Genomic DNA, 102,500 nt, shown 5'->3' on the forward strand with positions numbered 1-102,500 from the left:
AGCGGACGCGGCGGGTCGTCGGGATGGATGCACATGCGGATGCCCACCTCTTCCGCGGTCGGGATCACCTCGCGCAGGAAGCGGGCCAGCGTCTCGCGCAGCGCGCCGTGGCTCATGTCCTTGTAGCGGTCGAGCATCTTGCGCAGGCCCGGGATGTCGTAGCGGTCGAAGGCGCCCGGCAGGCCGGCCATGATGTTGGCGAGAAGCCTCTTCTTGTCGTCCTCCGACGCCTTGTCGAACCAGGCGCGGGCGCGGGCCAGAACCTCGGGCGAATGATCGTCCTCGGCACCCGGACGCTCCAGCATGAAGACGTCGAAGGCGGCGTGCTCGAAGGCGTTGAAGCGCAGCGAGGTGCCGCCGCCCGGCACCGGCGCGGCGAGGTCGGTGCGGGTCCAGTCGAGGATCGGCATGAAGTTGTAGCAGACCGTCGTCACCCCGCAGGCCGCGAGGTTGCGCAGCGACTGGCGGTAGTTGTCGAACAGCGGGGCCAGATCGCCCTCGCCGATCTTGATGGACTCATGGACCGGCAGGCTTTCCACCACGCTCCAGCGCAGGCCGAGCGAGGGGTCGGCGGCGATCATCGCCTTGCGCTCCTCGATCTCCTTGACCGACCAGACCACGCCGTAGGGGATCTGGTGCAGGGCGGTGACGATGCCGGTGGCGCCGGTCTGACGGATGTGGTTGAGCCGGATCACATCGTCCGGGCCGAACCAACGCCAAGTTTGTTCCATGGTCTGCTCCTTGAAGAAGAGTGCTGTGCCGAGTCCGGCGTGTCTCGATAGGATTTGTGGGATGGGGCGCCTCAGCCCGCCGGCGCGACCGATTGCACGACGGCGCGGGCGCCCTCGGCGTAGAGCCGGCGCAGCGCGTCGGTCACCGGGCCGGTGAAACGCGGGTCGCGCGGCAAGTCGTCGCCGAAGACGGCGGTCAGCCCGAACAGGGCGGTCGCCAAACGGTCGGCGTCCGGTCCGGCCTCCGCCGCCAGCTCGGCGAGCTTGGCGGCCATGGGGTCGCGCACGTCGATGGGGCGGCCGGCCTCGTCGGTGCCGGAGACGTAGCGCATCCAACCCGCCACCCCCAGCGCCAGCCGGTCGATCGGCGCCCCGGCGGCCAGCCGGTCGCGGATGGTGCCGAGCAGGCGCTGCGGCAGCTTCTGCGTGCCGTCCATGGCGATCTGCCAGGTGCGGTGGCGCAGGGCCGGGTTGCGGAAGCGCTCGATCAGCGCGTCCTTGTAATGGCCGAGGTCGGCGCCCGGCGGCATGTGCAGCGTCGGACCGGCCTCCTCGTCCATCAGGCCGCGGATCAGCCGGGCGAAGGCCGGATCGGCCATGGTATCCGACACCGTCTCGTAGCCGGCGAGGTAGCCGAGATAGGCGAGCGTGGAGTGGCTGCCGTTCAGCAGGCGCAGCTTCATCGTCTCATAGGGGTGGACGTCGGGGACCAGCTCCGCGCCCTCCAGATCCCAGGCCGGGCGCCCGGTGGGGAAGCGGTCCTCGATCACCCACTGGCTGAACGGCTCGGTCACCACCGGCCAAGCGTCGCGCAGGCCCAGCCCGTCCGACACGCGGTCGCGGTCGGCGTCGGTGGTGGCCGGCACGATGCGGTCGACCATGCTGTTCGGGCAGGCGACGTTCCCGGCGAACCACGTCCCCAGCGCGGGGTCGCGCAGCTCGGCGTAGCGGCGCAACAGGCCCGCGGCGGTGTCGCCGTTGCTCGGCAGGTTGTCGCAGCTCAGCACCGTGAAGGGCTCCACCCCGGCGGCGCGGCGGCGGATCAGAGCCTCCACCAGGAAGCCGGGCACGCTGCGCGGACTCTCCGGGTTGGCAAGGTCGTGGACGATGTCCGGATGGACCTCGTTCAGCGCGCCGGTCGCCGGGTCGTGGCAATAGCCCTTCTCGGTGACGGTCAGGGTGACGATGCGGACGGAGGGGCGGGTCAGGAGGTCCAGCACCGCGGCGGGGTCCTCCGGAGCGACCAGCAGTTCGGTGACCGAGCCGATCACCCGCAGCCGCTCGCCGGCGGCGTCGCGCACCGCGACGGTATAAAGGCCGCCCTGCGGCTCCAGCGCGTCGCGCGTGTCGGGGCTGCGCAGGCTGACCCCGGCGATGCCCCAGGGACCGAAGGACCGGGCCAGGGCGGCGTCGGTGTAGACGGCCTGATGGGCGCGGTGGAAGGCGCCGATGCCCAGATGGACGATTCCGGTGGTCAGCGCGGCACGGTCATAGCCGGGACGCTGCACGCCGGGGCGCAGCGAGGGCAACGTGTCGGGGCTCAGGCGCATGGAACACTCCGCATAAGGGCTTTACGTCTCGAAGAAGTGGCTGTTGGTTCGGGCGATCTCGTCCACCGCCGCGAAGACGGTGCGCAGATGGGCGCGCATGGCCTCCTCCGCCCCGTCGGGGTCGCGGGCGGCGACGCGGTCCACGATGCTCTGGTGCTCGCCGACGATCTTGGCTGCCCAGCCTTCGCTGTGCAGCGACAGGAAGCGCACGCGGTCGAGCTGCGCCTTGACGGCAACCAGCAGGTCCCACACCGCCGGACGCCCGGCGATGCGCGCCAGCTCGGCGTGGGTGGCCTCGTCCAGGGCGAAGAACTCGGAATGGCGGTCAGGGGACATCACCGCGCGGTGCGAGTCGAGAAGCCGGGTGAGCGAGGCGACGTCCGCCGCCTCCGCCCGCTCGGCGGCCAGACGCACGGTCCGGCATTCCAGAGTCTCGCGGATGAACTGGCTGTCGGACACCGCGGAGAGCTGGATCGGCGCCACGAAGGTGCCGACCTGCGGCACGATGCGCAGGAACCCCTCGTCGGCCAGCCGGCGGAAGGCTTCGCGCACCGGGGTGCGGCTGACGCCGTAGCGGGCGGCCACGCGGGTTTCCGAAATCCCCTCGCCGGGGCGGATCTCCCCCGACAGCACGGCGGCGCGCAGAGCGTCGTAGACCCCGTGCAGGCGGGGGCCGCGGATGTCGGTGGGGGCGGATGAGGTCGGCGAATCGGTCATGGCGTCCATCGCAGCAACTTGCATACTAGTATGCCATTACGGACGGAGGCTGGCAAGGGGGTGGTAGAGGCGCGAGAGGGTGGAACTGAAAACGTTGGGGAGGTGGAGCGGTTCAGCGACAGAACACGCCGCTACCTGTGGACGTACAGGCATTAAGTGCTTAATCAGATAGATTATTTTCCGCGCAAAGCAGCAAAGCACAAGACTAACCATAGCAGCGTTAATTGAAGTGGCGGAAGTTAAAAATACAGCTCGCGCATAAGAACTGAACAAAAGCCGAAATCCGCCACTTCTTAGATCAAGCCTTAAGAAATAAAACAATTACCTCCGCCAAGCTGTCCCACATTGACATAAGATGCTCCGGTGACGGTGCAAAATTCGATGAATGGACATACTTGTTCAACGTGTCCGCCGAGACGATTTTGTCACCCTGCTTAAATTTGCGAATCACCTCCATATGCTTGCTATCGATCTTGCCCGCTGCCTGAAGGTGAAGGCCCGCCTTTTCCAAGCGGGTAGCGAGTTTATCATTATCGTAGACGGTGACGCCGGCCTCTTTGATATAATTCTCTATAGCGAGTTCAATCAAGACACGCAGTAGCACCGACACCGCGTTAGCATGCTTTCTCGGTTCAAGATGAAACTGAAGCTCTTCCCAAATTTGATGATGGCGCTGAAGTCGGCCGGGCCAGAGCAACCCAAAATCCTTTTGTGGGATGAGCGTGGAGCGCGTCGTCGGAGTGGCTTTGGCAATCGGCTTTGCCTTCCCAGACTTTGACCTCGTCGTTACGCCGTCTACCTTGACGGCCTCGTGACTCGGACTGGGCAATATGCCTTCGCCATCAAGCCTATTTAGATATTGCTCTTTACCGTCTACATCCCAAATATCTCCTAAAACCACTTGGCGGCTTGCAAGGTCGTTTGCGATCCTGGCAAGGGCGCCAAGCGATGTCGCCTCGTCATGGGTGAACTGAAATCTTCCGCCTTTCATGCTGATACCAACCCGATTTCTCAGTGGCTCTGCTGACAGTAACCGATTGAGTGTCGACCGTGGTATCTTTCGGCGTAATGGCAGCAGGTGAGCGTCCGCTAAGCGCTTTTCGATCTCATCGGCAACACTGGGTCCACTACCCTTGCCGGTACGAGCTACGAACGTCGCCTTCATCCGGTCGTCCCACGTGCTCTGCCCAACACCGTTTTGTGTGCCGGTGTGCCGTCGGTACAGGATCTCGTCGATCCGGTCTCGGTCCAGTTCAACTTGACACTGAATATCTTTGGGAAACGCGCCTTTCCAACGCGACCGCTGTTCTTGGAAGAATACCTGAAGCTCAATGGTCGGCCCTCTGCGAGGATCATCAAGTAGCTTCAGGCACGTAACCCGCCGATTCCCGTCAAATACGACAAATTTATCTTTCTCAGGCGAGACAAGTGGAAATTCATAGATTTCACCGCGATCAACGATATCCTTCGCAAGGTTGCGCATGTGCTGTTCGCGCTCCTTGAACAGCCAAGCGATAGCGGCCGTTTCATTCTCAAGCTCGCCGTGCCGATCGTTCGCGCGATTCACCAGAAGCGTACATATTGAAATGTTTTTGATCGCCATTTTCGTACCTCCAGTGAACAATACCACCAAAGAAGGTTATTCTAGCAAGGGACGCGACTGGGCTGAGCACGCCTGATAGCTTGTTGCCAAGCCTTCATCTGGTTGTGCGATCATGGCTGAAGGGCTGCCCTTGGCGCGAAGCAAACATGTAAAGCGCTGATGCCTTCACCCGTCACATCGATGAATCTCTCCGCCTGCTCAAGGATCACTATTCATTCTGAACTCGTAGAGTCCCCAGAAACCATCCCCCCCTCCCCCAAAAAATGTTCGCCCCTTCCTCAAAATCAGGCTTGCGCGTCACGCTGATATATTAATATGCTCTTCCTCAAGGAACAGCACGGACCGGTCCCGGACGGGGCACGGGCCGGCCCATGGGGAGGACTGCAATGGCTTCGACTTCCAGGCGCGCCCTGGACGCTCAACCGCCCGGAACCGCTCCGGAGACCGTGCCCGGCAAGGTGCTTGGAACCGCCAAGGAACCGCGCCTGTCCGCCCGCGCTACGGCCACCGCGGAGATTTACCGGTCGTTGCGCGGGGACATCGTGGCCATGCGGCGCAAGCCGGGGGAGCCCATTGTGGAGAAGCACGTCGCGGAGTCCTTCGGCGTCAGCCGCACCCCGGTGCGTGAGGCTCTGCTGCGGCTGGCCGACGACGGGCTGGTCGAAATCTTCCCGCAGTCCGGCACCTTCGTCGCCCGCATCCCGGTCAACGCCCTTCCCGAAGCGGTGGTGATCCGCACCTCGCTGGAATGCACCGCGGTCCGCTACGCCGCCGTCCGTGCCGCGCGCAGTCAGATCGCAGCGCTGCGGGCCAACGTCCTGCTCCAGCAGGAGACGGCGGCGGCGGGCGACCTCGACGGCTTCCACGAGGCCGATGAGGAATTCCACCGCCTGATTTCCGACATCGCCGGCTTCCCCGGCCTGTGGACCATGGCCCAGCAGGTGAAGATGCAGGTGGACCGCTACCGCCGCCTGACCCTGCCGGAGCCGGGCCGCATCCCGCATGTGCTGGCCGAGCACAGCGGCATCGTGGACGCCATCGCGGCGCGCGACCCGGCCGAGGCGGAGCGGCTGATGGTCATCCATCTCGGCGCGCTTATGGAGTCCGTCCCGAACACCCAGGGGGCCAACCCCTTCTTCTTCTCCGGCGCGCAGCCGGACGACGCATCGAAGACCCCGCCGAAGACGAAGACAGAAAGCACCCCGTCATGACCAACCCCTTCGACCTCTCCGGGAAGACCGCCCTGGTCACCGGCGGCAACGGCGGCATCGGGCAGGCCATCGCGGTCGCCCTGGCACGGGCCGGCGCCGACATCGCCGTGGCCGGGCGCACCCCGCCGGACGAGACGCGCGCTCTGGTCGAGGGGCTGGGCCGGCGCTTCGCCGCGATCCCCGCCGACCTGTCGAGCATCGCCCCGATTCCCGCGCTGATGGAGGAGACGGTCGGCACGCTCGGCGGGCTGGACATCCTGGTCAACAACGCCGGGCTGATCCGCCGCGACGACCCGCTGGACTTCACCGAGGCCGACTGGGACGCCGTCCTGGACGTGAACCTGAAGTCGGTCTTCTTCCTCTGCCAGGCCTTCGGGCGCTACGCGCTGGGGAACGGGCGGAAGGGCAAGATCATCAACATCGCCTCCATGCTGTCCTTCCAGGGCGGCATCCGCGTGCCCTCCTACGCGGCGTCGAAGAGCGGCATCGCGGGGATCACCCGGCTGCTCGCCAACGAATGGGCGGGCAAGGGCATCAACGTGAACGCCATCGCGCCGGGCTACGTCGCGACCAGCGTCACCACCGCGCTGCGCGCCGACGAGCGCCGCAACGCCGAAATTCTGGCCCGCATCCCCGCCGGACGCTGGAGCGAGCCCGCCGATATGGGCGGCCCGGCGGTGTTCCTGGCCTCCGATGCGTCCGATTATGTCCACGGCACGATCCTGCCGGTGGACGGCGGCTGGCTCGCCCGCTGACGAGTGGCCCGCACTAGTAAAGGGAAGACGAGGATGAGCACGGACGTTTTCGTGATCGACGAGGCGGTGGACTGGCAGGATCTGGGCGCCGGAGTGCGCCGCAAGATCCTCGGCCACAACGACGCCATGATGATGGTGCGCGTGGAGTTCGAGACCGGCGCCATCGGGCCGCAACACCGCCACCCGCATGTCCAGTGCGCCGTGGTCGAGAAGGGCGCCTTCGACGTCACCATCGAAGGCGTCACCCGGCGGCTGGGCACCGGCGACGGCTACATGGTGCCGTCCAACGCCCTGCACGGCGTCGTGGCGCTGGAACCGGGCGTCCTGCTCGACATCTTCACGCCCCCGCGCGAGGACTTCCTCGCCTGACGACATCACCCGCCGACCTTCACCCGTTGCCCGGCGCGCGGGAACACGCGCCGGGCGGCTCCCGGACCCAACCGTCCAAACCAAAAAACCAGCCTGAAGCTGCCGAACAATCGCCAGGAGGACACGCTATGCATCTTTCGACCCGCGGTATCCGCGCCGCCCTTCTCGCCGCCTGCGCGGCCTGCACCCTGCTCGCCACCCCGGTCGTGGCCCGCGACTTCCGCTCCGCGGACATCCACCCGGCCGACTACCCGACCGTCGAGGCGGTGAAGTACGTCGACAAGCTCCTGAAGGAGCGGACCGGCGGCAAGCTCGGCGTGAAGGTCTACCCGAACGGCGCGCTCGGCACCGAGAAGGACACCATCGAGCAGCTGAAGATCGGCGGGCTCGACATGATGCGCATCAACGTCGCGCCGCTGAACAACGTCGTCCCGGAGACGATGGTCACGGCCCTGCCCTTCATCTTCCGCTCCACCGAGCACATGCGCGCCGTGCTGGACGGCCCGATCGGCGACGAGATCCTGGCCGCCATGGAAAGCCAGGGCATGATCGGCCTGGCCTTCTACGACAGCGGCTCGCGCAGCATGTATTCGGCCGCCAAGCCCTACAAGACGCTGGCCGACATGAAGGGCGCCAAGATCCGCGTCCAGCAGTCCGACCTGTTCGTCGCCATGATCCAGGCGCTGGGCGCCAACGCCACGCCGATGCCCTTCGGCGAGGTCTACACCGCGCTGAAGACCGGCATCGTCGACGCGGCGGAGAACAACTACCCGTCCTACGAGTCCTCGCGCCACTTCGAGGCCGCCAAGTACTTCACCCTGACCGAGCACGCGATGGCGCCGGAAGTGCTGGTCTTCTCGAAGGTCTCGTGGGACCGCCTGTCCAAGGACGACCAGGCCGCCATCCGCAAGGCCGCCAAGGACTCCGTCCCCTACATGCGCAAGCTGTGGGACGAGCGCGAGCAGAAGTCCAAGGACGTGGTCGTAAAGGCCGGCGCCCAGATCGTCGAGGTCACGAACAAGCAGGAGTTCATCGACGCGATGGCTCCCGTCTACAAGCAGTTCGCGAGCACGCCGAAGCTGGACGGCCTCGTGAAGCGCATCCAGGACACGAAGTAAGCACAGTCGAACGCGGCGCTTCCCTTCGGCAGACCGAAGGGCGGCGCCGCGTCCTTTGAGGGGAGCCGGCGGCATGGAAATCGAGCTGCAAGCAATGGACCACAGCCCCCCGCAGAGCGCGGGCCTGCTGACGCGGGTGAACGCGCGTCTGGCGCGGTCGGGGATGTGCGTGGCGATGGTCGGCCTGATGGCCATCGTCTGTGTGGTGTTCTATCAGGTCTTCGGCCGCTACGTGCTGAACGACTCGCCGACCTGGGCGGAGAGCCTGGCCATCGTGCTGGTCCTCTACGTCACCCTCATCGGCGCCGCCGTCGGGGTCCGCGACGCCGGACACATCGGCCTGGAATCCTTCCTCGTCATGCTGCCCGACGCCATCCGCCGCAAGGTCGAGATCGTCATCTACGCCCTCGTCGGCGTCTTCGGCGCCTGCATGGCCTACAACGGCTGGGTCCTCGGCAATTCCGTCGCCGCCTACTACATCCCCAACCTGCACGTCTCCGAAGCCGTCCGCTACATCCCGCTCGTGCTCTCCGGCGTCCTGATCGTGCTTTTCGCCATCGAACACGTCGTCGCCATCATCCGCGGCGAGGAGGTCGCACCGTCATGGAACTGACCATTCTCGCCGTCACCTTCTTCGGCTTCCTCGTCCTGGGCATTCCGGTCGCCTTCGCCATCGGCCTGTCGGCGCTCTGCACCATCCTCTACGAGGGCCTCCCCGTCGCCGTCATCTTCCAGCAGATGATGTCCGGCATGAACGTCTTCTCCTTCCTCGCCATCCCCTTCTTCGTCTTCTCCGGCGAGCTGATGCTCCACGGCGGTGTGGCCGACAAGATCGTCGCCACCGCCAAGAACATGGTCGGCCACATCCGCGGCGGCCTGGGCATGTCCAACGTCGTCGCCTGCACGCTCTTCGGCGGCGTCGCCGGCTCCCCCGTCGCCGACGTCTCGGCCATGGGCGCGGTGATGATCCCGATGATGAAGCGCGAGGGCTACCACGCCGACTACGCCGTCAACGTCACCACCCACGCAGCCCTGGTCGGCGCGCTGATGCCGACCAGCCACAACATGATCATCTACGCGCTGGCCGCCGGCGGCAAAGCCTCCATCGGCGCGCTGATCGCCGCGGGCATCGTCCCCGCCCTGCTGCTGATGGTCTGCAACCTGGGTGCGGCCTACTACGTCGCGGTCAAGCGCGGCTATCCCCCGGGCACCTTCCCCGGCTGGTCGATCCTGGGCCGCTCCTTCGCCGCCGCCGCGCCGGGCCTGCTCATCGTCGTCATCATCCTGGCCGGCATCACGTCCGGCGTCTTCACCGCCACCGAGTCCGCCTCCATCGCGGTGATCTACGCGCTGCTGCTCACCACCTTCGTCTACCGCACGCTGACCTGGGACCACTTCCTGGCGGCCGCCGCCAAGACGGTCAAGACGACCGGCGTGGTCCTGCTGCTGATCGGCGTCTCGACGATGTTCCAGTACATCATGGGGCTGTACCAGGTGGCCGAGATCACCGGCGAGCTGATGGCCGGCATCTCGACCAACCCGCTGGTCATCTTCCTGCTGATCAACATCATCCTGTTCCTGCTCGGCACCTTCATGGACATGGCGAGCACGATCCTGATCTGCACGCCGATCTTCCTGCCCATCGCCATGCAGTACGGCATGGACCCGGTGCAGTTCGGCATCGTCATGCTGATCAACTGCGCGCTCGGCCTCAACACCCCGCCGGTCGGCACCACCCAGTTCATCGGCTGCGCCATCGGCGAGATCTCCGTCGGCCAAGTCATGCGCTCCATCCTCCCCTTCTATGGCGCCCTCTTCGTCACCCTCCTCCTCGTCACTTACGTTCCAGCCTTCTCACTCTGGCTCCCCCACCTCCTCATGCGCTGAGGCACACAGGGTTATGAAAAAGGGCCGCGCCGGCATCCCCGGCGCGGCCCTTTTCATGTCGGATTTCGGCGGATCAGCCGGCTTCGGCGTTCGACGAGTTCTGCCAGAGGTTCAGCCCGCCATCGACGGCATGGCGGTCGATCTCGGCCAGCTCCTCCGGCGTGAAAGCGGTGTTCTTCAGCACATCCAGCGAGTTGTCGAGCTGCTCGACGTTGCGCGCACCGACCAGGGCGGAGGTCACCCGCGGGTCGCGCAACACCCAGGCGATGGCCATCTGGGCCAGCGTCTGGCCGCGCCGCGTGGCGATGGCGTCCAGGGCGCGCACGCGCTCCAGATTCTCCGGCGACAGGAAGTGCGCCTTCAGCGTGCCGCCCTTGGCGGCGCGGGCGTCGGTGGGCTGGCCGTTCAGATACTTGGTGGTCAGCATGCCCTGGGCCAGCGGCGAGAAGGCGATGCAGCCAATCCCGGTCTCCTCCAGCGCGTCGAGCAGACCGCCCTCGATCCAGCGGTTCAGCATCGAATAGGACGGCTGGTGGATCAGGCAGGGGGTGCCGAGGTCCTTGAGGATCGCCGCCGCCCGCCGGGTCATTTCCGGCGAGTAGGAGGAGATGCCGACATAGAGCGCCTTGCCCTGCCGCACGGCGTGGTCGAGCGCCCCCATCGTCTCCTCCAGCGGAGTGCGCGGATCGACGCGGTGCGAGTAGAAGATGTCCACATAGTCGAGCCCCATGCGCTTGAGGCTCTGATCCAGGCTGGCCGTCAGGTACTTGCGCGAGCCCCAGCTTCCATAGGGGCCGGGCCACATGTCGTAGCCGGCCTTGGTGGAGACGATCAACTCGTCGCGGTGGGCCTTGAAGTCGGTCGCCAGGACGCGCCCGAAATTCTCCTCCGCCGAGCCCGGCGGCGGGCCGTAGTTGTTGGCGAGGTCGAAATGGGTGACGCCGCGGTCGAAGGCGCGGCGCAGCACGGCGCGCCCGGTCTCGAACACATCGGTGCCGCCGAAATTCTGCCACAGCCCCAGCGAAATGGCCGGCAGGTCGAGCCCGCTCCGTCCGCTGCGGCGGTAGGTCATGCCGGTGTAGCGGGCCGGATCGGCGCGGTAGAGCGATTGCATCGCGGTCTCCTGGCTGTCATGCGCGGTGTTGGGAGGAACGTGACTGATATATTAGAAATCAGCCTCCGTCCAAAGCCAAGAGCGCAAAACGACCTCAGACCGGCTCGGCCTCGTCCTCCGAAGGGGCGGTGAAGTAGAGCGGGTTGGCCTTCTGCGCGTCGGCGATGGTGACCTGGAGATAGTCCAGATGCAGGTCGATGGCCTTCGCCGCCGCCTCCGGGTCGTTGTTGGCGATGGCCTCGATGATGACCGAATGCTCGGCGATCACGTCCGGCACCCGGCCGAGCACCGGCAGGGTCAGCAGGCGGTAGCGGTCCACCTGCACCTTCACCTGCTGCGTCAGGTTCCAGAATCCCGGATAGCCGGCGGTCTCCGCCAACAGCGCATGGAAGGTCTCGTCGGCTTGGTGGAAGCCTTCGAAATTCTGGGCGGCCTCCATCTCGCGCTGGAGTTCCAGGTTGGCGCGCAGCTTGGCGATCTGGCTGCGGGTGGCCCGCTTGGCGGCGTAGCGGACGGTCGCCTCCTCCAGAGCCTTGCGGATGGCAATGGCTTCCGGCAGAGCGCCTAGCGGGATACGGGAGACGAAGGTGCCCGATTGCGGGAAGATCTCGATCAGCCCCTCGTCCGCCAGACGCAGCACGGCCTCGCGCACCGGGGTCCGGCTGACACCATAATCCTGGGCGATCACCTTCTCGGCGACCGGCTCGCCCGGCTTGCGGCGGAGCGAGACGATCTCGTTGCGCAGGTCGCGGTAGATCGTCGCGGCCACGGTGGTGCCGCGCTGGGCCGGGCGGGCGACCGCCGCCGCCGTGCGGCGCCGGGTCCGCGTCTTGACGCCCTCGGCCTGTCCGGAATCCGCCGTCGATGAATCCGCCATCGATGTCTGCGCCGCCTTTTTCAACACCCGCTCCTGCCAGGAAGATTCAAGGGCGCCGGTGCTCCGGGATGCCGGCGCCGAACCCGCTGGTTCACGCCGCAGACGGTCCGCCCTTCATCGCAATATACTAATACCCGGCGGGGTGGGTCAAACGCCTTGACCCCGCACGACGCCCCGGTTCCGCGCCAGTTTGTCCCACCGGGAAGCGCGTTGCGCCACTCATCAGTATACTAGTATATTGATGGAAGCTCCACCGCGGAGCGCACAGCCGCAAGGACCGTCACCGTGGACCGCAAACGCATCGCCCTCGTCGCCCACGACGCCCGCAAGCCCGACCTGATCGGCTGGCTCGGCGCCAACATCCACGCGCTGGAGGGGAACGTCTTCTGGTCCACCGGCACCACCGGCCGATTGGTCCGGGAGGCCCATCCCCAGCTGGACATCACCTCACTGAAGAGCGGTCCGCTGGGCGGCGACCAGCAGATCGGCGCGATGATCGCCGAGGGCCGGATCGACCTGCTCGTCTTCTTCGTCGACCCGATGACCGCCCAGCCCCACGACGTGGACGTGAAGGCGCTGACCCGCCTCGCCACGCTCTACAACATCCCGATGGCCTGCAACGAGGCGACCGCCGACATGGTGATCTCCTCCCCCCTCTTCACCAGCGGCTACCGCCCGCGGGCCGTCGATTTCGCCGCTCACGATTCGCGCCGCCTCTGACGGGCCCTCTTGACCAGTCGCCCTCTTGAATTGCGCGTCTCGCCGACAGAATTGTGGGCGGGACGCACAAAGTCCTTGCATTCGGAACTGATATATTAATATATTCCGACATGCGGGGAACCACCGGCGCAGCACCACGCGCCGCACCCGAACCACCCATTCAAATGGGCACCGGACCCCCGTCCGGCATCCCTTTTTCCGGAGATGAACGATGCTCCACCCCGACCGCCTCTTCCCCAGCGATCCCACGCAGCGCGACATCGCGCGCCGGCTGTACGCGGAGGTGGGCCACCTGCCGATCATCAGCCCGCACGGCCACACGGACCCGTCCTGGTTCGCCAAGAACGAGGCGTTCCCGAACCCGGCGTCGCTGTTCGTGGTGCCCGACCATTACGCCTTCCGCATGCTCTACAGCCAGGGCGTGACGATGGAGAGCCTGGGCGTGCCGCGCAAGGACGGCGGGGCGGTGGAGAGCGACCCGCGCAAGATCTGGCGCCAGTTGGCGCAGAACTGGCACCTGTTCCGCGGCACCCCGACGCGCATGTGGCTCGACCACGCCTTCGAGACGGTGTTCGGCGTGACGGAGCGGCTGAGCGGGGCCAGCGCCGACCGCATCTTCGACCAGATCGACGCCTGCCTGCAGAAGCCGGAATTCCTGCCGCGCGCCCTGTTCGAGCGCTTCAACATCGAGCTGCTGGCGACCACCGAGTCGCCGCTCGACACGCTGGAGCATCACCGCGCCATCCGCGAGAGCGGCTGGAAGGGCCGCGTCATCACCGCCTTCCGCCCCGACCCGGTCGTCGATCCGGAGTTCGAGGGCTTCCAGGCCAATGTGGAGCGGCTTGGCGCGCTGTCCGGTGAGAACACCGGGACCTGGGCCGGCTACCTCGCCGCCCTGCGCAACCGCCGCCAGTATTTCAAGGAGGTCGGCGGCGCCACCTCGACCGACCACGGCCACGCCACCGCGACCACCGCCGACCTGTCGGACGCCGACGCCGAGCGGCTGTTCGAGAAGGCGCTGCGCGGCACCATCACGGTGGCCGAGGCGGAGATCTTCCGCGGCCAGATGCTGACCGAGATGGCGAAGATGAGCTTGGACGACGGGCTGGTCATGCAGATCCACCCAGGCAGCTTCCGCAACCACAACCCGGGTGTCTTCGAGCGCTTCGGCCGCGACAAGGGCGCCGACATCCCGACCGGCACCGAGTATGTGCGGGCGCTGAAGCCGCTGCTCGACCGCGTCGGCAACGAGCGCGACCTGACCATCATCCTGTTCACCCTGGACGAGACCAGCTACGCCCGCGAGCTGGCGCCGCTGGCCGGCCACTACCCGGCGCTGCGCGTCGGCCCGGCCTGGTGGTTCCACGACAGCCCCGAGGGCATGCGCCGCTACCGCGAGATGATCACGGAGACGGCCGGCTTCTACAACACGGTCGGCTTCAACGACGACACGCGCGCCTTCTGCTCCATCCCGGCCCGCCACGACGTGGCCCGCCGCGTGGACTCCGCCTTCCTGGCCCGGCTCGTCGCCGAGCACCGGCTGGAGGAGGACGAGGCCGCGGAGCTGGCGGTTGATCTCGCCTACACGCTGGCGAAGAAAGCCTACAAGCTTTGACGTGAAAACCCTCTCCCCTCCCTTTCGCGCCCGCTCGCGGGCGCTGTCGGCGACAGGCGGCCTTTGGCCGCCGAGAGCGGGGAGAGGGTGGCGCCGACGGCGCCGGATGAGGGGGTTGCGCTTTTGCCGGACGTACCGCCACGCGCATCCCCCTCGGGGGTTGCGCTTTTGCCGGACGTACCGCCACGCGCATCCCCCTCACCCTAACCCTCTCCCCAAAGGGGAGAGGGAATCTCCATGAGAGGACCATCACCATGGCATCGCTGACCATCCGCCTGCACCCCGCGGACAACGTCGTCGTTGCCGGCGCCGACCTGCCGGAGGGCACCCCCCTGCCCGACACGGACGTCGTCGCCCGGACCACGATCCCCTCCGGCCACAAGGTCACGGTGCAGGCGATCGCGGTCGGCGAGCCGGTGCGCAAGTACAACCAGGTCATCGGTTTCGCGACCGCCCCCATCGCGCCGGGCGACCATGTCCATGTCCACAACATCGGCGTGGGCGACAGCTTCGAGCGCGACTACGCCTTCGGCGCCGACGTCCACCCCACCGACCTCGTGCCGGAGACGGAGCGCGCCACCTTCCAGGGCATCGTCCGCCCGGACGGACGCGTGGCGACCCGCAACTACATCGGCATCCTGACCACGGTGAACTGCTCGGCCACCGCCGCGCGGATGATCGCCGACCAGTTCCGCGGCGACGCGCTGGCTGCCTACCCGAACATCGACGGGGTGGTCGCGCTGACCCACGCCTACGGCTGCGGCATGGGTTCCCAGGGCGACGCCATCGACGCGCTGCGCCGGACCATCGCCGGCTACGCCCGCCACCCGAACTTCGCCGCCGTGCTCGTGCTCGGCCTCGGCTGCGAGGTGAACCAGATCGACAAGCTGGTCGAGGTCGAGGGGCTGACCGTCGGCGACACGCTGCAGACGCTGGCGATCCAGGAGAGCGGCGGCACCGCCGCCACCGTGCGGGCGAGCGTGGAGCGCATCCGCGCCCTGTTGCCCCGCGTCAACGACGTGACGCGCGAGACCGTGCCGGCCAGCCACCTGATCCTGGCGCTGCAATGCGGCGGGTCGGACGGCTATTCGGGAATCACCGCCAACCCGGCGCTGGGCCACGCCGTCGATCTGCTGATCCGCAACGGCGGCACCGCGGTGCTGAGCGAGACGCCGGAGGTCTATGGCGCCGAGCATCTGCTGACCCGCCGCGCCGTCAACCCGGCGGTCGGCGAGACGCTGGTCGAGCGCATCCGCTGGTGGGAGGACTACACCAGCCGCACCGGCGGCGAGATGAACAACAACCCGTCGCCCGGCAACAAGAAGGGCGGCCTGACCACCATCCTGGAAAAGTCGCTGGGCGCGGTCGCCAAGGCCGGCACGACCAACCTCGTCGAGGTGGTGCGCTACGCCGAGCCGATCACCGGGCCGGGCCTCGTCTTCATGGACACGCCGGGCTACGACCCGGTGTCGGCCACGGGACAAGTGGCGGGCGGCGCCAACGTGCTGTGCTTCACCACCGGGCGCGGCTCCGTCTTCGGCTGCAAGCCGACGCCCTCGCTGAAGCTCGCCACCAACACGCCGCTGTTCCGCAAGATGCCCGACGACATGGACATCGACTGCGGTCCCATCGCAACCGGCGACGCCACCATCGAAGAAGTCGGGCGGGCGATCTTCCAGCTCATCCTCGACACCGCGTCGGGCAAGAAGACCAAGAGCGAGGAGCTGGGCTTCGGCTCCGACGAGTTCACGCCCTGGCAGATGGGCGCCGTCATGTGAGCGAAAGGGCTTGCGCGCTCAGTGATATACTAGTATAAGTGTTTTCGTTCGGTTATCCTTTGAAACCCAGTCGGCAGGCCGCGCCATGCGCGTGGTTCCGCCGAGTGACGTTTCTCCAAAGTGCGACTTCAGGCCGCCGGGGCACGCTCCGGCGGTCTTTTCTTTCCGGGGTCCGGCGATCCGGCCGCGGCGCGCAGCCAGTCCCGGAAGGCGGTGAAGCCCGGCTCCCGGTGCCGCGCTGGGCGCGAGACCAGATACCAGGCCCGCCCCATCGGCACGGCCAGCGTGAAGGGCGTGACCAGCCGGCCCGCCGCCAGATCGTCGGCGATGTAGAGCCGCGCCCCCAGCGCTACCCCCACCCCGTCCGCCGCCGCCTGCAGGGTCATGGCGTAGCTGCCGAAGGACAGCCCCTTCACGGCCGGCGGCGCCAGCCCCGCCGAGGCGAACCAGTGCGGCCAGTCGTCCGCCCAGTGCGACACCGAGAGCAGCGTCGCCGACAATAGATCCTCCGGACGGCGTAGCGTCCGCGCCAGGGCGGGCGCGCAGACCGGCAGCATGTCGGCGGTGAACAGCTCCTCCACCTCGTAGCCCGGCCAATGCCCGTCGCCCAGCAGCAGCGCGCAGGTCCAGTCCTCGCGGATCGGCGCGCCGGCGCCGCCGGTGGCGATGCGCACCTCCACGTCGGGGTGGCTCTCGTGAAAGGCCGACAGGCGCGGGATCAGCCAGCGCACCGCGAAGGTGGCGCCCACCCCCAGGGTCAGCACCGGGCCGTCGCGCATGGCGACGACCCGCTCGACGCTGTCCGCGATCGCGTCGAAGGCGCCGGTCAGACCGGGCTGCAGCGCCCGCCCACGCTCGGTCAGCTCCAGCGCGTTGGCTCGCCGCTCGAACAGCGGGAAGCCCATGCGCTCCTCCAACAGGCGCACCATGCGGCTGACCGCGGCCTGCGAGACGTTCAGCTCGCTCGCTGCCCCGGTGAAGCTGCCGTGGCGGGCTGCGGCCTCGAACGCCCGCAAGGCGTTCAGCGAAGGCAAGCGCCGCATCTAATCCCCTCCTCCATGCACCCCAACATTTCCTGGGGGTCAGCATCAGACAATCCCGTTTGCAGGGCAAGCGTGCCAGGGGCATCATGCGATCCACAGCCAAAGAAAACTTTCGGATGAGCGGGATGCTGACGGTTCCCCTGACACTCGGACTCGGCCTTGCGGCGCTGGTGACCTCGTTCCTGTCGGGCCTGTTCGGCATGGCCGGTGGCATGGTGCTGATGGGGTTGCTGCTGGTGTTGCTACCGGTGTCCTCGGCGATGCTGCTGCACGGGATCACGCAGATGACCGCCAACGGATGGCGGGCGTGGCTGTGGCGGCGGCACGTGCAATGGGAGATCGTGGCCCGGTTCCTGTTGGGCGGGGCGGTGGCGGTCGGCATCTTCACCCTGATCCGCTACGTGCCCGGCAAGGCGGAGTCGCTGATCCTGCTGGGCCTGTCGCCCTTCATGGCGATGGCGGTTCCGTCGCACTGGTCGCTGAACGTGTCGCGGCGCGGCCACAGCACGCTGGCCGGCCTGCTGTGCATGGGCGTGCAGTTGATCGCCGGCATCTCGGGGCCGCTGCTCGACGTCTTCTTCGTGAAGTCCAGCCTGTCGCGGCAGAGCGTCGTCGCGACCAAGGCGACGATGCAGGTCTTCGGCCACCTGTTCAAGACGGTCTATTTCGGCTCCCTCGTCGCGGCGTCGGAGGCGGAGGCGCTGGACATCACGGTGACGGCCCTGTGCATCGGCATGGCCGTCCTGGGGACGAACCTGTCGCGCCGCGTGCTCGACGCCATGAGCGACGCCCAGTTCCGCAGCTGGAGCCAGCGTCTGGTCGCCCTGACCGGCACCGTCTATCTCGGCCAGGGGCTGTTCCTGCTGGTGGTGCGGTAGGTTCCGGGGGCATTGCCCCCACCCCGGCCCTCCCCCGCTTCGCGGGGGAGGGAGCTTTAAATCCCCTCCCCTGCAAAGCGGGGGAGGGTTAGGGAGGGGGCCACGTCCCCCCCCGGCGGGGGAAAAACCGCCGAAGACCGGTCTCCGCCTCTTCCGGGTGGAGCGCCGAAATTTTGCGTGCCTGGGTGGTGTTTGACAGGTTCATGACAGGTTCGCCTGCTAAACAGTTGGAGCAACCAACCACCGTTCCCGGAACCTCCACCATGGCGACCGAATCCGCAGCCCGAAAGCCGGCGGAACCCACGGCGAAGACCGCATCGGCGGACCAGCGAACCCCGCTTTTTTATGGCGCCGCCTGCGGCGCGGGGGCCGGCGGCTCCGTCCTCCTCTACGAGGCGCGCCCGCAGCGCCCCACCACCAAGGCACCGTAAGGCGCAGCAAGCGCCGTCCAAAAAGCAAAAAAGCCCAATCGGAGGAAACACCATGAGCCTCGGCAACCCCGCCAAGGGGATGCTGGCGGCGGCCGTGCTGGCCGCTTCCGCCCTGTTCGCCGCCCCCGCGTCCGCGGAGATCAAAAATCTGGAAATCATCGCCCCCGCCAACGCCGGCGGCGGCTATGACCAGCACGCGCGCGCCATGCAGCAGGTCCTCCAGGACCACAAGCTGGCCTCCAGCGTCCAGGTGGTCAACATTCCGGGAGCCGGCGGCACCATCGGCCTCAGCCAGTTCGTCACCGCCAAGAAGCGCAACCCCGGCCTGATGATCTCCGGCCTCGGCATGATCGGGGCGATCCTGATCAACAAGTCGCCGGTGTCCCTCGATCAGGTAACCCCGCTGGCCCGCCTGACCGGCGAGTACCAGCCCATCGTCGTGGCCGCGGACTCGCCGCTGAAGACGCTCGATGACCTCGTGAAGAAGTTCAAGGCCGATCCGGGCTCGGTCTCCTGGGGCGGCTTCGCCGTCGGCAGCCCCGATCACATCCTCTACGGCCTGCTGGTCAAGGCGATCGGCGGCGACGTCTCCAAGATGAACTACATCGCCGCCGGTGCTGGCGGCGAGATGATGGCCTCGGTGCTTGGCGGCCACATCACCGTGGCGACCGGCGGCTACAACGAGATGGCCTCGCAGCTCCAGGCCGGAAAGCTGCGCGCGCTGGCGATCTCCTCCCCGCAGCGCCTTCCCGGCATCGACGTCCCGACCTTCAAGGAGCAGGGCGTGGATGTCGAGCTGGTGAACTGGCGCGCCGTGATGGCGCCAGGCAACCTGAAGGCGTCGGAGAAGCAGGTTCTCGACGACGCGGTCGGCGCCATGGTCCGCACCGACGAGTGGAAGCGCATCGCCGAAGAGCGCGGCTGGATCGACCTCTACCTGCCGCCCGACCAATTCGCCGCCTTCGTGAAGGACGAGCGGACCCGGATCGAAGGCGTCCTGACGGAACTCGGCCTCGTCAAGTGACCGACAGCCGGCGGTGATCCGCCGGGTCTCAGAACAAAACACACCCATGGAGCGAAGCGTCATGACCATCCGCATGCCGGGCGCCGTGAAGGGCGTCCTGACCGCCGCCGTCCTCGCCACGGCCGCCCTCGCCGCCACCCCGTCGCTGGCCGAGATCAAGGGGCTGGAGATCATCGCCCCGGCCAGCCCCGGCGGCGGCTGGGACCAGCACGCCCGCACCCTCCAGCAGGTTCTACAGGATCAGAAGCTGGCCTCCGGCATCCAGGTCGTGAACATCCCCGGCGCCGGCGGCACGGTCGGCCTCGCCCAGTTCGTCACCGCCAAAAAGCGCACGCCGACGATCCTGGTCGGCGGCCAGATCATGCTGGGCGCCATCGTCACCAACAAGTCGGCGGTGACGCTCGATCAGGTGACCCCGCTGGCCCGGCTGACCGGCGAGTACACCGCCATCGTCGTCCCGCCGGATTCGCCCATCAAGACCTTCGACGACCTGATCAAGAAGTTCAAGGCGGACCCCGGCTCGGTCTCCTGGGGCGGCGGTTCGGCGGGCGGCAGCGACCAGATCCTGGCCGGCCTGATCGCCAAGTCGGTCGGCGTCGATCCGAACAAGGTCAACTACGTCGCCACCGCGGGCGGCGGCGAGCTGCTGGCCTCGGCGCTCGGCGGCCATGTGACGCTCGGCATGGGCGGCTACAGCGAGTTCGCCCCGCAGTTCCAGGCGGGCAAGCTGCGCGCCATCGCCGTCTCCGCCCCGCAGCGCCTGCCGGGCTCCGACACGCCGACCATGAAGGAGCAGGGCGTCGATCTGGAGTTCGTGAACTGGCGCGGCGTCTTCGCCCAGTCCTCCGCCAAGCCGGCCGAGCTGAAGGAACTCCAGGAGGCCGTCGCCAAGGCGGTCGCCAGCGACGAGTGGAAGCAGGCCGTGAAGCAGCGCGGCTGGATCGACCTCTACCAGCCCTCCGCCGAGTTCGCCTCCTTCCTCAAGCAGGAGCGCGCGCAGATCGAAGGCACGCTGAAGGACATCGGCCTTGTGAAGTAAGGACCGAACCAAGGTGGGCGCGGTCGCCGCGCCCACCGGTCCGCAAAAAACAGTCTGGGAGGATGAAGCGATGACCACCGGTCGGAGCATGCGCGCCGGAGAGGCGGTGCTGGGCGGCGGGCTGATCGCCCTGGGGGGCTTGATCGCGGTCGAAACCATGCTGACCCCGAGCGTCGGCCGGGCGGTGGTCGGCCCCGCCCTGTTCCCCTACCTGATCTCGGGCGGCCTCGTCCTGGTCGGGCTGTCCCTGCTGCGCGAGGCCTTCGCCGGGGCTGTCGCCCACGCCGAGGGGCTTGAGCTGGACCTCTGGGCCGTGGCGCTGGTCGCGGCGGGGCTGGCCGTCCAGTTCCTGCTGCTCGACACGCTGGGCTGGATTCCCTCCACCACCATCCTGTTCGCCGCGGTCTCCCGCGCCTTCGGCGGCCGGCGGCTGGTGGTCAACCTCGCCATCGGGCTGGCGCTCGCCGCCTTCACCTTCGTGGCCTTCAATTACGGGCTCGGCCTGAACCTGCCCGAGGGCAGCATCGTCGAACGGCTCACGTCAGCCGACGCCGAATAAGCCCCGCCTCGGGAAGGAAACTGCACAATGGACACCCTTGCCGCCCTGGGCCACGGCTTCCTCGTGGCGTTGACCCCCTACAACCTTCTGTGGTCGGCGATCGGCGTGACGGTGGGCACCGCGGTCGGCGTTCTGCCCGGCATCGGCCCGGCGCTGACCGTGGCCCTGCTGCTGCCGGTCACCTACGGGCTTGAGCCGACCTCCGCCTTCATCATGTTCGCCGGCATCTATTACGGCGCGATGTACGGCGGCTCGACGACCTCGATCCTGCTGAACGCGCCGGGCGAGTCCGGCAGCATCGTCACCGCCATCGACGGCCATGCCATGGCCCGCCAAGGCCGCGGCGCCCAGGCGCTGGCGACCGCCGCCATCGGCTCCTTCATCGCCGGCACCATCGCCACCGCGGCGCTGACCTTCGTCGCCCCGCTGATGGTCAAGATGGCCCTCCTGTTCGGCCCGGCCGAGTATTTCGCGCTGATGGTGCTGGCGCTGACCACCGTCACCGCCGTGCTGGGCAGCTCGCTGGCCCGCGGGCTGGCCAGCCTGTTCCTCGGTCTGGCGCTGGGTCTGGTCGGCATCGACATGCAGACCGGTCAGGCGCGGCTGGCCTTCGGCGTGCCGGAGCTGCTCGACGGCATCGACACGGTGGTCGTCGCGGTCGGCCTGTTCGCGGTCGGCGAGACGCTCTACGTCGCCTCCCGCCACCGCTTCGAGACGGAGGAGATCTACGCGCTCAAGGGCTCCAAATGGATGAGCCGCGAGGACTGGGCGCGCTCGTGGAAGCCGTGGCTGCGCGGCACGCTGCTGGGATTCCCCATCGGCACCCTGCCGGCGGGCGGCAGCGAGATCCCGACCTTCCTGTCCTATCTGGTCGAGAAGCGTCTGGCGAAGAAGCCGGAGGAGTTCGGCAAAGGCGCCATCGAGGCCGTCGCCGGTCCGGAAGCCGCCAACAACGCGTCGGCCGCCGGCGTGCTCGCCCCGCTGCTGTCGCTCGGCCTGCCGACCTCGGCGACCGCCGCCATCATGCTGGCCGCCTTCCAGCAATACGGCCTGCAGCCCGGCCCGACGCTGTTCGACAACAACCCCGAACTGGTCTGGGGCATGATCGCCAGCCTCTACATCGGCAACGTGCTGCTGCTGGTGCTGAACCTGCCGCTGGTCGGCTTCTGGGTGAAGCTGCTGCTGATCCCGCGGCCCTGGCTGTACGCCGGCATCCTGGTCTTCTCGTCGCTCGGCGCCTATACGCTGAACAACAACGTCATCGATCTGGTCATCCTGTGGGTGATCGGGCTGCTCGGCTTCGGCATGCGCGTCCTGAACGTGCCGGTGGCGCCCTGCGTGGTCGGGCTGATCCTGGGGCCGCTGGCCGAACAGCAGTTCCGCCGCGCGCTGGCGATCAGCCAGGGCGACCCCTCGGTCTTCCTGACCCACCCGATCTCGGCGGCCCTTCTGATCATCGCCGCCCTGCTGGTGATCGGCCCGATGGTCCTGCGCTTCCGAAGCAACGGCGCGGGTAAGGGCACGGGCAAGGGCGACAGCGCCTCGCAGCCCGGCAGCCATCCCGCGACGTAAGACCGCCATCCCGCGAAGGACTTTTCCATGGAAAGCGTCGATCTCTGGTCGCAGCTCGCCGCCCTCGGGCAGGTGGTCGCCATCGACCTCGTGCTGGCCGGCGACAACGCCATCGTCGTCGGCATGGCCGCCGCCGCGGTGCCGCTGGCGCAGCGCCGCAAGGTGATCTTCTGGGGCATCGGGGCGGCCATCGTCCTGCGCATCTTCTTCGCGCTGATCACCACCCAGCTCCTCGCCATCATCGGGTTGACCCTGGCCGGCGGCGTTCTGCTGCTGTGGGTCTGCTGGAAGATGTTCCGCGAGCTGCGCTCCCACGGGACGGACGAGGTGGCCCCCGACGAGGCGATGGACGCCCCTGACACGCCGGCGGGGGTGTCCGGAAACGCCGCCGCCGGGGCCGCGGTCGGCGGCGTCACGGTGGGAGCGGCCATCTGGCAGATCGTGGTGGCGGACGTGTCGATGTCGCTCGACAACGTCTTGGCGGTGGCCGGCGCCGCCAAGGACCACCCGACCATCCTGGTCATCGGTCTGCTGCTCTCCGTCGTGCTGATGGGGGCGGCGGCCAACATGATCGCGCATGTCCTGCACAAGCACCGTTGGATCGGCTGGGTCGGTCTCGCCATCATCACCTATGTGGCGCTCGACATGATCTGGCGCGGCAGCAACGAAGTCCTCATGCACACCTCCTGGCTATCGTGACGGAGCGCTTCCGATGATCAAGAAGGTTCTCGTTCCCCTGACCGGGCGGCCGCTGGACCGCCGCGCCATCGCCACGGCCTTTCTGCTCGCTGGCCGCTCCCGCGCCCATGTGGAGGGGTTGAGCGTCATGCCGCAGGTCGAAATCCGCACCTCCGTGGAAAGCGCCGCCATCCCCAAGGCGCTGGTCGAGCAGCTCATCCGCATCGGGCAGGAGGATCAGGCGCGGGTGGTCGACTCCGCCCACGAGCTGTTCGAGGAGTTCCGCGGCCGCTTCGGGGCCGCGGAGGCGGACAGCCTGACCGGCGGCACCGTGGGCGCGGAGGGTCCGACCGCCTCCTGGCAGCAGGCGACCGGCCCGCTGGCCGAGACGCTGGCGGAGGAGGCGCGGCTCGCCGATCTGGTGGTGATCGCCCAGACCTCCGACGGCACCAACGCCATGGGCCCGGCCATCGAGGCCACCCTCTTCGGCTCGGGCCGCCCCCTGCTGCTGGCGCCGGCGGCCGAACCGGCCTCGGTCGGCTCCGCGGTCGCCGTGGCTTGGGACGGCGGGGCCGCAGCCTCACGGGCGGTCGCGGCGGCATTGCCCCTGCTGCAGCGCGCCGGCAAGGCGGTCATCCTGTCGGCCGACGTCGCCGACCCCGGACGCGCGTCCGACCCCGACCGCCTGTCGGCCTATCTGGCGCTGCATGGCGTCGCGGCGTCGATCCGCCGGGTCGCGGCGTCGGGCCGGGCGGTCGGTCGGGCCTTGCAGGAGACGGCGGCGGAGGCTGGCTGCGACCTGCTGGTGATGGGCGCCTACGGCCACAGCCGTGTGCGCGAACGGGTGTGGGGCGGCGTGACGCTCGATGTCCTGCGCGAACCGCCCGCCATTCCCATCTTCATGGCGCACTGATACATGGGCTCATGTCCCCTCTCTCCTCTGGGAGGGGGCTATGAAGGCCGGAGACGGACCATGCGCATACTCGTCGTCGAGGACACCGAGGATCTGGCCGACGCCATCGTCCACCGGCTGCGCAAGCTGGGCTACGCCGTCGACTGGGCGCCGACCGGCGACGAGGCGGAGGAGCTGCTGCGCCAGGAGGCGTACCAGCTCGTCCTGCTCGACATCATGCTGCCGGGGGTGGACGGGCAGACGCTGCTGAACCGCCTGCGCCAGCGCCGCGACGCCACGCCGGTCCTGGTGATGACCGCCCGCTCTCAGGTCAATGTCCGGGTCGACCTGCTCGACCTCGGCGCCGACGACTTCATCGTGAAGCCCTTCGACCTGCGGGAGCTGGAGGCCCGCTGCCGCGCCCTGCTGCGCCGCTCGCACGGGCTCGCCTCCTCGCGCACGCAGTTCGGCAATCTGGTGTTCGACGCCGCGGCCAAGAAGGTGCTGGTCGACGGCCGGACCGTCGATCTCGGCGGCCGCGAGTTCCGCCTTCTGGAGCTGTTCCTCAGCAACCTGAACACCGTCCTGTCCAAGGAGGACCTGATGGACCGGCTGTTCAGCCTCGACCAGCCCACCGCGCTGAACGCCATCGAGTTGTATGTCTCCCGCCTCCGGCGCAAGCTGGAGGGCGCGTCGGTGGAGATCCGGACGGTTCGGGGGCTGGGGTATGTGGCGGAAGTGTGTGCCGAAGGCTGAGGGGTTCTCGCTGCGGCGGCGGCTGTTCATCCGCCTGCTCGGCGTGCTGGCCGTTCTGACCGCCGGACTGTTCCTGTTCATCAGCGCCTATGCCCAGCGCGCCGCCGACGCCGCCTTCGACCGGCTGCTGATGGCGTCGGCGCTGTCGATCTCCGACACGGTGCGGGTGGAGGACGGGCGCTTCTCCGTCGATCTGCCCTACTCCTCGCTGGGCATCCTGGCCCAGGCGCGGCGCGACCGCGTGTTCTATCTGATCACCGCGCCGGACGGCGAGCTGGTCACCGGCTACCACGACCTGCCGGTGGCGCCCGCCAAGACCGGGGTCGCCGGCGCGGCCGGCGGAGACCCCGCCACCCGGTTCGAGAACGCCAGCTTCCGCGGCATGCCGGTGCGGATCGCCGTCCTGAAGCGCTTCGCGGCGCAGCCGGAGCTTGGCGGCTGGATCACCATCGCCGTCGCCCAGACGCGGGAGGAGCGCGGGGCGCTGGCCCGCGACATCCTGGCGAACGCCTTTCTGCCCATCGCCTTCACCGTGGTCGCGGCGGGCGGGCTGATCTGGTTCGGGGTGCGGCAGGCGCTGGCCCCGCTGGGCTCGCTGGAGCGGATGATCCGCGAGCGGCAGCCCCACGACTTCTCCCCCATCGCCATGCCGCCGCCGCAGGAGGTCTCGCAGCTCGTCCAGGCGATCAACCAGCTCATGGCGCGGCTCAAATCCAACCTCGACACCATGCAGACCTTCCTGGCCGACGCCGCCCACCAGATCCGCACGCCGCTGGCCAGCCTTCGCCTGCAGGCGGAACTCGCCATCGACGAGGACGACCCCGACGCCCTGCACCGCATCGCCCAGCGCGTGCACCGCAACGCGGTGGAGGCCAGCCAGCTGACCAGCCAGCTCCTCAACCACGCCATGGTGATCCACCGCAGCGAAGCCTTGAAGCCGGAGGACGTCGATCTCGGCGCCCTGCTGGAGCAGGTGTTCCAGCGCGCCCGCGCGGTGGCCGGCGACACGGCGATCCGCCTGGACATCGACCGCGCGGCGGAGCCAGCCACCGTCCCCGGCGACGCCATCAGCCTGCGCGAAGCGCTGACCAACCTGCTCGACAACGCGGTGAAGTACGCCGGCCCGGCCGGCCCCATCGACCTGACGCTGACCCCCCGGCCAAACGGGCGGGGCCTGCGCGTGGAGATCGCCGACCGCGGCCCCGGCGTGCCGGACGCCGAGAAGCGCCGCGTGCTGGAGCGGTTCGGGCGCGGCAGCTCCGCCGCCGGGGTGGCGGGCAGCGGTCTGGGCCTCGCCATCGTCACCTCGGTGGTGGAGGCGCATGGAGCGGATTTGTCCCTGCTCGACCGCCCCGGCGGCGGGCTGATCGCGCGCATCGACTTCCCGGAGGCGGGTGGCGGCACCACCACGGCGGGGGGAGGGGCCGCGCGGGCCCTGCTGCCCCTTCTGGTCCTCGTCGCCCTGCTCGGGGCGCCTTGGATGCAGGCCGTGCAGGCGGCGCAGCTTATCACCTACCCCGCCCCCGGCGGCGCGCGGGAGCGGCTGCGCATTCATTCCGCCACCGACCGGCAAGCCATCGAGCCGCTGGTGCTCGACTTCCAGCAACTCCACCCCGACGTCACTGTCGAATACAAGGACATGGACACCGCCGACCTCTACGCCGAGGCGGTGGCCGTGCCGGCCAAGGGGGCGCCGGCCAATGGTTTGACGGCGGAGACGCCCGACCTGCTCATCAGCTCCGCCTCCGACCTGCAGGTGAAGCTGGTCAACGACGGTTACACCCAGCCCCACCGCTCCGCTTTGACCGACGCGCTGCCGGACTGGGCGAACTGGCGGGACGAGGCGTTCGGCTTCACCTTCGAGCCGGCGGTGATTGCCTACAACCGCGACCTGCTGCCGGACGCTGAGGTGCCGCGCACGCGCCCGGCGCTGATCCGGCTGCTGCGCGACGACCCGGCCCGCTTCAGCCGGCGCGTCGCCACCTACGACACGGCCACCAGCGGCATCGGCTATCTTCTGGCCTCCCACGACGCCCTGCTGTTCGGCCAGTATTGGCAGCTCGTCGCGATGATGGGCAACGCCCAGGCGCGTCTGGCCTGCTGCTCCGGCGACATCCTGGACATGGTGGAGCGGGGGGAGGTGCTGATCGCCTACAACGTCCTCGGCTCCTACGCGCGGGCGCGGGCGGCGGCGGGGGCACCCATCGGCATCGTGGTGCCGGAGGACTACACGCTGGTCATCTCCCGCGTCGCGGTGATCCCCCGGACGGCAGCCCGGCCGCAACTCGCCGGGGCGTTCATCGACTATCTGCTGTCGCCGCGCGGGCAGGAGGTGGTGGCCGACCGCTCCGCCCTCTATGCCATCTCCTCCGGCATCAAGCGGGAGGCGTCGGCGTCAGGCCTGCGCTCCAGCACGGCTGCGCCGCTGCATCCCATCACCCTCAGCCCGGCGCTGCTGGTGTTCCTCGACCGGCTGAAGCGGGAACGGTTCCTGCAACAATGGCAATCGGCGATCCTGCTGCCCTGAGCCGGAGAGCGCCCTTACCCATTCCAGCCCCCTGGCGCCGACGACGCCCGCAGCGCCAAGCCCATGCCGTGCAGCCGCGCCCGGCGCTTATCCACCGGTAAGGACGCCAGCCCGAGCAGCACCGTCGTCGCGGCGTCCAGGCCGCCCGGCGGGGCCAGCGCACCGGCGCCAAGCGCACTGGGGCCAAGCGCACTGGTACCAATCGCTTCGGCAATGACATCCGACCGTCCCGCGTCCGGGCTTTCAGCGGCGGACAGCAGCCGCTCCGCGGCGGCGGCGCGGTCCGGCATCGTCCCTCGCCCACCCGCCCTCTTCAAAAGTGCCTTCACCCGCTGCCGCTCGGCGCGATCCTGGAAATGGCCGTGCCGCTGCATCAGCCGCACCGCCTCCACCATGTATTCGGCGAAGCTCCGCACGTCCCGCGCCACCCGATGAGCGGGCTGATCGTACGCCGCCGCCGCCGCCTTGCGCAGCCAGCCGCTGGCCCGCGCGGTGGGGACGATCGCATCGACGCGGGGCGGTGCCGCGGCGGCGAAAAGGTCCGCGAGGATCAGCGCGTCCTCGGCGCCATCGAGAACCGGACGCTGCAAAGCCTCTGCGAGCAGTCCATTGAGCCATGACGAAGAAAAAGGACGTGCCCGCCGGTCCTGCATCCGAACCCCCGTGACGCCAAGATGAATTGCAACCTCCCGCAGAAGATACCAACTCTTCCGCGGATATCAATGCAAACGATTCAATCAAGTGAGATATCTCACACGACCAGACCATGACTTTCTCGAATTGGACTGCATACGTATGCGATCCCAAGGACGCTATGGTTCAGATTCAATACAAATTTACGATATGCACTTGAGCACTTGCACAACCGACACTATGATGCACTCGGGTATGCAGGAGGGGCGCATGACGAGCCTGTTGCGGGAGCTAACGGGGCGTGTTGCGCGCACGAACGTAGCCTTGGCGGTTTACCTCCGGCGGCAGCCGGACCATGCCGACCGGTGCCATGCACAGGCGCCGGACGGTTGGGCACGACCGGCCAGGACCCCTCTTCCTTGAACCGGCCCACACATGCCGGCGGTCGTTGTTCCGCCGCCGCGCACGGGTCGGCGTCATCAGGCGGAGGTCCTTGAGGACCGAAGTGAACCTCATCCCTTTTTGAAAGGATCATCGAGAATGAACGACAACAGCGAACGCGTCCTGTCCGTGCAGCCGGCGAACCTCGACCTCTCCTTCATCAACAAGCGGCTCGAAATGGCCGGCTACACGCCGGAGCAGGCCACGGAATCGGTCGAGGCCTACCGCCAGTTCCTCGTCGTGGTCGCGGCGAAGCCGAACCTGATCCTGGTGCCGACGAAGGCGGCGGACGCGGCATGGCACGAACACATCCTGTTCATGGACCGCTACGAGGCGGACATGAAGCGGCTGGTCGGCGCCCGGGTCCATCACCACCCGGACGCTCCCGACGCCGCCACCTGGCAGAAGGCTGTCGCCAACACCCAGGACGCCTTCCGGGCGACGCTCGGCGTGGAGCTGCCGACGGAGGAACTCGCCGGCTGCTTCCTCACGGTCGAGGCGGCCTGAGCGTCATACCATCGTATTGATCGTTGCATGACACGGTGCGTTTGCTGCTAAATTCGCTCGATTGGCAGCGCGTTTCGTGGACACCCCCCCTGAGCGGCGGTCCAGGCCCCGTTCAGGGGGGTGTCCGTCATCCCCGGCAGCGAGGAAAGAGGAGGGATTGATGTCTGATCTGGTCCACGATCTTTCCGGCCGCGCCAGGGACATGAACGCCGGGCTTGCCGTCTTCGACAGAAGCGACACTCTGCTGGCGACCAACGACAAGCAGAAGACGATCTATCCCTTCATCGACTATTCGCGGGCGGTCACCTTCCGCGACATCGTGTGGGAATGCGTGAGGCATAAGAAATTCGGGTCGGACACCATTTATTCCGACCCGGACCGGTGGATCGGCTACGCCGAAGACCTCCGCCGCTTCAACCGGTTCTGGCAGTCCTTCACACTCCACTCCGACGGGCGGGTCATCCAGATCACCTACGAGCGGTTGGACGACACGGACGGCTGGTGGTACCAGATCCGGCGCGATGTCACCAGCAACGTCCTGGAGAATTTCCGGAGCGGCTTCGACAGCCTGATTTCCCTCAACGGCGGCGGGGTCCTGCCGCAGGCGGCCCAGCCCTCCTTCGTCGTCCGGCTTCTCGACGCCCTGCCCTACCCGGCGGCATTGCTGACGCCGCGCTGTCAGGTCATCGACGGCAACCAGTCCTTCGCGTCCATCCTGTCGCGCGGGGACGGGCTGTCCATGGTCGGTGGACGGCTGTGCATTCCCGGCGCCCCGAACGAGCAGATGGAACTGGCCAAGCGGGCCGCCGGTTTCTTCCGCCGCCGCACCCGCACGCCGATCACCCTGCGCGTGTCGCGCCAGGACCAGCCGTCACCCTATTTCGCCACCCTGTCGGAACCGCCGGCCCAGAGCGTCGGAAACGGCACGCCGATGACCGGCATCCTCCTGCTGACCCTCGTCGATCCGGACGTGCTGCCCAACGTGTCGGTGCGCGCCGTCGCCGAGCTTCTCCAGATCACCGGTTCGGAGGCCGAGATTGCGCTGGCCCTGTGCTCCGGGCGGAGCGTCGACGAGATCGCCGAGGACCGCGGGGTGGAGCGGCGGACCGTCTACAATCAGGTCTCGTCCATCCTGGGCAAGACGGGTCTTCGCAACCAAGCGGGAATCGTGCGGCAGGTGACGACGATCTGCTGGCATTTCGGGTCGCGCGTCTGATCGAATCCGGGTATGGTGCCTGACGCATCGCCGGCGGCGCGAATACCTGGATATGAACGCACTCTTGTGCATACATATGGCGGACGTCCGGCGCGGTTCCGGCTCCGCTCTGGCCGGAGGCTGTGAAGGAGGCAGGGGCGTCTGGTTTTCTACCCCCCGGCCACCGCTCTGCAGCGTCCCTCATCATGCCTTTGCTTGCTGCCCTTCGTCTCCTTCTGACCGTTCTCGCCATCGCGGCCGGCGGCGCCTTGCCGGCAACCGCAGGAACCTTGCGGGCCAGCCTGTCTGACGATCTGACGACGATCGATCCGTTCGTCTTTCCCGGACTGGTCTCCTCCGGCGTCCTGCGGCAGGTGTATGAGGGCTTCACCGCGATCGACGCCGCCGGCAACGCCGTTCCGGCGCTGGCCACCCGCTGGGAAACTCCGGACGGCGGGCGGACGTGGCGCTTCGCCCTGCGCCCGGACGTGCGGTTCCATTCGGGACGCCCGTTCACCGCCGCCGACATCCTGTGGACCTGGGAACATCATCTGACGCGCAAGCCCCAGCCCGGCTACAGCGCCTTCTACCTGCGCGACATCGAGGGGGCCGCGGCGCTGCAGCAGGGGACCGCAACCGCGCTGTCCGGCGTCGCCATCCCCGACCCCCACACACTCGTCGTGCGGTTGACCGAACCCGACGCGCTGTTCCCGCTCTACCCGTTCCTGTTCGTCGACCGCGGGATGGAGGCCGAGTTCGGACCGGCGTGGCCCGAGCGGGCGTCCGGCGGCACCGGGCCGTTCCGCCTCGCATCCTGGCGGCACGGCGAGTCCGTGCGTCTGGAAGCCCATGCCGGTTACTGGAATGGCGCCCCTGCCGTGGACGCGGTGTCGCTGGCGGTCCTGCCCGACACCAACACGCTTCTGGCGCGCTACGACGCCGGACAGCTCGACGTGGCCATGCTTCCTGAAAACGCCGTGCGCACCGTGGTCCGCCAGCCGCGCTACGACGGGCAGATCGCCGCCTTCGCCCGCGCCCAGGTGCGCTATCTCGCCCTGAACCAGGATCAGTACCCGCCCTTCCGCGACCGGCGCGTGCGCGAGGCGGTCGGCCTCGCGCTGGACCGGGCCGCCACGGTCAACGGCCTGCACGCCGGGCGGGCGGTGCTGACGAACGGCTTCGTCACGCCCGGTCTGGGTGGCTACCGGCCCGACGCGCCGCCGCCGCCCCCATTTGATGCGGGCCGGGCCAAGGCGCTGCTGGCCGAGGCCGGCCACGCCGGCGGAGGCGGCCTGCCGCCGCTCCAGATCGCCGGCGGCCCCAACGTGCGCGAGGAGGCGACCTATTTCGCCGCCCAGCTCACCGCGGTTTTGGGTATTCCGGTCGGCGTGCGCATCCAGGAGCGGGCGGCCTTCGTGACCGCGATCAACGAAGGGCACGAGGCGTTGTTCGTCAACGGCTGGACGGCGGATTTCCCTGATCCCATGGACCAGCTCGCCACCCAATGGCACAGCGCCAGCCCGACCAACCGCAGCCGCTGGCATGACCTGAACTTCGACCGGCTGATGGAGCGGGCGCGCGGCCTCGCCGACCCTGACGCCCGCGACGCGCTTTACCGGGAGGCCGAAGCCCTGCTCCGGGAGCAGGCCGTGGCGATACCGCTTGCGGTGCCGCAGTTCGTGGCTCTGGTGCGGCCGGGCGTGACCGGGGTGGTCATCCGGCCCGACGGCACGACGGACTTCCACGCCGCCCGGTTGCCATGACGGAACGCCGGCCCGGCCGCCGCGGCCCGCTCTGGCGATTGGCTTGGCGATTGGTCTGGCGCCTGCCGGGACTGCTGATTCTGGCCGGAGCCGCCGTGCTGGCGAGCTTTCTCGCCTCCCACGCGCTTCCCGGCGATCCGGTCATGCTCATGGTCGAGGGGCGGGCCGCGGACCCGGACATGATCCGCCGCATGCGGGAAGACGCCGGGCTGGACCAGCCGCTGGCCGTTCAATTCCTGTCCTACACGCTGGACCTGCTGCGGGGCGATCTCGGCCAATCGCTGCGCTACGGTGGCGTGCCGGTGACGACGCTGCTGGGCGACGCCCTGCCGGTGACCCTGGGGCTGATGGTGGGTGCTGCGGCGCTCGCCCTGCCCCTCGGCCTCGCGCTGGGACTCGCCACGGCCGATCTCCGGCGGGCATGGCCGGGCACCGCCCTCACCATCGGGTCGGTGCTGGCCCTGTCGATGCCGCCGTTGGCGCTGGCGACGTGGCTGATGCTGGCGGGGTCCGGCACCGCGCCATGGGCCGTGGCGGCGCTGGCCCTGCCGGCGGCGGCGATGATCGCCCGCCTGACGCGCACCCAGGTGATGGAGGTGCTGGGACGCGACTTCATCCGCACCGCGCAGGCCAAGGGGCTGGGCCGGGTCGCCGTTCTGCTGCGCCACGCCCTGCCGAACGCCCTGGTGCCGCTGGCGGCCGCGGTCGGATCGGTGGCCGGGACGGTCCTCACCACCACGGCGGCGGTGGAGACGGTCTTTGCCCTGCCAGGGATCGGGCGGCTGACCGTCCAGGCGGTGCTGGCCCGCGACCACACGGTGGCCGGAGCCGCCGTTCTGGTCTTCGTCCTGCTGCAGGTGGCCATCAGCCTGACCGCCGAACTGCTGATCGGACTCGCCGACCCGCGGCTGCGCGCCGATGGGGTGCATAGGGCTGGGGCGCATGGGGATGGGGAGCCGCCATGACCGTCACGCGCTCGCTCGCCGGACGCGCCGGCCTGCTGCTCGCCGCGGCGCTGGCCGTGCCGCTGGCCCTGGCCGTTCTTCTTCTGCCACTCGACCCGTCCACCATGGATCTCGGGCAGGCCTGGGCTGGGCCGTCCGCCGCCCACCCGCTGGGCTGCGACGGGCTGGGCCGCGATGTCGCCGCCCGGCTGATCGCCGGGACCGGAACCTCCTTCGCCATCGCCGGTTTGGCGCTCGCCCTGGCGGTGGGGCTGGGTGTCGCGTCGGGTGGGGTGGCGGGCTGGATCGGCGGGCGCACGGACGCCGTGGTCCTGCGGTTGGCCGACCTGCTGCACGGCTTTCCCGAGCTGTCGCTCGCCATCGTCGCCGCCGCGCTGCTGGGTCCGGGGACGGAGGCCATGGTTCTGACGCTCGCCCTGGCGGCGTGGCCCTCGCAGGTCCGCTGGTGCCGGGCGCTCGCCCTGTCGAACCGGACCGCCGAGCATGTACGCGCCTCCGCCGCCCTGGGCGCGGGACCGCTGCACACGGTCCGCCGCCATCTCCTGCCGACGGTCGCCGGGCCGGTCGCCATCCGCGCCGCCCTCTCCATCGGTCCGGTCATGGTGGCGGAGGCGACGCTGAGCGGTCTCGGTCTGGGCATCCAGGAGCCGTCGGTGTCGCTGGGCACCCTGATCCGCGACGGGCTGGCCGACCTGCGCGACGCCCCCCACCTGATCGCCGCGACGACGGTCACCGTCGCCGCCATCGCGTTGGCCGTCAACCTGCTGGCCGAAGGCCTGCGCGAGGGCCTCGACCCGCGGTGGGCACCGTTCCGCCGGTCGTGAAGCCGTGTCTGTCAGCGCCGCTGCAGCGCCATGGTGTAGCGGAAACCGGCGCCCGGATGGGTGTTGACCGCAATCTCCACCAGACGCCCGTCCTCGGTGAAATAGCGCCGGGTGATGACGAGGATCGGCGACTGCGGCGGGACATGCAGGCGCGAGGCGACGTTCAGGCTGGCGGGGGCGGCCTCGATGTCCTGCATCACCTCGGCGATGCGGACGCCGTAGCGCTGCTCCAGAACCGTGTAGATGGCGTACTGCACCACCTCCAGGTTGCGCACCACGTCGGAGAAGGCGGCGTCGATGTAGACCTCGACGTAGGAGAAGGGCTCCGACGTCTCGCGGGTGCGGCGCAGCGCGCTGACGCGGAACCACTGCGTCTCGGGGCGGCAGCCCAGCCGGCCCGCCAGTTCCTCCTCCACGATGATGCGGTCCACCGAGAGGATTTCCAGGCGGGTCGAGGTGGCGTACTGCACCAGCTCGTCCAGGGAACTGATCGAATTGACGAAGCGCCCGTCGGCGCGGCGCGCCGCCAGGACCGAACCCGATCCCTGGCGGCGTAGGATGTAGCCCATCTCCTGAAGCCGGCGCAGCGCCTCGCGCACCGTGTGGCGGCTGACGGCGAAGCGGCTGCACAGCTCCTGCTCGGTCGGCAGGCGGTCGCCGACGGCGTAGGCGCCGGCGTCGATCTCCTCCAGCAGCGTGCGGACGATCTCCTGGTAGAGCGGGGTCTCCCCCCGCTCCGCCGCGCCGTCCGTGCCGCTGGTTTCCTTCAGGCTATCCGCTTCGTCCGACATCGCATCCCTCATGATGCCGGAAGATGGACGAGCCGGGGCGCCGATGCAACCGGCGTACGAGGATGATCCGTGCGGGGCGGCTTACTTCAGCAGGACCAGCGACAGGGCCGGGAAGGCGTTGATGACGAGCAGGGCCACCACCCGCATCCCGTAGAAGGGCAGCACCCCCTTCACGATGGCATGGAGCGGCATCTTGGTGATGCGGCTCATCACGAACAGGTTCAGCCCGACCGGCGGGGTCAGGGTCGCCACCTCGACCAGCGCGGTCATGATGACGGCGAAATGGATCAGGTCCACCCCCACGGCGTGCGCCATCGGGAACAGGATCGGCGCCAGCAGCACGATCATCGACACGCCGTCCAGGAACATGCCGACGACGAGCAGCAGCAGATTGACCGCCAGCAGGAACTCGAAGGGCGAGACCTGCGCCTCCTTGAGCATCGCGGTCAGTTCGGCGGACAGGCCGAGACGGGTCAGCACCGCGGTCAGCAGGCCGGAGCCGAGCAGCACACCGTAGATCATCACGGTCTGGAGGACCGACTCCCGCGCCGTCTCCCACACCGCGGCGAGGTTGGCGGTGCGGTAGACCATCGTCACCAGGACCACCGCGTAGACCGCGGCCAGCGCCGACACCTCGGTCGGGGTGAACCAGCCCATGTAGATCGTGCCGATGATGATCACCGGCATCATCAGCGCCCCGGCGGCACCCGGCAGGCGCTGGCCGAAGCCCTTCCAGTCCGGACGCTCGCCGACATGGCCGTAGCCTTTGAGCCGGCTGACGATCAGCGTGGTGAGACCGAGCAGGAACGCCTCGAACAGGCCGGGCACGATGCCGGCGATGAACAGGTCGGTGATCGGCAGGCCGACGATGGAGCCGATCAGGATGAAGGTCAGCGACGGCGGGATCATCAGCCCCAGCGTGCCGCAGACCGCCACCAGAGAGGCGGCGAAGCGGGGCGGATAGCCCTCTGCCGGCAGCAGCTTCACCGCCGCCGGGCCGAGCGCCACGGCGCAGGCCACCGACGAGCCGTTGACCGCCGCGAAGAACACGCTGGACATGGCCAGCGCCAAGGCGACGCCGCCGCGGAACCAGCGGATCACCGTGCCGACCAGATCGAGGATGACCAGCGCAAGGTTGCCGCGCGACATCAAGTTGCCGGCGAAGATGAAGAAGGGAATGCAGACCAGCGCGTATTTGTCGACGGAGTCCCAGGCCATCTGCGCGACCAGGACGACCGGGATGTTGAAGTTGAAGGTCAGCAGACCGACCGCGATGACGCCCAGGGCCAGCGCGATGTGCACGCCTCCCGCCACGAGAAGCAGCAGGCTGACGACGGCGATGATGGATGTCATGGTGTTTCCTTCCCCCCTTGCTGGGTTGCCCTTTTCTTATCGCCGCCTAGAGATTCTCGCCCTCGGTGGGCGGATCGGGGTCCTGGCCGCGCAGCAGCAGGATGATGTTGCCGATGAAGGCGAAGCCGTAGAGCACCCCGCCCAGCGGCAGCACCAGCCGGACCATCCACAGCGGCAGGTCGAGGTTGGATTCGGTGAACATGCCGATGGCCTGGAGGTGGGCGACCTCCTGAATCCCGGCGACCACCAGAAGCACGCTGAAGCCCAGCCCGATCAGGCTGTTCAGCCAGGAGAAGGCCAGCCGCAGCCACTGCGGCATCATGTTGAGCAGCAGGTCCATGCGGATGTAGTGGCCGTGCCGCGTGCCGACGCCCAGCGACAGGAGCACGCTCCACACCACCAGGAAGCGGACCAGCTCCTCCGCCCACCAGTGGCTTTCCGACAGGAGGGAGCGGCTGGACGCCTCGTAGAACATGATGCCGATGGCCGCCATCATCAGGATCGTGGCGACGTTCAGGAGGAGGCGGTCCTCGATGAAGCTCCACCAGCCCGGCAGGCCGCGGCCCGGCTGCGGAGCGGCGTCCACCGCAGGCGACGTCGCCTGGGTGTGCGGGGCCGCAGACGTCAATGTATCGGTTCCCGGCATGGGTGTAACTCCCTTCACGAGAAGATCTGTGTCTGGGGGACGCGGCTCAGCCAGCCGGTGGCGCGCTCGTAGGCGTCGGCGATGCGCAGCAGCGTGGCTTCCGCCTGCGGGCGGCCGATGAGCTGCATGGCGATCGGCATCCCGTCCGGATCGAAGCCGGCGGGCGTGACGAGTGCCGGCAGGCCGAGGTAGGAGACCGGACGGGTCAGCGCCGCCACCCCGGCGACCACCGTGGCCATCGCCGGCCCGGCCCCCACGTCGGTCTGCGCGGCGGTCGGCACGCGGCTGCGCAGCGCGGGAACGAACAGCGCGTCGCACCGGGCGAAGGGACCCTCGATCATTGCCCGGAGATGAAGCGCGCGGAGCTGCTTCGCCTGGAGGTAGGAGGCCGCCGGCACCATCAGCCCCTGCAGAAGCCGCGCGCGGACCTGCGGGCCGTAGTCCTGCGGACGCTCGCGCAGCCAGGGCGCATGGACGGCCGCCGCCTCCGGCGTGAAGACGAGGTTGGCAAGGTCGCCGTAGGGCTCGTGGTCGGGGATGTCCACCTCCACGATGCGGGCGCCGGCGCGCTCCAGCACCGCCCGCGCCCGCTCCAGCGCGGCGGCGACGGCGGGGTCGAGCCCGTCGTAGTAGAATTGGCGCGGGATGCCCAGCCGCAGCCCCTCGACCCCCTGGCCGATGCCGTCCGCGACGTCCGTTCGCCCGGTGATGACCGAGAACAGCGTCGCCGCGTCCTCGGCGCTGCGGGCCAGCGGACCGACGCAGTCCAGGCTTTCCGACAGCGGCATCACGCCGTCCATCGGCGTCGCCCCCTGCGTCGGCTTCAGCCCGACCACGCCGCACAGCGCCGCCGGAAGCCGCACCGACCCGCCGGTGTCCGACCCCAGCGAGCCGAAGGCCAGCCGCCCCGCCACCGCCGCCCCGGAGCCGGAGGAGGAGCCGCCGGTGATGCGCTCCGGCTCCCAGGGGTTGCGGCAACGCCCGAGATGGGCGTTGTGCCCGGTCGGCCCCATGGCGAATTCCGCCATGTGCAGCGTGCCGAGCGTCACCGCCCCGGCCGCATCCAGCCGCTCCAGCACCGTCGCCGTCCGCTCCGGGCGGAAGTCGCCGCGGATCGTCGGGGAACCGCAGGTGCAGCGTTTGCCGGCGCGATAGAACATGTCCTTGTGGGCCAGCGGCACGCCGTGCAGCGGCCCGCGCAGCCGTCCGGCCCGCGCCTCCGCGTCGGCGGCGCGGGCGGCGGCCAACGCCTCCTCCGGCTCGACCGACAGGAAGGCGTTGAGCGTCGGATTCAGCCGGGAGATGCGGTCCAGGCAGGCATCGACCAGGGCCTCCGCCCGCAGCGCGCCGTCGCGGACCGCCCTTGCGGCGTCCGTCAGGGTCAGCGATGTGGGATCGGTCATGCCCGCTCCCCGGCAATGAGCGCGGCATGGGCGCCCAGCGGCACGTCGAACAGCGAGCCGCCGGGATGCGCCGCCGCCAGCACGCCCGGCACGGCGGCCAGCAGGCGCCCGCACAGGGCGGCGTCGGCATCGTCCAGGGTCACGCCCTGGATCCTGGCCAGGGTCCGCGCGCAAGCCGCGGCGTCCCCGATGAGGTTTTCCGTCATTCCTTCCCTCCCTTCCGGTGCTGTCCCGCGCGGCTCTTCCGGCCGTTCGCCGCGGGCAGGGCCTTGATGGCCCCTTACCCGGATCGTTGCAGCGTCATTTCGTAGCGGTATCGTCCGGCCGCGTGGCTGCTGACCGCCACCTCCAGCGCGTTTCCTTCGGCGTCCAGATAATGGCGGATCACCACCAGGATCGGGGTGCCGACCTCCACCGACAGGCGGGACGCGAGATTGGCGTCCGCCGAGGTGGCCTCGATGGACTGCACGACCTCCTCGATGCGCAGGCCGTAGCGGCTTTCCAGCACCGCGTAGACGGCGACCGGAAAGGTGCCGATGGCCTGGGCCACGTCGTCGAAGGCGGCGGGGAGGAACACCTCGGTGTAGCAGAGCGGCGTCCGCTCCCCCGGCTGGCGGCGCAGCGCTACCACCCGGACCCAGGGCGTGTCCGGCTGGGAGCGCAGAAGCTCCGCCGTCCGTCCCTCCACCAGGATCTTCTCCACCGCCAGCACCTCCAGCCGGGTGGAGGAGGCGTACTGCCCGATCTCCGCGAGGCTGGACAGCGTGTTGTGGAAGCGCCCGTCGGGGCGGGCGGCGGTCACCACCGAGCCCGAGCCCTGGCGGCGCGCGATCAGGCCGAGATCCTGGAGCCGGCGCAGCGCCTCCCGCACCGTGTAGCGGCTGGCGGAGAAGCGCAGGCACAGCTCCTGCTCGGTCGGCAGCCGTTCGCCAACCCCGACCCGCCCGTCCGAGATGTCGGCGCGCAACGCGTCCAGGATCTCCTGGAAGCGCGGCCCCTCCGCGGCGGACGGGCGGACGGAGGCCGGGCGAACGGCGGCCTTCACAGCGCCCCCTGCTCACGCAGCGCGGCGATCCGCTCCGGCCCGATGCCGATGCGGCCCAGAACGTCCTCGGTGTCGGCGCCCAGCGCCGGGGCGGGGCGGGTGGGAAGCGTCTCGCCGCCAATGCGCACCGGCCCGGTCAGCATCCGCACGCCGTGGGACCCGTCCGGATAGGAAAAGTCGGCGACCCGGTCGCTGTCGCGGACGAAAGGGTTCTCCAGCGATTGCGCGATGTCGAGGACCGGGGCGGCGGGAACCGCGCCGCCGAGGATCTCCACCCACTCCGCCGTGTCGCGCTGGCCGAGCACCTCGTCCAGCAGGACGGTGAGCAGTTCGCGGTTGGCGAGCCGGTCCTTGAAGCTGCGGAAGCGCGGGTCGTCCCCCCATTCCGGCTTGCCGATCTTGTCGCAGAAGACCGGCCAGAACTTCTCCTTGTTGCACATGACGAACAGCCAGCCGTCGCGCGTGCGGTAGAGCTGCGACGGGGTCAGCGAGGGATGCGCGGAACGCGGCTCCCGCCCCTGGTTGTGGCCGCCGTTGAGGTACCAGGTGGCGAGGTAGGTCATGTTGTGCAGCGCCGTGTCGAACAGGCTGACGTCCACGTCCGAGCCCTTGCCGCTGGCCCGCGCCCCGACCACGCCGGAGACGAGGCCGAAGGCGGTCATCAGACCGGTCATCATGTCGACCACCGACATGCCGAAGCGGGCGGGCGGACCGTCGGGCTCGCCGGTGACCGACAGGTAGCCGGCCTCCGCCTGCATCAGATAGTCGTAGCCCGGCCAGGCCCGGCGCGGCCCCGTGCGCCCGTAGGCGGACAGGTGGGCGCAGACGATCTTCGGGTTGACCGCCTTCAGATGCTCGTAGGTCAGGCCGAGCTTGTCCGGCAGGTCGCCGCGCAGGTTGTCCAGCACGGCGTCGGCGTGGCGCACCAGCTCGTGCAGCACCGCCATGCCCTCGGGGTGCTTCAGGTTGAGGGTGATGCTGCGCTTGTTGCGGTTGAAGGACTGGTAGAAGTGGCTGTTGCCGGGGCCGAAGAAATGGGGGCCGACATGCCGGCCGACCTCGCCGCCCTCGGCGGGATTCTCGACCTTGATGACTTCGGCCCCGAGGTCGGCCAGCAGCATGGTGCCGAACGGGCCGGCGCCGTATTGCTCCACGGCGATGACGGTGACGCCTTCGAGGGGTAGCACGCGGTGTCTCCCTGATGGGGGTGTGCGGGGTGTGTGGGGAGTGGTTGCAGCGGGCCCCCACCCAACCCTCCCCCGCTTTCGCAGGGGAGGGCTTTTGTCCTCACACCGGATTCTGCTCGATCAGCCGCTTGGCGATGATGATGCGCTGGATCTCGTTGGTGCCCTCGCCGATGCACAGCAGGGGGGCGTCGCGGTAGAGCCGCTCCACCACGAACTCCTTGGAATAGCCGTAGCCGCCGTGGATGCGCATGGCGTCCAGGGAATTCTCCACCGCCGCTTCGGAGGCGAAGAGCTTGGCCATGCCGGCCTCGTAGTCGCAGCGCTCGCCGCGGTCGAGCGCCTTGGCCGCCTGCTGCACGAGCAGCCGCGCCGCGGAGACGCGGGTCGCCATGTCGGCCAGCTTCATCGCCACAGCCTGATGCTCGTGGATCGGCTTGCCGAAGGTCTTGCGCTGCTGGCTGTACTTGACGGACTCGTCCAGCGCCGCCTGGGCGACGCCGACGCCGCGGGACGCCACGTTGACGCGGCCCAGTTCCAGGCCGGAGATGGCGCAGGCCATGCCGCGGCCCTCGACCCCGCCGATCAGCCGGTCGGCCGGGACGCGGTAGTCCTCGAAGACCAGCTCGGCGGAATCGATGCCCTTGTAGCCCAGCTTCTCCAGCTTGCGGCTGACCTTGAAGCCCGGCCCTTTCTCGGCCAGGAACATCGTCATGCCCTTGTGGCGGGGCTGCGCCGTCGGGTCGGTCTTGACCAGAAGGGCGAAGCAGCTTCCCTGGATGCCGTTGGTGATCCAGGTCTTCGAGCCGTTGATGACGTAATCGTCGCCGTCGCGCTTGGCCACCGTGCGGATGGCCTGCAGGTCGGTGCCGCAGTCCGGCTCCGTCAGAGCGAGGCCGCCGCGCAGCTCGCCGGTGGCGAAGCGCGGCAGGAAGGCGGCCTTCTGCTCCTCCGTCCCCGTCTTGGTGACGATGAAGGCCATGATGAGGTGCGAGTTGATGATGCCGGACAGCGACATCCACACCGACGAGATGCGCTCGATCATCTTGGCGTAGGTCGAGGGGCGCAGGCCCAGCCCGCCATACTCCTCGGGGATCGTCGCCCCGAAGAGGCCCAGCTCCTTCATCCGCTCGACGATCTCGTCGGGGTAGGTGTCGTCATGCTCCAGCTTCAGGGCGACCGGCCGGACGTGGCGGTCGAGGAAGCGGTCCACGCTGTCGAGGATCAGACGGTCCTGCTCGTCGCGTTCCGCGTCGGTCATGCTGGTGGTGGTCTCGCTCATGGCGTGTTTCCCGGATTGGATGGTCAGCGGACGGACGGCGACAGCACGGACAGCGAGTCCGCCGCGCGCGGGCTGGCGTCGAGGCCGAGGACGGCGTCGGCGATGCGCGCCGCGGCGGTCTCGTTCACGGCCATGGCGGCGTTGCCGCGGTACTTGTCCACGATCTCGGCGTTGGAGAGCGGGCGGTCGGCGGCGCCGCGGTTGATGTGCTCGCGGTGGCGCAGCTCCCGCCCGTCGTCGAGCGTGATGACCAGCTCGCCCGAATAGGCCTTCGGGAAGGGCGAGTCGGGGTCGTGGCGGTAGGACACCTTCGACGCGATGTCGAGGATCGCCGCGTCGCCCAGCGCGTCGTTCTCCAGCTCCGCCAGGGTCAGGCGCCCGCGCACCAGGGCGGCGGCGGCCAGGAAGGGCACGCTGAACTGCGCGTCGTAGGAGTTGGAGGGCCGCTTCTTGTTGGCCTCCGGCTCGCAGACGGTCTTGACCACCTGCTCTGGCACCAGCGCCTCGATGCGGCGGATGCGCGCGAGGTCGAGGCCGTCGCGGCGCAACTCGAGGGCGGCGTCGACGCAGGCGTGGGTGAAGTGGCAGGCCGGATAGGGCTTGATCGCCGTCGCCATCAGCTCCCACGTCTCGCCGAGGCCGGCGGTGGCGATGCCCAGCTCGGCGCGCCCGGCCTCCTTGCCGAGATAGGCGTTGAACAGGCCGAAGCGGCCCTCGTAGGGACGGGTGACGCCGGTGAAGCCCTCGCGGGCCAGCGCCGCCGCGGTGATGCCCGCCGCCGCCGCCCAGCCGGGATGCAGGCGCTTGTTCCAGGCGCCGTCCTCCAGGAACTCCAGGCTGCCGCTCGCCATCGACAGGGCGATGCCCTGGGCGGCGGCCAGCTGCGCGCGGGTCAGGCCGAGCAGCCGGCCGGCGGCCAGCGCGCAGCCGAACACGCCGATCATGCCCGTCGGGTGGAAGCCCACCTGATGGAAGCCGCCCCGCGCCACCGCGCCGAGCCGGGCCGCCACCTCGACGCCCAGCACATAGGCGCTGACCACGGAACGGCCGTCCGCCCCGGTCATCGCCGCCGCCGACAAAACGGCGGGCATCACGCTGGCGGTCGGGTGGATGACGCCGCCGATGTGGGTGTCGTCGTAGTCGAGACCGTGGCAGAGCAGCCCGTTGACCGTCGCGGCGTCGCGGGCGGGCAGCGAGGCGGGCATGCCGATCACCGGCACCGGCCCCTCCCCCGCCAGCCCGCGCAGGGCGGTCAGCGTCTTGTGGGCGAAGTCGTAGCGCGTCGAGGCCAGCGCGATGCCCACGGCGTCCAGCATATGGTGCGGCGCGCGGGTGCGGACCTCCGCCGGGATGGCGTCGTCGGGGGTGTCGGCGACGAAGGCCGCCAGCGTGGCGGCGATCGAGTTGGTGGTCGGATCGGTGGCGGGCATGGTTCCTCCCTCTTGTTCTTCTCGGGCCATCGGGTCGCTCCGGGTTGTCCGGATCAGTCGCCCCGGATCAATCGCCCCGGATCAGTCGCCGATGCCGTGGCCCCGCTTGGGGACGAGGCTGGCCCGCTCGAAGGTCAGGAAGACCGTGCCGTCGGCCTTGTAGCCCTCGGTGTAGGTGGTCACGATGCCCTGGGTCGGGCGCTTTTTGGATTCGCGCACGTCCAGCACCTTGGAGCGCGCGTAGATCGTGTCGCCGGGGAAGACCGGGGCGACCAGCTTGATCTCCTTCCAGCCGAGGTTGGCGACCGACTTGTAGGAGACGTCGTCCACCGTCATGCCCAGCACCATGGCCAGCGTCAGGCCGCTGTTGACCAACGGCTTGCCGAACTCCGACTTCTCGGCGAAGGCGTGGTCGCAGTGCATGGGGTGGCGGTTCATCGTCAGCAGGCTGAACTGGATGTTGTCCGCTTCGGTGATGGTCCGGCCGGGGCGGTGCTCGTAGACATCGCCGACGGTGAAATCCTCAAGGTAGCGGCCAAGGTCGGCGACGATGGTCCGCGGTTCCTGAACATCGGGCATGGGCGGGCGTCTCTTGTCTGCGGATCGGAGGGATGATTGCGGGGCGCCGATCATTTCAAGGTGACATGTTCAGCGCGTGTGATAGCATGTTGTACGTACAAATAACACGCCCCCTCACCCTTGGAAAGCGTTTTCATGCCCAACAATCCGCAGAACGCAGCAACGGCGCCGGGTTCGCCGGTCCGCCGCTCCTACCTGTTCGTTCCCGGCGCCCGTCCCGACCGTTTCGCCAAGGCTCTGGGGGCCGGCGCCGACGCCGTCATCATCGATCTGGAGGACGCGGTGGCCCCCGGCGACAAGGACAGCGCCCGCGCCGCCGTCTGCGCCTTCCTGCTGGAGCACACCGGCGCGGGCGGGCCGGCGGTTTTCGTTCGAACCAATTCGGTGCGCAGCCGCACCGGCCTGCTCGACATCCTCGCTTTGACCGACCTTCCGGACGGCGCCGCGCCGCGCTGGGCGGGCATCCTGCTGCCGAAGGTGGACGGGGCCGAGGACGTCCGGCTGGCCGCCGGGCTTCTCGACGAGCGCAATCTGCCCGGTGCGCTCGGCGCGCTGATCGAGAGCGCCGACGGGCTGGAGAACGTCATGGCGATCGCCGCGGCCTCCCCCCGCCTGTCCTTCCTGATGTTCGGCGGGGGCGACCTGTCGGCGGAGCTGCGCGTGCCGCTGTCCTGGGAGCCGCTGGTCCAGGCCCGCACCCGGATCGTGCACGCCGCCGCCCGCTTCGGGCTGGACGCGCTGGACATGCCGTGGATCGCGCTGGACGACGAGGAGGGCTACCGCCAGGAGCTGGCGCGCAGCGTCCTGCACGGCTTCACCGCGCGCTCGGCCATCCATCCCAAGCAGATCACCGCCATCCACGACGCCTACACCCCGTCGCCGGAGGCGGTCCTCCGCGCCGGGCGGGTCCTGGCCGCCTTCGAGGCGGCGGGCGGCGGGGTCTGCGTGCTGGACGGCAGGCTGGTCGAGCGGCCCCTGGTGCTGGGGTCCCATCGAATCCTGGCATTGGCCCGCCGCGCCGGAATGCTGTAGCCAGGGATTGCCCGTTCATGCGCCCCGCGCCACCGTCACTTGTCCGGACTCCCATGACCACGCAAGAAACCCCGCCCGCCCCCTTTCCCCTGCTGCTGGCGGAGGTGACCAGCGTCCAGACCGTCGCCACCCTGTCGGTCCTGACCCTGGCGACGGTCGCCCCGCTGGCCGCCGCCTCGCTGGGCGTGGGGTCGGAGGCGGTCGGCTACCAGATCAGCGTCATCTACAGCGCCGCCGCCCTGGTGTCGGCCTTCGCCGGTCTGGTGGTCCGCCGCTGGGGCGCCGGGACGGTCGGCGTCCTGGCGCTGGCGCTTGGGTTGGTGGGCTGCCTCGGCATCGCCACCGGCTCCCTGTGGGTCGCGGCGCTGGCGTCGGTGCTCCTCGGCATCGGCTACGGGCTGGTCAACCCGTCCTCCTCCCACCTGCTGAACCGCTTCACCCCGCCGGCCCGGCGCAATCTGGTCTTCTCGCTGAAGCAGACCGGCGTGCCGCTGGCCGGCGTGCTGGCCGGGCTGACCCTGCCGGGAATCGGCGAGATCGCCGGCTGGCGCGGGGCGGCGCTGGCGGTGGCCGGCATGTTCGCGCTGCTGCTGGTCCTCTTCGCGCCGGGCCGCCGGGTGTGGGACGACGACCGCAGCCCCGGCCTGCCGATCCGCGGCAACCTGATGGAGGGGCCGCGGCTGGTCTGGCGGGTGCCGGCGCTGCGCGGCTTCGCCCTGATGGGCTTCTTTTTCTCGGCGATCCAGCTGTCGCTGATGGCCTTCACGGTGAACATGCTGGTGCACGACCTACACTGGTCCATCGTGTCCGCCGGGCTGGCCGTGTCGGTGATGCAGGCGGCGGGGGCGGCCGCGCGAATCGGCTGGGGGCTGCTGGCCGACCGGCTGCGCTCCGGCGTGGCGGTGCTGGGCGGGATCGGCGTGCTGTCCGCCAGCGCCGCATTGGCCACCGCCGGCCTGGGGCCGAGCTGGCCGGTGCCCGCGGTGATCGGCGTGCTGACGGTGTTCGGCATCGCCGCCATCGGCTGGAACGGCGTGTTCCTGGCGGAGGTGGCGCGGGTCGCCCCGAAGGGCACGGCCAGCACGGCGACGGGCGGCGCGCTGATGTTCACCTTCTCCGGCGTGGTCGTCGGGCCGGCGCTGTTCGCCACCCTGTTCAACACGGTCGGCAGCTACGGCGAGACCTTCGCCCTGATGATGGCCTTCCCGCTGGCCGGGGCGGCGGCCGTCCTGTTCTGGTCGCGCCGCAAAACTTGATGGCGGTGGTCATAGGCCCATCGCGCAGAGTTGTCCGTACAATAATGTTGGCACTCCCCACTGTTTTCCCCTATGATCGTTCGGACAAGCGGGCCAAAAGCGTCCGAATGCAGCAATGGGAGGGAAGCCAATGTTCAATCCGTCACTCTTCAGGCCATTCTGGGCGAAGACGCTGCTGGTCGGAATGACCGTGGCCGGGCTGGCCGCCGGGACGCCGGGGCAGGCCCGCGCGCAGGCGGCGCCGGTCGAGATGGTGATGACGGACGAGATCGCGACGTCCCATTGGACCGCCAAGATGATGGACGAGTATGCGGCCCTGATCGAGGAGCGCTCGCAGGGCCGCATCAAGCCGAAGGTTTTCCACTCCGGCACGCTCTACAAGGACAAGGACGCCGTCGCCGCCCTCGGGTCGGGCGCCGTGCACATGGTCTGGCCGGTCAGCGTGCAGTTGGAGAGCATCGCTCCGCAGTACGGCGTGGTGAATCTGCCCTTCGCCGTCACCGACGCGGCGATGTCCAAGCCGGAAACCGCGCAGGAGGTCTCCAAGCTGCTGTCCGGGCTGGTCTCCGACAAGGGCATCCGCGTCATGGGGCTGATGCGCACCGCCGACCTGATCTTCCTCTTCAAGGACAAGGAGGTCGACTCCGTCGGCGACCTGAAGGGCAGCAAGATCCGCCTGACCGGCGGGCGCGTCCTGCAGCTTCTGATGCGCGACTTCGGGGCCAGCCCGGTGTCGATGCCCGCCTCCGAAATGGCGGCGGCGCTGATGCAGGGGGCCATCGACGGCATCTACACCTCCGCCGGCGGCTGGGAGATGGTCGGCACCAACGCCGCCAAGGTCGCCTCGCTGGTGCCGGGCATGAGCCTGCTCACCTACTCGGTCCTGGTCGACGACAAGTGGATGAAGGGCCTGCCCGACGACCTGCGTCAGGTGGTGGAGACGACCACCAACGAGATCATCGCCAAGCAGTGGCAGCGCGCCATCGACGCCGACAAGAAGACCATGGACCAGATGATCGCCCAGGGCGGGCGTCTGGCCGTGGCGCCCGAGGCGGAGCAGGCGAAGTTCCGCGAGATCGCCAACAAGGTCAACCAGGACTATGTCCGGCGCTACCCTGAGGTCTGGAAGCAGTATCAGGCCATCGTCGGCAACAAGAGCTGAGGCGATCCCCCTCGCTTCACCTCGCGGTGCGGGCGGCGTTCCGAAAGGGGCGCCACCCGCACCGATTTTTTTATAAGGACCTTCAGACCGACCGCATGAGGCCGCCGTCCACCCGGATACTCTGCCCGGTGATGTAGCCGGCCCCGTCGGAGGCGAGGAAGGCGACGGTCGCCGCAATCTCCTCGCTCTTGCCGTAGCGGGCCATCGGCACGCCCTGGCGCCGCTCCTCGGTCGCCGGCAGGCTGTCGATCCAGCCGGGCAGCACGTTGTTCATCCGCACATTGTCGGCGGCGTACTGGTCGGCGAACAGCTTGGTGAAGGAGGCCAGCCCGGCCCGCGCGACGGCGGAGGTCGGGAACATCGGGCTCGGCTCGAAGGCCCAAGCGGTCGAGATGTTGATGATCGTCCCGCCCTTCTGCGCGACCATGACCGGGGTCACCAGCCGGACCGCCCGGACGACGTTCAGGAAATAGACCTCGATCCCCTTGTGCCAGTCCTCGTCGGTCAGCTCCAGCAGGCCTTTTCGCGGGCCGTGGCCGGCGCTGTTCACCAGCGCGTCGATGCGCCCCCAGCGCTCCATCGTCCGGCTCACCAGACGCTCCAGATCCTCGGCGGACTGGTTCGAGCCGGTCACGCCGATCCCGCCCAGCTCCTCGGCCAGAGCCTCGCCCTTGCCGGAGGAGGACAGCACCGCGATCTTGAATCCGTCCGCTGCGAGGCGCCGCGCCGCCGCGGCGCCCATGCCGCTGCCGCCCGCGGTGATGATGGCAACCTTATCGCCCATGATTCGTCAACCCTCTCCTGCCGGAACGGTTCGTCCGTTCCTTCTCTCCTCCTGTATCGCACCGGATGCAGGACGGGGCCAAGGGAAGCGTGCGCGCCTTCGGGCGTCGAAAGGACGGCGCCGGAATAAGGCCGGTCAGAGGGTGAGGAGGAAAGCCAGCGACGCGACCGGAGCCGCCGTGACGAAGCCGACGGCGACGAAACGCTCGACCGGGCTCCAGGACGCCCAATCCCGCTGAAGCGAGGACAAGAACGACTTCATGATCCCTCACGGACCGGCTGATGTTGCAATGCATATAAGATACGGTTTCCGAGGGCGTTCGTGCCAGGGGCGTGGCTTCCGTATCGCGAAATATCGGGGGGTGATGCAGCGCTGCCACAGGCCGGAAAGCGGCACTCCGAAAGGGCTTTGCCGGGGCGGCGCCGTCAAAGGTTGCCCATCGGCCACAGGGACCGATGGGCGGGCGGCTCAGGGCAACGCACCACCACTCTCGCCGAACAGGGCGAGGATGCGCGCCGCCGCCAGCTCCGGCGGGATCGAGGCGATGCAATGCGCCTCCACCGCCGTGCAGCTTGCCGCCGGACAGGGCGCAAGCGCCGCCGCGGGCCGCAGCACCAGCGCCCGCGCGCACCAGGGGCGGAAGCGCTCCGGCGCGTGGAAGTGGTTGGGGTCCCCGCCCTCCGGATGGCAGGAGAAGACGGCGACCGGCACGCCGACGGCAGCCCCGAGATGGGCCGGACCGGAATCCATGGCGATCAGCCCCGCCGTCCGCTCGATCACCGCCGCCGCCAGCCGCAGGCCGGTCGCCCGGTGAGGTCGGTCACCCGCCCCGGCAGGGCCGCGGCGATCCGCTCCGCCGCCGCCCGCTCCAGCTCCGTGCCGAGAACCGCCACCCGCGCGCCGAGCGCGACCGCCGCCACGGCGACCACCGCCGCCAGCCGCTCCGGCGGGTATTCGCGGCGCGAAGCGGCGGCCCCCGGCGCCACGGTGACGATCCGCTCCCCCGCCGCATCGGCCAGCAGGCGGGCGGCCTCCGCACGGTCCTCCGCGGTCAGATGCACCTCCACCCCAGCATCGTCCGGCGCACCGCCGGCGAAGCGCAGCAAAGCGAGGTTCTGCTCCGCCTCGTGGCAGCCCGGCGGGGGCGTCAGCCGGTGGGTGTAGGCGCGGTCGAAGCCGGCGTTGCCCGACGCCTTCCAGGGCGTGACCGTCTCCGAAAAGCCCACAACGGCACGGGCGCGGCTGTTCGCGGCGAGCGCCGTGGCGCCGTGGCGGTCGAAATCGTAGCGGGGGACCAGCGTCAGGTCGAAGCCGGCGCGGAACGCCTCCGCGAAGGCCGCGGCACCGCCCGGCGTGACGCCGCGCAGATCGATGCCGCCCCCCGGCTTCGGATGCGGCGCCACCACCGCGTCGACATGCGGGCAGGTCACGGCAAGGTCGGCCACGGCGGGGCGCACCGCCAGCACGATGCGCGCCCGCGGCGCCGAGGCCCGCAGACCGCGCAGGAAGGGTGTGGCGAGCACGAAGTCGCCCGCCTCGTCCAGCTTCACCACCAGGATGCGCCGGGCGGACGAAAGGTCGAAGGCAGGGTCTGTCATGCCACGCTCATGTCGATGCGGGCGGGCGGCAGGCCGGCGCACCAGCGCCGCCACGCCAGACGGTAGCCGGCCTCGACCGCCCGGACGTACCCCGCCTCGTCCATCAGGGGGGAGCGCGCCATGCGCTCGCGCAGGCCCGCGCGCTGCGCCTCCAGGAAGGCGCGGTCCGTGGCCAGCCGGACGGCGAGCGCCACGTAGTCGTCCTCGCGCTCCACCACCAGCCCGCCCAGCCCGACGCTGCCGAGCATCGTGGCGCCCCAGCGGGAGATCATCGCCTCCCCCGCAATGGACAGCACGGGAACCCCCATCCACAGCGCATCGCAGGTCGTCGTGCCGCCGTTGGCGAAGACAGGGTCCAGCGCGCAATCGAGCAGCCGATAATCCTCGTAGGGGTCCGGGGCGGTGCCGCGCAGCAGCAGCCGCGATTCCGCCACCCCATGGGCGGCGAAGGCGTCCAGCACCCGCCGCGCCACCCCACCGCCGGACAGCCCGCGCCATTTCAGCATCAGCCGCGCCTCCGGCACCGCCGCCAGCACCCGCCCCCACAGCGCCAGCGTCGAAGCGTTCAGCTTCGTCAGGTTGTTGAAGGAACCGAAGGTGAACACCCCCGCCGTCTCCACCGGCGGGCGGACGGACGGCGCGACGGCGGACTCCGCGGGGCGGTAGCACAGCACGCTTCCCGGCAGGCGGATCAGCTTCTCGGTGTGCAGGGCGTCCGCGCTCGCCGCGGCGAAGCGGTGGTCGGAGAACTGGTAGTCCATCGCCGTCAGCCCCGTCGTGTTCGGGTAGAGCGGCAGGCTGACCTGGACCGGCGCCGGGCGGCGGATGAACAGCGGCATGCGGTTGCGCGACATGTGCCCGCCGCAGTCCACCAGCACGTCAATGCCGTCCGCCCGGATCAGCCGCTCCAGCTCGCCGTCCGGCAGGGCCGCGACGGGGCACCAGCGGTCGGCCAGCGCCGCGAAGCGGACGGTCGCGGCGTCCTTCGGCAGGTCGGCGTAATAGCAGGTCACCTCCACCGCCGCCCGGTCGTGGCGCTCGATCAGCGGCAGCAGGAAGTGATAGCCCGGCCCCGGGTAGCGCTGGAAATCCGGCGACAGGTAACCGACGCGCAGACGGCGCTCCGGATCGCGGTTCACCGCGTCGAAGCGCGGAGCGGCGGGCGGCACCGGCGTCACGGCGCGTTCGAACCGCCGGTGCTCCTCGAACACCGCACCGAGGTCCGCCTCCTCGGCGAAGCACAGGCAGAACAGCAGGTTGGAGCGGACCTCCGCATCCAGCGGCGCGCGGTCCAGCGCGGCGCGCAGGGCGGCCACCGCCTCGCCATGGCGCCCCAGCGCCATCAGCGCGACGCCCAGGTTGGAACTGGCCAGCGCCTCCCGCTCCGCCGCGCGCAGGGCCAGCGCCCGCCGCAGCAGGGTCAGCGCCTCGTCGAAGGCGCCCGCGTCGATGGCGTGGGTGCCGAGGTTGGTCCAGCCGGCGGCGCCGTCGGGCTGCAGGACCAGCGCGCGCCGGAACCACGCCCGCGCCTCCTCGGGGCGCTTGGCCCGGTGCTGGACGGCCCCGGCGTTGAGGGCGTGGCCCGCCTCCTCCGGGTCGGCGCGGACGGCGCGGCGGGCGGCGGTCGCGGCTCCGTCCACCTGACCCAAGGCCGACAGCGCCATGCCAAGCCCAGTCAGCGCGGTCGCGGAGTCCGGGACCAGCGCCAGGGCGCGCCGATAGCAACGCGGCGACGCCGCGGGATGCCCCCGCTCCTGCCACAGATTGCCGAGCACCAGCAGGGCGTCGGGCGCCGGGGCCAGCACCGCCGCCCGCTCCAGCCATGCCGCCCCCTCGCGCCAGGGCTCCGCCGCGGCCAGAGCCGCGCCCAGGATCTTCGCACCTTCGCCGTGGCCCGGCTCCAGCGCCATCAGCCGCCGCCCCGCCTCCGCCACGCCCGCCCTATCGCCCAGCGCGTGGCACAGGCCGGTCACCTGCTCCTGCGCCTGGACCAGCAGCGGCGCCAGGACGGCGGCGCGGCGGAAGGCGGCGAGCGCGTCGCGCGGGCGCCCGGCGTCGCGCAGCGCGGCACCCTGGTTGTAGGCGGGCAGCACGTCTCCGGGTGCGAGCGCCGACGCCCGCCCGTACCAGTCCGCCGCCGGGCCGGGCCGCCCCAGATCGTACAGCGCGTCGGCCAGCGCGTTCACGGCCTCCCCATCCTCCGGCGCCACCGCCAGCAGACGACGGAAGGCCCGCGCCGCGCCCTCCCCCCGGCCCAGCTTGGCGTGGGCGGCGGCCTCCAGCCGGTGATGGTCGGGAATCAGCGGAGCGAGGCGGGCGGCGTGGCCATAAGCATCCGCGGCATCCGCCCAGCGCCCCACCGCCTCCAGCACGCGGCCCAGGTTGAGGCGGAAGACCGGCTGGGCGCCATCCTGCGCCACCGCCTTGCGGATCAGCGCAATCCCCGACTCCGGATCGCCGGTCTGCGCCGTCAGCAGGCCCAGCAGATGCAGCGCGTCGCTCTGGTCCGGCATCTGGCGCAGCACCCGCTCGTAGAGGGGCCGCGCCTCCGCCAGCCGTCCGTTCTGGTGATGGACGACGGCCTGCGCCAGCGTCTCCTGGAGCGTGGCGGGGGATGAATCGCGGCTGGCGCTCATGACGGTCCGTGTGTTTGGCCCACTGACGGGATTTAGGGGGACGGGATTGGGGGACGGTGCTTCGGGACGCGCAGTGTAGCGCGCCCACGCGGTCGCGGGTACGAATGCCTTGACGCCTCCGGGATCGACCGGCCGCAAATTTTCGCTCCGGACCGCGCAGGAGGTCCCAAGCGCCCGCGTATCACCACCAGCAGGGTTCCTGGAGCCGGCCGGACGGCCCCGGATTCAGGCCAGGGCCCGGGAAGGAGCAGAGGATGGCCGCGTGGCGGTGATCGACGAGGATGACGACGAATCGCTGATGGCCGAAACGGCCGCGGGGAACCGGGCGGCCTTCGACCGGCTGACCCGCCGTCACCTGCGCCGGAGCCTCGCGCTCGCCCACCGGGTGGTCGGCAACGCGAGCGACGCGGAGGAGGTCGTGCAGGACGCCTTCCTGCAGATCTGGACGCACGCCGACCGCTGGCGCGGCGACGGGACCCGCTTCTCCACGTGGCTTTACCGCATCGTCGTCAACCGCTCGATCGACTACCGCCGCCGCAGGAGTTTCCAGCCGCTCGACGACGCGGTGGAGGTGGCCGACCCGGCCACCGGCGCCGACGGGCTGCTGGCGGAACGCCAGCTCGGTGCCGCGGTCGACGCGGCGATCGCCGCCTTGCCGGATCGGCAGCGGGCGGCGCTCAGCCTGTGCTACTACCAGGAGATGAGCTGCGCGGAAGCATCGGAGGTTCTGCACGTTTCGGTCTCGGCCATGGAAAGCCTACTGGTCCGGGCGCGGCGTATGGTCCGCACCCGTCTCAACTCCCTGATCCGTCAGAAGGACGGCGACGAGAAATGACACTCAAAGAGTTCAAGCGCTTCGCCGACCTCTACGGCGGCGACATCGACCGCTGGCCCGCGACGGACGGCGTCGATGCCCTGACCCTTCTCGAAAATTCCGCCGAGGCGCGGGCCATCCTGGCCGACGCCACGGCGCTGGACGCCCTGCTCGACCGCGCCGCCCCAGCGGTGGACGAGGACAGCGTGCACCGGGTGATGGACGGCATCGCCGCGCGGCTGGACGCGCCGCCGGTGGAGCGTGTCCCCGCCCCCTGGACCCTGTCGGCGCCGCCCATGCGCTTCTGGCCGACCGCCGGATTCCTCGCGGTGATGGGGATGGCGGGTTTCCTTGCCGCCGCCCAGGGGGTCTTGCCGGTGCAGAGTGCCCAGGCGAACGGTTACGCGGAGGTGGTGGTGAACAGCAGCTATCTGGGGGCGATCCGATGAGCCGTCCCGTCAGCGGTCCCGCCGCCCCGCGCCGTTGGCCCTGGTACCTTCTGGTCGGCTCGCTCGCCGTGAACATGCTCCTGGGCGGCATCCTGGCCGCGCAGGCGCTGCACCTCATGCCCCCACCGCCGCCGCCCGATCCCGGCCAGGGAATCGCGCGCTTCGTCGAACGGGCCGAGCGCTCGCTGTCCCCCGCCGACGCGGCGATCCTGCGGCGCGGGTACGAGGCGGAACGCACATCGATCGAACGCATGCATCAGAACATGGAGGCCTTGCGCCACCAGATTCGCGAGAGCATGAAAGCCCCCACCTTCGATCCGGAAGGGCTGCGGCGCGCCTTCGAACAGGCCCACGCGACGGAGGCCGAACTGCGTGGCCGAATGGACAGCCGCGTGATCGAGGTGCTCGGCCAATTGTCGCCCGAGGGGCGCCGCAAGCTGATGGAAATGGGCCCGCCCCGTTAAACGGTCTGTCCGCCCGGCGCCAGCCGGGCGGCGGCGTTGGCGGCGCCCATGGCGAGGGCCGCCTCGCGGGCGGTCAGGCCGCGGGCGTCCCGCGCGTTCGGGTCGGCGCCGCGGGCCAGCAGGAACTCCACCATCGCGACGCGGTCGAACATGGCGGCGGTCATCAGTGCCGTCCGCCCGTCCGGCCCGCAGCCGTCCACGGCGGCGCCCTCCTCCAGCAAAACCCGCAGCACCGCCTCGTCCCCCTTGAAGGCGGCGGCGGCCAGCGGCGTCTGCCCACGGTCGTTCGCCAACTCCGGATCGGCGCCGTGGCGCATCAGGTTGCGGGCCAACTCGGCGTGACCGTGGTAGCTGGCCAGCATCAGCAGGCTGTCGCCCTTGTCGTTGCGCAGGTTGGGCGGCAGGCCCATCTCCAGCAACTCGGTCAGCTCGGCGGTGCCGCCCGACCGCGCCCAGTGGAACAGCTTCCCGGCGAAGGCGATGGTATCCTCGTCGAGTTCCCTGCGCGGCTCCCGTTGCGGCTCCCCCTGCGCTCCCATGGCGGCGCTCCCCCGGTCAGGATTTCGGCTCAAACCGGGGAAACAACCGCCGCAGCGCTTTGTTGCGCCGTCTCGCCGCGCGCCTCCTCCTGCAGCCAGCCGCGGAAGGCGGCGACGGCCGGGCGGTCCTGCATCCCTTCCGGGCAGACGAACCAGTAGCTGCCGGACGACGCCTCGATCTCCGGGAAGGGCAGGACGAGCCGCCCCGCCGCCACATCCTCGGCGCACAGCATGCGGTCGGCGACGGTGGCGCCCATCCCGGCGGCGGCGGCCTGCATCGCCGGGTCCATGGCGTCGAACACCGCGCCCTGCCGCAGCGCCTCGAAGAAGGGCAGCCCCGCCGCGGCCAGCCAGGCCCGCCAGTCCTGCCCCTCCGAACAGCCGTGCAGCAGCGGGATGGCGCCGAGGTCCATCGGCACCCGCAACCGCTCCGCCAAGGCCGGCGGGCAGACGACGGTCAGGCGTTCCGGCAGCACCTCCACGGCGGAGAAGCCCGACGGCACCTCCCGGCAATAGGGGATGGCGGCGTCGAATTCCTGCGGGTCGAACTCCAGCCCGCTGCTCCAGGCCACGGTCACCCGCACCTGCACGTCGGGGTGGAGCGCCTGGAAGCGGACCAGCCGCGGCATCAGCCAGCGGATGCCGAAGGAGAAGGCCACCTTGATCCGCAAATCCCGCCCCCGCGCCGCCAGCCGCGCCGCTGTGCCGGCAATGCGGTCGAAGGACTCCGACAGCACCGGCAGCAGGGCGCGACCGTCGTCGGTCAGTTCGACCCGGCGGGTCAGCCGCCGGAACAGCGGCACGCCCAGCCACTCCTCCAGCCCCATGATCTGCCGGCTGACCGCGCCCTGCGTCACGCACAGCTCGTCCGCCGCCTTGGAGAAGCTCTCGTGGCGGGCCGCCGCCTCGAAGGCGCGCAGGGCGTGAAGGGGCGGCAGGGCACGCCGCATCGGATGCTCCATGGATGACTTTCGCTCATCCATCTTATGAGAAAGCATGGTTTGTCGTCCACGCACCGACGCGCGATTTTCCGGCTTCGAGGAATGACCGACCGGCGGGAGGGCCGCATGACGAGCATGAGCGGAACGCACGACAAGCGGCACAGCGGAACGACCTCTAGCCCCGCCGCCGGCTCCTGGCTCGCCCGCCTGACCGGCTGGCGGGAGCGGCGGGCGCTGCGCCGCGCCCTGGCCCGCATGGACGCGCATCTCTGGGCCGACCTCGGCTTCGACGAGGCGGCGGCGCGCGAGGAGATGGACAAGCCCTTCTGGAAAGGATGAGCGGACCGACGGATCAGGGCGGCCGGTAGCCGCTGCCGTCCTCGGCGCGGGCGGGCACGTCGACGTAGGTCCCGTGGTCCGGCACGGCGATCCGGTCGAAATCGCGGGCAAGCTCATGGAGCGCCGCCCGCATGCTGCTGCCACGCATGGCGGGACCGTGGCCGGTGACCACAAGCTCGGGCTCCAACCCCGCCAACAGAACCACCGACTCCCGCGCCTTTTGCCAATCCATCGTATAATACATGGGTGGTCCGTGCATCTCCGGGTACTGGACGGCCACGGCGTAGGCGGATTCCTGGCGCGTCGTGATGAAGGCGTCGCCCGCGATGAGGCTGCGGTCCGCCGCGCGCCAGAAGGAGACGTGCCCGGGGCTGTGCCCCGGTGTCGCCAGCCAGCGCCACCCCGGCATGCCCGGCACGCTGCCGTCCTCCGGAAGGCGGCGCAGCCGGCCGCCCACATTCACCGGCCCGCGGGGATAGAGCGGCGCCATCAGGGACATCAGGCCGCCGCCGACCGATGGATCGGGCGGCGGATAGGACGCGCTGCCGTCGAGATAGGGATGCTCCAAGGCGTGCGCGTAGACCGGCGCGTCCCAGCGCTCGGCCAACTCCTCAAGGGCGCCGACATGGTCGAAATGCCCGTGGGTCATCACGATGGCCGCAGGTCGCGAGTCTGGCCCGAACCGCTCCTCCGCCGCCCTGGCGATGAGGCCCGCCATGCCCATGATACCGGCGTCGATCAGCACCCACTGCCTGTCACTGGGCCGGTCGCCGCCCCCCGGCGCGCCGACGAAGACGACGTTGACGATGGCGAGCCGCCGGTAGGCCAGATCGGGGGCGATCTCGTGCATGCCGTCGTCGCGCGCCCGGTCCCGCTCCGGATCGTCGGCACGCCCCGCGGAATCGAGAGGGATCTGCCGCGCCATGCGCCGTCCTCCGTGCTGCGATGGGTGAGGGTCGGCACCACTCACCATTCGTAGGCAAACTGAAGGTGCCGACGATGGTTCCCCACGCAGGGTGGTGGCGGCTACTCCATTGGCTGATCGAGCGGGCGGCCCATCGCGCCACCGGCCGCGGCGCCCAGGGCACAGCCCAGCGCCACGGCCGGTCCGGTCACCGGCAGGGCGGCCCCGCCGGTCGCCGCACCCGCCGCGACGGCGCCCGTCGCCCCCACCGCCCCGCCGGCCAGACAGCCGAGCGTCAGCCCCGCCACCGTATGCCGGTTCTGGTACAGCAGGGCGCCGCCGAGGATGATCGCGCGCTCCGCCCCGTCGCGCAGCCCGCCCGCGCTGTCGGACAGCCAGCCACGCCATTCCGCCCGCCCCTCCGATGTTGGCGACGCGGCCTGGGCCACCGGTGCGGCCATAAGCACGAGCGTGGCGAAACCCGCCGCGGCGAGGGGTCGGCCCGTCCTGTGTCGCATGGGAAGCTCCTTTTTCCAGGACCCGAGAATACGCCATCGCGGCCGGAACGCCGTCCCGAAAGCAGGGATGAGCGACCGCCGACCGGGCTACCCCCTTCGCGTCGGGCCTGTAGTAGATACTTACTGCCACACCAACAATCAGTGTCACTAACATTCACGCTGGAGCCACCAACCGGAACGGAGCCAGCCCCCATGGCCAAGGCCATCCACATGATGATCCGGGTTCTCGACGAGGAGCGGTCGCGGGACTTCTACGCGCGCGCGTTCGGCCTGGAATGCGCCGACCGCTACGCCTTCGACGGCTTCACCCTGGTCTATCTGCGCAACGCCGAAAACGACTTCGAGATCGAGCTGACCATCAACCACGGCCGCACCGAACCTTACGCCCACGGCGACGGCTACGGCCATTTGGCCGTCTGCGTCGAGGATCTGGACGGGGAGCACCGGCGCTTCACCGCGCTCGGCTACAGCCCCAACCCGATCAAGGAGTTCGCGCGGGACGGCGCGCTGATGGCCCGCTTCTTTTTCGTCCAGGACCCCGACGGCTACAAGATCGAGGTCCTCCAGCGCCACGGCCGCTACCGCTGACAAAAGCGCGGCCCCCTCGAAGCAAAAATCATAATCGGTCTTGGGAGGAAGCCATGCGTTCTCCGACGAGCACAACAGCAAAAACCACCCCGAACTTCAGCATGCACCGGCGCGCCTTCCTGGCGGCCTCGGCCACCGCCGCGGCAGCGACGGCCATCCTGGTGTCGGGCGGAGCGATCCTCTGCCCGCGCGAGGCCTGGGGGTATGAGACCAAGGCGCTGGCGCCCGACACCATGCGCTCGCTGATCCGGGTGTCGCGGGACATCTACCCGCACGACCGGCTGGCCGACCGTTTCTACGCCGTCGCCATGAAGGCGCAGGACGAGAAGGCGGCCGCCGACGCCGCCCTCAAGGAGCTGTACGAGTCCGGCATGGCGAAGCTCGACCGGCTGGCCAAGGCCAAGCACGACGCGCCGTACGCGGAGGTCGGCTGGGAGGCCGACCGGGTCCGGCTGCTGCACGAGATCGAGGCCGATCCCTTCTTCCAGACGGTGCGCGGTGGGCTGGTCACCGGGATCTACAACAACCAGGAGGTCTGGCCGCTCTTCGGCTACGAGGGCGAGAGCGCGGCCAAGGGCGGCTACATCGACCGCGGATTCAACGACATCGAGTGGCTCTGACCACCGTCTCAGGAAGGATGTTTCAGCCATGGAAGCGAAATTCGACCTGAACGACGACAGCGTTGTGGTGATCGTGGGCTCCGGGGCCGGCGGCGGCACGCTGGGCACCCAACTGGCGCTGAAGGGCATCAGGACGGTGATCCTGGAAGCCGGCGGCCGCCACAACATGGAGGATTTCCAGAACGACGAATGGGCCAGCTTCGCCCAGATCTCCTGGCTCGACCCGCGCACCACCTCGGGAAGCTGGCGGGTGTCGCGCGACTTCCCCGGCCTGCCCGCCTGGATCGTCAAGGCGGTCGGCGGCTCCACCGTGCACTGGGCGGGCGCTGCGCTGCGCTTCCAGCCGCACGAGTTCAAGACGCGCACCGCCTACGGCGAAGTCGCCGGCGCCAACCTGCTGGACTGGCCGATCACCCTGGAGGAGTTGGAGCCCTGGTACGCCAAGGCGGAGGACCGCATGGGCGTCACCCGCACCAACGGCATCCCCGGCCTGCCCGGCAACAACAACTTCAAGGTCCTGAAGGCCGGCGCCGACAAGATGGGCTACAAGGAGTGCCACACCGGCAACATGGCCATCAACTCGGAGCCCCGCGACGGGCGCGGGTCCTGCCAGCAGATCGGCTTCTGCTTCCAGGGCTGCAAGTCCGGGGCGAAATGGTCCACCCTGATCGCCGAAATCCCCAAGGGCGAGGAGACCGGCAAGCTGGAGGTCCGCGCCAACGCCCAGGTGCTGAAGATCGAGCATGACGCGAAGGGCAAGGTGACCGGCGTCGTCTACGCCGACAAGGACGGGGCGATCCAGCGCCAGAAGGCCCGCATCGTCGCGGTGGCCGGCAACTCCATCGAAAGCCCCCGCCTGCTGCTGAACTCCGCGTCCTCAATGTTCCCGGACGGTCTCGCCAACTCCTCCGGCCAGGTGGGGCGGAACTACATGCGGCACATGACCGGCTCGGTCTACGGCGTGTTCGAGAAGCCGGTGCGCATGTACCGCGGCACCACCATGGCCGGCGTCATCCGCGACGAGGCGAAGAACAAGCCCGACCGCGGCTTCGTCGGCGGCTACGAGATCGAGACGCTGTCGCTCGGTCTGCCCTTCATGGCCGCCTTCCTTGACCCCGGCGCCTGGGGGCGGGAGTTCACCTCGGCGCTCGACGGCTACGACCATATGGCCGGCATGTGGCTGGTCGGCGAGGACATGCCGCAGGAAAGCAACCGCATCACCCTGCACGCCGACAAGAAGGACAAGTACGGGATGCCCGTCCCCAACGTCCATTTCGACGACCACCCCAACGACGTCGCCATGCGCCAGCACGCCTACCGGCAGGGCATGGCGCTGTATGAGTCGGTGGGGGCGACCCGCAGCTTCCCGACGCCGCCCTACCCGTCCACCCACAATCTGGGCACCAACCGGATGAGCGGGAAGGCAAGCGACGGCGTGGTGAACAAGTGGGGCCAGACCCACGACGTGGCGAACCTGTTTGTCTCCGACGGCTCGCAGTTCACCACCGGCGGGGCCGAAAACCCCACCCTGACCATCGTCGCGCTGGCGCTGCGGCAAGCCGACTACATCGCCGGCCAAATGGCCAGGAACGCGATCTGATCGCTGTTCTGTCCCATTATTCGGGACGCTTCGCGGACTACAGCCCCTCTCTTCCGGATGGAGGAGGGGGGCACTCTTTTGCGCTCAGGCCGTCTCGCGTTCTTTTTCCGGGGCGGGAAAAGAGGCCGCAATTCCCACCGGGAGGACGGCGGCGGCCACCGCGGCGAAATCGGTGCGCGCCTCTCGCTCCAGTTCTTCCACGCAAGGGCGGTGGCCCTTCACCTCCTGGGCGTAGGTCAGGCAGGCGCAGCGCAGCAGGCCGGCAAAATTGCGCCGCTCCACCCCGCGGGCCAAGACTTCGTCGTGCAACTTTGACAAGAAGCGACCCAGTGAGACGCCTTGCATCGCCGCGATTTCCTCCAGCGCGTCCCAGAAGGCCGCTTCCAGACAGACGCTCGTCGAATGACCGCTGAGGCGGACCCGCCGGGTTACCATGCGGAAGCGCTCCGGGTCCTGACCGGCAAAAATTCGGCACATCCCTCGTCTCCTTCCAAACTTCCCCGACTCCTTGAATGCACTATGAACGGAAAATCCGTAATGCGCATTAATTTCCGAAAGACGGAACTCGCCCAGGGCGAGTGAAGCGAGAGAAACATCACCAAATCCGCGCGCGTCGAAAAGCACTGGAGACGCGCAGTCTTCCCCGGATACCACCCCCGCCCGCTGAAATATGCGCTTACCTCAGCCAACCCGGCGCAAAAGAACGAGCGTTGAAAAATCGGGGAACCGTTTCCGCAGCGCATTTCTGTCACGGAACCCACCCCTGCCGACCACGTTATTGGTTTCCGGTTTTCGACGCCATTCCGCTGCGCCGCAAAAATCCACTGTATTCGTGGCGAATTCCCCGGCGGCACCCCGACGACACGTCATTGAAGAGAGGATGGAAACATGAGTTGGGCCGGCCAACACCAGTTCCCAATCGGCAGAAACCGAAAAAGAACACGTCCGACCGCCGACTCTCCACACTCCGATTTCACCACCCAGCCCTCGCAAACCCTGATCTGCTTCTCGCACCTGCGCTGGAGCTTCGTTTATCAGCGTCCACAACATCTTATGTCGCGATTCGCGCGCGACCACCGCGTGCTGTTCGTCGAGGAGCCGATCCACAACGACACGCCCGAGCCCTGGCTGGACGTGCGCGAGGATGAGGGCGTCCTCGTCCTGGTGCCCCGCCTGCCCGCCGGCATGGACGGAGAGGCGGCCGTCACCGCCCAGCGCCAGCTGCTCGACCGCTATCTGGCCGAGGAGGGAGTGACCGACCCGATCCTCTGGTACTACACGCCGATGAGCCTCGGCCTGTCCGGCCATTTGCGCGGGGCGCTGGTGGTCTACGACTGCATGGACGAGCTGTCGGCCTTCCACGGCGCTCCGCCGGAGCTGGTCGAACGCGAGCGGCAGTTGATGGCGCGGGCCGACGTGGTGTTCACCGGCGGCGTCAGCCTCTACGAGGCCAAGCGCACCCTGCACCCCAACGCCCACGCCTTCCCCAGCAGCGTCGACGTCGCCCATTTCGCCGCCGCCCGCGGCATCGTCGAGGAGCCCGCCGATCAGGCGGCCATCCCGCACCCGCGGCTGGGCTTCTACGGCGTCATCGACGAGCGGCTGGACATCGCCCTGCTCGACGCCGCCGCCGCGGCCCGGCCCGACTGGCAGTTCGTCCTGGTCGGCCCAGTGGTGAAGATCGACCCGGCCGACCTGCCCCACCGTCCGAACATCCACTATCTCGGCCCGAAGAGCTACGACGACCTGCCGCACTATCTGGCGGGCTGGGACGTCGCCCTGATGCCCTTCGCGCGCAACGAATCCACCCGCTTCATCAGCCCGACCAAGACGCCGGAATATCTGGCCGCCGGGCGCCCGGTCGTCTCCACCTCGATCACCGACGTGGTGCGCGGCTATGGCGACAGCGGCGTCGTGCGCATCGCCGATGCGCCGGAGGATTTCGTCGCCGCCGTCGCGGCCGCGCTGGCCGACGCCGCCGACCCGGAACGGCTGCGCGCCACCGCCGACCATGTCCTGCGCGACATGTCCTGGGACAAGACCCAGGGCCGCATGAAAACGCTGATGGAGCAGGCCCGCCAGCGCGGACGCGCCGGTCCGCCGGCCCACCGCCCGGCTCCCGCCATTCATCCGGCCAAGCACGTCAACGGGCGCGCCGCCGGCCGCCGCTCCGGCTTCGACTATCTGATCGTCGGGGCGGGCTTCGCCGGCAGCGTGTTGGCGGAACGACTGGCGGCGGGGCTGAACAAGCGGGTGCTGCTGATCGACCGGCGTCCGCACATCGGCGGCAACGCCTACGATCACTACGACGACGCCGGCGTGCTGATCCACCGCTACGGCCCGCACATCTTCCACACCAACTCCAAGCCGGTCGCCGACTATCTGTCGCGCTTCACCAAGTGGCGCCCCTACGAGCACCGCGTCCTGGCGCGGGTGGACGAGCGGCTCGTCCCGATCCCGATCAACCGGACGACGGTCAACCAGCTGTACGGGCTGGACCTCGACGAGGCCGGCGTGGCGGAGTTTCTGAAAAGCCGGGCCGAACCGGTCGCCGACGTCCGCACGTCGGAGGACGTGGTGGTCGGCGCAGTCGGGCGGGAGCTGTATGAGAAGTTCTTCCGCGGCTACACCCGCAAGCAATGGGGCCTCGACCCGTCGGACCTCGACAAGGCGGTGACGGCGCGCGTGCCGACGCGGACCAACGACGACGACCGCTATTTCGGCGACAGCTTCCAGGCGATGCCGCTGAACGGCTACACGCGGATGTTCGAGAGCATGCTCGACCACCCGAACATCAAGGTGATGCTGAACACCGATTTCGACGACGTGCGGGACGAGATCGCCTATGACCGCATCGTCTTCACCGGCCCGATCGACGAGTATTTCGGCCACCGCTTCGGCAAGCTGCCCTACCGCTCCCTGACCTTCCGGCACGAGACGGTCGACCGGGAGTGGTTCCAGCCCGTCGCCGTGGTGAACGAGCCGTCAGAGGCGGTGCCCTACACCCGCGTCACCGAGTACAAGCACCTGACCGGGCAAAGCCACCCGAAGACCAGCATCACCTACGAGTACCCCTCCGCGCAGGGCGATCCCTACTACCCGATCCCCCGCCCGGAGAACCAGGAGCTGTTCCGCAAGTACCAGGCGCTGGCCGACGGCACTCCGGACGTGATCTTCCTGGGGCGCCTCGGCACCTACCGCTACTACAACATGGACCAGGTGGTGGCGCAGGCGCTGGCGGTCTACGCCCGCCTGGAGAAGGAGGAGCAGCAGAGCCGCGGTCTCTCCGCCGCCGCGCGGGCCTTCGGCTCGCTGGGCGCGGAGCAGGAGGTGCGGGTCGCGGGGATGGGAGATTAGGAGGAGCGCGCACACCCTTGCCCCCACCCTTTTCCCCCGTCCTGAGCGGGGAAGGGCGCTTTCTTATCCCCTCCCCTGCAAAGCGGGGGAGGGTTAGGGAGGGGGCAAGACTCCGCACACCCCAAACGCCCCAAAATCACAGAGCATCCCCATGCACACCCCCACCCTGTTCGACAGCGTCTTCCTCGGCGGCTTCGAATGCTCGACGCACCGGCGGCATGACGGGCGCCGGCTCGACCTGATCGCGGCGACCGGCCACGACCGGCTGGCCGCGCAGGACTACCAACGCATGGCCGCCCACAGCCTGCGCAGCGTGCGCGACGGCGTGCGCTGGCACCTCATCGAGACCACGCCGGGGCACTACGACTGGTCCAGCCTGCTGCCCATGGTCCGGGCGGCGCGGGAGGCCGGGGTCCAGGTGATCTGGGACCTCTGCCATTACGGCTGGCCGGATGACATCGACATCTGGCGCCCCGCCTTCGTGGAGCGCTTCGCCCGTTTCGCCGGGGCCGCCGCCGCCCTGCTGCGCGACGAGGGCGTGGAGACGCCCGCCTATTGTCCGGTCAATGAAATCTCCTACTGGGCCTGGGCCGGCGGCGACATGAAGCGCTTCAACCCGATGGCCGAGCGCCGCGGGGCCGAACTCAAGCACCAGCTCGTCCACGCCAGCATCGCGGCCATCGACGCGATCCGCGCCGCCGACCCGCGCGCCCGCATCGTCCAGGTCGATCCGGTCATCAACGTGCTGCCCCGCCCCGACCGCAAGGGTGACGCCGGGGCCGCGGAGGAGGCCCGGCTGGCCCAGTACGAGGCGTGGGACATGATCGGCGGCTACGCCTGGCCGGGGCTGGGCGGCAAGCCGGAGTATCTGGACGTGATCGGGGTCAACTACTACTCCGACAACCAATGGTTCCTGAAGGGCGGCACCATCGGACGCGACGACCCGCGCTACCGTCCCTTCGCCGACATCCTGGCCGAAGTGCACCAGCGCTACGGCCGTCCCGTCCTGGTGGCCGAGACCGGCGCCGAGGGCGATGCCCGCGCCCCCTGGCTCGACTATGTGACGGGGGAGGTGATCACGGCCTTGAAGGCCGATGTGCCGGTCGAGGGCGTCTGCCTCTACCCGATCCTCGACTATCCCGGCTGGGCCAACGACCGCCATTGCGAGACCGGCCTCTACGGCCTGTGCGACGAGGATGGCGGGCGTTGCCTGTATCAGCCGCTGGCCGCCGCCCTGGAACGCGCGCAGGCCTGCGTCGGCGCGCTGCTCGGCCAGCCGCAATCCGGCCGGCCGGAACTCCAGGCGGCTCAATGAGCGGTTCCAACACGGACACCATCCCGGACCGTCCCGGCCGCTTCCTGCTGCGCTACATCCGGCGGCGGCCCTGGTCGTTCGGCGGGCTGTTCTCGGTGATCGTGGCGGCGGCGGGTTGCGCGGTCGCCGTGCAATACGGGATGAAGCTGCTGATCGATGCCATGGCCTCCCCCGACCGGGCGGCGGCGGACGTCTGGACTCCGCTCGGGCTGTTCCTGGGCTTCATCGCGGCGGAGAACGTGCTGTGGCGGCTGGGTGGATGGCTCGGCTGCCGGACGGTGCTGGCGACCGGCGTGGACATGCGGCTGGACCTGTTCCGCCACCTGACCGGCCATTCGATGCGCTACTTCTCGGAGCATCTGGCCGGGTCGCTCGGCAACCGCATCGCCGCCACCGAAAACGCCGCCACCACCATCTTCCGCACCCTGACCTGGAGCATCGTCCCGCCGGTCACCGACTTCCTGGGGGCGGTGCTGGTGCTGCTGACCATCCACTGGGGCATGGCGGCGGCGCTGGTGATGTTCGCCGTGGTGGTCGCGGTCGCCATCGTCGGGCTGGGGCTGCGCGGGCGGACGGTGCACCACGCCTTCGCCGAGCAGTCCGCCCGCACCAACGGCGAGCTGGTCGACGTGGTGTCCAACGTCTGGACGGTGAAGGCCTTCTCCGCCCGCGGGCGGGAGCGCGAGCGCCTGCGGCAGGCCTTCACGGTCGAGGCCGGGGCGCACCGCCGCAGTTGGATGCATCTGGAGAAGACCCGCGTCGTCCATGACGTCTGCCTGTGGGTGATGGCCGGGTCGATGCTGCTGTGGGCGCTGCTGCTGTGGCGGGACGGCACGATCACCACCGGCGACGTTGTGATCGTCAGCGCGCTCACCTTCCGCATCCTGCACGGCTCCCGCGACCTCGCCTTCGCGCTGGTCACCGCCACCCAGCAGGTCAGCGCCATCGACGAGAGCCTGCGGGTGATCGCCCGCCCGCACGACGTGCTCGACCCCGTGCCGGCCGAGCCCGCCACGCCCGGCGGCGGTGCCATCGCCTTCGAGCGGGTCTCCTACCGCTATCCCGAAGGGCGCAAGGTGCTGGAGGACTTCAGCCTGACCATCCCGGCCGGGCAGAAGGTCGGACTGGTCGGGCCGTCGGGGGCCGGCAAGTCCACCATCATCAGCCTGATCCAGCGGCTGGACGACGTGCAGCGCGGCGACATTCTCATCGACGGCCAGCCGCTGACCGCGCTCGCCCAGGACGACCTGCGGGCCAAGATCGCCGTGGTGCCCCAGGACATCGCGCTGTTCCACCGCCCGATCCTGGAGAACATCCGCTACGGCCGCCCCGACGCCAGCGACGAGGAGGTGTTCGAGGCCGCCCGCCACGCCTTCTGCGACGGCTTCATCCGGCAGCTGCCGGAGGGCTACGGTACGCTGGTCGGCGAGCGCGGCGTGCGGCTGTCGGGCGGGCAGCGGCAGCGGCTGGGCATCGCCCGCGCCTTCCTGAAGAACGCGCCGATCCTGATCCTCGACGAGGCGACCTCCGCCCTCGACACCCAGTCGGAGCAGGAGATCCAGGCGGCGCTGGCCGATCTGGCCGAGGGGCGGACGGTGGTCGCGGTGGCGCACCGGCTGTCCACCGTGTCGGCCTTCGACCGCGTGCTGGTCCTGGTCGACGGCCGCATCGCCGAGGACGGCCATCCCACGGAGTTGCGGCGGCGCGGCGGACTGTTCAACTCCCTGTGGCAACTCCAGGCGCAGGGCTTCGCGGCGGAGTAGATGACGGCCTCCGCACCGTGGCGCGGAGGCCGCATCAGCCGGAACGGTTAGGGAAAACCGCCCTTCGACGAGCTATCTTTCCGGGCGTTGTGTGTTAAGACACCAGACGCAACCTCGCCTCGGCCCGAAAGCTCGATGAAAGCCACGACCGACGATAGCATCCTTGAAATTCAAACCCTTATTCCGTGCAAAATCCACGGAGCCGGCGCATGACGGACCTGCCGGTGATTGGCCGCCCGGTGATTGGGGACGACCTGGATTTCCTGTCCGGCGGGGGCGAGATGGGAGAGCGGATGCGCTCCCACGACTGGGCGTCCACGGCGCTCGGGCCGCCGGAGGGCTGGCCGCAGAGCCTGCGCACCATCGTCAGCGTCGTCCTGTCCTCCCGGCAGGCCATGTTCGTGGCCTGGGGGCCGGAGCTGTCCTTCCTCTACAACGACGGCTACGTGCCGATCTTCGGAGCCAAGCATCCGGAGGCGCTCGGCCGTCCCTTCGCCGAGGTGTGGTGGGACATCTGGCCCCAGATCAAGCCGCTGGTCGACCGCACGCTGTCCGGCGAGGCGTCCTGGTACGAGGATCTGCTGATCCCGATGGAGCGCCGGGGCTTCCGCGAGGACGCCTGGTTCACCTTCTCCTACACGCCGGTGCGGGGCGAGGATGGGCGCATCCCCGGCATGTTCTGCGCCGCCATCGAGACGACTTCGCAGGTGCTCGCCGCCCGGCGCACCGACTTCCATCTGAAGCTGGAGGCCCGGCTGCGCCAGCTCTCCAACCCGTTCGCCGTGGCCGCGGCGGCGGAGGAGGCGCTGGGCCGTCACCTGGGGGTCAGCCGCGTCGGTTACGGTGTGGTCGACGAAACCGCCCGCTTCTTCACGACGGAGCGGAACTGGACCGACGGCAGCGTCGACCATCAGGCCGGCACCCATGACCTGCTGAGCTTCGGGCCGGAGCTTCTGGACACGCTGCGCAGCGGCGGAACACTGACCATCCACGACGCCACTGCGGACCCGCGCTTCGCCGCACCCGACCGGCAGGCCGCCTTCGCTGGGCTGAACATCGCCTCTGCTATCACCACCAGCCTGGTGAAGAATGGGCGGATGGTCGCCGCCCTCTACGTCCATGACCGGAAGCCCCGGCGCTGGCACCCGGACGAGGTCCGTCTGGTGGAGGAGGTGGCGGAGCGCACATGGTCGGCGCTGGAGCGCGCCCAGGCGGAGGAGTCGCTGCACCGCGCCAACGCCCGGCTGGCCGCGGAGGGGGAGCAGATGCGCAACCTCTTCCGGCAGTCGCCCAACTTCATGTGCGTGCTGCGCGGCCCGGACCACGTGTTCGAACTGGCCAACGACTCCTACCGGCAACTGGTCGGCGACCGTCCCCTGATCGGCAAGCCGGTGCACGAGGCGATGCCGGAGGTTGCCGGGCAGGGCTTCTTCGAGCTGCTGGGCCGCGTGTACGATGGCGGGAAGCCCTTCGTCGGGCACGCCCTGCCGGTGCGCGTCGCCCGCCACCCCGGCGCGCCGGTGGAGGAACGCTTCATCACCTTCATCTACCAGCCGATCAAGGATGCCGTCGGGCGGGTGACCGGGATCTTCTGCGAAGGCAGCGACGTCACCGAGGCCAAGCGGGCCGAGGACGCGCTGCGCGACCTGAACGCCACGCTGGAGCAGCGCGTCGCCGAACGCACCGCCGACCGCGACCGCATGTGGCGCCTGTCCACCGACGTCATGCTGGTGGCGCGCTTCGACGGCACCATCAACGCCGTCAATCCGGCCTGGACCAGCCTGCTGGGCTGGACGGAAGAAGAGTTGGCGGCACGCAACTTCCTCGACTTCGTGCATCCCGACGATCTGGAGCGCACACGGGCCGAAGCGGCGCGGCTGAGCGCCGGGCACACCACGCCGCGCTTCGAGAACCGCTACCGCCACAAGGACGGGCGTTATCTCTGGCTGTCCTGGGTCGCCGTGCCGGACGACCGCTTCATCCACGCCGTGGGCCGCGACATCACCGCCCAGAAGGAGGCCGACGCCGCCCTGCGGCAGACCGAGGACCAGCTTCGCCAGGCCCAGAAGATGGAGGCGGTCGGCCAGTTGACCGGCGGCGTGGCCCACGACTTCAACAATCTGCTCCAGGCGCTGGAAGGCTGCCTGTCGATGATCGGGCGGCGCACCGGGGAGCCCCAGGTTCATGCCCTGCTCGACGCCGGGCAGCAGGCGGTGGGGCGCGGGGCCAAGCTGGTGCAGCAGCTCATGGCCTTCGCCCGGCGCGACAGCCTGCGCCCGGAATCCATTGGCGTGCGCGACCGGGTGCTCGCCATGTCGGCCCTGCTGGAACGGGCGCTGCGCGCCGACATCGCGCTGGACCTCCGTTTCGGCGACGATCTCTGGCCCGTCGAGGTCGACCCGACCCAGTTCGAGCTGGCGGTCATCAACCTCGCCGTCAACGCGCGCGACGCCATGCCGTCCGGCGGGCAGCTGACGGTGGAGGCGGTCAACAGCGTGTTTGCGCCCGGCGATCCACGGGGGGTGGAGGGCGAGTTCCTGCGCCTGTCCGTGTCGGACACCGGCTGCGGCATGCCCGCCGCGGTGGCCGCCCGCGCCTTCGAGCCGTTCTTCACGACGAAGGACCTCGGCAAGGGGACGGGGCTGGGGCTGGCCCAGGTCTACGGCCTCGCCCGGCAGGCCGGCGGGACCGCCTGGATCGACAGCGCGCCGGACCACGGCACGACGGTGCATCTGCTGCTCCGCCGCTCCGGCGTGGCTCCGGCGGTGGAGCCCGCCCTTCCCGCCGCCATCGTGCCGCCGTCGGTTGGCGCGCGGCGCCACGGCCGCGTCCTCGTGGTGGAGGACGATCCCATCGTCGCCATGACCGTCAGCACCGCGCTGGAGGACGCCGGGTTCGCCGTGCTGTCCGCCGCGAACGCCGAGGAGGCGCTGCCCCACCTGGCGGACGACGGGGTCGACGTGCTGCTGAGTGACGTGGTGATGCCCGGCGGGATGAGCGGCATCGACCTGGCCCGCGAAGCCCGCGAGCGGCGACCCAGCCTGCCGGTCATTCTGGCGACCGGCTACAGCGAGGACATCGCCCGCGCCACCGGCATCCCGGTGCTGGCGAAGCCCTACCGGATCGACGAGCTGGTCGGGCGGATCGACGCGATCCTGATGGGCCAAGCAGAGAAGTAAAAAGGTCGGGGAATAAAAAAGCGGAGCCCCCGGGGGGACTCCGCCTTGGCCGGCCACGATCCGGTTGCTCAGATGTGGTCGGAGGACAGGATGGCCTCGGCGTCGCCGCCGGTGCCACGGCCCGGCAGGACCGCGTTCAGGACGACGCCCATCAGCGCCGACAGCGCCATCGAGGAGACGACGAAGCCGCCGTCGCCGAACTTCAGCGACGCCCCGCCGATGCCGATCACCAGGATGGTCGAGGAGATCAGCAGGTTGCGCTTGTCGCCCAGATCGACCTTGCCCTCGATCAGCGTGCGGATGCCCGAGGAGGCGATGACGCCGAACAGGGCGATGGACACGCCGCCCATGACCGCCGTGGGAATGCTCGACAGGAAGGCCGACAGCTTGCCCACGAAGCCCAGGATGATGGCGAGCGTCGCCGCGCCGCCGATCACCCACACGCTGAACACGCGGGTCACCGCCAGCACGCCGATGTTCTCGCCGTAGGTCGTCGCCGGGGGACCACCCAGCGCGCCCGCCACCATGGTCGCCACGCCGTCGCCGAACACAGAGCGGTGCAGGCCCGGATCGGCGATGAAGTTGCGGCCGACGACGCGGCTCAGCACGATCTGCCCGCCGATGTGCTCGGCGATGGTGACCAGCGCCACCGGCGCCACCAGCAGGATCATCGCCAAGGCCGAGACGCCCTCCTTCATGCCGGAGAACAGCAGGTGGAAGTCGGGCATCCGCAGGAAGGGTGCCGCGGCGACCGGTCCGAAGTCGACCATGCCGAAGACCACGCCCAGGACGTAGCCGGTCAGGATGCCCAGCAGGATCGGCACCACCGTGAAGAAGCCGCGCAGCACGATGGAGTAGAGGAAGATGCTGCCCAGCGTCGCCAGCGCCAGCAGGAAGTGCGGCAGGCTGTATTCGCCGCCGCCCGCGGTGTTCTGCGCCATGCCCACAGCGACCGAGGCGAGGCCGAGGCCGATCACCACGATCACCGGCCCGACGACGATGGGCGGCAGAATGGCCAGCAGCCAGCGCACGCCGAAGGCGCGGATCAGCAGGGCGACGGCGACATAGACGGCCCCCGCCGCGCAGGCCCCGACCAGCGCGCCGCCGGTCCCGCCGATCTGGGTGGCGGCGACGATCGGGCCGATGAAGGCGAAGGAGGAGCCCAGATAGGCGGGCAGCCGCCACTTGGTGAAGACCAGATAGATCAGGGTGCCCAGACCGCTGGTGACGAGCGCCACCGATGGGTCGAGACCGGTGAGGATCGGCACCAGCACGTTGGCGCCGAACATGGCGAACAGGTGCTGGAGGCTGAGCAGGAGAAAGGTGGCCGGGGGCGGACGGTCGTGGACGTCCAGCACCCGGTCGCGCGGGGCTGTCATGAACTGCGGTTCCCGTGTCGGTGGTTGCGCGGCAAGGGTTACTCCGCGACGGCCTGCCCGGTCAAACGCCACCATGCGGAATTTTTCGGCACAAGGCGCCCACAGGACCCGGCGGCACCGTCATAGGCGTGAAATCATTCAACCGTTGCCTAAGCGATAGGCCATTCGTTAGTATGACGCTGGATAAAATTCCCGTGAATGGACATGACACTGCGTTCCTGCACGCGATGCGGGTTTGAGCGCTTGCTTTTAGAGTGATTGAACGCATGGCCGACGAACTGTTTGCACAACTTACAGACACCCTTTCGTCGGCGAAGACGGTGGAGGAGCTGACGCGCCCCCTGCTGTCGCTTCTGGAGCTGGTGACGGAGCTGGAGGCCACCTACCTCACCCGGATCGAGCTGGAACACGGCATCCAGCGCATTCTCTTCTCCTGCAACACCAAGACCCTGACCATTCCCGAAGGGCTGGCTGTTCCATGGGAGGGCACGCTGTGCAAGCGGGCGCTCGACGAGGGGAAGCTCTACACCGACGACGTGCCCAGTTGCTGGGGTGACTCCGAGGCGGCGGCGGCGCTGGGCATCCGCACCTATGTCAGCACGCCCGTCCATCTCGACGACGGCAGCCTGTTCGGCACGCTCTGCGCCGCCAGTTCGGAGCAAAAGCCGCTGACGCCCAAGGGGGAGCAGGTGCTGCGCCTGTTCGCCTCGCTGATCGCCCTCCACATCCAGCGCGAACAGCTCCTCTCCCAGTTCCGGGAATTGAACGCGGCCCTGGAGTCCTATTCCTACACCGACGCGCTGACCGGCCTGCCGAACCGGCGCGCCGTCGTCGCCGAACTGCACCGGCTATTCGCCATGGCCGAACGGGCCGGCCAGAGCGTGCTGATCGGCTTCATCGACCTGGATGGCTTCAAGGCCATCAACGACACCCACGGGCACGAGGCCGGCGACGCGTTCCTGACCGAGGTGGGGCGGCGCATCGGCGCGGGGCTGCGGGCGGGCGACACGCTGGGTCGGCTGGGCGGCGACGAGTTCATCATCGTCGGCATGGGCGCCACGCCCGGCGCCGAGGGGGATGACGCCGCCGACGCGCTGCGCGAGCGGGTGGAGCCGCTGATCCGCGGCGTCTACCGCCTGGGCGGCTGCGCCCTCGACTATCCGGGGGCGAGCGTCGGTGTGGTCAGCGCCGACCCCGGCACCACGACGCCCGACCACGCGCTGCGCGCCGCCGACGCCGCCATGTATGTTCAGAAGAAGATCCGGCGGGCCGCCCGGGCCTGAGGTCCGGGCCAGACACCGCCCGCGACGATTGTCGGCGCCTTACGGGCCGCCGGCCGCGCTCCAGGGATCGGGAGCGGTCACCTCGTAGGGCTGGGCGACGCCGCCCATCGACAGCGCATGGACCGAGTTGTTGGTAAAGCCGCAGGCCTGTTCCGGATTCACGGCTGCGTTGGGACGGACGGCGTAGGGCCGCGGGGCGTCGGGCGACACCGACGTGGCCTTGGTGCGCACAACCAGCCCGTGGCCCGTCGGAACGCTCTGCTCCACCCAGACCCACAGGACATCCGGGTTGTCGCGGAAGCGGGCCAGCAGGGTGGACAGCGCCTCCGTGCAGGCGGCGTGGTCGAGTTGGTGGGCGCCGCGGTCGATGATGGCCGAGGCCGGTCCGGACGACGAGGCGTCCGCGGGGTTCCAGGTGAACGCCATGAGGCCGGACAGCGCGATGCCAGCGATGGAGGTTCCCCAGAGAACTCCGGAATCGAAACCGGAATCACCGTGACGGCTGGAATGATCGCGCATCGTGGCCCCTCTACAAAACACTCAACCGCTGCAACCGGCGTCCGCGTGTTCCCATCTGTTTGACAGGAAGGCAGGCCCGTGACGTTGATCCAGGACAAGCACCTTACGGCCTCGTCCTGCTCGTTGTTTATTGTGCACCGCAACATCGGCCCGTCAACACCCACCGGAAGCATGGCAGGGCTGATTCCATGCGCTTTCACGCCCGCGTGGCGATGACCGCGGCAATTTGCCGCTCCTCCGTGCCGGAGCACCGTGGCGACCGGCGGATGCGCCGTCGGCCGGCAGGCTCCCAGACAACGGACTTGGCGACGACATGGTTCCCCACCGCTGCCCGATTTGCCAACAAAGTCAGTTGGTTATATTTACGCACATTCAGGATTACAAACGAAGGAAACCCTTCAATCCCGCGCCCGCGGGGTCGATCGCGGACACGCGGACGCCATTCCCTTTCACCCGTGCTGCCGCCGCGCGCTATGGTGCGCGCGGCGACCAGCGGACCGGCAAGAGTCCGGGGCACCCGCAAGAAGAACATGAGAACCGGAAGGGACGAGCATGAGTGACGAGACCCCCAGCCGCCGCGCCGCCGCGGCCTTCGCCCAGACCGCGGAAACCGGAACGCCGGTCCCCTTCGCCGATCTGGTGGCGCTGCTGGAGCGCATCTTCCTGCGCCACGGCACGTCGGAGCGGGTGGCGGCGATCCTGGCGGAGAACTGCGCGTCCTGCGAGCGCGACGGCTCCACCAGCCACGGCGTGTTCCGCATTCCCGGCTATGTCGGCTCGCTGAAAAGCGGCTGGGTGGACGGACGGGCCGAACCGACGGTGGAGGAGGCCGGTCCCGCCTTCCTGCGCGTCGACGCCGCCAACGGCTTCACCCAGCCCGCCTTCCTGGCCGCCCGCGACCGTTTCCTGGAGATGGTGCGCGACAATGGCGTCGCCGTGATGGCGATCCGCAACTCCCACCATTTCAGCGCCCTGTGGCCGGACGTCGAGCCCTTCGCGCGGGAGGGGCTGGTGGCGCTCTCCTTCGTCAACAGCTTCGCCTGCGTCGTGCCACCGGGCGGCAAGGCCGCGGTCTACGGCACCAACCCGATGGCCTTCGCCACCCCAGTGGCCGGCGGCGACCCGATGGTCTTCGACCAAGCGGCCAGCTCCATGGCCAACGGCGACGTGCGCATCGCGGCGCGCGAGGGGCACGCCATTCCCGCCGGCTCCGGCGTGGACCGCGACGGCAAGCCGACCACCGACCCCAAGGCCGTTCTCGACGGCGGCGCCCTGCTGCCCTTCGGCGGCCACAAGGGCGGCTCCATCGCCTTCATGATCGAGGTGCTGGCGGCGGCGCTGACCGGCGGCAAATACTCGCGCGAGGTCGACTGGTCGGCCCATCCCGGCGCCGAGACGCCCTGCACCGGCCAGCTCTTCATCGTCATCGACCCGGAGCGCGGCGGGACCGGAGCCTTCGCCGACCGCGTCGCCGGACTGATCGGGAACGTCAAGGAAGCGGGGCAGGACCGCATGCCGGGCGAGCGCCGCTACGCCCGCCGCGCCCGCACCCTGCGCGACGGCATCCCGCTGGCCCCCGCCCGGCTGGCCGAGCTGCGCGCCCTGGCCGGCGACGCCTGATACCGAAGGCGTTTGATGGCCTCCATCAAACGCCTTCGGTTCAAACCCGACAGCACATGGCACAGCCATGTGCGAAAGGGTCATACGGCCGGCCGATCATGGAACTCTCATGCGCCGGTCGTATGACGCCCCTTCCCTCCTTCAAACCCGGTCGGTTCCCGCATGACGACGCCCACCATCGCAACCCTGTCCCGCCAGCTCGACGACGGCGCCACCACCAGCCGCCAGCTCGTCGATTCCACCCTTGCCGCCATCGCGGCCGGGGGCGAGGAGGCGCGCAAGACCTACACCGCCCTGCACGCCGAGCAAGCCCGCGCGGCTGCGGACGCCCAGGACCTGCTGCGCCGGGCCGGGCAGCACCCCTCCCCGCTGGCCGGCCTGCCGATTTCGGTCAAGGACCTGTTCGACGAGGCCGGGCACGTCACGCGGGCCGGGTCGCGGGCGCTGGAGGGCGCCTCCCCGGCCAGCCGCGACGCCGACGCGGTGGCCCGGCTGCGCGCCGCCGGGGCGGTGGTGGTGGGGCGGACCAACATGACGGAGTTCGCCTTCTCCGGCGTCGGCATCAACCCGCATTACGGCACCCCCGGCAACCCCGCCGATCCCGCGCGCATCCCCGGCGGCTCGTCGTCAGGCGCCGGGGTGTCGGTGGCGGCGGGCCATGTCCCGCTGGCGTTGGGCACCGATACCGGCGGCTCGGTCCGCATCCCGGCGGCGCTGTGCGGCATCGTCGGCTTCAAGCCGACTCAACGCCGGGTGTCGCTGCGCGGCGCCCTGCCGCTGTCCTGGTCGCTGGATTCCATCGGGCCGCTCGCCCGCACGGTGGAGTGCTGCGCCATCGCCGACGCCGTCCTGGCCGGCGAAACGGAGTGGGTGCCGCCGGCGGTCGGGCTGGCCGGGCTGCGCTTCGCTGTGCCGCAGACGGTGGTCCTCGACGGCATGGAGGACGCGGTGGCCGCCGCCTTCGACGCCGCCTGCCGCCGCCTGTCCGAGGCCGGGGCGCGCATCGTCGAGATTCCCATGGCGGAACTGGCGGAGATCGGCCCGGCCAACGCCAAGGGCGGGCTGCCCGCGGCGGAGGCGGCCCACTGGCACCGCGCGTTGCTGGCGGAAAAAGGCGACCTCTACGACCCGCGCGTCCGCGTCCGCATCGAGCGCGGCCAGACCATGAGCGCCGTCGATTACCTCGAGGTGACGCAGCGCCGCGCCGACCTGATCGCCCGCACCGACCGGACCACGGCGGACTACGACGCGCTGCTGATGCCGACCGTGCCACTGCTGGCGCCGCGCATCGACGACTTCGCCGAGGATGAGGCGTTCACGCGGCTGAACCTGCTGCTGCTGCGCAACTGCGCCCTGTTCAACTTCCTGGACCGCTGCGCCATCAGCCTGCCGATGCAGCGCGCCGGCGAGTTGCCCAGCGGCCTGATGCTGGTGGGTGCGGCCGGGGCCGACCGCCGCCTGCTGTCCATCGCCGCCGCGGTGGAGCCGGTGGTGGGCGCCTGACGCGAGGGAGGCGGCGCACCAAGCCCGCCCCCCTCAGAATCCAAGGGCGCAGCCGTCCTTGCGGTGATCCGAGCCGGCGATCAGCAGACCGGCCGCGTGGTCGATCCAGATCGCCTGTCCGCCGCCCATCGGCTCGTCCCGGCGGACCACCGTGTGGCCGCGGTGCGCCAGCTCCGCCGCGGTGTCCTCCGCCACGGTGGGCTCGATCTCCAGAACGCCGTTGAAGGCGAAGCTGCGCGGCTGGTCGATGGCCGCCTGGACGTCCAGCCCGCGGTCGAGCACCGCCGACACGAAGGCGCCGTGCCCGGCCGCCTGGTAATGGCCGCCCATCACCCCGAAGGGGCAGACCGCGCGCCCATCCTTGCGGATCAGGCCGGGGATGATGGTGTGAAGCGGGCGGCGCCGCGGCGCCAGGGCGTTGGGGTGCCCCTCGGTCAGGCGGAAGGAGGTGCCGCGGCTGTGCAGGAGGACGCCGGTCGCCGGGTCGAGTTGGACGCTGCCGAAGCTGTGGAAGATCGAGTTGATGAAGGAAATGGCGTTGCCGTCGCGGTCGACCACGCTGAGGCAGACCGTGTCCTTGTGCTCCGCCTCCGTCCACAGCGTGGGGGCCTGGGCGCGGGCCGGGTCGATGCGGCGGCGCAGCGCCGCCGTCGCCTCCGCCGACAGCAGCGCCGCGGCGGCGTCTGGGCCGCCCTCCCCCACCAGGACGTCGCGGTGGTGGTAGGCGAGCTTGGTCGCCTCGGCGTGCAGATGGTGGCGGTCGGCGTCACCGACCGACGGCGACAGGTCGAAGCCGCCCAGCGCGTTCAGGATCATCAATGCGGCGAGGCCCTGGCCGTTGGGCGGGCACTCGAGAATCTCATAGCCGCGGTAGTCGGTGGCGATGGGCGTCACATACTCCGCCCCGCCCTGCGCCGCCGCGAAGTCGTCCAGCGTGTGCAGCCCGCCGCGGGCGCGCAGGAAGCCGACCAGCGAGTCCGCCGTGGCCCCGCTGTAGAAAGCCGCCGCCCCATGCGCCGCGATGTCCCGCAGCCGTTGGCCGAGCAGCGGCTGGGCGTGGCGTTCCCCGGCGCGCGGGGCGCGGCCGCCGGGCAGGAAGACGGCGCGGCAGCCCTCGTCCGCCGCCAGCAGGGGGACCGCCGCCGCCCAGTCCTGGGCCACCCGCGGGGAGACGCCGTAGCCCTCCTCGGCGTAGCGGATGGCGCGGAGGAAGACCCGGTCGAGCGGCAGCCGCCCGTAGTCGGCGTGCAGCCGCGTCCAGGCGGCGACGGCGCCCGGCACGGTGACCGCGTGGGCGCCGTGGCGCGGGATCTCGCCGGTGACGCCCAGCCCGGCCAGACGCTCGACGCTTGCGGCGGCGGGAGCGCGCCCGCTGCCGTTCAGGGCGACCACCGGCCCGTTCGCCGGGGCGTAGAGGGCGAAGGCATCGCCGCCGATACCGGTCATGTGCGGCTCGACCACGCATTGCACCGCGACGGCGGCGATGGCCGCGTCCACGGCGTTGCCGCCCGCCGCCAGGATGTCCAGGGCCGCCGCGCTGGCCAGCGGGTGCGAGGTGGCCACCGCGGCCTCCGTCGCCACCAGCGCCGACCGTCCGGGCCGGCAGAAGTCACGCATCACGATGGGGCCTCCGGACCGGGGGAGAGGATCAATGGGGGCTGCGGCGCAGGGGGACCACGCGGCGCCCCCGCCCCTCCGGCTCTTCCGCGCCGTGGGCGTGCACCTTCTTGAGTTGGATGACGTAACGTTCGGCGCCGTTGACCATCACGGCAATGACGGTCGGCCCGTTCGCCCAATCGCTGGGCACGAGGTGAAGTTCCTTGATGCGCGCGGTTCCGGCGGTCAGCTCAGCAAGGTCCAGAACCTCATCCCCGGCGCGAAACCCCAGATATTCATCGACGATCATGGCGTCCGGCGGCAGTGTCTTGGCGGCAGTGTTGCCAAGCCTACCAGCACCGCGGGCGGCGGGCCACCGCCCAAGCCGCCGCCCGGCGCTTTTTCATAGAGGGGCTTACGGACGGCGCGTCAGGTGGCGATGCGCGTCATATGGCAAAACGAGTCATATGATTGTCCCAGCGGAAGTCGGCCAGCCGCAGGTTGTCGCCCGGCAGGTCCGGCGCCGCGCCGACCGTCCGGAGGCTGCCCAGCCCGCTGCTTGCCAGGAAACCGTCGCCGTCCGGGGCGATGCCGCAGCCGTCGGGCAGCGCCGCCGACCCCAGCCACGCGCCGGTGGCGTCGTCCCACAGCCCGATGATGCCGCCCTTGGGCGAACTGGCCGCGACCTTGCCCTTGTCGGCGGCGACGCTGCCGATGTAGCCCTCGAAGCGGGACAGCTCGTCGTCCGGAGTCTCGAACAGGCGCACCGCGCCGCCGCCCGGACGGTGCGTGCCGGTCAGCGGCTGGAGCATGCCGACGGGCCGCTCGTCCTGCGCGCCGAAGGCGATTCCGCCATCGGCCAGGGCGGCGATGTGGCGGATGCCGAGGTTGGCGTGCTCCTCCGGCAAGCGGATCTGATCGAGCAGTTTCCCGCTCGCCACCTCGACGTAGGTGATCGAGGAGTCCATCTCGTCCAGGTTCAGCTTGGCCCGCCCGGTGTCCGGGTGGGTGATGACGCCGCCGTTGCCGACCGCCAGGACCGTGCCGTCCGCGATCATCAGAAGCTCGTGCGGCCCCAGCCCGTGGGTCGGCATCGCGCCGACGCGGCGGTAGCCGTCCATCGCGTCGTAGACGCCGATCGACCCCGTTTCGCGCGGCACGTCGTCCTCCGCCACGTAGAGCAGCCGCCCGTCGGTGGAGAAGGCGCCATGGCCGGTGAAGCGGCGGTCTTCCGGCGCGCGGATCACCGGCCCTGGACGCCCATCAGCCAGAGAGAGCGGCATGAACCAGCGCCCCGGACGGCGGGCGAAGGCGACCGCCTCGGCCCGCGTCGGGTGAACGACGATGCCGTGGGCGCGGCCCGGCGTCGGGGTGGTGAAGCGCACCCCGCCCGCCCCGTCCAGCGCCGCCACGCCATAGTCCGGCGATGCCGCCGCGGTGGCGTAGGCGTTGAGGAACAGCGTGCCCCCCGCGGTCTCCGCCCGCGCCGGCCCCAGGAGGGCGCCGAGCAGACCGCCTCCAAGCAGGCCGCCGCCAATCAGGAACAGGGTGCCCCGGCGGGTCGCGTCCATCGCTCAGTCTCCATCCAGTTCGTTGAAGCCGATGCTGATGTCCAGCAGCGGCGCGACGGTGCCGGTCAGCAGGTTGCGCAGGTCCTTGGCCCGTTGCAGGGTGGCCTCCACGGTCTTGCGCTTGGCCGGATCGGCGACGGCAATGTTGATCGGCGCGGGGATCGCTTCGGCGGCGCGGATCGCGGCGGTGAAGCCCTCCTCCAGCGCGCGGCGGGCCTGGGCCCCGGCGTCGCCGGCGGGCAGCAGCGCGGTCAGGCCCGGTCCGCCGCCCTCGCCCAACAGCAGGGCGCGCAGCGCCTCCAGGTTGATGCGGACGTTGCGCGCCGACTGGCCGCTGCGCAGCGCCTCGGCCACCGCCGGCTTGGCCTCCCCGGCGTTGGGGCCGAGCGGCGCCAGCAGCTTCTGGTCGGCGACCACCTGCAGGGCGGTGAGCGCCCCGGTGAACAGGACGTTGACCGCCGACCCGGCGTCGGGACCGAGCGCGGTTTGTTCCCCGGCGGTCAGCGGCGCCTCCAGCGCCTTCCAGCCGTCGCGGACCTCGCGGGTGATGGCGAGGACGTTCTGCGCCACCGCGGCGGCCAGCGCGCCGCGGAAGCGCCCGGCCTCATCCCCCTGGAACGACGCGGCGGTGACGCCCTCGTCGAACAGCAGCCGCTCCAACGCGGTCAGCCCCTGCACCGCGGCGCTCTGGCGGGCCAGCCCGCCCGGCTCCAGCAGCTTGGGGTCGCGGGCCTTCAGCATGGCAAGGATCTGCCGCTGCACCACCCCGGCCCGCTCCGGCCAGAAGGCGATGCGGTCGGCCCGCAGCTCCATCGACAGCGGCCCGGCGCGCAGGTGCTGGACGCCGGCCCAGGCGTCGTAGACGGCGCGGTGGGCGGCGCGGCAGCTCTCCAGCCCGTCCGCGGTCGGCGCCGCGGCGAACTGGGCCAGCCGCTCCGCGTAGATGCCGGCGGCGGAGGCCAGCGCGTCGAAGCGCGGCAGGGCATGGGTTCGGACCAGACCGCCCAGCACGGCGGCGTCTCCCGCCGGCTCCCGCGCCGCCAGGGCGAGCTTGCCCGGCAGGAGGATCGACAGGGCGGCGGCCGACATCAGGCCGATCATGCGGCGGCGTTGCATCTCATCACCTATGCCATTCAAACCGTGTGGACTTTAGAGCCCCAGAACGAAACGCACCAACTTTTCCCGGTCGCCGCGCGGCAAGGCCATGAAGGCGCCGCGCGCCTTGTCCGCCTCGCCGCCGTGCCACAGGATGGCCTCGGTCACGCTGCGCGCCCGCCCGTCGTGGAGCAGGGCCAGCGTGCCGTCAGCGTCGGCCAACCGCTTCATCCCCCACAGCGGCGTCGTGCGCCAGTCGCGGCCCCGCGCCTCGCCCATCGCCACGCCGTCGGCCAGATCCTCGCCCAGGTCGTGGAGAAGCAGGTCGCTGTAGGGGAAGATCGTCCGGCGCGACAGCGCGGGGTGTGCCGCATCCTCCGCCGTGGTGAAGGAGGGGCGGTGGCAGGACGCGCAGCCGGTGGCGGCGAACAGCGCGCTTCCCGCCGTGTCGCGCGGCGCCTCCAGCCCGCCGTCGGGGGGCAGGGTGCGCAGATAGCCGTCGATCAGCCCGATCACCGTGGAGGGGATCTCCAGCCCCTCATACTGCGGGGAGTCGCCGTGCGGGGCGTTCCGGCATTCGGTCTGCGCCGGGGTGCAGTCGCCCCAGGGCTCGGGATAGGCGGGGGTGGACATGCCGATGTCGAGGCTGAAGGCCTCGGAATTCTGGCGGTGCAGCGTCGGGTGGACGGCCTTCCAGCCGAAGCGGCCGAGTTGCCGCGTGCCCTCCGGCGCCACCCAGTTGGGACGCCCGGCGATGCCGTCGCCGTCGCGGTCCTCCGGATCGGCACCGGCCAGGATGTCGGCCTCGGGGATGCGCTCCAGCAGGCCCATGCCGCGCACGGACGGGGCGATGCGGGCGGAGATCGCCGTCGCCTCGGCCAGCGGCCCGTAATTGAGGTCGGTGACCGTCACCACCGGCCGGCGCAGCGTCGCCGTGTCGCCGTCGGGGAAGTGCACCGTCTCCTCGCGGTAGCTCAGGGACGGCTTGCCCTCGATGGCGAAGCCGAGCACCGCGTTGGTCTGGATCTGCCGCCCATAGACGGGGTCGCCGCTGAGCTTCAGCGCGTAACCGACGCCGCGGTCGTCGGGTGTGTCCGGGTCGGGCGGGCGCCCCTGGCGAGCCGCCGGATGGCAGGCGGCGCAGGAGCGGGCGTCGTAGAGCGGCCCCAGCCCGTCGTTGGCGTGCGTCACCGTCGGGGCGCTGACCCACATCCGCCGGAACAGCTTCTCGCCGATCCGGGTATCGAGATCGCCCGCCGCCGCCGGCAGGGCCGGCAGCAGGGCGAGTAGGAAGGCGAAGCGGGCTTTCATCGGTCGGGCGGGCATCGGTCGGGCGGAGTGCCCCATTTCATGAGGACGAAAAGACAGGGCTGCGGCCCCTCCCCCCGCGCGGGCGGTCGGTGGGGAGCGGACAACGCCGCCCCACGCGGGAAGAAGGGTCGCAACCCGTGGTTCGCCGGCTTACTTGCCGACGTCTTACTTCCCGACAGCCGACGGGTTGTCGAGGCTGTCCGAACCGGCCAGATCGACCGAAACGCCCAGGGCGGCGACGACGCCTTCCAGGGCCTTCTTCTGGTCGACCAGACGGTCCACCGCGGTCGAAATGATCGCGTTGCCCTCGGCGTTGTCGGTGCCGATCATCTGGTCGTAGGCCATCTTGCCGCTGTCGGCGGTGTCCTTCATGACCTTCATCGCGGCGGTGGTGGCGGTCATCGCCTCCTTCACCTTGGCGTCGGCCTCCGGCGCAGTGGCGGCGACGTACTGCGACAGCGACGGGCCGGTCACGACCTTGCCGTCCACGCGGGTGTAGCGCCCGTTGTAGACGTTGACCATGCCGACCTGGTCGTAATAGTGCGAGTTGTGGGTGTTGTCGGAGAAGCAGTCATGCTCCTCCTCCGGGTCGTGCAGCATGAGGCCGAGCTTCATGCGCTCGCCGGCCAGTTCGCCGTAGCTCAGGCTGCCGAGGCCGGTCAGGATGCGGGCGACGCCCTCCGATTCCTTGGCCTTGGCGATGGAGGCGCGGGCCTTGCCCTTGGCGCCCCAGGCCTTGGCCATCTCCTCCAGATCCTCGACGAGCATCTGGGTGGCGACGGTCAGGAACTGGGCACGGCGGTCGCAATTGCCGTTGGTGCAGTCCTTGCCCTTGGCGTAGTCGGTCGCCTTGCGGTCGCCGGCGCCCGGACCCGTGCCGTTCAGGTCCTGGCCCCACAGCAGGAACTCGACGGCGTGGTAGCCGGTCGCCACGTTGGCCTCGACCTTGCCGGCCTCGTGCAGCGTGTCGGCCAGCAGTTCCTTGGTGATCTTGCGGGCGTCGATGGTCTTGTCGCCGGCCTTGATCTTCGGGTTGGCGATCACGTTGGCCTTGGCAAACGGGTTGCTGTCGCCGCCGGCGTAGCTGTCGTCCACATAGTCAATCAGGCCCTCGTCGAGCGGCCAGGCGTTGACCTTGCCTTCCCACTCGTCGACGATCGGGTTGCCGAAGCGGAAGGCCTCGGTCTGCATGTAGGGGACGCGGGCGTTCAGCCACGCCGTGCGGGCGGCGGCCAGCGTCGCGTCCGACGGGTTGGCCACCAGCGCGTCGATGGCCTTCTTCAGCGCCTTGGCGGTGCTGGCGGAGTCCTCGTAGCTGGCCTGGGCGATGTCGGCGTAGGTCTTCACCACGTCCTTGTAGGCGGGCTTGGACGACTGGGCGTCGGCGGCGAGCGGCGCCAGCGCGATGAGAGCCGCGGCGGCAAAGCCGGAGGCGTGCTTGAACATGAAGGTCTCCTCAAGCGTCGGTGATCGTTGGCGTGAGAGCCATGAAAGTGCGAAGCATTCTCAACATGCGCCGCTAATCACTCTCATTGTCAAGATGCATTTGCCAAGCAGGGCGCGCATTGCCGAATTTGCGGCGGGCGGCGGGGCCATGGCGACCACCCCGCCCGTCCGCGCTCACTTCAGAAGCGGTTCGTAACGGGCGTCGGTCAGCGTCTTCATGAAGGCGACCAGAGCCTTGATTCGGCGGTCGTCGAGCGCGGGGCCCTCCTCCAGCTCCTTGATGGAGACGGTGGCGGCGATTTCCGGATTGCCCCAGGGCTTGCCGGTCTCCGGGTTGATCTGGTCGGCCGGCTTGCGGCTGTTGTACTTGTTGTAGAAGCGGACGACGGTCTCCAGGTCCTTGAAGACGCCGTTGTGCATGTAGGGGCCGGTCACCGCGACGTTGCGCAGGGTCGGCGTCTTGAATTTCCCCTCATAGGCTTTCTGGTCATGGGCCTTCTGGCCCTTCAGCGCCGGATTCTCGGCCAGCCCGCGGTCGATGTGCGTCGGCGCCACCCCGTTGGCCGCCCGCAGCTCCGCGTTCACCGGCACGCCGATGTTGTGGTACTCGTAGTTGGTGAAGACCTCGTTCGTCGCCGCCGGCATGGCGTTCAGCTTGTGGCAGACGTTGCAGTTGGTGAATTGCTGCGAGAAGAACAGGGTCATCCCCAGCTCCTCCTCGCCGGTCATCTTGTATTCGCCGCGCAGATAACGGTCGTACTTGGAATCGAAAGGCGAGAAGACGTCGGTCTTCTCGAAGGCGGCGATGCTGTCGGTCATCGCGTCGTAGGCGCGGTCGGCATCGTCCAGCACCCCCGCGCCGTAGAGGGCGACGAAGCTGCGCGCGTAGTCGGCGTTCTCCTTCAACCGCCCCTGCACCTCCGCCTTGGAGGCCATGGCCATCTCGGCGGGGTTCAGCGGCGGGCCGCCGGCTTGCTCCTGGAGGGTGGCGGCGCGGCCGTCGTGGAACTGCCCGCCGAAGGGAACCCCGTTGGCCTTGAAGCCGAAGCGCGGGGAAAGATGGGCGTAGGCGGCGGTCGGCGCGTTGCGGTCGCCCAGCGACTTGCCGTCCGCGCCCAGCGACGCAGCACCGCGCGGGTCGGCGAAGCCGAATTCCGGGTTGTGGCAGGTCGCGCAGGACTGGCTGCGCGTGGAGGACAGGTTGTTGTCGAAGAACAGCGCCTTGCCCAGCTCGGCCTTCGCCTTCTGCAACTCCGCCGGATCGGCCGCCAAACCGGAGCCACCAGTGATCAACAGGCCAGCGATCAACAGGGAGGACAGCGCCGCGGCCGGCGCGACATATTTGCCGAACAATGACATCCTGACTCTCGCTCCTTGACGGCGGTGGCCCACGGCGGCAATTCATGGCGGGGCCTGCCGGTCAGTATCCATGCCCTTCGGCCTGGATGATAGTTATTCTCATTATCACGAACGTGCGACCTATTGCCACTGGTCGTAGGACCGACGGGATTAACTCCTCGTCCCGTTCGTCCGGCCCTATTCCCGGATGGAGGATCCGGTCCGGATGCTTCGACATGACGGAAAAGGGTACCCCGACCCGGCTACCGACTCTGCTTCGCCATCCGGCGAACCAGCCACCATTCCGAGGTGCTGCGGCACCACCGTCGGGACTCCGAATGCTCCGCGCACCGCGAAAGGAGCGGCGGCGGCAGCACCGGCACAATCCCGTCATGGTCCGATAATCACTTCAAATTCTAATCATTTCCTTCCAAAGCAATCCGACCGCTATTCACGCCCTCGAACGGCGCTCTCCTTCCCGTTTCTTTGACCCGGCTCTTCTGCACATGGCAGCGCCTGCGCTTTGCCTGAAGGCAGCGCGAAAAGTTGCGTTGCGGATCGCGAGGACAACGGCACCGGCCCGCCGGACTACCCCTATCGATAGGTTTATTAAAATGTCGGGCTTCGACATCCTGAAATCACAAACGCCGTGCATTCCCTGAAAATCAGTAATCAGACCCCTCCGCTTCACAGTGATGAAGCGAAAACCCTTCGCGTTGCAATTATCAACGGAGACAATCAATGACCCTGTTCGCCAACATCCGCGCCATCATTTCCCCGGTCCAGGCCGCCACCAAGAACCGCAAGGGCATCACGGCCCTCGAATACGGTCTGGCGGCGGCGCTTGTCGCGCTGGTCATCATCGGCGGCGCCCGCACCTTCGGCACCAACGTCAGCACCCTGTTCACCGGCATCGGCACCACGGTCAGCGGCACCTCGACGAAAATTCCGTAAACGCCGCTCCTCCCCCTCCCACGCAAAGCTCCCGCCATGGATACGATCGCTCTCTTCGATCCCCTCTCCCTGGCACCGCCCGTGGCGGGACTTGCGCTGGGCTGGGCGGCGGCGGACGACCTGTGCCGGCGCATCATTCCGGACACGGTGTCGATCCTCCTCGCCAGCCTCGGTCTCGCGCTTCCGCTGTGGCAGGGCGCCCCCTTTCCCTGGGCCAGCCTTGCCGCCGCCGCCACGCTGTTCCTGGTCCTGTGCATCCTGCACGGGCGGGGCTGGCTGGGCGGCGGGGACGTGAAGCTGGCCTCGGCCATCCTGCTGCTGGTCGGGGTGGAGCGGGCCGCCCCCTTCGCGACCGCCACCGCGCTGGCTGGAGGGGTGCTCTCCCTCATCTATCTCGCCGGGTGGCTGGCCCTGCGCAAGGCGCGCCCAGTGCGCCGGCTACTGCGCCGCTTTGGCGGACGGTCCACGCCGGTCCGCCTTCTCGCCGCCGAGGCGCACCGCATCGCCACCCGCCATTCCGTGCCCTACGGCGTCGCTCTGTCCGCCGGCGGGCTGCTCACCCTCTCCAACCCCACCGGAGGAGCGGCATGGTTCTGAGAGTGCTTTTCCTGTCCCTGCTGCTCGTCGGTCTGTCGCTGGTGGGCTACGTGTCCTTCTCGATGCTGCCGGCCCCGACCGCCGCCGTCGCGGTGCCGGCGCCCCAGGCGCCCATGGACTCCGTGCTGGTCGCCGCCCGCCCGATCTCCACCGGCATGCTTCTGCGCGCCGAGGATCTGCGCTGGGAAGCCTGGCCGCCGGGCCGTCTGGTGGACGGCTACATGGTGCGGGGCCGCGTGGCCGAAAGCGCCTACAGCGGCGCCGTCACACGCCGCTCCTTCACCGCGGGCGAGCCGATCATGGCCGGCCACATCGTGGCGCCGGGGGAGCGCGGCTTCCTTGCCGCCGTGCTGTCGCCGGGCAGCCGCGCCGTCTCGGTGGCGGTGGACGCGGTCAGCGCGACCGGCGGGCTGATCTGGCCGGGCGACCGCGTGGACCTGATCCTGACCCAGAATTTCGAATCCCAGGCGGGGCGCGACCTGCGCAGCCGGGCGGTCGGCGAAACCGTCCTGCAGAACCTGCGCGTCATCGCCATCGACCAGCAGCTCGGCGAGGCGGGCATGACGAAGAACGGGCCGGACGGGCGCATCCCCCGCACCGTGACGCTGGAGGTCACCGCCCGCCAGAGCGAGACGGTCACCGTCGCCGCCGCCATGGGCAAGCTGTCGCTGGCGCTGCGCAGCCTGCTTTCCGACGAGACCGTCCTCGCCACGGGCGATGCGGAAGCCGCCTCGACCCCGACCTGGGCCGAGGACGTGTCGCCCGCCCTGCGCCAGCTTCCCGCACCCCACAGCGCGGAGGCGCCCGCCGCCCGCCGCCCGGCGCTGCTCATCATCCGCGGCTCCAAGACGGAAACGCTCGAACGCTGAACCGGCGCGCCGACCCAGGGGGGACGAAGTCATGACGATGGCAACCATCAACACCACAAGCCGGGTCGCGGCCCTCAGGATCATGGGGGCGGCCCTCCTGGCCGGGCTGTTCGCGACGCTGGCCGCGGCGCCCACCCAGGCGCAGCAGCGCCCCCGCGAGATCACGCTGGAGGTCGGCGGCGGCCAGCCGGTCAACCTGCCGGCCCCGGCGGCCAGCGTCTTCACCTCCGCCCCGGAGATCGCCGACGTGCAGGCCTCCGGCCCGCAGGCCTTCTTCATCGTCGCCAAGACGCCGGGGCGGGCCAGCGTCTACGCCCTGTCGGCGGACAACAAGCCGTTGGCCTCCTTCAGCGTCGTCGTCACCATGCCCATCGGCGACCTGCGGTCCAAGCTGGTCGCCCAAGTGCCCAACGCCGCCATCGACGTGCAGAGCACCGGCAACGGGATCTCGCTGACCGGCACCGTCTCCTCCCCCGCCACGGCGCGGCAGATGGTCGAGCTGGCCGAGCGCTACGTCGGGCAGGGACAGACCGTCACCAACCGCCTGACCGTCGCCGCTCCCGCCCAGGTCAACCTGCGGGTCCGCGTCGCCGAGGTGTCGCGCCAAGTGACCAAGGAGCTGGGCGTCAATTTCGAAAGCATGTTCAACATCGGCTCCTTCGCCTTCGGGATCGCCACCGGGCGGACCATCCTGGACGCCGCCGGCAACCTGATCCGCGCCGCCCCCCCGACCAACTCCTTCGGCGGCAGCTACCGCTCCAGCAACGGGCGGGTGGACATCAACACGGTGGTCGACGCGCTGGCCGAGGACGGTCTCATCACCGTGCTGGCCGAGCCGAACCTGACCGCCCTGTCCGGCGAGACGGCCAGCTTCCTGGCCGGCGGCGAGTTCCCCATCCCGGTCGCCCAGTACGACCGCACCACCACCATCCAGTTCAAGAAATACGGCGTCAGCCTGGACTTCACCCCCACCGTGCTGGGCGGCGGCCAGATCAGCATGCGCGTCCGCCCGGAGGTCAGCGAGCTGACCAACAACGGCGCCGTCGTGGTCGACTCCATCCGCATCCCCGGCCTGTCGGTGCGCCGCGCCGAGACGACCATCGAGCTGGCCAGCGGGCAGAGCTTCGCCATCGCCGGCCTGCTCCAGAACAACACCTCGGCGACGCTGGACGCCGTGCCGGGGCTGGGCGACGTGCCGGTGCTGGGGGCTCTGTTCCACTCCAGCAAGTTCCGCCGCAACGAGACGGAGCTGGTCATCGTCGTGACCCCCTACCTCGTCCGCCCGGTGTCCGCCGCCAACGCCTTGTCCGCCCCGACCGACGGCTTCGTCGCGGCAACCGACGTGGAGCGCATCTTCCTGAACCGTGCCCAGAGCCTGCAGCCCCCGCCGGGCGGCGGCAGCGCAGCCCCGACCGCCCCTCTCGCCATCGGGCCGGGCGCCGCCCGCCTGCACGGCGACGCCGGCTTCAGCCTCCAATGACCCCTTTCGCGGAGCACAGCGCCATGCCCAGAGCCATGCGAACGCCGATGCTGCTTCTGCCCCTCCTCACGGGTCTGCTGGGCGGCTGCGCCGTGCCACAGACGCCCCCGTCGATGCCCGTCGCCCAGACGCCCGCCGTGAAGGCCTTCCGCAACGCCGTCCCCGTCGCCATCGACCCGCGCAGCGGCGCCATCACCGCGGAGGAACACGCCCGGGTGGTCCGCACGGTGGCCGGGCTCGGCCGCGACACCACCCCCCATGTGACGGTCACCGGTCCGCTGCTGGCCGCCCCGGCGCGGTCCGCCGTCGCCTCCCTGCTGGGCGCGGCCGGCGTGCCGCCGGAGAACATCACCTTCGCCCCCGACCAGACCGGCGCCCCGGCGCTCCAGGTGACCACCTACGTCGCGCTGGCCCCGGACTGCGCGGCATGGAGCGACATCTACAGCGGCTGGTACCAGAACAGCCCGACCGAGGCGCTGGGCTGCAGCAACCGCCGCAACCTCGCTCTGATGCTGGCCGACCCACGCGACCTCGTGCAGGGCCGGGAGACCGTGCCCGCCGACGGCCAGCGCATGGCCGGCGCCATCCAGCGCTACCGCGCCGACCAGGTGAAGCCCTTCGTGAAGGGCAACGGCACCAGCGCCTTCGTGCTGTCCCCCGCCCTGAACGGAAGCCAGGAGGAGCAATGAGCCTGCTCGCCACCCTTCTCGGCGACGCGCCGTCGCCGGCCGACGCCGCCCGCGGCGCCGGTCCCCGCCTGCTCGCCTACGTCGCCGACGCGGCCAGCGCCGCCCTGCTGAACAGCGCGGCGCCGTCCCTGCTGCCCTGCGAGGTGCGGACCGGCGACATCCGCAGCGCCGTCCGCGACCTCGCTCGCCAGCGCTCGCCCGACCTGCTGTTGGTCGATCTGTCCGGCGTCGCCGACCCGCTGGCCGCCATGGAGGCGCTGGCCGGGGTTTGCGACCCGTCGGTGCGGGTCATCGCGGTCGGCGACAGCAACGACATCGGCCTCTACCGCGACCTGCGCCGGATCGGGGTCACCGACTATCTGTTCAAGCCGCTGTCCCGCGACCTGCTGGAGGGGGCGCTGCGCGCCGCCGGCGCCGGCACCGCGGCGGACGAGGCGACGGGCCGGCTGGGCAAGCTGGTGGCGGTGGTCGGCGCGCGCGGCGGCGTGGGCACGACCACGGTGGCGGTGCATCTGGGCTGCTGGCTGGCCGACGGAGCGCGCGGGCGCACGGCGCTGGTCGACCTCGACCTGCAGAACGGCACGGTGGCTCTGGCCCTCAACCTGCGGCCCGAGCCGGCGCTGCGCGAGGCGGTCGAGGCGCCCGACCGGGTGGACGACGTGTTCATGGAGCGCGCCATGGTCGCCGCCTCCGACCGGCTGTCCGTCCTGGCGGCGGAGGAGCCGGTGGAGGACGTGATCGACATCGCGCCGACCGCCGCCCTGTCGGTGCTGAATCGTCTCCAGGCCCGCCACAACTACGTCGTCGTGGACGCCGGCCGCGCCCAGGGCGGGGCCGCCCGCGCCGCGCTGGAGGCGGCGTCCATCGCAGTCCTGGTCGGCGACGCCAGCGTCGCGGGGCTGCGCGATCTGGTGCGGCTGCGCGCCGCCATCGCGCGCCGGTCCGGCGGCGGGCGTCTCGTCACCGTCCTGAACCGGCGCGGTGCCCCCGGCGAGCTTCCCGCGGCGGACCTCATGCGGACGCTGGGCGAGCCGCCGGAGCACGCCCTGCCCTACCGCCCGGTGCCGCTGGCCGTCGCCGCGGGCGTCGGCGAGCCGGCCTTCCGCCATTGCCGCCGCTTCCGCGAGGCGATGGAGCGGCTGGGCGCCGACGTCGCCGGCCAGCCCGCCGCCCAGGACGGCCTGTTCCGCCGCTGGGTGAGGCGATGAGCACGCTGTTCGGCCGCAAGACCGCACCCCCCTCCCTGACGGTCGCCAGCCCCTCGCCCGAGGAGCCGAAGCCCACCCCGGCCCCCGCACCGGCGGCGGCCCCCGTCCCGCCACCGCCGGCCGCGCTGCGCCCGGTCAACCGCTCGCTGAACGACATCCGGTCGCAGGTGCTGGCCCGCATCGACCCGGCGAGCATCGCCGACATGCCGGCGGAGACGCTGCGCCCGCTGGTCGAGCGGCTGATCGACGACATCGCCACCACCAGCCGCAGCCAATTGAACGGGCGCGAGCAGGCCACGCTGGCGACGGAGCTGGTCCACGACATGATCGGGCTGGGGCCGCTGGAACCGCTGCTGGCCGACGACGCGATCACCGACATCATGGTCAACGGCCCCTCCCACACCTTCGCCGAGCAGCGCGGCAAGCTGGTGGAAATGCCGGTGCGCTTCCGCGACGCCGGGCATCTGCTGAACATCGCGCAGCGCATCGCCTCGGCGGTCGGGCGGCGGGTGGACGAATCCAGCCCGATGGTCGACGCCCGGCTGGCCGACGGCAGCCGCGTCAACATCGTGGTGCCGCCGCTGGCGCTCGACGGCGCCTGCATCTCCATCCGCAAATTCGCCCGCCGCACCATCGGCTTCCGCGAGCTGGTGGAGTTCCGCAGCCTGTCGGAGCCGATGGCCCGCGCGCTGGAGATCATCGGGCGCTGCCGGCTGAACGTCATCATCTCCGGCGGCACCGGCTCGGGCAAGACGACGCTGCTCAACGCCATGTCCCGCCCCATCGAGGCGACCGAGCGCGTCATCACCATCGAGGACGCGGCCGAACTCCAGCTCCAGCAGCCCCACGTCGTCCGGCTGGAGACACGCCCGCCCAACCTGGAGGGCCAGGGGCAGGTGACGCAGCGCGACCTCGTCCGCAACGCGCTGCGCATGCGTCCCGACCGAATCATCATCGGCGAGGTGCGCGGGGCGGAGGCCTTCGACATGCTCCAGGCCATGAACACCGGCCATGACGGGTCGATGTCGACCATCCACGCCAACAACCCGCGCGACGCGCTGAGCCGCGTCGAGAACATGGTGCTGATGGCCGGCATGAACCTGCCCAGCCGCGCCATCCGCCAGCAGATCGCCGGGGCGGTCAACGTCATCGTCCAGGTCCAGCGGATGCGCGACGGCGTGCGCCGCATCACCCACGTCACCGAACTGGTCGGCATGGAGGGCGACGTGATCCTGACCCAGGACCTCTTCACCTTCGAATTCCGCGGCGAGAACCGCGACGGCATCCTGGAGGGGCGCTACGCGGCCACCGGCCTGCGCCCGCGCTTCGCCGAGCGGCTGGCCTATTTCGGGCAGGAGGCGGCCTGGAACGCCGCCACCACCGGCCTGTAGCAGGAGGGGACACGCGATGGACCGCATCCAGGCCCTCCAGCTCGCCACCCTCCTCCTCGGCGTTGGGACGCTGCTCTTCGCCCTGTCCACCCTGCGCGCCTTCCGCCGCCGCAAGGCGCTGCGCCGCAGGCTGGCCGCCCTGTCGGCCGAGGCAAGGGCGGTGCTCAAAGACGGCAGCCCCGACATCACCGGCGCCGGGTCCCTGACCCTCGCCGACCGGGTGAAGCGGCGCATGTCGCGCTTCTACGCGCGGCGCCAGACCGTCTATCTGCCGCCGGGCATCCGGCTGTGGCGGGCGCTTCTGTACGCCGTGATCGCCGCCGGCCTGTGCTGGTGGCTGGGCGGGCCGGTGATGGGCGACGCGGGCGCCACAACCGCCGCCGCCGTGGCCCTGCTGGTCACGCCGCGCCTCGTCTTCGCCGCCAGCCGCCGCAAGACGCTGGAGGCGCTGATGAACCAGCTTCCCGACGCGATCAGCCTCGTCGTCCGCGCCACCCGCGCCGGCATCCCGGTGTCGGAGAGCCTGCGCATGGTCGGCACCGAGCTGTCCGAGCCGATCGCCCCGCTGTTCCGCCGCATCGTCGACGAGACGGCCATGGGCATCGACCTGGAGACCGTGCTGGCCCGCGCCGCCGCCAACGTCCGCCTGCCGGAGTTCCGCTTCTTCGTCGTCACCCTGCTGCTGCAGCGGGAGACCGGCGGCAACCTGACGGAGCCGCTGGAGAATCTGGCCGACATGATCCGCCAGCGCCGCCGCGTGCAGATGCGCACCCGCGCCCTGACCTCGGAGGCGCGCAGCTCCGCCGCGGTGCTGGCCGCCCTCCCCTTCCTGGCCGGCGGCGGCATGGCGATGCTGAACCCCGACTACGCGTGGCGGCTGATCGACGAGCCGAGCGGCCAGACGATGCTGGCGGTGGCCGGCGCGCTGCTGCTGGTCGGCGTCGGCTCCATGCAGCTCCTCATCCGGAGGACCCTGTCATGAGCGGCGGCGTGATGGGCGGCCTGATCCCGCCGCCGGTCCTTCTCGGTTTCGGCGTGCTGATGATCCTGACCGGGGTGGCCGGGCTGCGCTCCTGCGTGCTGCGCGAGCGGCTGCTGGCCCGGCTGGAGCGGCTGCGCGCCGGGACCGCGCCCGCCGCCCTGCCGGAGACCGAGCGCCGCAGCCCGCTGAGCCGGATCGGCGCCGCGCTGGCCCGCACACCGCTCGTCGGCTCCGCCGACCGCGAGCGGATGCGCAAGAGCCTGATCGCCGCCGGCTACAACCAGCCCGGCCACCTCTACTCCCTGCTCGGCATCAAGCTTCTGTGCATCGGCGCCGGGATGGCGCTGGTCCCGGCGGCGGCGGGCGACCTGCTGCCGTCGCTGATCGGCGCGCCGGGTGCTGCGGCGCAGGTGGTGGCCGGCGCCCTGCTCGGCTGGCGGCTGCCCGATCTGGCGCTGGGCCGGATGCGCGACCGCCGCCTGGAGGAGGTGCGCAACGGCCTGCCCGACGCGCTCGACCTGCTGGTGATCTGTGGCGAGGCCGGCCTCGGCCTGGAAGCGGCGGTGGACCGCGTGGCCCGCGAGGTGGCGACCGCCTACCCGGCGCTGAGCGCCGAGCTGTCGGCCACCGCGGCGGAGATGCGCGTGCTGTCCGACCGCGGCGGCGCGCTCAACAATCTGGCCGCCCGGCTGGACATGGAGGGCGTGCGCGGCATGGCGACGACGCTGATCCAGGCCATGCGCTATGGCACGCCGCTGGCCCAGGCGCTGCGCGTCCTGGCCGGGGAGATGCGCGCCCAGCGCCTCGCCCGGTTCGAGGAGAAGGCGGCCCGCCTGCCCGTGCTGCTCACCCTGCCCATGGTGGTCTTCATCCTGCCCTGCGTCTTCATCGTCGTCGGCGGCCCCGCCATGCTCGACGTTTCGCGCAGCTTCGACAGCGCCGGCAACAGCCAGCAAACCCATAGCCAACAAGCCCATTCGAACCCGCCCCACAGCCAGACCAAGGGAGGTCAGCCATGATCGCCATTCCAGCGTCATCGCATCCGACATCCCCTCTCCCGTCCCGGGAGAGGGAAGGGGCCCGCGCAACGCGCGGGAAGGGTGAGGGTACCGCCGAGGATGGGTTTGTTGATCCTCGCACGGTACCGCCGAGGATGGGTTTGTTGATCCTCGCACGACCCTCACCCGGCGCCTATGGCGCCACCCTCTCCCGGGGCGGGAGAGGGGACCGTGGCCGAAGAAGCGCCTCTCCGGTCTGGGCCGTGCCGCGGCGGCGGCCCTCCTGCTGCTGTCGGTCAGCGCCTGCGCCTCGGCGCCGGGCGGCGGGCCGGTGGGGTCGAAGAGCGGCCCGACGGCCAACGCCACCCTGGACGACAAGGCGCGCGTGCAGCTCCGCCTCGCCCGCGCCGCGCAGGAGGCCGGCAACACCGGCTCCGCGGTGCGCTTCTACCGGGCGGTGCTGGATCAGGCGCCGGGCCATGTCGGCGCCTTGCTCGGGCTCGGCGAGACCCTGTCGGAGAGCGGGTCCGCCGCCGACGCGGTGGTCGAGCTTCAAAAGGCCGCCGCCGCGGTGCCCGACAATGTGGAGGTGCAGACGGCGCTGGGCCGCGCGCTGGTCCGCGCCAACCGGCCGGACGACGCGCTGAACCGCTTCGACGCCCTGCTCCGCCGCAACGACGACGATCTGCGCGCCCGTCTGAACCGCGGCGTCGCCCTCGACCTCGCCGGGCGGCACGCGGAGGCGCAGGGCGAATACCGTCACGTCCTGAAGGCAGAACCGAACAACGCGACGGCCATGGCCAACCTCGGCCTGTCGCTGGCGCTTAACGGCAGCGCGGAGGGCGTGGCGATCCTGGAAGGGCTGGTCCAAGGCGGGGTTGATTCCCCCCGCGTGCGCCAGAACCTCGCGCTGGCCTACGGGCTGAAGGGCGATCTGGAGGCGGCTGCCCGCGTGGCCCGGCTCGACCTCGACGACGCCAACGTCCGCTCGAATCTGGCCTTCTACGAGACGGCGCGCCAGTTCGTCGCCTTCAAACCGTGAGGCGGCCCCATGCGCAGCCGCCCCTCTCCCGTTCGCCGCGCCCTGCGTGACCGCCGGGGCCTGACCACGCTGGAGCTGGCGATCGTCTCCCCGGCGCTGATCGCGGGCATGATCGCGCTGGCCGAGGTGTCCTACTCGCTGACCGTGGACGGCCTGCTCAACCACGCCGCCCGCGCCGCCGCCCGCAGCGGCTTCACCGGGGAGCTGGCGACCGGCTTCACCGACCGCCGCGCCCAGGTCTGCGACACGGTGTACCGCTTGACCAGCCGGGTGCTCGACCAGAGCCGCCTGTCGGTGCGCAGCCACAGCTACGCCTCCTTCACCACGCTGGGCCAGATCAACGGCGGGGTTCCGCCCTCCACCTCGCTCACCGACCTGAATTGCGGCTCCACCGACTGGGACGCCAATCAGACCGGGACGGCGCTGGGCGGCAGCGGGCAGGTCGTCGTCTACACGCTGCGCTACACCCAGCCGGTGCTGACCGGGCTGGGCGCCACGGTCCTGGGACGGGCGGAGCTGATCCACGAGGCCCGGCTGGCCGTGCGCAACGAACCCTTCATGGTGGGGGAATGACCGGCATGACGGCGATACAGGTCCCGAAATCCCGGCGCCGGCCCCTGCCGCGCGACCGCAGCGGCGTCGCGGCGCTGGAGATGGCGCTGCTGGCGCCGGTCCTTCTGCTGCTGGTCACCGCCACTGTGGACGTGGTGCGCTACGTCAGCATCACCCTGACCCTGAACCGCACCGCCGCCAACGTCAGCGACATCGCCACCCAGTTCGACAAGCTGCGCGCCGGCATGACCGTGGTGAAGGGGAACGAGGTCGGCGTGCTGTTCCTCGCCGCGACGGAGGTCGCCCAGCCGCTGGACCTGATGGCCGGCGGGCAGGTGATCGTCACCTCGGTCGCCAATATGGGCCAGGGATCGCGGGTGATGTGGCAGGAACGGGCCGGCACCGGCTCCGCCATCAGCCACTACGGCGCCGCGGGCGGGGCGGCCACGCTGCCACCCGGCTTCACCCAGCAGCCCGGCGACAACGCCATCTTCACCGAGCTGTTCTACCGCTTCACCCCCTATCTGCTGAGCGGACCGTGGCTCGGCGACGCCGGGACCTCCACGACGCTCTACGCCAGCGCCGTCTACCAGCCCCGGCTCGGCACGCTCACCACGCTGGAGACCGGGCCATGAGAACACGCTTCCTGACCGCGGCCCGCCTGCTCGCCTCTCTGGGCGCCACCTCTCTGGGCGCGGTGCGGCGGGACCGCCGGGGCGCCACCGCGCTGATGTTCGCCGCCGCCGCAGTGCCCCTGCTCGGCATGGTCGGCTTGGCGGTGGACTACGGTCGGGCCTTCCTCGTGCAGTCCCGCCTCCAGACCGCCATCGACGCCGGGGCGCTGGCCGCCGGCAAGATGCTGAACTCCTCGGCGGACGCGCAGAGCGACATCGCCATGTTCGTCGCGGCCAATCTGCCGCCGGGCTTTCTAGGGGCGGCCATCGGCACCCCGGCGGTGACGCTGGACCAGACGAACCAGCGCGTCGGCGTTTCGGTCACCGCCACGCTGCCGACGACCTTCCTGCGGGTCCTGCAGGTGAACGAGCTGACCATCTCGGTCACCAACCAGGTGCAGCGCGCCAACGCCGGGCTGGAGCTGGCGCTGGTGCTCGACGTCACCGGTTCCATGGCGACCAACAACCGCATCGGGGAGCTGCGCAGCGCCGCCACCGACCTCGTCAACATCCTGTTCGGGCCGGGCAGCGCGCCACCAAAGAACCTGTGGGTCTCCCTCGCCCCCTACGCGGCGGAGGTCAACATCGGCAAGACCCGAGCCAATTGGCTGGCGGCGGGCAGCTACGACGCCACCAAATGGGCCTCCCAGGGCTGGCGCGGCTGCGTCCTGGCGCGCACCCAGCCGCAGGACCAGACGGACACCCCGCCAGCCGTCGGCCCCTTCAAGCCCTTCTGGTACCCGAACAACCAGTACACCGGGACCAACAACGACAACCCCTGGACTCCCACGAACATCACCGACGACGGCACCTACCGCCAGACCAACGACATGGCCGGACCGAACCTCGGCTGTCCGCCGCCGATCATGGCGCTGACCAACGACCGTTCGGCGCTGCTCGCCAAGATCGCCGGGCTGAAGCCGGTGAACCGCGGCGGCACCATGGCGAACCAGGGGCTGCAGGCCGGTTGGTTCACCCTGTCGCCGAAGTGGCGCGGCCTGTGGGGCGGCACGACGCCGGACACGCTGCCGCTCGACTACGGCACACCCGACATGTCCAAGGCGGTCGTCCTGCTGACCGACGGCAACAACGAGTGGTACAAGTACAAGCCGCAGGGCGACTACACCAGCTACCAGCGCCTCAGCGACGGGCTGCTGGGCACCACCGATACCAATCAGGTGACGACGGCGATCAACAACCGCATGCTGACGCTGTGCAGCAACATGAAGGCGGCGGGGATCACCCTCTTCACCATCACCGTCGGCGACAGCGCCAGCAGCGCCACCCGCACCCTCTACGAAAGCTGCGCCTCGCCCGGCCCGAACCATTATTTCGACAGCCCGACGCCGGCGGACCTGCAGACGGTGTTCCGCACCATCGCCGGCCAGCTCAGCAACCTGCGAATCATCCGCTGACCGGCCGCTGACCGGCCGCTGATCGGCTGGCGCCGATCGGTCTGCGCTGAACGGCCGACACCTTGGCCGGGGGCGGTATGGCGGAGACGGCGGTTTATGACCTATTGCGCATTGGTCCGCCGCCGCCCGATGGGCTACAGGAATCGGGACCGTGCAGACAAGAGGCCCGCCCGTCATGTCCCAGACCTTTCATGTGATCGTTGCCGAAGACGACCCCGTCGTCGCGGTCACCATTGCCGAAACCCTGGAGGAGCGCGGCTTCCGCGTGACCATCGGGCGCAACGGGTTCGATGCCTTCAAGATCGACCAGAACGATCCCGCCGACATCCTGATCACCGACCTGCGCATGCCGCACTTCGACGGCACCAGCCTGATCGCCCGCATGCAGGAGCAGCGCCCCGAACTGCCCATCCTGGTCACCACCGGCTACAGCGACAACCTGCCCAAGGAGGAGCCGGGCCAGCTGTCCGTCGTCCAGAAGCCCTTCTCCGAGGACAGCATCGTCCGGGCGGTGCAGAGCCTGCTCGGGGTCGCCTGAAGGGGGGCGGAAAAAAACTTCGCCACCCGGTGAAGTTCCTGCTTGCGCTGCGCCGCTGGGACCCGTATAAGCCGGCCTCCGTTCCGGATTAGCTCAGTCGGTAGAGCAGCGGACTGTTAATCCGCGTGTCGCTGGTTCGAGTCCAGCATCCGGAGCCATATGCGGGTGTAGCTCAGTTGGTTAGAGCGCCGGCCTGTCACGCCGGAGGCCGCGGGTTCAAGTCCCGTCACTCGCGCCACATTGCGGGCGTAGCTCAGGGGTAGAGCACAACCTTGCCAAGGTTGGGGTCGAGGGTTCGAATCCCTTCGCCCGCTCCAGTTTCGGGGCACGACAGTGTCTACGGGGGCCGCTTGTTCATCAAGCGGCCCCTCGTCGTTTCAGGCATCGCTTGAGACCAACCCGTTCCTTCCCCATTCCGCTCAGCCGAAATAGGCCGATGGCGTCACGCCCAGCGTCCGCTTGAACAAGGCGATGAAGGCGCTGACGCTGTCGTAGCCGAGGTCGATGGCCACGGTCGTCACCGGCGCGCCCTCGGCCAGCATCTCCAGCGCGCGCATCAGGCGCGCCCGCTGCCGCCACGCGGTGTAGCTGTGACCGGTCTCCGCCACGAAGCGGCGGCTCAGCGTCCGCTCGGACACGCCCGCCCAGGAGGCCCAGGCGCCCATGCCGCGCCGATCCCCGGGATCGTCGAGCAAGGCCCGCGCGATCCGGAGAAGGCGCGGGTCGCGCGGCATCGGCAAGGTGAAGGGGTCGATGGGCGAAGCCCTGAGTTCGTCGAGGAGGACCATGGCAAGGCGCCATTGCGCCTCGTTCAGCTCCCATCCCTGCCATCCGGAGGCGCGGATCACCGCCTCGCGCAACAGCCCGGACACCTTGATGATGCAGGGCCGGTCCGGCAGCGTCGCGCAGGCGGCTTCCGCGATGTAGCAGCTCCACCCCTCGACGGCCCCGTGGGTGTAGCCATGGTGCGGCTGGTGGGGCGGAAGCCAGACCGCGTGCTCGGCGGGAACCACCCAGGTGTCCGTCTCCGTGCCGATGGTGAGCAAGCCGCGGCGCAAACCGGAAAGCTGGCCGCGCGGGTGGCTGTGCAGCCCCAGCGCGCTATGTTCGGCCTGCGTCTCGTAGATGGCGACGATGATCGGTTCGCGCGCATCACTCGCGGCAAAGGCGAACCGTTCCTCGGACATGGCGTCAACCCGCTATCGAATGGCCGCCATAGCTTAGCGCCGCCTTCGGTCGCCCGCTAGACTGCTCGCGACAGGAGAAAGCCATGACCCCGCAGAAACCCCGCTCGCACACGCCCGACCTCGACCGGCTTTACGACCCGCCGATGGAGCATGTCCAGAAGGCGGTCATGACGGAGTTGATCTCCTTTCACGCCGATTACCTCGCCAAGGCCACCTTCTTCTGCCTCGCGACCGGTCGCGCTGCGGGTCTGGACGCCTCGCCGCGCGGCGGCCCGCCGGGCTTTGTCAGGATGCTCGACGCCAAGACCGTCGCCTTCGCCGACTGGCCGGGCAACAACCGGATCGAGTCCATGCGCAACCTTCTGGAGGATGATCGGCTGGGGATGCTGTTCCTCTTCCCGGGCCTGGACGTCTTCATGCGGATCAATGGGCACGGCCGCGTCTCCGACGACGCGGCTCTCCGCGCCAGCCTCGCCGAGGGGACGAAAATTCCCAAGACGGCCATCGTCGTGAGCGTGGATGAGGTGCTGTTCCACTGCGGCAAGGCAGTGAACCGGGCCAAGCTGTGGGGTCCGGAATCGCGGATCGGGCGCGGCATCCTCCCGACCCCCGGCCAGATGCTGGCCGCCATGACGAATCAGGACGCCTCCACCGCCGCGACGATCGACGCGCACTACGATCATGCGATGCGGAACGACCTCTACGGCTGAACCGTGATCCCCTCCCCCGCCGGGGGCGGGGGAGGGTTAGGGAGGGGGCCCGCGTCGACATCTTTGGCACAACAGGCACAACGAAAAACCGGCGCTTCCCACGTGGGAAAGCGCCGGCCTTGCCGTTCATGAAGCCGATTGTCAAGTGTGTCTGAAGCCTTGCTGCGTCCACGTCCGTGTTGGTGTGGCGTGTGCCGTGGTGACCTGGCGGCGACCTACTCTCCCACGTCTTAAGACGCAGTACCATCGGCGCTGAGGCGTTTCACGGCCGAGTTCGGAATGGGATCGGGTGTTGGGAGCCTCGCCATGACCACCAGGTCACCAAGGCACACGCGAACCATCCGGACTGGACGGCAGAGGTTTTGTTGATCGAGGACGTTTGCTCTTGTTCTTTGCGGTGTTGGCTCGTGCGCCCAGGGCTTGCCGCTGCGCGCGGGCCGCCTGCTGGGAAGGATCAAGCCGATCGAGCGATTAGTAAGGCTCAGCTTCAGGCGTTGCCGCCCGTCCACATGCCTCCTATCGACGTGATGGTCTGTCACGGCTCTCAAGGGAGTTCTGGTTTAGAGGTGGGTTTCCCGCTTAGATGCTTTCAGCGGTTATCCCGTCCATACTTAGCTACCCGGCCATGCCACTGGCGTGACAACCGGTGCACCAGAGGTATGTCCATCCCGGTCCTCTCGTACTAGGGACAGATCCTCGCAAAACTCCGACACCCACGGCAGATAGGGACCGAACTGTCTCACGACGTTCTAAACCCAGCTCACGTACCACTTTAATCGGCGAACAGCCGAACCCTTGGGACCTGCTCCAGCCCCAGGATGTGATGAGCCGACATCGAGGTGCCAAACGACTCCGTCGATATGGACTCTTGGGAGTCATCAGCCTGTTATCCCCGGCGTACCTTTTATCCGTTGAGCGATGGCCCGTCCACATGGAACCACCGGATCACTATGGCCGACTTTCGTCTCTGCTCGACTTGTCTGTCTTGCAGTCAGGCGGGCTTATGCCATTGCACTCGACGAGCGATTTCCGACCGCTCTGAGCCCACCATCGCGCGCCTCCGTTACACTTTGGGAGGCGACCGCCCCAGTCAAACTACCCGCCATGCAGGGTCCCGGCTCCGGATCGACGGAGCGCGGTTAGATGCCAGAGACCTCAAGGGTGGTATTTCAAGGGTGGCTCCACCCGAGCTGGCGCCCGGGCTTCCTAGCCTCCCACCTATCCTACACATGAGATCCCTAGCACCACTGCAAAGCTGTAGTAAAGGTGCACGGGGTCTTTCCGTCTGACCGCGGGTACTCCGCATCTTCACGGAGAGTTCAATTTCGCTGAGTTGGTGTTGGAGACAGCGGGGAAGTCGTTACGCCATTCGTGCAGGTCGGAACTTACCCGACAAGGAATTTCGCTACCTTAGGACCGTTATAGTTACGGCCGCCGTTTACCGGGGCTTCAATTCGGAGCGTGAACCCCTCCTCTTAACCTTCCGGCACCGGGCAGGCGTCAGACCCTATACGTCGCCTTGTACGGCTTCGCAGAGCCCTGTGTTTTTAGTAAACAGTCGCCACCCCCTGGTCTGTGCCCCCCGCCATGGCTTGCGCCACAACGGGGCCCTCTTCTTCCGAAGTTACGAGGGCAATTTGCCGAGTTCCTTCAACACCATTCTCTCAAGCGCCTGGGTATACTCTACCAGTCCACCTGTGTCGGTTTGGGGTACGGTCTGATGCGGGGGCTGTTTCCTGGAACGGGTCCCCAGCCGGGCCAATCCGATAAGGCCCGACACGCTTTCCCATTCGTCACACACCCGCTGGCCCACGAATATTAACGTGGTTCCCATCGACTACGCCTTTCGGCCTCGCCTTAGGGGCCGGCTCACCCTGCGTGGATTAACCTTGCGCAGGAACCCTTGGACTTTCGGCGACAGTGTTTCTCACACTGTTTGTCGCTACTCATGTCAGCATTCTCACTTCCGATACCTCCAGGCACCCTCGCGGGGACCCTTCGCAGGCTTACGGAACGCTCCGCTACCACGTGATCAGAGATCACATCCGCAGCTTCGGTACACGGCTTGAGCCCCGATACATTTTCGGCGCAGGCCGGCTTAACTAGACCAGTGAGCTATTACGCTTTCTTTAAAGGATGGCTGCTTCTAAGCCAACCTCCTGGTTGTCATGGCCTTCCCACATCCTTTCCCACTTAGCCGTGATTTGGGGACCTTAGCTGGCGGTCTGGGCTGTTTCCCTCTCGACGATGGACCTTAGCACCCACCGTCTGTCTGCCGGGCTGTGCTCCACGGTATTCGGAGTTTGGTTAGGTTTGGTAAGCCGCGAGGCCCCCTAGCCCATCCAGTGCTCTACCCCCGTGGGCAATCGCCCGACGCGCTACCTAAATAGCTTTCGCGGAGAACCAGCTATTTCCCGGTTTGATTGGCCTTTCACCCCTAGCCACAGGTCATCTCCGACTTTTTCAACAGGCGTGAGTTCGGTCCTCCAGTGCGTGTTACCGCACCTTCAACCTGCCCATGGCTAGATCACCGGGTTTCGGGTCTACAGCAAGCAACTCAAGCGCCCTCTTCAGACTCGCTTTCGCTGCGCCTCCGGCTATCGCCTTAAGCTCGCTGCTTACTGTAAGTCGCTGACCCATTATACAAAAGGTACGCCGTCACGGCGCAAGGCCGCTCCGACTGCTTGTAGGCATCCGGTTTCAGGAACTGTTTCACTCCCCTCGTCGGGGTGCTTTTCACCTTTCCCTCACGGTACTGGTGCACTATCGGTCACTGAGGAGTACTTAGGCTTGGAGGGTGGTCCCCCCATGTTCGGACAGGGTTTCACGTGCCCCGCCCTACTCGAGCATTCAGTCCGGTTTACCCGTACGGGGCTATCACCCGCTCTGGCCCGCCTTTCCAGACGGTTCCGGTTATGTAGACTGAATGACTGGCCTGGTCCGCGTTCGCTCGCCACTACTAGCGGAGTCTCGGTTGATGTCCTTTCCTCCGGCTACTTAGATGTTTCAGTTCGCCGGGTTCGCCTCCCATGCCTATGAATTCAGCATGGGATACCGCTTGCGCGGTGGGTTGCCCCATTCGGAAATCCACGGATCAAAGCCTGCTCGCGGCTCCCCATGGCTTATCGCAACGTGCTGCGTCCTTCATCGCCTCTCAGTGCCAAGGCATCCACCAGATGCCCTTCAGACGCTTGATCCTAAACTCAGCGG

At 69.5% G+C, this 102,500-nt stretch carries 93 protein-coding genes, 3 tRNA genes and 2 rRNA genes (1 of these 98 cut by a window edge); 58 read left to right on the forward strand and 40 right to left on the reverse strand.

The features are described 5' to 3' along the window. From uxuA to ABAZ39_RS35260, 4 genes are all read right to left on the reverse strand, one after another. Positions 1 to 731: the 5' portion of a mannonate dehydratase gene (gene uxuA, locus ABAZ39_RS31105; protein WP_040138195.1), read on the reverse strand. It extends 466 nt beyond the left edge of the window; the window shows 731 of its 1,197 coding nt (coding positions 1-731); its start codon is at positions 729 to 731; the stop codon falls past the left edge of the window. 71 nt (positions 732 to 802) lie between these two features. Continuing rightward, positions 803 to 2,281, reverse strand: a complete 1,479-nt coding sequence (locus tag ABAZ39_RS31110) for a mannitol dehydrogenase family protein (protein WP_040138196.1) — start codon at positions 2,279 to 2,281, stop codon at positions 803 to 805. A 21-nt stretch (positions 2,282 to 2,302) separates the two neighbouring features. Next, entirely contained in the window at positions 2,303 to 2,998 is a 696-nt protein-coding gene (locus ABAZ39_RS31115; protein WP_040138416.1) for a GntR family transcriptional regulator, read from the reverse strand. Between the two features lie 298 nt (positions 2,999 to 3,296). Further along, a complete protein-coding gene (locus ABAZ39_RS35260) occupies positions 3,297 to 4,601 on the reverse strand; it encodes a hypothetical protein (protein ID WP_081863466.1) in 1,305 nt (434 codons plus the stop codon). A gap of 386 nt (positions 4,602 to 4,987) precedes the next feature. Between ABAZ39_RS35260 and ABAZ39_RS31125 the strand changes: the two genes are divergently transcribed. The 6 genes from ABAZ39_RS31125 (at position 4,988) to ABAZ39_RS31150 (ending at position 9,941) form a co-directional block, all read left to right on the forward strand. Then, positions 4,988 to 5,812 carry a GntR family transcriptional regulator gene (locus ABAZ39_RS31125; protein ID WP_040138198.1) on the forward strand — a complete coding sequence of 275 codons (825 nt, stop codon included), beginning with the start codon at positions 4,988 to 4,990 and terminating at the stop codon, positions 5,810 to 5,812. Continuing rightward, positions 5,809 to 6,567, forward strand: coding sequence for a 2-dehydro-3-deoxy-D-gluconate 5-dehydrogenase KduD (gene kduD / locus ABAZ39_RS31130; RefSeq protein ID WP_040138199.1), 759 nt, complete (start codon positions 5,809 to 5,811; stop codon positions 6,565 to 6,567). The genes ABAZ39_RS31125 and kduD overlap by 4 nt, the downstream gene beginning before the upstream one ends. Positions 6,568 to 6,600: 33 nt before the next feature. Then, on the forward strand, positions 6,601 to 6,936 hold the full coding sequence (locus tag ABAZ39_RS31135; protein ID WP_014199982.1) for a cupin domain-containing protein: 336 nt from the start codon (positions 6,601 to 6,603) through the stop codon (positions 6,934 to 6,936). A gap of 128 nt (positions 6,937 to 7,064) precedes the next feature. Beyond that, complete coding sequence (locus tag ABAZ39_RS31140) at positions 7,065 to 8,054, forward strand: TRAP transporter substrate-binding protein (protein WP_014199983.1); 990 nt, start codon at positions 7,065 to 7,067, stop codon at positions 8,052 to 8,054. A 73-nt stretch (positions 8,055 to 8,127) separates the two neighbouring features. Continuing rightward, positions 8,128 to 8,667 (forward strand): TRAP transporter small permease, encoded by a 540-nt coding sequence (locus ABAZ39_RS31145; RefSeq protein ID WP_081863467.1) that lies wholly within the window; start codon positions 8,128 to 8,130, stop codon positions 8,665 to 8,667. Continuing rightward, positions 8,658 to 9,941 carry a TRAP transporter large permease gene (locus ABAZ39_RS31150; RefSeq protein ID WP_040138200.1) on the forward strand — a complete coding sequence of 428 codons (1,284 nt, stop codon included), beginning with the start codon at positions 8,658 to 8,660 and terminating at the stop codon, positions 9,939 to 9,941. The genes ABAZ39_RS31145 and ABAZ39_RS31150 overlap by 10 nt, the downstream gene beginning before the upstream one ends. A gap of 73 nt (positions 9,942 to 10,014) precedes the next feature. On the opposite strand, the gene mgrA is transcribed toward ABAZ39_RS31150, so the two are convergent. Continuing rightward, a complete protein-coding gene (mgrA, locus tag ABAZ39_RS31155) occupies positions 10,015 to 11,055 on the reverse strand; it encodes an L-glyceraldehyde 3-phosphate reductase (protein ID WP_040138201.1) in 1,041 nt (346 codons plus the stop codon). Between the two features lie 94 nt (positions 11,056 to 11,149). Beyond that, positions 11,150 to 11,932, reverse strand: coding sequence for a GntR family transcriptional regulator (locus ABAZ39_RS31160; RefSeq protein WP_040138202.1), 783 nt, complete (start codon positions 11,930 to 11,932; stop codon positions 11,150 to 11,152). A 285-nt stretch (positions 11,933 to 12,217) separates the two neighbouring features. On the opposite strand from ABAZ39_RS31160, the gene ABAZ39_RS31165 reads away from it, so the two are divergent. The 3 genes from ABAZ39_RS31165 to ABAZ39_RS31175 all read left to right on the forward strand — a co-directional run bounded on the left by ABAZ39_RS31165 (position 12,218) and on the right by ABAZ39_RS31175 (position 16,045). Then, complete coding sequence (locus ABAZ39_RS31165) at positions 12,218 to 12,652, forward strand: methylglyoxal synthase (RefSeq protein WP_014199988.1); 435 nt, start codon at positions 12,218 to 12,220, stop codon at positions 12,650 to 12,652. Between the two features lie 211 nt (positions 12,653 to 12,863). After that, positions 12,864 to 14,267: a glucuronate isomerase gene (uxaC, locus tag ABAZ39_RS31170; protein ID WP_040138203.1), complete on the forward strand. Its 1,404-nt coding sequence runs from the start codon at positions 12,864 to 12,866 to the stop codon at positions 14,265 to 14,267. A gap of 254 nt (positions 14,268 to 14,521) precedes the next feature. Further along, on the forward strand, positions 14,522 to 16,045 hold the full coding sequence (locus ABAZ39_RS31175) for a UxaA family hydrolase (protein ID WP_040138204.1): 1,524 nt from the start codon (positions 14,522 to 14,524) through the stop codon (positions 16,043 to 16,045). A 128-nt stretch (positions 16,046 to 16,173) separates the two neighbouring features. Here the strand turns inward: ABAZ39_RS31175 and gcvA (ABAZ39_RS31180) are convergent, their stop codons facing one another. Continuing rightward, positions 16,174 to 17,088 carry a transcriptional regulator GcvA gene (gene gcvA / locus ABAZ39_RS31180; protein WP_040138205.1) on the reverse strand — a complete coding sequence of 305 codons (915 nt, stop codon included), beginning with the start codon at positions 17,086 to 17,088 and terminating at the stop codon, positions 16,174 to 16,176. 125 nt (positions 17,089 to 17,213) lie between these two features. Between gcvA (ABAZ39_RS31180) and ABAZ39_RS31185 the strand changes: the two genes are divergently transcribed. The 9 genes from ABAZ39_RS31185 (at position 17,214) to ABAZ39_RS31225 (ending at position 27,444) form a co-directional block, all read left to right on the forward strand. Further along, on the forward strand, positions 17,214 to 17,966 hold the full coding sequence (locus tag ABAZ39_RS31185) for a TSUP family transporter (RefSeq protein WP_040138206.1): 753 nt from the start codon (positions 17,214 to 17,216) through the stop codon (positions 17,964 to 17,966). Between the two features lie 483 nt (positions 17,967 to 18,449). Continuing rightward, positions 18,450 to 19,421, forward strand: coding sequence for a Bug family tripartite tricarboxylate transporter substrate binding protein (locus ABAZ39_RS31190; RefSeq protein ID WP_040138207.1), 972 nt, complete (start codon positions 18,450 to 18,452; stop codon positions 19,419 to 19,421). Between the two features lie 61 nt (positions 19,422 to 19,482). Continuing rightward, complete coding sequence (locus ABAZ39_RS31195; RefSeq protein WP_081863470.1) at positions 19,483 to 20,460, forward strand: Bug family tripartite tricarboxylate transporter substrate binding protein; 978 nt, start codon at positions 19,483 to 19,485, stop codon at positions 20,458 to 20,460. A gap of 70 nt (positions 20,461 to 20,530) precedes the next feature. Next, entirely contained in the window at positions 20,531 to 21,019 is a 489-nt protein-coding gene (locus ABAZ39_RS31200; protein WP_040138208.1) for a tripartite tricarboxylate transporter TctB family protein, read from the forward strand. Between the two features lie 27 nt (positions 21,020 to 21,046). Continuing rightward, positions 21,047 to 22,591, forward strand: a complete 1,545-nt coding sequence (locus ABAZ39_RS31205; RefSeq protein WP_040138209.1) for a tripartite tricarboxylate transporter permease — start codon at positions 21,047 to 21,049, stop codon at positions 22,589 to 22,591. A 27-nt stretch (positions 22,592 to 22,618) separates the two neighbouring features. Beyond that, positions 22,619 to 23,290, forward strand: coding sequence for a TerC family protein (locus tag ABAZ39_RS31210; protein ID WP_040138210.1), 672 nt, complete (start codon positions 22,619 to 22,621; stop codon positions 23,288 to 23,290). A 13-nt stretch (positions 23,291 to 23,303) separates the two neighbouring features. Continuing rightward, complete coding sequence (locus tag ABAZ39_RS31215) at positions 23,304 to 24,182, forward strand: putative universal stress family protein (RefSeq protein WP_040138211.1); 879 nt, start codon at positions 23,304 to 23,306, stop codon at positions 24,180 to 24,182. Positions 24,183 to 24,242: 60 nt separating this feature from the next. Beyond that, positions 24,243 to 24,917, forward strand: coding sequence for a response regulator transcription factor (locus tag ABAZ39_RS31220; protein ID WP_040138212.1), 675 nt, complete (start codon positions 24,243 to 24,245; stop codon positions 24,915 to 24,917). Further along, a complete protein-coding gene (locus ABAZ39_RS31225) occupies positions 24,904 to 27,444 on the forward strand; it encodes a sensor histidine kinase (RefSeq protein WP_040138213.1) in 2,541 nt (846 codons plus the stop codon). The genes ABAZ39_RS31220 and ABAZ39_RS31225 overlap by 14 nt, the downstream gene beginning before the upstream one ends. A gap of 14 nt (positions 27,445 to 27,458) precedes the next feature. Here ABAZ39_RS31225 and ABAZ39_RS31230 read toward each other — a convergent pair whose 3' ends face one another. Then, positions 27,459 to 28,034, reverse strand: a complete 576-nt coding sequence (locus ABAZ39_RS31230; protein ID WP_040138214.1) for a hypothetical protein — start codon at positions 28,032 to 28,034, stop codon at positions 27,459 to 27,461. Between the two features lie 583 nt (positions 28,035 to 28,617). On the opposite strand from ABAZ39_RS31230, the gene ABAZ39_RS33590 reads away from it, so the two are divergent. From ABAZ39_RS33590 to ABAZ39_RS37615, 5 genes are all read left to right on the forward strand, one after another. Next, entirely contained in the window at positions 28,618 to 29,025 is a 408-nt protein-coding gene (locus tag ABAZ39_RS33590) for a glycine-rich domain-containing protein (protein WP_051658779.1), read from the forward strand. A gap of 160 nt (positions 29,026 to 29,185) precedes the next feature. Next, on the forward strand, positions 29,186 to 30,241 hold the full coding sequence (locus ABAZ39_RS31240; RefSeq protein ID WP_040138215.1) for a helix-turn-helix transcriptional regulator: 1,056 nt from the start codon (positions 29,186 to 29,188) through the stop codon (positions 30,239 to 30,241). Between the two features lie 185 nt (positions 30,242 to 30,426). Next, positions 30,427 to 31,983 carry an ABC transporter substrate-binding protein gene (locus tag ABAZ39_RS31245; protein WP_040138216.1) on the forward strand — a complete coding sequence of 519 codons (1,557 nt, stop codon included), beginning with the start codon at positions 30,427 to 30,429 and terminating at the stop codon, positions 31,981 to 31,983. Then, on the forward strand, positions 31,980 to 32,948 hold the full coding sequence (locus ABAZ39_RS31250) for an ABC transporter permease (RefSeq protein WP_063922764.1): 969 nt from the start codon (positions 31,980 to 31,982) through the stop codon (positions 32,946 to 32,948). The genes ABAZ39_RS31245 and ABAZ39_RS31250 overlap by 4 nt, the downstream gene beginning before the upstream one ends. After that, positions 32,945 to 33,772: an ABC transporter permease gene (locus tag ABAZ39_RS37615; protein ID WP_040138217.1), complete on the forward strand. Its 828-nt coding sequence runs from the start codon at positions 32,945 to 32,947 to the stop codon at positions 33,770 to 33,772. The genes ABAZ39_RS31250 and ABAZ39_RS37615 overlap by 4 nt, the downstream gene beginning before the upstream one ends. Before the next feature lie 11 nt (positions 33,773 to 33,783). Here ABAZ39_RS37615 and ABAZ39_RS31260 read toward each other — a convergent pair whose 3' ends face one another. The 10 genes from ABAZ39_RS31260 to ABAZ39_RS31305 all read right to left on the reverse strand — a co-directional run bounded on the left by ABAZ39_RS31260 (position 33,784) and on the right by ABAZ39_RS31305 (position 43,485). After that, positions 33,784 to 34,563, reverse strand: a complete 780-nt coding sequence (locus ABAZ39_RS31260; protein ID WP_040138218.1) for a GntR family transcriptional regulator — start codon at positions 34,561 to 34,563, stop codon at positions 33,784 to 33,786. Positions 34,564 to 34,644: 81 nt separating this feature from the next. Continuing rightward, a complete protein-coding gene (locus ABAZ39_RS31265; RefSeq protein WP_040138219.1) occupies positions 34,645 to 35,916 on the reverse strand; it encodes a TRAP transporter large permease in 1,272 nt (423 codons plus the stop codon). Between the two features lie 46 nt (positions 35,917 to 35,962). After that, entirely contained in the window at positions 35,963 to 36,562 is a 600-nt protein-coding gene (locus ABAZ39_RS31270) for a TRAP transporter small permease (RefSeq protein WP_081863472.1), read from the reverse strand. Between the two features lie 14 nt (positions 36,563 to 36,576). Next, complete coding sequence (locus tag ABAZ39_RS31275) at positions 36,577 to 37,965, reverse strand: amidase (protein WP_040138220.1); 1,389 nt, start codon at positions 37,963 to 37,965, stop codon at positions 36,577 to 36,579. Further along, a complete protein-coding gene (locus ABAZ39_RS31280; protein WP_040138221.1) occupies positions 37,962 to 38,171 on the reverse strand; it encodes a hypothetical protein in 210 nt (69 codons plus the stop codon). Before ABAZ39_RS31280 ends, ABAZ39_RS31275 begins: the two co-directional genes overlap by 4 nt. 74 nt (positions 38,172 to 38,245) lie before the next feature. Then, entirely contained in the window at positions 38,246 to 39,010 is a 765-nt protein-coding gene (locus ABAZ39_RS31285; protein WP_014200018.1) for a GntR family transcriptional regulator, read from the reverse strand. Continuing rightward, a complete protein-coding gene (locus ABAZ39_RS31290) occupies positions 39,007 to 40,197 on the reverse strand; it encodes a CaiB/BaiF CoA transferase family protein (protein ID WP_040138222.1) in 1,191 nt (396 codons plus the stop codon). The genes ABAZ39_RS31285 and ABAZ39_RS31290 overlap by 4 nt, the downstream gene beginning before the upstream one ends. Positions 40,198 to 40,297: 100 nt before the next feature. Further along, positions 40,298 to 41,476: an acyl-CoA dehydrogenase family protein gene (locus tag ABAZ39_RS31295; protein WP_014200019.1), complete on the reverse strand. Its 1,179-nt coding sequence runs from the start codon at positions 41,474 to 41,476 to the stop codon at positions 40,298 to 40,300. Positions 41,477 to 41,499: 23 nt separating this feature from the next. After that, the gene (locus ABAZ39_RS31300; RefSeq protein ID WP_040138223.1) at positions 41,500 to 42,906 is read right to left on the reverse strand and encodes an MmgE/PrpD family protein; all 1,407 of its coding nucleotides are present in this window, start codon (positions 42,904 to 42,906) and stop codon (positions 41,500 to 41,502) included. An 81-nt stretch (positions 42,907 to 42,987) separates the two neighbouring features. After that, positions 42,988 to 43,485: a MaoC family dehydratase gene (locus ABAZ39_RS31305; protein WP_014200021.1), complete on the reverse strand. Its 498-nt coding sequence runs from the start codon at positions 43,483 to 43,485 to the stop codon at positions 42,988 to 42,990. Positions 43,486 to 43,620: 135 nt separating this feature from the next. Between ABAZ39_RS31305 and ABAZ39_RS31310 the strand changes: the two genes are divergently transcribed. The 3 genes from ABAZ39_RS31310 to dctP all read left to right on the forward strand — a co-directional run bounded on the left by ABAZ39_RS31310 (position 43,621) and on the right by dctP (position 46,935). Beyond that, entirely contained in the window at positions 43,621 to 44,517 is an 897-nt protein-coding gene (locus ABAZ39_RS31310; RefSeq protein WP_051658784.1) for an HpcH/HpaI aldolase/citrate lyase family protein, read from the forward strand. 53 nt (positions 44,518 to 44,570) lie between these two features. Continuing rightward, positions 44,571 to 45,773 (forward strand): MFS transporter, encoded by a 1,203-nt coding sequence (locus ABAZ39_RS31315; RefSeq protein ID WP_051658785.1) that lies wholly within the window; start codon positions 44,571 to 44,573, stop codon positions 45,771 to 45,773. Positions 45,774 to 45,903: 130 nt separating this feature from the next. Further along, positions 45,904 to 46,935, forward strand: coding sequence for a TRAP transporter substrate-binding protein DctP (dctP, locus tag ABAZ39_RS31320; RefSeq protein WP_051658786.1), 1,032 nt, complete (start codon positions 45,904 to 45,906; stop codon positions 46,933 to 46,935). A gap of 82 nt (positions 46,936 to 47,017) precedes the next feature. Here dctP and ABAZ39_RS31325 read toward each other — a convergent pair whose 3' ends face one another. From ABAZ39_RS31325 to ABAZ39_RS33595, 5 genes are all read right to left on the reverse strand, one after another. After that, on the reverse strand, positions 47,018 to 47,719 hold the full coding sequence (locus ABAZ39_RS31325) for an SDR family oxidoreductase (protein ID WP_040138224.1): 702 nt from the start codon (positions 47,717 to 47,719) through the stop codon (positions 47,018 to 47,020). Between the two features lie 135 nt (positions 47,720 to 47,854). Next, positions 47,855 to 47,980, reverse strand: coding sequence for a hypothetical protein (locus tag ABAZ39_RS37440; protein ID WP_257722163.1), 126 nt, complete (start codon positions 47,978 to 47,980; stop codon positions 47,855 to 47,857). Positions 47,981 to 48,187: 207 nt separating this feature from the next. Next, positions 48,188 to 48,499 (reverse strand): glycosyltransferase family 9 protein, encoded by a 312-nt coding sequence (locus tag ABAZ39_RS37290; protein WP_160174884.1) that lies wholly within the window; start codon positions 48,497 to 48,499, stop codon positions 48,188 to 48,190. After that, positions 48,496 to 49,317, reverse strand: coding sequence for a glycosyltransferase family 9 protein (locus ABAZ39_RS31330; protein ID WP_160174885.1), 822 nt, complete (start codon positions 49,315 to 49,317; stop codon positions 48,496 to 48,498). Before ABAZ39_RS31330 ends, ABAZ39_RS37290 begins: the two co-directional genes overlap by 4 nt. Beyond that, complete coding sequence (locus ABAZ39_RS33595; RefSeq protein ID WP_051658787.1) at positions 49,314 to 51,953, reverse strand: tetratricopeptide repeat protein; 2,640 nt, start codon at positions 51,951 to 51,953, stop codon at positions 49,314 to 49,316. The genes ABAZ39_RS31330 and ABAZ39_RS33595 overlap by 4 nt, the downstream gene beginning before the upstream one ends. 262 nt (positions 51,954 to 52,215) lie before the next feature. Here ABAZ39_RS33595 and ABAZ39_RS31340 point away from each other — a divergent pair, with 262 nt between their 5' ends. Genes ABAZ39_RS31340 through ABAZ39_RS31350 form a run of 3 tightly spaced genes read left to right on the forward strand, consistent with a single transcriptional unit; the run spans position 52,216 to position 53,680 of the window. After that, a complete protein-coding gene (locus ABAZ39_RS31340) occupies positions 52,216 to 52,788 on the forward strand; it encodes an RNA polymerase sigma factor (protein ID WP_040138225.1) in 573 nt (190 codons plus the stop codon). Beyond that, the gene (locus ABAZ39_RS33600) at positions 52,785 to 53,216 is read left to right on the forward strand and encodes a hypothetical protein (protein WP_051658788.1); all 432 of its coding nucleotides are present in this window, start codon (positions 52,785 to 52,787) and stop codon (positions 53,214 to 53,216) included. The genes ABAZ39_RS31340 and ABAZ39_RS33600 overlap by 4 nt, the downstream gene beginning before the upstream one ends. Next, on the forward strand, positions 53,213 to 53,680 hold the full coding sequence (locus ABAZ39_RS31350; RefSeq protein WP_040138226.1) for a periplasmic heavy metal sensor: 468 nt from the start codon (positions 53,213 to 53,215) through the stop codon (positions 53,678 to 53,680). Before ABAZ39_RS33600 ends, ABAZ39_RS31350 begins: the two co-directional genes overlap by 4 nt. On the opposite strand, the gene ABAZ39_RS31355 is transcribed toward ABAZ39_RS31350, so the two are convergent. Both ABAZ39_RS31355 and gcvA (ABAZ39_RS31360) read right to left on the reverse strand, forming a co-directional pair. After that, positions 53,677 to 54,219 (reverse strand): ankyrin repeat domain-containing protein, encoded by a 543-nt coding sequence (locus ABAZ39_RS31355; protein ID WP_040138227.1) that lies wholly within the window; start codon positions 54,217 to 54,219, stop codon positions 53,677 to 53,679. The genes ABAZ39_RS31350 and ABAZ39_RS31355 overlap by 4 nt on opposite strands. Positions 54,220 to 54,248: 29 nt before the next feature. Next, the gene (gene gcvA, locus ABAZ39_RS31360; RefSeq protein WP_081863494.1) at positions 54,249 to 55,169 is read right to left on the reverse strand and encodes a transcriptional regulator GcvA; all 921 of its coding nucleotides are present in this window, start codon (positions 55,167 to 55,169) and stop codon (positions 54,249 to 54,251) included. Between the two features lie 117 nt (positions 55,170 to 55,286). On the opposite strand from gcvA (ABAZ39_RS31360), the gene ABAZ39_RS31365 reads away from it, so the two are divergent. Further along, entirely contained in the window at positions 55,287 to 55,499 is a 213-nt protein-coding gene (locus ABAZ39_RS31365) for a YjiS-like domain-containing protein (protein WP_081863495.1), read from the forward strand. A 13-nt stretch (positions 55,500 to 55,512) separates the two neighbouring features. On the opposite strand, the gene ABAZ39_RS31370 is transcribed toward ABAZ39_RS31365, so the two are convergent. Together ABAZ39_RS31370 and ABAZ39_RS31375 are read right to left on the reverse strand one after the other, a co-directional pair. Further along, a complete protein-coding gene (locus ABAZ39_RS31370) occupies positions 55,513 to 56,424 on the reverse strand; it encodes an MBL fold metallo-hydrolase (RefSeq protein ID WP_040138229.1) in 912 nt (303 codons plus the stop codon). A 101-nt stretch (positions 56,425 to 56,525) separates the two neighbouring features. Next, positions 56,526 to 56,921 carry a hypothetical protein gene (locus ABAZ39_RS31375; protein WP_040138230.1) on the reverse strand — a complete coding sequence of 132 codons (396 nt, stop codon included), beginning with the start codon at positions 56,919 to 56,921 and terminating at the stop codon, positions 56,526 to 56,528. A gap of 192 nt (positions 56,922 to 57,113) precedes the next feature. Between ABAZ39_RS31375 and ABAZ39_RS31380 the strand changes: the two genes are divergently transcribed. From ABAZ39_RS31380 to ABAZ39_RS31390, 3 genes are read left to right on the forward strand one after another with little or no spacing between them, the layout of a single operon-like run. Further along, complete coding sequence (locus tag ABAZ39_RS31380) at positions 57,114 to 57,509, forward strand: VOC family protein (protein WP_040138231.1); 396 nt, start codon at positions 57,114 to 57,116, stop codon at positions 57,507 to 57,509. Positions 57,510 to 57,562: 53 nt separating this feature from the next. Next, on the forward strand, positions 57,563 to 58,129 hold the full coding sequence (locus ABAZ39_RS31385; RefSeq protein ID WP_308217025.1) for a Twin-arginine translocation pathway signal: 567 nt from the start codon (positions 57,563 to 57,565) through the stop codon (positions 58,127 to 58,129). Between the two features lie 28 nt (positions 58,130 to 58,157). Continuing rightward, entirely contained in the window at positions 58,158 to 59,729 is a 1,572-nt protein-coding gene (locus ABAZ39_RS31390; RefSeq protein WP_040138233.1) for a GMC family oxidoreductase, read from the forward strand. An 84-nt stretch (positions 59,730 to 59,813) separates the two neighbouring features. Here the strand turns inward: ABAZ39_RS31390 and ABAZ39_RS33795 are convergent, their stop codons facing one another. Beyond that, the gene (locus ABAZ39_RS33795) at positions 59,814 to 60,353 is read right to left on the reverse strand and encodes a ribbon-helix-helix domain-containing protein (RefSeq protein ID WP_308217026.1); all 540 of its coding nucleotides are present in this window, start codon (positions 60,351 to 60,353) and stop codon (positions 59,814 to 59,816) included. Positions 60,354 to 60,782: 429 nt separating this feature from the next. Here ABAZ39_RS33795 and glf point away from each other — a divergent pair, with 429 nt between their 5' ends. The 4 genes from glf (at position 60,783) to ABAZ39_RS31415 (ending at position 69,343) form a co-directional block, all read left to right on the forward strand. Beyond that, positions 60,783 to 63,086 carry a UDP-galactopyranose mutase gene (gene glf, locus ABAZ39_RS31400; RefSeq protein ID WP_040138234.1) on the forward strand — a complete coding sequence of 768 codons (2,304 nt, stop codon included), beginning with the start codon at positions 60,783 to 60,785 and terminating at the stop codon, positions 63,084 to 63,086. A gap of 151 nt (positions 63,087 to 63,237) precedes the next feature. Beyond that, positions 63,238 to 64,401 (forward strand): glycoside hydrolase family 113 protein, encoded by a 1,164-nt coding sequence (locus tag ABAZ39_RS31405; protein WP_040138235.1) that lies wholly within the window; start codon positions 63,238 to 63,240, stop codon positions 64,399 to 64,401. Beyond that, entirely contained in the window at positions 64,398 to 66,164 is a 1,767-nt protein-coding gene (locus ABAZ39_RS31410; RefSeq protein ID WP_040138236.1) for an ABC transporter ATP-binding protein, read from the forward strand. The genes ABAZ39_RS31405 and ABAZ39_RS31410 overlap by 4 nt, the downstream gene beginning before the upstream one ends. Positions 66,165 to 66,373: 209 nt before the next feature. Continuing rightward, positions 66,374 to 69,343, forward strand: coding sequence for a PAS domain-containing protein (locus ABAZ39_RS31415; RefSeq protein WP_051658790.1), 2,970 nt, complete (start codon positions 66,374 to 66,376; stop codon positions 69,341 to 69,343). Between the two features lie 68 nt (positions 69,344 to 69,411). On the opposite strand, the gene ABAZ39_RS31420 is transcribed toward ABAZ39_RS31415, so the two are convergent. Next, entirely contained in the window at positions 69,412 to 70,722 is a 1,311-nt protein-coding gene (locus tag ABAZ39_RS31420) for a solute carrier family 23 protein (protein WP_040138237.1), read from the reverse strand. A gap of 266 nt (positions 70,723 to 70,988) precedes the next feature. On the opposite strand from ABAZ39_RS31420, the gene ABAZ39_RS31425 reads away from it, so the two are divergent. Continuing rightward, positions 70,989 to 72,005 carry a sensor domain-containing diguanylate cyclase gene (locus ABAZ39_RS31425; protein WP_040138238.1) on the forward strand — a complete coding sequence of 339 codons (1,017 nt, stop codon included), beginning with the start codon at positions 70,989 to 70,991 and terminating at the stop codon, positions 72,003 to 72,005. A 39-nt stretch (positions 72,006 to 72,044) separates the two neighbouring features. Here the strand turns inward: ABAZ39_RS31425 and ABAZ39_RS31430 are convergent, their stop codons facing one another. Continuing rightward, positions 72,045 to 72,524 carry a hypothetical protein gene (locus tag ABAZ39_RS31430; protein WP_040138239.1) on the reverse strand — a complete coding sequence of 160 codons (480 nt, stop codon included), beginning with the start codon at positions 72,522 to 72,524 and terminating at the stop codon, positions 72,045 to 72,047. 552 nt (positions 72,525 to 73,076) lie between these two features. On the opposite strand from ABAZ39_RS31430, the gene ABAZ39_RS31435 reads away from it, so the two are divergent. Both ABAZ39_RS31435 and ABAZ39_RS31440 read left to right on the forward strand, forming a co-directional pair. After that, positions 73,077 to 74,144, forward strand: coding sequence for an Ldh family oxidoreductase (locus ABAZ39_RS31435; protein WP_040138240.1), 1,068 nt, complete (start codon positions 73,077 to 73,079; stop codon positions 74,142 to 74,144). Between the two features lie 162 nt (positions 74,145 to 74,306). After that, on the forward strand, positions 74,307 to 75,647 hold the full coding sequence (locus ABAZ39_RS31440) for an amidase (RefSeq protein WP_040138241.1): 1,341 nt from the start codon (positions 74,307 to 74,309) through the stop codon (positions 75,645 to 75,647). 33 nt (positions 75,648 to 75,680) lie between these two features. On the opposite strand, the gene ABAZ39_RS31445 is transcribed toward ABAZ39_RS31440, so the two are convergent. From ABAZ39_RS31445 to ABAZ39_RS31475, 7 genes are all read right to left on the reverse strand, one after another. Beyond that, on the reverse strand, positions 75,681 to 77,264 hold the full coding sequence (locus ABAZ39_RS31445; RefSeq protein ID WP_040138242.1) for a gamma-glutamyltransferase family protein: 1,584 nt from the start codon (positions 77,262 to 77,264) through the stop codon (positions 75,681 to 75,683). A 31-nt stretch (positions 77,265 to 77,295) separates the two neighbouring features. Next, entirely contained in the window at positions 77,296 to 77,553 is a 258-nt protein-coding gene (locus ABAZ39_RS31450; RefSeq protein WP_014200053.1) for a hypothetical protein, read from the reverse strand. Between the two features lie 136 nt (positions 77,554 to 77,689). Next, positions 77,690 to 78,814: a DUF1513 domain-containing protein gene (locus ABAZ39_RS31455; RefSeq protein WP_051658791.1), complete on the reverse strand. Its 1,125-nt coding sequence runs from the start codon at positions 78,812 to 78,814 to the stop codon at positions 77,690 to 77,692. A 3-nt stretch (positions 78,815 to 78,817) separates the two neighbouring features. Next, a complete protein-coding gene (locus tag ABAZ39_RS31460) occupies positions 78,818 to 79,930 on the reverse strand; it encodes an imelysin family protein (protein ID WP_247874891.1) in 1,113 nt (370 codons plus the stop codon). A 33-nt stretch (positions 79,931 to 79,963) separates the two neighbouring features. Beyond that, positions 79,964 to 81,220, reverse strand: coding sequence for a di-heme oxidoredictase family protein (locus tag ABAZ39_RS31465; protein ID WP_040138243.1), 1,257 nt, complete (start codon positions 81,218 to 81,220; stop codon positions 79,964 to 79,966). Positions 81,221 to 81,385: 165 nt separating this feature from the next. Beyond that, the gene (locus tag ABAZ39_RS31470; RefSeq protein WP_040138244.1) at positions 81,386 to 82,666 is read right to left on the reverse strand and encodes an imelysin family protein; all 1,281 of its coding nucleotides are present in this window, start codon (positions 82,664 to 82,666) and stop codon (positions 81,386 to 81,388) included. A 174-nt stretch (positions 82,667 to 82,840) separates the two neighbouring features. Beyond that, positions 82,841 to 84,025 carry a cytochrome-c peroxidase gene (locus ABAZ39_RS31475; protein ID WP_040138245.1) on the reverse strand — a complete coding sequence of 395 codons (1,185 nt, stop codon included), beginning with the start codon at positions 84,023 to 84,025 and terminating at the stop codon, positions 82,841 to 82,843. Positions 84,026 to 84,745: 720 nt separating this feature from the next. Here ABAZ39_RS31475 and ABAZ39_RS31480 point away from each other — a divergent pair. The 17 genes from ABAZ39_RS31480 (at position 84,746) to ABAZ39_RS31560 (ending at position 97,710) form a co-directional block, all read left to right on the forward strand. Next, a complete protein-coding gene (locus tag ABAZ39_RS31480) occupies positions 84,746 to 84,958 on the forward strand; it encodes a Flp family type IVb pilin (RefSeq protein ID WP_051658792.1) in 213 nt (70 codons plus the stop codon). 36 nt (positions 84,959 to 84,994) lie between these two features. Then, positions 84,995 to 85,555, forward strand: a complete 561-nt coding sequence (locus ABAZ39_RS31485; protein WP_051658793.1) for an A24 family peptidase — start codon at positions 84,995 to 84,997, stop codon at positions 85,553 to 85,555. Further along, on the forward strand, positions 85,546 to 86,424 hold the full coding sequence (cpaB, locus tag ABAZ39_RS31490) for a Flp pilus assembly protein CpaB (protein WP_247881800.1): 879 nt from the start codon (positions 85,546 to 85,548) through the stop codon (positions 86,422 to 86,424). The genes ABAZ39_RS31485 and cpaB overlap by 10 nt, the downstream gene beginning before the upstream one ends. A gap of 31 nt (positions 86,425 to 86,455) precedes the next feature. Beyond that, the gene (locus ABAZ39_RS31495; RefSeq protein WP_051658795.1) at positions 86,456 to 87,904 is read left to right on the forward strand and encodes a type II and III secretion system protein family protein; all 1,449 of its coding nucleotides are present in this window, start codon (positions 86,456 to 86,458) and stop codon (positions 87,902 to 87,904) included. A 23-nt stretch (positions 87,905 to 87,927) separates the two neighbouring features. Then, positions 87,928 to 88,593 (forward strand): CpaD family pilus assembly protein, encoded by a 666-nt coding sequence (locus tag ABAZ39_RS31500; protein WP_247881801.1) that lies wholly within the window; start codon positions 87,928 to 87,930, stop codon positions 88,591 to 88,593. Then, a complete protein-coding gene (locus ABAZ39_RS33605; protein WP_051658796.1) occupies positions 88,590 to 89,801 on the forward strand; it encodes a CpaE/TadZ family protein in 1,212 nt (403 codons plus the stop codon). Before ABAZ39_RS31500 ends, ABAZ39_RS33605 begins: the two co-directional genes overlap by 4 nt. Further along, entirely contained in the window at positions 89,798 to 91,192 is a 1,395-nt protein-coding gene (locus tag ABAZ39_RS31510) for a TadA family conjugal transfer-associated ATPase (RefSeq protein WP_051658797.1), read from the forward strand. The genes ABAZ39_RS33605 and ABAZ39_RS31510 overlap by 4 nt, the downstream gene beginning before the upstream one ends. Positions 91,193 to 91,208: 16 nt before the next feature. Next, positions 91,209 to 92,174 carry a type II secretion system F family protein gene (locus ABAZ39_RS33610; RefSeq protein ID WP_051658798.1) on the forward strand — a complete coding sequence of 322 codons (966 nt, stop codon included), beginning with the start codon at positions 91,209 to 91,211 and terminating at the stop codon, positions 92,172 to 92,174. Then, on the forward strand, positions 92,171 to 93,193 hold the full coding sequence (locus ABAZ39_RS36650; protein ID WP_051658799.1) for a type II secretion system F family protein: 1,023 nt from the start codon (positions 92,171 to 92,173) through the stop codon (positions 93,191 to 93,193). The genes ABAZ39_RS33610 and ABAZ39_RS36650 overlap by 4 nt, the downstream gene beginning before the upstream one ends. A gap of 310 nt (positions 93,194 to 93,503) precedes the next feature. Further along, a complete protein-coding gene (locus ABAZ39_RS33615; RefSeq protein ID WP_051658800.1) occupies positions 93,504 to 94,214 on the forward strand; it encodes a tetratricopeptide repeat protein in 711 nt (236 codons plus the stop codon). A 9-nt stretch (positions 94,215 to 94,223) separates the two neighbouring features. Continuing rightward, entirely contained in the window at positions 94,224 to 94,787 is a 564-nt protein-coding gene (locus tag ABAZ39_RS31530; protein WP_040138247.1) for a TadE/TadG family type IV pilus assembly protein, read from the forward strand. Between the two features lie 5 nt (positions 94,788 to 94,792). Further along, positions 94,793 to 95,401, forward strand: a complete 609-nt coding sequence (locus ABAZ39_RS31535; protein WP_081863498.1) for a TadE/TadG family type IV pilus assembly protein — start codon at positions 94,793 to 94,795, stop codon at positions 95,399 to 95,401. After that, positions 95,398 to 96,855 carry a TadE/TadG family type IV pilus assembly protein gene (locus ABAZ39_RS31540; protein ID WP_040138249.1) on the forward strand — a complete coding sequence of 486 codons (1,458 nt, stop codon included), beginning with the start codon at positions 95,398 to 95,400 and terminating at the stop codon, positions 96,853 to 96,855. Before ABAZ39_RS31535 ends, ABAZ39_RS31540 begins: the two co-directional genes overlap by 4 nt. A gap of 175 nt (positions 96,856 to 97,030) precedes the next feature. After that, a complete protein-coding gene (locus ABAZ39_RS31545; RefSeq protein ID WP_014200077.1) occupies positions 97,031 to 97,393 on the forward strand; it encodes a response regulator in 363 nt (120 codons plus the stop codon). 82 nt (positions 97,394 to 97,475) lie between these two features. Then, positions 97,476 to 97,551: transfer RNA gene (locus tag ABAZ39_RS31550), tRNA-Asn, on the forward strand. A 3-nt stretch (positions 97,552 to 97,554) separates the two neighbouring features. Further along, a tRNA-Asp gene (locus ABAZ39_RS31555) sits at positions 97,555 to 97,631 on the forward strand. 4 nt (positions 97,632 to 97,635) lie between these two features. After that, a tRNA-Gly gene (locus ABAZ39_RS31560) sits at positions 97,636 to 97,710 on the forward strand. Between the two features lie 102 nt (positions 97,711 to 97,812). Here the strand turns inward: ABAZ39_RS31560 and ABAZ39_RS31565 are convergent. Further along, positions 97,813 to 98,580, reverse strand: coding sequence for an AraC family transcriptional regulator (locus ABAZ39_RS31565; RefSeq protein ID WP_040138250.1), 768 nt, complete (start codon positions 98,578 to 98,580; stop codon positions 97,813 to 97,815). 83 nt (positions 98,581 to 98,663) lie between these two features. On the opposite strand from ABAZ39_RS31565, the gene ABAZ39_RS31570 reads away from it, so the two are divergent. Next, the gene (locus tag ABAZ39_RS31570; protein ID WP_040138251.1) at positions 98,664 to 99,290 is read left to right on the forward strand and encodes an MSMEG_1061 family FMN-dependent PPOX-type flavoprotein; all 627 of its coding nucleotides are present in this window, start codon (positions 98,664 to 98,666) and stop codon (positions 99,288 to 99,290) included. A 202-nt stretch (positions 99,291 to 99,492) separates the two neighbouring features. On the opposite strand, the gene rrf is transcribed toward ABAZ39_RS31570, so the two are convergent. Both rrf and ABAZ39_RS31580 read right to left on the reverse strand, forming a co-directional pair. Beyond that, a 5S ribosomal RNA gene (gene rrf / locus ABAZ39_RS31575) occupies positions 99,493 to 99,608 on the reverse strand. Between the two features lie 132 nt (positions 99,609 to 99,740). Further along, a 23S ribosomal RNA gene (locus ABAZ39_RS31580) occupies positions 99,741 to 102,487 on the reverse strand. Positions 102,488 to 102,500 lie beyond the last annotated feature (13 nt).

Source organism: Azospirillum argentinense (assembly GCF_000632475.1).
Taxonomy (GTDB): domain Bacteria; phylum Pseudomonadota; class Alphaproteobacteria; order Azospirillales; family Azospirillaceae; genus Azospirillum; species Azospirillum baldaniorum.

Excerpts from the sequence above, each read along its gene's own strand:
- gcvA (WP_040138205.1), bottom strand. The coding sequence starts at position 17,088 with ATGCGGCGCTTGCCTTCGCTGAACGCCTTGCGGGCGTTCGAGGCCGCA.
- ABAZ39_RS31185 (WP_040138206.1), top strand. The coding sequence starts at position 17,214 with ATGCTGACGGTTCCCCTGACACTCGGACTCGGCCTTGCGGCGCTGGTG.
- ABAZ39_RS31405 (WP_040138235.1), top strand. The coding sequence starts at position 63,238 with ATGCACACCCCCACCCTGTTCGACAGCGTCTTCCTCGGCGGCTTCGAA.
- ABAZ39_RS31330 (WP_160174885.1), bottom strand. The coding sequence starts at position 49,317 with ATGACAGACCCTGCCTTCGACCTTTCGTCCGCCCGGCGCATCCTGGTG.
- ABAZ39_RS31240 (WP_040138215.1), top strand. The coding sequence starts at position 29,186 with ATGTCTGATCTGGTCCACGATCTTTCCGGCCGCGCCAGGGACATGAAC.
- ABAZ39_RS31220 (WP_040138212.1), top strand. The coding sequence starts at position 24,243 with ATGCGCATACTCGTCGTCGAGGACACCGAGGATCTGGCCGACGCCATC.
- ABAZ39_RS31425 (WP_040138238.1), top strand. The coding sequence starts at position 70,989 with ATGGCCGACGAACTGTTTGCACAACTTACAGACACCCTTTCGTCGGCG.
- ABAZ39_RS31280 (WP_040138221.1), bottom strand. The coding sequence starts at position 38,171 with ATGACGGAAAACCTCATCGGGGACGCCGCGGCTTGCGCGCGGACCCTG.
- ABAZ39_RS31450 (WP_014200053.1), bottom strand. The coding sequence starts at position 77,553 with ATGATCGTCGATGAATATCTGGGGTTTCGCGCCGGGGATGAGGTTCTG.
- ABAZ39_RS37615 (WP_040138217.1), top strand. The coding sequence starts at position 32,945 with ATGACCGTCACGCGCTCGCTCGCCGGACGCGCCGGCCTGCTGCTCGCC.
- ABAZ39_RS31390 (WP_040138233.1), top strand. The coding sequence starts at position 58,158 with ATGGAAGCGAAATTCGACCTGAACGACGACAGCGTTGTGGTGATCGTG.
- ABAZ39_RS31420 (WP_040138237.1), bottom strand. The coding sequence starts at position 70,722 with ATGACAGCCCCGCGCGACCGGGTGCTGGACGTCCACGACCGTCCGCCC.
- ABAZ39_RS31380 (WP_040138231.1), top strand. The coding sequence starts at position 57,114 with ATGGCCAAGGCCATCCACATGATGATCCGGGTTCTCGACGAGGAGCGG.
- ABAZ39_RS31500 (WP_247881801.1), top strand. The coding sequence starts at position 87,928 with ATGCCCAGAGCCATGCGAACGCCGATGCTGCTTCTGCCCCTCCTCACG.
- ABAZ39_RS31565 (WP_040138250.1), bottom strand. The coding sequence starts at position 98,580 with ATGTCCGAGGAACGGTTCGCCTTTGCCGCGAGTGATGCGCGCGAACCG.
- ABAZ39_RS31510 (WP_051658797.1), top strand. The coding sequence starts at position 89,798 with ATGAGCACGCTGTTCGGCCGCAAGACCGCACCCCCCTCCCTGACGGTC.
- ABAZ39_RS31470 (WP_040138244.1), bottom strand. The coding sequence starts at position 82,666 with ATGTTCAAGCACGCCTCCGGCTTTGCCGCCGCGGCTCTCATCGCGCTG.
- ABAZ39_RS31530 (WP_040138247.1), top strand. The coding sequence starts at position 94,224 with ATGCGCAGCCGCCCCTCTCCCGTTCGCCGCGCCCTGCGTGACCGCCGG.
- ABAZ39_RS31135 (WP_014199982.1), top strand. The coding sequence starts at position 6,601 with ATGAGCACGGACGTTTTCGTGATCGACGAGGCGGTGGACTGGCAGGAT.
- ABAZ39_RS31495 (WP_051658795.1), top strand. The coding sequence starts at position 86,456 with ATGACGATGGCAACCATCAACACCACAAGCCGGGTCGCGGCCCTCAGG.
- cpaB (WP_247881800.1), top strand. The coding sequence starts at position 85,546 with ATGGTTCTGAGAGTGCTTTTCCTGTCCCTGCTGCTCGTCGGTCTGTCG.
- uxaC (WP_040138203.1), top strand. The coding sequence starts at position 12,864 with ATGCTCCACCCCGACCGCCTCTTCCCCAGCGATCCCACGCAGCGCGAC.
- ABAZ39_RS31355 (WP_040138227.1), bottom strand. The coding sequence starts at position 54,219 with ATGGGAGCGCAGGGGGAGCCGCAACGGGAGCCGCGCAGGGAACTCGAC.
- dctP (WP_051658786.1), top strand. The coding sequence starts at position 45,904 with ATGTTCAATCCGTCACTCTTCAGGCCATTCTGGGCGAAGACGCTGCTG.
- ABAZ39_RS31375 (WP_040138230.1), bottom strand. The coding sequence starts at position 56,921 with ATGCGACACAGGACGGGCCGACCCCTCGCCGCGGCGGGTTTCGCCACG.
- ABAZ39_RS31440 (WP_040138241.1), top strand. The coding sequence starts at position 74,307 with ATGACGACGCCCACCATCGCAACCCTGTCCCGCCAGCTCGACGACGGC.
- ABAZ39_RS31175 (WP_040138204.1), top strand. The coding sequence starts at position 14,522 with ATGGCATCGCTGACCATCCGCCTGCACCCCGCGGACAACGTCGTCGTT.
- ABAZ39_RS31250 (WP_063922764.1), top strand. The coding sequence starts at position 31,980 with ATGACGGAACGCCGGCCCGGCCGCCGCGGCCCGCTCTGGCGATTGGCT.
- ABAZ39_RS33605 (WP_051658796.1), top strand. The coding sequence starts at position 88,590 with ATGAGCCTGCTCGCCACCCTTCTCGGCGACGCGCCGTCGCCGGCCGAC.
- ABAZ39_RS33590 (WP_051658779.1), top strand. The coding sequence starts at position 28,618 with ATGAACGACAACAGCGAACGCGTCCTGTCCGTGCAGCCGGCGAACCTC.
- ABAZ39_RS31485 (WP_051658793.1), top strand. The coding sequence starts at position 84,995 with ATGGATACGATCGCTCTCTTCGATCCCCTCTCCCTGGCACCGCCCGTG.
- ABAZ39_RS31275 (WP_040138220.1), bottom strand. The coding sequence starts at position 37,965 with ATGACCGATCCCACATCGCTGACCCTGACGGACGCCGCAAGGGCGGTC.
- ABAZ39_RS31260 (WP_040138218.1), bottom strand. The coding sequence starts at position 34,563 with ATGTCGGACGAAGCGGATAGCCTGAAGGAAACCAGCGGCACGGACGGC.
- ABAZ39_RS31145 (WP_081863467.1), top strand. The coding sequence starts at position 8,128 with ATGGAAATCGAGCTGCAAGCAATGGACCACAGCCCCCCGCAGAGCGCG.
- ABAZ39_RS31140 (WP_014199983.1), top strand. The coding sequence starts at position 7,065 with ATGCATCTTTCGACCCGCGGTATCCGCGCCGCCCTTCTCGCCGCCTGC.
- ABAZ39_RS33610 (WP_051658798.1), top strand. The coding sequence starts at position 91,209 with ATGGACCGCATCCAGGCCCTCCAGCTCGCCACCCTCCTCCTCGGCGTT.
- ABAZ39_RS31215 (WP_040138211.1), top strand. The coding sequence starts at position 23,304 with ATGATCAAGAAGGTTCTCGTTCCCCTGACCGGGCGGCCGCTGGACCGC.
- gcvA (WP_081863494.1), bottom strand. The coding sequence starts at position 55,169 with ATGCGGCGTGCCCTGCCGCCCCTTCACGCCCTGCGCGCCTTCGAGGCG.
- ABAZ39_RS31465 (WP_040138243.1), bottom strand. The coding sequence starts at position 81,220 with ATGAAAGCCCGCTTCGCCTTCCTACTCGCCCTGCTGCCGGCCCTGCCG.
- ABAZ39_RS31385 (WP_308217025.1), top strand. The coding sequence starts at position 57,563 with ATGCGTTCTCCGACGAGCACAACAGCAAAAACCACCCCGAACTTCAGC.
- ABAZ39_RS31210 (WP_040138210.1), top strand. The coding sequence starts at position 22,619 with ATGGAAAGCGTCGATCTCTGGTCGCAGCTCGCCGCCCTCGGGCAGGTG.
- ABAZ39_RS31245 (WP_040138216.1), top strand. The coding sequence starts at position 30,427 with ATGCCTTTGCTTGCTGCCCTTCGTCTCCTTCTGACCGTTCTCGCCATC.
- ABAZ39_RS31535 (WP_081863498.1), top strand. The coding sequence starts at position 94,793 with ATGACGGCGATACAGGTCCCGAAATCCCGGCGCCGGCCCCTGCCGCGC.
- ABAZ39_RS31350 (WP_040138226.1), top strand. The coding sequence starts at position 53,213 with ATGAGCCGTCCCGTCAGCGGTCCCGCCGCCCCGCGCCGTTGGCCCTGG.
- ABAZ39_RS31570 (WP_040138251.1), top strand. The coding sequence starts at position 98,664 with ATGACCCCGCAGAAACCCCGCTCGCACACGCCCGACCTCGACCGGCTT.
- ABAZ39_RS31475 (WP_040138245.1), bottom strand. The coding sequence starts at position 84,025 with ATGTCATTGTTCGGCAAATATGTCGCGCCGGCCGCGGCGCTGTCCTCC.
- ABAZ39_RS31460 (WP_247874891.1), bottom strand. The coding sequence starts at position 79,930 with ATGCAACGCCGCCGCATGATCGGCCTGATGTCGGCCGCCGCCCTGTCG.
- ABAZ39_RS31270 (WP_081863472.1), bottom strand. The coding sequence starts at position 36,562 with ATGCCGGGAACCGATACATTGACGTCTGCGGCCCCGCACACCCAGGCG.
- ABAZ39_RS31430 (WP_040138239.1), bottom strand. The coding sequence starts at position 72,524 with ATGCGCGATCATTCCAGCCGTCACGGTGATTCCGGTTTCGATTCCGGA.
- ABAZ39_RS31190 (WP_040138207.1), top strand. The coding sequence starts at position 18,450 with ATGAGCCTCGGCAACCCCGCCAAGGGGATGCTGGCGGCGGCCGTGCTG.
- ABAZ39_RS31115 (WP_040138416.1), bottom strand. The coding sequence starts at position 2,998 with ATGACCGATTCGCCGACCTCATCCGCCCCCACCGACATCCGCGGCCCC.
- ABAZ39_RS31295 (WP_014200019.1), bottom strand. The coding sequence starts at position 41,476 with ATGAGCGAGACCACCACCAGCATGACCGACGCGGAACGCGACGAGCAG.
- ABAZ39_RS31195 (WP_081863470.1), top strand. The coding sequence starts at position 19,483 with ATGACCATCCGCATGCCGGGCGCCGTGAAGGGCGTCCTGACCGCCGCC.
- ABAZ39_RS31150 (WP_040138200.1), top strand. The coding sequence starts at position 8,658 with ATGGAACTGACCATTCTCGCCGTCACCTTCTTCGGCTTCCTCGTCCTG.
- ABAZ39_RS31305 (WP_014200021.1), bottom strand. The coding sequence starts at position 43,485 with ATGCCCGATGTTCAGGAACCGCGGACCATCGTCGCCGACCTTGGCCGC.
- ABAZ39_RS31455 (WP_051658791.1), bottom strand. The coding sequence starts at position 78,814 with ATGGACGCGACCCGCCGGGGCACCCTGTTCCTGATTGGCGGCGGCCTG.
- kduD (WP_040138199.1), top strand. The coding sequence starts at position 5,809 with ATGACCAACCCCTTCGACCTCTCCGGGAAGACCGCCCTGGTCACCGGC.
- ABAZ39_RS31415 (WP_051658790.1), top strand. The coding sequence starts at position 66,374 with ATGACGGACCTGCCGGTGATTGGCCGCCCGGTGATTGGGGACGACCTG.
- ABAZ39_RS33595 (WP_051658787.1), bottom strand. The coding sequence starts at position 51,953 with ATGAGCGCCAGCCGCGATTCATCCCCCGCCACGCTCCAGGAGACGCTG.
- ABAZ39_RS36650 (WP_051658799.1), top strand. The coding sequence starts at position 92,171 with ATGAGCGGCGGCGTGATGGGCGGCCTGATCCCGCCGCCGGTCCTTCTC.
- mgrA (WP_040138201.1), bottom strand. The coding sequence starts at position 11,055 with ATGCAATCGCTCTACCGCGCCGATCCGGCCCGCTACACCGGCATGACC.
- glf (WP_040138234.1), top strand. The coding sequence starts at position 60,783 with ATGTCGCGATTCGCGCGCGACCACCGCGTGCTGTTCGTCGAGGAGCCG.
- ABAZ39_RS31205 (WP_040138209.1), top strand. The coding sequence starts at position 21,047 with ATGGACACCCTTGCCGCCCTGGGCCACGGCTTCCTCGTGGCGTTGACC.
- ABAZ39_RS37440 (WP_257722163.1), bottom strand. The coding sequence starts at position 47,980 with ATGAAGTCGTTCTTGTCCTCGCTTCAGCGGGATTGGGCGTCCTGGAGC.
- ABAZ39_RS31265 (WP_040138219.1), bottom strand. The coding sequence starts at position 35,916 with ATGACATCCATCATCGCCGTCGTCAGCCTGCTGCTTCTCGTGGCGGGA.
- ABAZ39_RS33600 (WP_051658788.1), top strand. The coding sequence starts at position 52,785 with ATGACACTCAAAGAGTTCAAGCGCTTCGCCGACCTCTACGGCGGCGAC.
- ABAZ39_RS31125 (WP_040138198.1), top strand. The coding sequence starts at position 4,988 with ATGGCTTCGACTTCCAGGCGCGCCCTGGACGCTCAACCGCCCGGAACC.
- ABAZ39_RS31200 (WP_040138208.1), top strand. The coding sequence starts at position 20,531 with ATGACCACCGGTCGGAGCATGCGCGCCGGAGAGGCGGTGCTGGGCGGC.
- ABAZ39_RS31540 (WP_040138249.1), top strand. The coding sequence starts at position 95,398 with ATGAGAACACGCTTCCTGACCGCGGCCCGCCTGCTCGCCTCTCTGGGC.
- ABAZ39_RS31365 (WP_081863495.1), top strand. The coding sequence starts at position 55,287 with ATGACGAGCATGAGCGGAACGCACGACAAGCGGCACAGCGGAACGACC.
- ABAZ39_RS35260 (WP_081863466.1), bottom strand. The coding sequence starts at position 4,601 with ATGGCGATCAAAAACATTTCAATATGTACGCTTCTGGTGAATCGCGCG.
- ABAZ39_RS31545 (WP_014200077.1), top strand. The coding sequence starts at position 97,031 with ATGTCCCAGACCTTTCATGTGATCGTTGCCGAAGACGACCCCGTCGTC.
- ABAZ39_RS31435 (WP_040138240.1), top strand. The coding sequence starts at position 73,077 with ATGAGTGACGAGACCCCCAGCCGCCGCGCCGCCGCGGCCTTCGCCCAG.
- ABAZ39_RS31370 (WP_040138229.1), bottom strand. The coding sequence starts at position 56,424 with ATGGCGCGGCAGATCCCTCTCGATTCCGCGGGGCGTGCCGACGATCCG.
- ABAZ39_RS31110 (WP_040138196.1), bottom strand. The coding sequence starts at position 2,281 with ATGCGCCTGAGCCCCGACACGTTGCCCTCGCTGCGCCCCGGCGTGCAG.
- ABAZ39_RS31325 (WP_040138224.1), bottom strand. The coding sequence starts at position 47,719 with ATGGGCGATAAGGTTGCCATCATCACCGCGGGCGGCAGCGGCATGGGC.
- ABAZ39_RS31300 (WP_040138223.1), bottom strand. The coding sequence starts at position 42,906 with ATGCCCGCCACCGATCCGACCACCAACTCGATCGCCGCCACGCTGGCG.
- ABAZ39_RS31310 (WP_051658784.1), top strand. The coding sequence starts at position 43,621 with ATGCCCAACAATCCGCAGAACGCAGCAACGGCGCCGGGTTCGCCGGTC.
- ABAZ39_RS31480 (WP_051658792.1), top strand. The coding sequence starts at position 84,746 with ATGACCCTGTTCGCCAACATCCGCGCCATCATTTCCCCGGTCCAGGCC.
- ABAZ39_RS31410 (WP_040138236.1), top strand. The coding sequence starts at position 64,398 with ATGAGCGGTTCCAACACGGACACCATCCCGGACCGTCCCGGCCGCTTC.
- ABAZ39_RS31160 (WP_040138202.1), bottom strand. The coding sequence starts at position 11,932 with ATGGCGGATTCATCGACGGCGGATTCCGGACAGGCCGAGGGCGTCAAG.
- ABAZ39_RS31445 (WP_040138242.1), bottom strand. The coding sequence starts at position 77,264 with ATGCGTGACTTCTGCCGGCCCGGACGGTCGGCGCTGGTGGCGACGGAG.
- ABAZ39_RS31315 (WP_051658785.1), top strand. The coding sequence starts at position 44,571 with ATGACCACGCAAGAAACCCCGCCCGCCCCCTTTCCCCTGCTGCTGGCG.